The sequence below is a fragment of the Nocardia otitidiscaviarum NBRC 14405 genome, assembly GCF_000308635.1.
Classification (GTDB): Bacteria; Actinomycetota; Actinomycetes; order Mycobacteriales; family Mycobacteriaceae; genus Nocardia; species Nocardia otitidiscaviarum.
Genome location: NZ_BAGD01000118.1, coordinates 1 through 82,339, shown reverse-complemented (window position 1 = coordinate 82,339; position 82,339 = coordinate 1). Strand labels below are relative to the sequence as shown.

Annotated in this window: 88 protein-coding genes and 2 pseudogenes; 52 read left to right on the top strand and 38 right to left on the bottom strand. The window is 68.8% G+C overall.

Annotation, left to right across the window (positions count from 1 at the left end; genetic code table 11):
• Positions 1-852, top strand: an 852-nt coding sequence (locus ON31_RS27025) for a CocE/NonD family hydrolase (RefSeq protein WP_039817592.1), incomplete at its 5' end; no start/stop codon positions are given.
• Between the two features lie 17 nt (positions 853-869).
• On the opposite strand, the gene ON31_RS27020 is transcribed toward ON31_RS27025, so the two are convergent.
• Entirely contained in the window at positions 870-1,520 is a 651-nt protein-coding gene (locus ON31_RS27020) for an NADPH-dependent F420 reductase (protein WP_039817591.1), read from the bottom strand.
• Between the two features lie 90 nt (positions 1,521-1,610).
• Between ON31_RS27020 and ON31_RS27015 the strand changes: the two genes are divergently transcribed.
• The 3 genes from ON31_RS27015 (at position 1,611) to ON31_RS27005 (ending at position 4,174) form a co-directional block, all read left to right on the top strand.
• Entirely contained in the window at positions 1,611-2,036 is a 426-nt protein-coding gene (locus tag ON31_RS27015) for a winged helix-turn-helix transcriptional regulator (protein WP_255222270.1), read from the top strand.
• 207 nt (positions 2,037-2,243) lie between these two features.
• Positions 2,244-3,488, top strand: coding sequence for a sensor histidine kinase (locus ON31_RS27010; protein WP_029926111.1), 1,245 nt, complete (start codon positions 2,244-2,246; stop codon positions 3,486-3,488).
• Positions 3,485-4,174 carry a winged helix-turn-helix domain-containing protein gene (locus ON31_RS27005; RefSeq protein ID WP_029926109.1) on the top strand — a complete coding sequence of 230 codons (690 nt, stop codon included), beginning with the start codon at positions 3,485-3,487 and terminating at the stop codon, positions 4,172-4,174. Before ON31_RS27010 ends, ON31_RS27005 begins: the two co-directional genes overlap by 4 nt.
• A gap of 326 nt (positions 4,175-4,500) precedes the next feature.
• On the opposite strand, the gene ON31_RS27000 is transcribed toward ON31_RS27005, so the two are convergent.
• The 4 genes from ON31_RS27000 to ON31_RS26985 form a co-directional block, all read right to left on the bottom strand.
• Positions 4,501-4,815, bottom strand: coding sequence for a hypothetical protein (locus ON31_RS27000; protein ID WP_039817618.1), 315 nt, complete (start codon positions 4,813-4,815; stop codon positions 4,501-4,503).
• Between the two features lie 240 nt (positions 4,816-5,055).
• A complete protein-coding gene (locus ON31_RS26995; RefSeq protein ID WP_039817590.1) occupies positions 5,056-5,490 on the bottom strand; it encodes a hypothetical protein in 435 nt (144 codons plus the stop codon).
• A 13-nt stretch (positions 5,491-5,503) separates the two neighbouring features.
• The gene (locus ON31_RS26990; RefSeq protein WP_063821576.1) at positions 5,504-5,953 is read right to left on the bottom strand and encodes a hypothetical protein; all 450 of its coding nucleotides are present in this window, start codon (positions 5,951-5,953) and stop codon (positions 5,504-5,506) included.
• 172 nt (positions 5,954-6,125) lie between these two features.
• Positions 6,126-6,989, bottom strand: a complete 864-nt coding sequence (locus ON31_RS26985) for a DUF3109 family protein (RefSeq protein WP_051037790.1) — start codon at positions 6,987-6,989, stop codon at positions 6,126-6,128.
• A 65-nt stretch (positions 6,990-7,054) separates the two neighbouring features.
• On the opposite strand from ON31_RS26985, the gene ON31_RS26980 reads away from it, so the two are divergent.
• From ON31_RS26980 to ON31_RS26945, 9 genes are all read left to right on the top strand, one after another.
• Positions 7,055-8,062, top strand: coding sequence for a Ppx/GppA family phosphatase (locus ON31_RS26980; protein WP_051037789.1), 1,008 nt, complete (start codon positions 7,055-7,057; stop codon positions 8,060-8,062).
• Positions 8,059-10,203, top strand: a complete 2,145-nt coding sequence (locus tag ON31_RS36975) for an Rv0497 family membrane protein (protein ID WP_039817589.1) — start codon at positions 8,059-8,061, stop codon at positions 10,201-10,203. Before ON31_RS26980 ends, ON31_RS36975 begins: the two co-directional genes overlap by 4 nt.
• Positions 10,204-10,226: 23 nt before the next feature.
• The gene (locus ON31_RS26970) at positions 10,227-11,159 is read left to right on the top strand and encodes a sugar phosphate isomerase/epimerase family protein (RefSeq protein WP_306306430.1); all 933 of its coding nucleotides are present in this window, start codon (positions 10,227-10,229) and stop codon (positions 11,157-11,159) included.
• A 365-nt stretch (positions 11,160-11,524) separates the two neighbouring features.
• Positions 11,525-12,424: a thioesterase family protein gene (locus ON31_RS26965; RefSeq protein ID WP_081592753.1), complete on the top strand. Its 900-nt coding sequence runs from the start codon at positions 11,525-11,527 to the stop codon at positions 12,422-12,424.
• 212 nt (positions 12,425-12,636) lie between these two features.
• On the top strand, positions 12,637-13,455 hold the full coding sequence (proC, locus tag ON31_RS26960; protein ID WP_039817586.1) for a pyrroline-5-carboxylate reductase: 819 nt from the start codon (positions 12,637-12,639) through the stop codon (positions 13,453-13,455).
• A 534-nt stretch (positions 13,456-13,989) separates the two neighbouring features.
• Positions 13,990-14,229: a helix-turn-helix domain-containing protein gene (locus ON31_RS26955; protein ID WP_081592759.1), complete on the top strand. Its 240-nt coding sequence runs from the start codon at positions 13,990-13,992 to the stop codon at positions 14,227-14,229.
• Positions 14,230-14,415: 186 nt separating this feature from the next.
• Positions 14,416-14,517, top strand: coding sequence for a 30S ribosomal protein bS22 (locus tag ON31_RS35890; protein WP_003402602.1), 102 nt, complete (start codon positions 14,416-14,418; stop codon positions 14,515-14,517).
• Positions 14,518-14,728: 211 nt separating this feature from the next.
• Positions 14,729-15,760 carry an NAD-dependent epimerase/dehydratase family protein gene (locus ON31_RS26950; protein ID WP_085996493.1) on the top strand — a complete coding sequence of 344 codons (1,032 nt, stop codon included), beginning with the start codon at positions 14,729-14,731 and terminating at the stop codon, positions 15,758-15,760.
• Positions 15,757-16,770: a lysophospholipid acyltransferase family protein gene (locus tag ON31_RS26945; RefSeq protein WP_039817582.1), complete on the top strand. Its 1,014-nt coding sequence runs from the start codon at positions 15,757-15,759 to the stop codon at positions 16,768-16,770. The genes ON31_RS26950 and ON31_RS26945 overlap by 4 nt, the downstream gene beginning before the upstream one ends.
• A gap of 248 nt (positions 16,771-17,018) precedes the next feature.
• Here the strand turns inward: ON31_RS26945 and ON31_RS26940 are convergent, their stop codons facing one another.
• The gene (locus ON31_RS26940; RefSeq protein WP_051037795.1) at positions 17,019-17,942 is read right to left on the bottom strand and encodes an HAD family hydrolase; all 924 of its coding nucleotides are present in this window, start codon (positions 17,940-17,942) and stop codon (positions 17,019-17,021) included.
• Between the two features lie 171 nt (positions 17,943-18,113).
• On the opposite strand from ON31_RS26940, the gene ON31_RS26935 reads away from it, so the two are divergent.
• From ON31_RS26935 to ON31_RS26915, 5 genes are all read left to right on the top strand, one after another.
• The gene (locus tag ON31_RS26935; RefSeq protein ID WP_039817581.1) at positions 18,114-18,374 is read left to right on the top strand and encodes a glutaredoxin family protein; all 261 of its coding nucleotides are present in this window, start codon (positions 18,114-18,116) and stop codon (positions 18,372-18,374) included.
• A gap of 310 nt (positions 18,375-18,684) precedes the next feature.
• The gene (locus ON31_RS26930) at positions 18,685-19,542 is read left to right on the top strand and encodes a redox-sensing transcriptional repressor Rex (protein WP_029926077.1); all 858 of its coding nucleotides are present in this window, start codon (positions 18,685-18,687) and stop codon (positions 19,540-19,542) included.
• A complete protein-coding gene (locus ON31_RS26925; protein WP_039817580.1) occupies positions 19,539-20,987 on the top strand; it encodes a glutamyl-tRNA reductase in 1,449 nt (482 codons plus the stop codon). The genes ON31_RS26930 and ON31_RS26925 overlap by 4 nt, the downstream gene beginning before the upstream one ends.
• Positions 20,988-20,995: 8 nt before the next feature.
• Complete coding sequence (hemC, locus tag ON31_RS26920) at positions 20,996-22,018, top strand: hydroxymethylbilane synthase (protein WP_051037794.1); 1,023 nt, start codon at positions 20,996-20,998, stop codon at positions 22,016-22,018.
• Positions 22,019-22,091: 73 nt separating this feature from the next.
• A complete protein-coding gene (locus tag ON31_RS26915; RefSeq protein ID WP_039817578.1) occupies positions 22,092-23,657 on the top strand; it encodes a bifunctional uroporphyrinogen-III C-methyltransferase/uroporphyrinogen-III synthase in 1,566 nt (521 codons plus the stop codon).
• A gap of 645 nt (positions 23,658-24,302) precedes the next feature.
• On the opposite strand, the gene ON31_RS26910 is transcribed toward ON31_RS26915, so the two are convergent.
• Complete coding sequence (locus tag ON31_RS26910) at positions 24,303-24,608, bottom strand: hypothetical protein (protein ID WP_039817611.1); 306 nt, start codon at positions 24,606-24,608, stop codon at positions 24,303-24,305.
• 156 nt (positions 24,609-24,764) lie between these two features.
• Here ON31_RS26910 and ON31_RS26905 point away from each other — a divergent pair, with 156 nt between their 5' ends.
• Both ON31_RS26905 and ON31_RS26900 read left to right on the top strand, forming a co-directional pair.
• Positions 24,765-28,976: a serine protease gene (locus tag ON31_RS26905; RefSeq protein WP_169335041.1), complete on the top strand. Its 4,212-nt coding sequence runs from the start codon at positions 24,765-24,767 to the stop codon at positions 28,974-28,976.
• Between the two features lie 109 nt (positions 28,977-29,085).
• A complete protein-coding gene (locus ON31_RS26900) occupies positions 29,086-29,454 on the top strand; it encodes an ArsR/SmtB family transcription factor (protein ID WP_039817576.1) in 369 nt (122 codons plus the stop codon).
• A gap of 161 nt (positions 29,455-29,615) precedes the next feature.
• Here ON31_RS26900 and ON31_RS34915 read toward each other — a convergent pair whose 3' ends face one another.
• Complete coding sequence (locus tag ON31_RS34915; RefSeq protein ID WP_051037788.1) at positions 29,616-30,281, bottom strand: RNA polymerase sigma factor; 666 nt, start codon at positions 30,279-30,281, stop codon at positions 29,616-29,618.
• 170 nt (positions 30,282-30,451) lie between these two features.
• Here ON31_RS34915 and hemB point away from each other — a divergent pair, with 170 nt between their 5' ends.
• The 4 genes from hemB to ON31_RS26875 all read left to right on the top strand — a co-directional run bounded on the left by hemB (position 30,452) and on the right by ON31_RS26875 (position 33,003).
• The gene (gene hemB, locus ON31_RS26890) at positions 30,452-31,429 is read left to right on the top strand and encodes a porphobilinogen synthase (RefSeq protein WP_039817574.1); all 978 of its coding nucleotides are present in this window, start codon (positions 30,452-30,454) and stop codon (positions 31,427-31,429) included.
• On the top strand, positions 31,426-31,935 hold the full coding sequence (locus ON31_RS26885; protein WP_029926063.1) for a hypothetical protein: 510 nt from the start codon (positions 31,426-31,428) through the stop codon (positions 31,933-31,935). The genes hemB and ON31_RS26885 overlap by 4 nt, the downstream gene beginning before the upstream one ends.
• Before the next feature lie 274 nt (positions 31,936-32,209).
• On the top strand, positions 32,210-32,761 hold the full coding sequence (gene mce1N, locus ON31_RS26880; protein ID WP_228811442.1) for a transport-regulating membrane protein Mce1N: 552 nt from the start codon (positions 32,210-32,212) through the stop codon (positions 32,759-32,761).
• Positions 32,761-33,003, top strand: coding sequence for a hypothetical protein (locus tag ON31_RS26875; RefSeq protein ID WP_039817573.1), 243 nt, complete (start codon positions 32,761-32,763; stop codon positions 33,001-33,003). The genes mce1N and ON31_RS26875 overlap by 1 nt, the downstream gene beginning before the upstream one ends.
• Before the next feature lie 160 nt (positions 33,004-33,163).
• On the opposite strand, the gene ON31_RS26870 is transcribed toward ON31_RS26875, so the two are convergent.
• Positions 33,164-33,550, bottom strand: coding sequence for a hypothetical protein (locus ON31_RS26870; RefSeq protein ID WP_039817572.1), 387 nt, complete (start codon positions 33,548-33,550; stop codon positions 33,164-33,166).
• Positions 33,551-33,702: 152 nt separating this feature from the next.
• Between ON31_RS26870 and hemL the strand changes: the two genes are divergently transcribed.
• The 6 genes from hemL to ccsB all read left to right on the top strand — a co-directional run bounded on the left by hemL (position 33,703) and on the right by ccsB (position 40,150).
• Positions 33,703-35,037, top strand: a complete 1,335-nt coding sequence (gene hemL, locus ON31_RS26865; protein WP_039817571.1) for a glutamate-1-semialdehyde 2,1-aminomutase — start codon at positions 33,703-33,705, stop codon at positions 35,035-35,037.
• 254 nt (positions 35,038-35,291) lie between these two features.
• The gene (locus tag ON31_RS26860; protein ID WP_370450442.1) at positions 35,292-35,969 is read left to right on the top strand and encodes a histidine phosphatase family protein; all 678 of its coding nucleotides are present in this window, start codon (positions 35,292-35,294) and stop codon (positions 35,967-35,969) included.
• Between the two features lie 140 nt (positions 35,970-36,109).
• Positions 36,110-36,688, top strand: a complete 579-nt coding sequence (locus ON31_RS26855; RefSeq protein WP_370450351.1) for a TlpA disulfide reductase family protein — start codon at positions 36,110-36,112, stop codon at positions 36,686-36,688.
• A gap of 2 nt (positions 36,689-36,690) precedes the next feature.
• The gene (locus tag ON31_RS26850; RefSeq protein WP_081592757.1) at positions 36,691-37,539 is read left to right on the top strand and encodes a cytochrome c biogenesis CcdA family protein; all 849 of its coding nucleotides are present in this window, start codon (positions 36,691-36,693) and stop codon (positions 37,537-37,539) included.
• Positions 37,539-39,167 (top strand): cytochrome c biogenesis protein ResB, encoded by a 1,629-nt coding sequence (gene resB / locus ON31_RS26845; RefSeq protein ID WP_039817568.1) that lies wholly within the window; start codon positions 37,539-37,541, stop codon positions 39,165-39,167. Before ON31_RS26850 ends, resB begins: the two co-directional genes overlap by 1 nt.
• A 2-nt stretch (positions 39,168-39,169) precedes the next feature.
• A complete protein-coding gene (gene ccsB / locus ON31_RS26840; protein ID WP_039817567.1) occupies positions 39,170-40,150 on the top strand; it encodes a c-type cytochrome biogenesis protein CcsB in 981 nt (326 codons plus the stop codon).
• A 13-nt stretch (positions 40,151-40,163) separates the two neighbouring features.
• Here ccsB and ON31_RS26835 read toward each other — a convergent pair whose 3' ends face one another.
• From ON31_RS26835 to ON31_RS26815, 5 genes are all read right to left on the bottom strand, one after another.
• Positions 40,164-41,366, bottom strand: a complete 1,203-nt coding sequence (locus ON31_RS26835; protein ID WP_039817566.1) for a tyrosine-type recombinase/integrase — start codon at positions 41,364-41,366, stop codon at positions 40,164-40,166.
• Between the two features lie 3 nt (positions 41,367-41,369).
• Positions 41,370-41,570 carry a helix-turn-helix transcriptional regulator gene (locus tag ON31_RS26830; RefSeq protein ID WP_039817564.1) on the bottom strand — a complete coding sequence of 67 codons (201 nt, stop codon included), beginning with the start codon at positions 41,568-41,570 and terminating at the stop codon, positions 41,370-41,372.
• A gap of 88 nt (positions 41,571-41,658) precedes the next feature.
• On the bottom strand, positions 41,659-42,408 hold the full coding sequence (locus ON31_RS26825; RefSeq protein WP_039817563.1) for a hypothetical protein: 750 nt from the start codon (positions 42,406-42,408) through the stop codon (positions 41,659-41,661).
• Complete coding sequence (locus tag ON31_RS26820; RefSeq protein WP_039817562.1) at positions 42,405-42,971, bottom strand: hypothetical protein; 567 nt, start codon at positions 42,969-42,971, stop codon at positions 42,405-42,407. Before ON31_RS26820 ends, ON31_RS26825 begins: the two co-directional genes overlap by 4 nt.
• Positions 42,968-43,528: a hypothetical protein gene (locus tag ON31_RS26815; RefSeq protein WP_157533785.1), complete on the bottom strand. Its 561-nt coding sequence runs from the start codon at positions 43,526-43,528 to the stop codon at positions 42,968-42,970. Before ON31_RS26815 ends, ON31_RS26820 begins: the two co-directional genes overlap by 4 nt.
• Before the next feature lie 248 nt (positions 43,529-43,776).
• Between ON31_RS26815 and ON31_RS26810 the strand changes: the two genes are divergently transcribed.
• Positions 43,777-44,613 carry a sigma-70 family RNA polymerase sigma factor gene (locus ON31_RS26810; protein WP_039817559.1) on the top strand — a complete coding sequence of 279 codons (837 nt, stop codon included), beginning with the start codon at positions 43,777-43,779 and terminating at the stop codon, positions 44,611-44,613.
• Positions 44,614-44,669: 56 nt separating this feature from the next.
• Entirely contained in the window at positions 44,670-45,425 is a 756-nt protein-coding gene (locus ON31_RS26805) for a hypothetical protein (RefSeq protein ID WP_147287005.1), read from the top strand.
• Between the two features lie 1,063 nt (positions 45,426-46,488).
• On the opposite strand, the gene ON31_RS36970 is transcribed toward ON31_RS26805, so the two are convergent.
• Positions 46,489-46,653 carry a hypothetical protein gene (locus tag ON31_RS36970; protein WP_157533783.1) on the bottom strand — a complete coding sequence of 55 codons (165 nt, stop codon included), beginning with the start codon at positions 46,651-46,653 and terminating at the stop codon, positions 46,489-46,491.
• A 140-nt stretch (positions 46,654-46,793) separates the two neighbouring features.
• On the opposite strand from ON31_RS36970, the gene ON31_RS26800 reads away from it, so the two are divergent.
• Positions 46,794-47,432 carry a hypothetical protein gene (locus ON31_RS26800; protein ID WP_039817557.1) on the top strand — a complete coding sequence of 213 codons (639 nt, stop codon included), beginning with the start codon at positions 46,794-46,796 and terminating at the stop codon, positions 47,430-47,432.
• Between the two features lie 846 nt (positions 47,433-48,278).
• Here the strand turns inward: ON31_RS26800 and ON31_RS26795 are convergent.
• Together ON31_RS26795 and ON31_RS26790 are read right to left on the bottom strand one after the other, a co-directional pair.
• Positions 48,279-48,689 carry a hypothetical protein gene (locus tag ON31_RS26795; RefSeq protein WP_039817555.1) on the bottom strand — a complete coding sequence of 137 codons (411 nt, stop codon included), beginning with the start codon at positions 48,687-48,689 and terminating at the stop codon, positions 48,279-48,281.
• A 135-nt stretch (positions 48,690-48,824) separates the two neighbouring features.
• Positions 48,825-49,313 carry a MarR family winged helix-turn-helix transcriptional regulator gene (locus tag ON31_RS26790; RefSeq protein WP_039817554.1) on the bottom strand — a complete coding sequence of 163 codons (489 nt, stop codon included), beginning with the start codon at positions 49,311-49,313 and terminating at the stop codon, positions 48,825-48,827.
• A 51-nt stretch (positions 49,314-49,364) separates the two neighbouring features.
• On the opposite strand from ON31_RS26790, the gene ON31_RS26785 reads away from it, so the two are divergent.
• From ON31_RS26785 to ON31_RS34910, 5 genes are all read left to right on the top strand, one after another.
• Positions 49,365-49,760: a hypothetical protein gene (locus ON31_RS26785; protein WP_051037786.1), complete on the top strand. Its 396-nt coding sequence runs from the start codon at positions 49,365-49,367 to the stop codon at positions 49,758-49,760.
• A gap of 376 nt (positions 49,761-50,136) precedes the next feature.
• Positions 50,137-50,634 carry a pyridoxamine 5'-phosphate oxidase family protein gene (locus ON31_RS26780; RefSeq protein WP_039817604.1) on the top strand — a complete coding sequence of 166 codons (498 nt, stop codon included), beginning with the start codon at positions 50,137-50,139 and terminating at the stop codon, positions 50,632-50,634.
• A 50-nt stretch (positions 50,635-50,684) separates the two neighbouring features.
• Positions 50,685-51,092, top strand: a complete 408-nt coding sequence (locus tag ON31_RS26775; protein ID WP_039817603.1) for a YciI family protein — start codon at positions 50,685-50,687, stop codon at positions 51,090-51,092.
• Positions 51,089-52,234 carry an RNA polymerase sigma factor gene (locus ON31_RS26770; RefSeq protein WP_039817551.1) on the top strand — a complete coding sequence of 382 codons (1,146 nt, stop codon included), beginning with the start codon at positions 51,089-51,091 and terminating at the stop codon, positions 52,232-52,234. Before ON31_RS26775 ends, ON31_RS26770 begins: the two co-directional genes overlap by 4 nt.
• 150 nt (positions 52,235-52,384) lie before the next feature.
• A complete protein-coding gene (locus tag ON31_RS34910; protein ID WP_147287004.1) occupies positions 52,385-52,816 on the top strand; it encodes a DUF6924 domain-containing protein in 432 nt (143 codons plus the stop codon).
• A 105-nt stretch (positions 52,817-52,921) separates the two neighbouring features.
• On the opposite strand, the gene ON31_RS26760 is transcribed toward ON31_RS34910, so the two are convergent.
• From ON31_RS26760 to ON31_RS26750, 3 genes are all read right to left on the bottom strand, one after another.
• On the bottom strand, positions 52,922-53,485 hold the full coding sequence (locus tag ON31_RS26760; protein WP_255222268.1) for a TetR/AcrR family transcriptional regulator: 564 nt from the start codon (positions 53,483-53,485) through the stop codon (positions 52,922-52,924).
• 17 nt (positions 53,486-53,502) lie between these two features.
• On the bottom strand, positions 53,503-55,044 hold the full coding sequence (locus ON31_RS26755) for an MFS transporter (RefSeq protein ID WP_039817548.1): 1,542 nt from the start codon (positions 55,042-55,044) through the stop codon (positions 53,503-53,505).
• 93 nt (positions 55,045-55,137) lie between these two features.
• Positions 55,138-55,818 carry a TetR/AcrR family transcriptional regulator C-terminal domain-containing protein gene (locus ON31_RS26750; protein WP_039817547.1) on the bottom strand — a complete coding sequence of 227 codons (681 nt, stop codon included), beginning with the start codon at positions 55,816-55,818 and terminating at the stop codon, positions 55,138-55,140.
• A gap of 112 nt (positions 55,819-55,930) precedes the next feature.
• Between ON31_RS26750 and ON31_RS26745 the strand changes: the two genes are divergently transcribed.
• From ON31_RS26745 to ON31_RS26735, 3 genes are read left to right on the top strand one after another with little or no spacing between them, the layout of a single operon-like run.
• The gene (locus ON31_RS26745; RefSeq protein WP_063821573.1) at positions 55,931-56,419 is read left to right on the top strand and encodes a nitroreductase family deazaflavin-dependent oxidoreductase; all 489 of its coding nucleotides are present in this window, start codon (positions 55,931-55,933) and stop codon (positions 56,417-56,419) included.
• Positions 56,420-56,450: 31 nt separating this feature from the next.
• The gene (locus tag ON31_RS26740) at positions 56,451-57,419 is read left to right on the top strand and encodes a daunorubicin resistance protein DrrA family ABC transporter ATP-binding protein (protein WP_039817546.1); all 969 of its coding nucleotides are present in this window, start codon (positions 56,451-56,453) and stop codon (positions 57,417-57,419) included.
• Positions 57,416-58,252, top strand: a complete 837-nt coding sequence (locus ON31_RS26735; RefSeq protein ID WP_039817545.1) for an ABC transporter permease — start codon at positions 57,416-57,418, stop codon at positions 58,250-58,252. Before ON31_RS26740 ends, ON31_RS26735 begins: the two co-directional genes overlap by 4 nt.
• Before the next feature lie 125 nt (positions 58,253-58,377).
• Here the strand turns inward: ON31_RS26735 and ON31_RS26730 are convergent, their stop codons facing one another.
• Positions 58,378-58,578 (bottom strand): hypothetical protein, encoded by a 201-nt coding sequence (locus ON31_RS26730; protein WP_029926019.1) that lies wholly within the window; start codon positions 58,576-58,578, stop codon positions 58,378-58,380.
• A 68-nt stretch (positions 58,579-58,646) separates the two neighbouring features.
• Positions 58,647-58,880, bottom strand: coding sequence for a BldC family transcriptional regulator (locus ON31_RS26725; RefSeq protein ID WP_051037783.1), 234 nt, complete (start codon positions 58,878-58,880; stop codon positions 58,647-58,649).
• Positions 58,881-59,106: 226 nt separating this feature from the next.
• On the opposite strand from ON31_RS26725, the gene ON31_RS26720 reads away from it, so the two are divergent.
• The 5 genes from ON31_RS26720 (at position 59,107) to ON31_RS26700 (ending at position 62,012) form a co-directional block, all read left to right on the top strand.
• Positions 59,107-59,415, top strand: a complete 309-nt coding sequence (locus ON31_RS26720) for a DUF4229 domain-containing protein (RefSeq protein WP_039817599.1) — start codon at positions 59,107-59,109, stop codon at positions 59,413-59,415.
• A complete protein-coding gene (gene cds1 / locus ON31_RS26715; RefSeq protein ID WP_039817544.1) occupies positions 59,412-60,497 on the top strand; it encodes an L-cysteine desulfhydrase Cds1 in 1,086 nt (361 codons plus the stop codon). Before ON31_RS26720 ends, cds1 begins: the two co-directional genes overlap by 4 nt.
• A 292-nt stretch (positions 60,498-60,789) precedes the next feature.
• On the top strand, positions 60,790-61,011 hold the full coding sequence (locus ON31_RS26710) for a helix-turn-helix domain-containing protein (RefSeq protein WP_029926011.1): 222 nt from the start codon (positions 60,790-60,792) through the stop codon (positions 61,009-61,011).
• The gene (locus ON31_RS26705; protein ID WP_039817543.1) at positions 61,011-61,595 is read left to right on the top strand and encodes a Clp protease N-terminal domain-containing protein; all 585 of its coding nucleotides are present in this window, start codon (positions 61,011-61,013) and stop codon (positions 61,593-61,595) included. Before ON31_RS26710 ends, ON31_RS26705 begins: the two co-directional genes overlap by 1 nt.
• Positions 61,596-61,631: 36 nt before the next feature.
• Positions 61,632-62,012 carry a phage holin family protein gene (locus ON31_RS26700; protein WP_029926007.1) on the top strand — a complete coding sequence of 127 codons (381 nt, stop codon included), beginning with the start codon at positions 61,632-61,634 and terminating at the stop codon, positions 62,010-62,012.
• Between the two features lie 73 nt (positions 62,013-62,085).
• On the opposite strand, the gene ON31_RS26695 is transcribed toward ON31_RS26700, so the two are convergent.
• Together ON31_RS26695 and ON31_RS26690 are read right to left on the bottom strand one after the other, a co-directional pair.
• Positions 62,086-62,955, bottom strand: coding sequence for a 1,4-dihydroxy-2-naphthoate polyprenyltransferase (locus ON31_RS26695; RefSeq protein WP_039817542.1), 870 nt, complete (start codon positions 62,953-62,955; stop codon positions 62,086-62,088).
• Between the two features lie 140 nt (positions 62,956-63,095).
• The gene (locus tag ON31_RS26690) at positions 63,096-63,545 is read right to left on the bottom strand and encodes an SRPBCC family protein (RefSeq protein WP_039817540.1); all 450 of its coding nucleotides are present in this window, start codon (positions 63,543-63,545) and stop codon (positions 63,096-63,098) included.
• 128 nt (positions 63,546-63,673) lie between these two features.
• Between ON31_RS26690 and ON31_RS26685 the strand changes: the two genes are divergently transcribed.
• Complete coding sequence (locus ON31_RS26685) at positions 63,674-67,174, top strand: AfsR/SARP family transcriptional regulator (RefSeq protein WP_255222267.1); 3,501 nt, start codon at positions 63,674-63,676, stop codon at positions 67,172-67,174.
• A gap of 167 nt (positions 67,175-67,341) precedes the next feature.
• Here ON31_RS26685 and ON31_RS26680 read toward each other — a convergent pair whose 3' ends face one another.
• From ON31_RS26680 to ON31_RS26645, 8 genes are all read right to left on the bottom strand, one after another.
• On the bottom strand, positions 67,342-68,178 hold the full coding sequence (locus ON31_RS26680; protein WP_039817539.1) for an ABC transporter permease: 837 nt from the start codon (positions 68,176-68,178) through the stop codon (positions 67,342-67,344).
• On the bottom strand, positions 68,175-69,185 hold the full coding sequence (locus ON31_RS26675) for a daunorubicin resistance protein DrrA family ABC transporter ATP-binding protein (RefSeq protein ID WP_039817538.1): 1,011 nt from the start codon (positions 69,183-69,185) through the stop codon (positions 68,175-68,177). Before ON31_RS26675 ends, ON31_RS26680 begins: the two co-directional genes overlap by 4 nt.
• A 161-nt stretch (positions 69,186-69,346) precedes the next feature.
• Entirely contained in the window at positions 69,347-70,483 is a 1,137-nt protein-coding gene (menE, locus tag ON31_RS26670) for an o-succinylbenzoate--CoA ligase (RefSeq protein ID WP_039817536.1), read from the bottom strand.
• Positions 70,484-70,584: 101 nt separating this feature from the next.
• Positions 70,585-70,998, bottom strand: a complete 414-nt coding sequence (locus tag ON31_RS26665) for a DUF3349 domain-containing protein (protein ID WP_306306429.1) — start codon at positions 70,996-70,998, stop codon at positions 70,585-70,587.
• Positions 70,999-71,024: 26 nt separating this feature from the next.
• A complete protein-coding gene (locus ON31_RS26660) occupies positions 71,025-71,294 on the bottom strand; it encodes a hypothetical protein (protein ID WP_029925992.1) in 270 nt (89 codons plus the stop codon).
• 9 nt (positions 71,295-71,303) lie between these two features.
• Complete coding sequence (locus ON31_RS26655) at positions 71,304-72,650, bottom strand: inorganic phosphate transporter (protein WP_039817535.1); 1,347 nt, start codon at positions 72,648-72,650, stop codon at positions 71,304-71,306.
• A 162-nt stretch (positions 72,651-72,812) separates the two neighbouring features.
• Positions 72,813-73,211 carry a VOC family protein gene (locus tag ON31_RS26650; RefSeq protein WP_039817534.1) on the bottom strand — a complete coding sequence of 133 codons (399 nt, stop codon included), beginning with the start codon at positions 73,209-73,211 and terminating at the stop codon, positions 72,813-72,815.
• 21 nt (positions 73,212-73,232) lie between these two features.
• Complete coding sequence (locus tag ON31_RS26645; protein ID WP_039817595.1) at positions 73,233-74,126, bottom strand: 1,4-dihydroxy-2-naphthoyl-CoA synthase; 894 nt, start codon at positions 74,124-74,126, stop codon at positions 73,233-73,235.
• A 106-nt stretch (positions 74,127-74,232) separates the two neighbouring features.
• Between ON31_RS26645 and ON31_RS26640 the strand changes: the two genes are divergently transcribed.
• Positions 74,233-74,889 carry a PaaI family thioesterase gene (locus tag ON31_RS26640; protein ID WP_039817533.1) on the top strand — a complete coding sequence of 219 codons (657 nt, stop codon included), beginning with the start codon at positions 74,233-74,235 and terminating at the stop codon, positions 74,887-74,889.
• A gap of 85 nt (positions 74,890-74,974) precedes the next feature.
• On the top strand, positions 74,975-75,421 hold the full coding sequence (locus tag ON31_RS26635; protein ID WP_029925982.1) for a DUF6918 family protein: 447 nt from the start codon (positions 74,975-74,977) through the stop codon (positions 75,419-75,421).
• Between the two features lie 63 nt (positions 75,422-75,484).
• On the opposite strand, the gene ON31_RS26630 is transcribed toward ON31_RS26635, so the two are convergent.
• Positions 75,485-76,309, bottom strand: a complete 825-nt coding sequence (locus ON31_RS26630) for a siderophore-interacting protein (RefSeq protein ID WP_039817531.1) — start codon at positions 76,307-76,309, stop codon at positions 75,485-75,487.
• Between the two features lie 89 nt (positions 76,310-76,398).
• On the opposite strand from ON31_RS26630, the gene menD reads away from it, so the two are divergent.
• The gene (menD, locus tag ON31_RS26625; protein ID WP_029925978.1) at positions 76,399-78,030 is read left to right on the top strand and encodes a 2-succinyl-5-enolpyruvyl-6-hydroxy-3-cyclohexene-1-carboxylic-acid synthase; all 1,632 of its coding nucleotides are present in this window, start codon (positions 76,399-76,401) and stop codon (positions 78,028-78,030) included.
• A gap of 105 nt (positions 78,031-78,135) precedes the next feature.
• Here the strand turns inward: menD and ON31_RS26620 are convergent, their stop codons facing one another.
• A complete protein-coding gene (locus ON31_RS26620) occupies positions 78,136-78,372 on the bottom strand; it encodes an Rv3202a family protein (RefSeq protein ID WP_029925976.1) in 237 nt (78 codons plus the stop codon).
• Positions 78,373-78,544: 172 nt separating this feature from the next.
• Positions 78,545-78,778, bottom strand: a complete 234-nt coding sequence (locus ON31_RS26615; protein WP_029925973.1) for a DUF8836 family protein — start codon at positions 78,776-78,778, stop codon at positions 78,545-78,547.
• 182 nt (positions 78,779-78,960) lie between these two features.
• Here ON31_RS26615 and ON31_RS26610 point away from each other — a divergent pair, with 182 nt between their 5' ends.
• Positions 78,961-79,554 (top strand): TIGR03086 family metal-binding protein, encoded by a 594-nt coding sequence (locus tag ON31_RS26610; RefSeq protein WP_051037782.1) that lies wholly within the window; start codon positions 78,961-78,963, stop codon positions 79,552-79,554.
• Between the two features lie 278 nt (positions 79,555-79,832).
• Here the strand turns inward: ON31_RS26610 and ON31_RS26605 are convergent, their stop codons facing one another.
• Positions 79,833-80,450: a TetR/AcrR family transcriptional regulator gene (locus tag ON31_RS26605; protein WP_039817530.1), complete on the bottom strand. Its 618-nt coding sequence runs from the start codon at positions 80,448-80,450 to the stop codon at positions 79,833-79,835.
• A gap of 83 nt (positions 80,451-80,533) precedes the next feature.
• On the opposite strand from ON31_RS26605, the gene ON31_RS26600 reads away from it, so the two are divergent.
• The gene (locus ON31_RS26600) at positions 80,534-81,568 is read left to right on the top strand and encodes an aldo/keto reductase (RefSeq protein WP_029925967.1); all 1,035 of its coding nucleotides are present in this window, start codon (positions 80,534-80,536) and stop codon (positions 81,566-81,568) included.
• A gap of 32 nt (positions 81,569-81,600) precedes the next feature.
• Here ON31_RS26600 and ON31_RS36965 read toward each other — a convergent pair.
• Both ON31_RS36965 and ON31_RS26590 read right to left on the bottom strand, forming a co-directional pair.
• A pseudogene (locus ON31_RS36965) lies at positions 81,601-81,750 on the bottom strand (esterase family protein); the annotation flags it as partial.
• A gap of 44 nt (positions 81,751-81,794) precedes the next feature.
• Positions 81,795-82,339, bottom strand: a pseudogene (locus tag ON31_RS26590) (molybdopterin oxidoreductase); the annotation flags it as partial.

The following is an 82,339-nucleotide window of genomic DNA, read 5'->3' as shown; positions in this document are numbered from 1 at the left end:
ATGGACGTGCTCCAGCACGCGTGGTTCGACAAGTGGCTCAAGGGAATCGACAACGGCATCGACTCGTTCGGGCCGGTGACGGTCAAGCAGCAGGGCGGTGGCTGGGTCAGTCTGCCGTCGTTCCCGCGGCCCGGGGTGGAATACCGACGCATGTATCTCGCGGCCCCGCCCAGCGGCACCGGCGCACACAGCGTGCACGACGGTTCGCTGTTCACCGCGCCGCACCCGAGCGTCGACACCCTCACCGTCGCACCGGGTCTCACCGGCCTGTGCTCACGGGACGCGGCGCAGCAGCTGGTCGGCATCCCGTCCATCATCGACGCCTGCGGCAAGGACTCCCGCATCTGGGAGTCCAACGGCCTCACCTTCACCAGCGCTCCGGTGGCCGAGACAACCACCATCTCCGGTCCGATCGCGGTGCGGCTGCGGACCGTGCACGACGCCGCCGACGGCTACTGGACCGTCACCGTCAACGATGTCGCTCCGGACGGCCGCTCGACCACGCTGTCGACCGGCCAGCTCGTCGCCTCGCTGCGGCAGCTGGACGAATCCCGCAGCACCCGACTGCCGGGCGGTGACTACACCGACCCGGTGCCCGACCTCTCGCTCGACACCCGGCAGCCGACGCAACCGGGCGTCCCGGTGACACTCGACATCTCGGTGGCGGGCGTCGAGGCCGTACTCCAGCCGGGGCATCGGCTGCGGGTGGACGTCTACGCGGGCAACTTCCCGAAGGGCCTGCCGCCCACCGCCATCACCGCCGATACCGAACTACGCCCGCAGCACCTGCTGCTCGACCCGTCCGAGCCCAGCTTCGTCAACATTCCGGTGCAGGGGAATTCGGGCTGGTAGCGGACGGCCGATGCCGGCTACGCACCGTCGGGAACGGCGAAAGCGTGCTCCAGCGGGGGCAACATCGCGCGGGCGTCGTTGCCCGAGAACCACTGCCCGACAAGGAAAGCGGCGGCCGCCTCGAGATAGCGCGCCTGGGCCAGGCCGCCCGCGCGGACCGGACGCAGTCCGAGATCCTCCGCGAGGGCGGCCACCCGATCCAGCGATTCGGTGTCGTCACCGCAGAGGGGAACGGTCAGCGGCCGCCCCTCGAAGGTGCGCAGGTCCGCCGCCCACACCTCGGCCGCGCACACATTGAACGCCTTCACCACGTGCGCGCCCGGGGCTTCGGCCGCGATGCGTTCCGCCACCGCCGGCTCGGTGAGGGTGAAACCTCCGGTGTCCGGGCGGAAGGCATTCGTGCAGTCGATGATGGTGCGGCCCCGGAATCCGTCCGGGTCGCGCAGCACGTCACTCAGCGCGGCGACGGGGAGCGCGAGCAGTATCGTCTGCCCGAACTCGGTCGCCTGCTCGATGCCGCCCGCTGTCGCGGAGTGGCCGATGGCATCGGCCGCTTCCGCGGCACGTTCGACGCTGCGGGCACCGATGACGATCTCGTGTCCGGCCGCGGCCCAGCCGCCGCCCAATGCTCGTGCCATCTGTCCGGCTCCGATGATTCCGATTCGCATATCAACTCCTCCAGTCCTGTCGACGTCCGACGACGGTAGGAATTCCGAAAGGCACTCGCGGGTGCCCATGTCCGCTGGCACGCTGGAACGGTGAGCATCAGCACCGGGGCGACCGCGCCCCCGACGCGGGCGCCGGATTCGGCGGAACGGGTCGAGTTCGCGCCCTACGGCGACTGGGAATCGGACTGTCCGGCGCGGCTGATATTGGACCTGTTCGACAATTCCTGGCTGCTGGTGATCGTCTATGCGCTGCGGGACGGTCCGCTGCGGCCGGTGCAGTTGCGCGGCGCGATCGGCGGCATCAGCCAGAAGATGCTCACCCAGACCCTGCGGCGCATGGAGCGCATGGCGCTGGTGGAACGTCACCGCTACCCCGAGGCGCCCCCGCGCGTGGAGTATTCGCTGACGCCAGCGGGTCGGGATCTGCTGCCGCCCATCCTGGCTCTCGGCGCGTGGGTGGGCCGGCACGGCGACACGGTTCGCGCATCCATGTACGGAGGTGATTTCGACGACTGAGCATGTCGCTTAGCCGTGCCCGATATGCCGGACCTGCCCTGATCTGAAACGTACGGACCGGCTGGTAGGGGCGCGATTTCGGACCATCGCACCGTTCCCCAACACTGTGTGAACGGTGGGCTAACGTGTGCCAAAGTGCCCGTGACCTGCACGAAACTTAGTGCACCCGGGGTCTGGACACCTATTGGCGACCGTACGATTCACAGTGTGAGCGTTCCACAGGCCGTGCTGTTGGCAGTCCTCGCGGCCGTCGTCGGACTGGCCGTGGGCGGACTGCTCATTCCCTATGTGAACGCGCGGCAGGCCCGCCGCGCCGCCGACGAATCCGGCCTCACCATGTCGCAGGTGCTCGATCTCATCGTGCTCGCCTCCGAGAGCGGTATCGCCGTCGTCGACCAATACCGCGATGTCGTGCTGGTCAACCCCCGCGCCGAGGAACTCGGCGTGGTGCGCGACCGGCTGCTCGACGAACGCGCCTGGCTGGCCGTACAGGAGGTACTCGGCACCGGGCACGACGTCGACTTCGACATCACCGCCAAACACCCCATGCCCGGCCGCGGCCGGCTCGCGGTGCGCGGCGTCGCCCGGCCGCTGTCGCAGGAGAACCCCAACTTCGTGGTCCTCTTCGCCGACGACGACTCCGAGCAGGCGCGCATGGAGGCCACCCGCCGCGACTTCGTGGCAAATGTCTCGCACGAGCTCAAGACCCCCGTCGGGGCCATGAGCCTGCTGGCCGAGGCGTTGCTGGAATCGGCCGACGATCCCGACTCCGTGCGGCACTTCGGCGAACGACTACACGGCGAGGCCCGGCGCATGGGCAAGATGGTCACCGAACTCATCGCGCTGTCGCGCCTGCAGGGCGCGGAGAAGCTGCCCGAACTCGAGGCCGTCTCCGTGGACACCATCGTCGGCCAGGCCATCGAGCGCTCCCGCACCGCCGCCGAGGCCGCGGGCATCACCGTGAGCACCGACCGCGACAGCGAACTCGAGGTGCTCGGCGACCAGACCTTGCTCATCACGGCCCTGTCCAACCTGGTGGAGAACGCCATCGCCTACTCGCCGCGCGGCTCGCACGTGTCGGTGAGCCGGTCACTGCGCGGCGGCTACGTGAACATCGCCGTCACCGACCGCGGCATCGGCATCGCCAAGGAAGACCAGGAGCGGGTCTTCGAGCGGTTCTTCCGCGCCGACAAGGCACGCTCGCGCGCCACCGGGGGAACCGGGCTCGGGCTGGCTATCGTCAAGCACGTGGCCGCCAACCACAACGGTGAGATCACCCTGTGGAGCAAACAGGGCACCGGCTCGACGTTCACGCTGCGGATACCGGTCCACCCGGCCGATCCCGCGCCGAGCGAGAAGAAGACGTCCGCCGGGGCTCCGGCGGGGAAGAAGGAAACCGGCCCGCGCCCCGCCGGGCGGGCCAGAACAAACGGTGTGGAGGCAACCCGATGACGAGAGTGCTGATCGTCGAGGACGAGGAGTCGCTGGCCGATCCGCTCGCGTTCCTGCTGCGCAAGGAGGGGTTCGAAGTCGCCGTGGTCGGCGACGGGCCGGCCGCACTGGCCGAATACGACCGCTCCGGCGCCGACATCGTGCTGCTCGACCTCATGCTCCCCGGCATGAGCGGCACCGACGTGTGCAAGCAGCTGCGGATTCGCGGCAGCGTGCCCGTCATCATGGTGACGGCGCGCGACAGTGAGATCGACAAGGTGGTCGGCCTGGAACTCGGCGCCGACGACTACGTGACCAAGCCGTACTCCTCGCGCGAACTCATCGCCCGCATCCGCGCCGTGCTGCGCCGCGGCGTCGGCGACGAACCCGACAACGGCACCGAGACCAGCGTGCTGGAGGCCGGTCCCGTCCGCATGGATGTCGACCGCCACACCGTGCAGGTCAACGGCAAACCGGTCACCCTGCCGCTCAAGGAGTTCGACCTGCTCGAATACCTGCTGCGCAACTCCGGCCGCGTACTCACCCGCGGCCAGCTCATCGACCGCGTCTGGGGTGCCGACTACGTCGGCGACACCAAAACCCTCGACGTTCATGTCAAGCGGCTGCGCTCCAAGATCGAAGCCGACCCCGCCAAACCGGAACACCTGGTCACCGTGCGCGGCCTCGGCTACAAGCTGGAGGCGTAGTCCCGGAACCACCGCGCCTGTTCCGCAAGCCGGAGCAGGCGCGAGGTCGCGCTGTCACTGCCACGCCGCCACTGTCGTCGCCGCGCGCTGTGGTCGCCGTGCTGTCCGCCGCAGTGCCCGTGACCGCCGTGGGAGTGAGTCCGCCCCAGGTCGAGGTGTGTCGGGTCCGCGCGATAGCCGACACTCACAGCGCTTCCCGCTGGCGCATCCGGCCCGGTGTCGTGGCCGTAGCCGGCTATCCCGCGCAGTTGCCGTGGTGGACGACCCTCTACACATCGCGCCCGCTTCGAGTCATCGAAGCGGGCGCGATGCGCGGGAAGCGGGACTCAGAACGAGGTCCATGCCTTGCCGAGCGGGGTGTCGATCGGCTCGAGCCAGATGCCGCCGAAGTCGTCGTCCTGGGCGCAGTCGTAGACGTCCATGCCCTCGCCCTTGCAGGCGATCATGCGGGAGGTGCCGTAGGGGCTGATGATCAGCAACTTGCCGTTCTTGGCGGCGTCCAGGGCGGCGGGGGAGTCGAAGGGCACGAAATCGGCGGTGCGGTCGGAGTATTCGGGAGGCAGTTCCGCACCCGCGCCCGGGGCCAGAGCCAGTAGGGCTCCGGCGGCCAGCGCGGCGGCGGCGAACGTCTTCTTGATCATGCGCGGATTCATAACAGGGCCCGGTGAACCCGCGATAGCCGGAAGGTGTCACCCGAGCTAGGGATGACTCACCACACCGCGTCCCGGCCCGCGAGCAGCCCGCAACCGGGACCGCACGCGGGCCGTGATTCGCATTGGCTGCTGCCGAGGGGGCGGGCCGTGACCCCGGGCTGGCTGCTGCCGAGGAGTTGGGCCGTGACCCCGGGCTGGCTGCTGCCGAAGAGTCGGGCCGTGGCCGCGCTAGCTGCTGCCGAAGAGGCCGGGCAGGCCGTCGGCGCTGCCGGTGCCGCCGGGGGTGCCCGGCCCACCCGGATCCGGTTGGGAGGGATCGCGCACCCAGACCTCGATGGTCTTGGTGCTGCCGCCTTGCGAGCAGGTGATCAGATGGCGGCCCGGGGTCGTCGGCGTCCAGCTCAGGTGCGCCTCTCCGACCGGCCACGGCACCTTGGGGCCGCTGATGTCCTCGCCGTTGTCGGACCAGTAGACCAGCAGCCCGATCCCGGCCCCGCTGAGCTTCGCGCTCAGCTGGTACGCGGTGTCGATCACGTGGTCGCTGCCGGACACCGTGATCGAGTCGACGGTGGCGCTCGCCTGCGGTGCGGCGAAGACCGAGATGGTCGCCGCGGCCGCGAAACCCGCTATGCCCGTGCCGATCCGGCGCGAAAGAAGGCTCATGGGATATCCGTCCTCAGTCCGTGGTGCCGCTACTGCCGCTGCCGAGCGGTCCGCCGGGGCCGAAACCGCTTCCGGTGCTGGAACTTCCGGAGCCGATCGGAGCCTGCTTCACATCCACCGTCACGGACCGGTGGCTGCCGCCCTGTTCGACCGTGATGATGTGCTGCCCAGCGGTTTCCGGCTTCCAGGTGATGCTGGACTGCCCCGGCGGCCACGGCACCTTGGGCGCGCCGATGAATTCCCCGTTGTCGCTGAAGTAGACGAGCAGACCCGCGGACGCGCCGCCGAGAGTCGCGGAGATGGTGTATTCACCGCCGACGCGGAAGGTCGATCCTTCGACCGTGACCGTCTCGACCGCGGCGCAGGCGGCGGGTGCCGTCAGAACGGCCACGGCCGCCGCGGCGGCGAATCCGGTGAGGCCGACGCCCGCGCGGGCGGCTCTCCGGGGGGTGTTGATGCGCATGGTGCTCTCCTGTGTGCGGCCCACGCAGGTGGGCTTCCGCACCGTAAGCGAACACCTCTGTGAAATGTGGACGTTTCAGGAAAATTCGCAAGCAAGCGTCCGCTTGGTTGCTCGGATGCGGGGCGGGCACCCTGGGCAAACGCGCAGCGTCCGCCCGCATGACCGGTCTCGCTCAGTCCTCGTGCGCCGCCCGCTCCGCGGCGATGGCCGTCGCCGGATGCACCGCGACGATGCCGAGCCCCTCCCGGCGCTTGCAGTGCCGCGCCAGCTCCTCGTACGCGGGCTGCCCGAGCAGCTCGATCAGTTCGGGCGCGTACGCCTGCCAGACCGGCCGCGTCCCCACATGCGCGTCGGGCGACCCGGTGCAGTACCAGTTCAGGTCCAGCCCGCCCGGCCCCCAGCCGCGCCGGTCGTACTCGGTGATCCAGGTCTTGAGAATCTCCACCCCGTCGGGCCGGTCCACCCACTCCTGCACCCGCCGGATGGGCAGCTGCCAGCACACCTCGGGCTTCACCGTGAGCGGCTCCAGACCCTTGCGCAGGGCCATGCTGTGCAGGGCGCAGCCGATGCCGCCCGCGAAGCCGGGGCGGTTCAGGAAGATGCAGGCGCCGTCGATCCGGCGCGTGCGCAGGGCGGGCTCGTCGTCGAGTTCGTCCTCTTCGAGGTAGAGCTTCTTGCGGACCTTGCCGGTGTCGTCCACCGCCTCGTCCATCAGTTGCCAGTCCTCGCGTGTGAGCATTTTCACACCGCGGTGGAGTTTCTTGCCGTCGTCGGCATCGGAGAGGAAAGCGCCGTGTGAACAGCAACCGTCGTCGATGCGGCCCTCGATGATGCCCTGACATGCGGGGGTGCCGAATACGCACGTCCAACGCGAGAGCAGCCAGGTGAGGTCCGCCGCGATCAGGTGCTCGTCATTTGCTGGGTCGACGAACTCGATCCATTCTCGGGGGAAGTCCAGCTCGACCTCGGGACTTGGATCGATCTTCGCCGCTGATCGGAGCCCGGTGGGCCCGCTCGCGGATGCGCCTGCCGTCACACCGCGGAACGCTAACAGTTCAGTCGCCGCGCCTGAAGGGACGCCACACCCAGTACCGTGTTCTTGTGCGGCTCGGTGTCCTGGATGTGGGAAGCAATACCGTCCACCTGCTGGTGGTGGACGCGCATCGCGGTGGCCATCCGCTGCCGATGAGTTCTACGAAGGCGACCCTGCGGTTGTCGGAGAATATGGACGACCGGGGGCGGATCACCCCGGAGGGTTCGGCGCGGCTCACCCGCACCGTAGCCGAATTCGCAAGCATCGCAAAGACTTCCGGTTGTGTAGAGCTGATGCCCTTCGCCACCTCGGCGGTGCGTGAGGCCACCAACTCCGAAGAGGTGCTGGCCCTGGTGCGCGCCGAGACCGGCGTGAACCTGCGGGTGCTGAGCGGTGTCGACGAGGCCCGCAACACCTTCCTGGCGGTGCGCCGCTGGTACGGCTGGAGCGCGGGGCGGATCCTCAACCTGGATATCGGCGGCGGATCGCTGGAGATGAGCAACGGTGCCGACGAGGACCCTGATGTGGCGCTGTCGCTGCAACTGGGCGCCGGGCGGCTCACCCGGGACTGGCTGCGCCACGACCCGCCGGGCAAGCGCCGGGTGGCCGTGCTGCGCGACTGGCTCGACGCCGAACTGGTGATTCCGACCAAACAGCTGCTCGAACCCGGCCGTCCGGACCTGGCCGTCGGCACCTCGAAGACGTTCCGCTCGCTGGCCCGGCTGACCGGCGCCGCCCCCTCGGCGGCGGGTCCGCGGGTGCGGCGTACGCTCACCAGTTCCGGTCTGCGTCAGCTGATCGCCTTCATCTCTCGAATGACGGCCGCCGACCGGGCAGAATTGGAAGGCGTAAGTTCGGATCGGTCACAGCAACTGGTGGCTGGCGCATTGGTCGCGGAGGCGAGTATGCGGGCACTGTCGCTGGATACGTTGGAAATCTGCCCCTGGGCACTGCGGGAGGGATTGATCCTGCGAAAACTGGATACCGACTTGGATAGCGAACCGATAGCTGGTGGGGCACAATCTGATGCTCGTCCGCCCCTGGAGGGCACCCCGATCGAAACGGTAATTCGATGACCGACGATTCGAACCAGCTGTCCGTCGCCGAACTGCTGGCCCGCAACGGCCAGCAGGGCTCCTCCGCTTCCGGCGGGGGCGGGCGGCGTCGGCGCAGCGGCCGCGGCATCTCCGTGGCGGATCTGACCGGCGACATGCCGCAGGTGCGGGAGGGCTCCTCCTCGCATGCGGCACCCGATGACGAAATCGGGGCCGACGGGGCGGCCGCGTCCGCGTCGATGGAATCGGACTTTTCGAACTTCTCGAATTATCCGGACTACTCGAACTATTCATTGGATACACCCGCGCAGGAGTCGAATTTCGGCTACTCGTCGGGCTCCGAACAGGAGAATTCTCCGCTTTCCGGTCCCATCTCCTATTACGATCCGCTCGCCCCCACCGAAACTCCGGACGCGTCGGCGCAGTCGTCGGAATACGACTGGAACTCGCCCGGACAGCTGGACTGGCCGCCCACCGAAACCCCGGCCGCCAACGGTTACGGGGCATCCGGCCGCACACCCGGTGGCCGCCGCGCCCGCCGGGAAGCGGCCGAGGCCAATGGCTACGGCGACGCGGGCGAGTCGAACGGTTACGACGCCAACGGGAGCTCCTACGGCGCGAACGGGCACGGGGCGAACGGCAACGGCTACGGCGCGCAGCACCTCGGTGGCCTGGACGGAGCCGAGCGGCCGAAGAGCGGCCGCCGTCGCAAGCCCGACCCGCTCGACGATCTCGAATCCGAGGCGTCCGACACTGCCGGGCAGCCCGAATTCGGTGTGCCGGGGGCCGGCGCGCATGGCTTCGGGGAATCCGGTGCGAACGGATACGGCTTCGGCGACGCCGGCGCACGCGGGTTCGGTGAATCGGAGATCCGCGGCTTCGGTGAGCCCGGCGCGCGTGGATTCGGCGAGCCGGGTGCGCGTGGCTTCGGCGAGCCGGGCGCACGCGAGTTCGGTGAGCCCGGTGTCGGGTCTCGCGGTTTCGGTGAACCGGGCACCGGTGGTTACGGCGAATCGGGCGCGCGCGGTTTCGGTGAGCCGGGTGCCGGTGCCCGCGGTTTCGGTGAGCCCGGACCCGATGCCCGCGGTTTCGGTGACCCCGGCGCGGGCGGGCGTCGCTTCGGCGAGCCGGGCCCACGCGGGTTCGGCGAGCCGCCCGCCGAACCCGGTGCGCGTGGCTTCGGCGAGGACGCGGTGCCGTCGGGCGCGGCCGGAACCCCGGCGACCGAAGCGGGCGGCCGTCGCCGTCGCCGCTTCGATCCCGACGACGAGACCACCGAGGTGCGTCCCTTCCGCGGCGCCCCGGCGGCCGCGGCACTACCGAGCTGGGGCGCGCAGGAGCCCGAAGCGCTACCGCGCGAAGGCGCCGCGCCCATGTCCCGCTCCGCACGGCGACATGCCGAGGAGCGGCGAGCGGACGCGCGCCCCGAGGCGGAGGCGTGGGACGAGGACGAGCCCGACGAACCCGCGCCGCGCGGCGACCGCTCCGGCGCGGGCAAGCTGCCCGCCTGGTCGGCGCGAAGACGCCAGGCGACCGACCCCACCCCGCAGTCGGACGACCGGGCCGCCGCCTGGACGCTGGCCAGCCAGGACCAGCAGCTGGTCTCCGGCGAGACGGTTGCCGGTGATCTGCTACGCGACGCGCGAGATCGCGATGACGAACCGGCCCCGCGCCGTTCGCGACGGTCCGGCGAACGCTCCTTCGGCAAGGGGGCGTTCGGGCGCAAGTCCCGCGCCGCCGAACCGGACGATATGTACGACGGCGCCACCGAGGTCTATTCCCCGCTGCGGGATGACGATGAAATCGAGGACGACGCAAGAACTTCCGTGGTCGCACGGGTCACCGCCGTCGCCAATCGCGCCCGCCGCGCCCGCACCCCGCGGAAATCCGACGAGGAAGAGAATCGTCGGCAATGGCTGATTCTGGGCGGGCAGAGCACCGCCGCCGCGGTCGCGGGAATGTTGCTGTTCAAGGGATTCGAGCGCATGTGGGAAATGCTCCCGTGGGTTGCGCTGGCGCTGGCGATGATCGTGATTCTCGGACTCGTCGCACTCGTCCGAGTTCTGCGTCGCACCGACGACATATTCAGCACTGTGATTGCTGTCGTGGTAGGCGTCTTCGTGACGCTGGGACCGCTAGCCTTTCTACTCAGTACTAGCTGAGCAGGGAGCGGGCAGTGGGGAATATCGGGCAGACGCCGGGGGTCGTGCGCGAGAACGTCGGGGGGCACAGGGATATCCGGGTGGGCTTGTCCACCGCCTCGGTGTATCCCGAAAACACCGAGGCCGCATTTCGGTACGCGGCCGAACTCGGTTACGACGGCGTGGAACTCATGGTGTGGGCGGAACCGGCCAGCCAGAGCATTTCCACGGTGCAGACGCTGGTGCACCGCTATCAGGTGCCGGTGCTCGCCGTGCACGCGCCGTGTCTGCTGATCTCGCAACGGGTGTGGGGGTCGGACCCGATCGCGAAACTCACCCGCAGCGTGCACACCGCGGAAGCGTTGGGGGCGGCGACAGTGGTGGTGCATCCGCCGTTCCGCTGGCAGCGGCGGTACGCGGAGGGGTTCGCCAAGCAGATCCTCGAACTCGAGGACAGCAGCCCGATTGCGGTCGCGGTGGAGAACATGTTCCCGATGCGGGTGGCGGACACCTTGTTCGCGCGGGGTGAGGCGTCCATCCGGCGGTTGGAGCGGCGCGGCGGGCCGGGGCCGTCGCTGACCGCCTTCTCGCCGTCCTACGACCCCACCGACACCGGATTCCGGAACTACACGCTCGACACCTCGCATACGGCCACCGCGGGCATGGATCCGCTGGCGCTGGCCGAGCGGATGGGCTCCGGACTCACCCACATCCACCTGGCCGACGGGCGCGGCGCGGCGCACGACGAACACCTGATCCCGGGCGAAGGCTCGCAGCCGCTGGTGGAACTCGGCGCGGCGGTGACCGGCAGCGGGTTCCGGGGCCAGGTGGTGATCGAGATCAATACGCAGAACGCGCGCACCACCTTCGACCGGGCCGCGATGCTGCATCGCGCGCTCACGTTCGCGCGGCGGCATTTCAACGGGGCCGGGGCGGACGCGCAGCAGCCGGAGCCCAGCGGGGCTCGGCGCGGGTAGGGGCTGGGTTGCCGGGGCGGTGGGGTGCTTGCCCGGAGTGTCTGCGCTTGCCCACCCTGCGCCCCGGGCGCAGACTGCCCAAGCGCAGGCGCAGGACTTGGCAGAGCGTAGGGCTTGGACTGCCCGGAGTTCTGCGCGGACCGCCGAACACAGACGCGGATTGGCCGAATCCGGCGCGGATCGCGAGGTGTGGTCGCGGACTCGCCGAGCCCTGGCGTGGACCACTCGAGTTCGGGGCCGGGGCGGTGGGGGTCAGGCCGGTCCGAGTTGTGGGTCAGTTGGTGGGGAAGTGATTCGTAGCACGGGAGGACCGATCGGTTCACTAGTGTCGTACGCTGTACAAACCTAGTGAGGAGGAGTAGCGGATGACAGTGGAGTCGACCGTCGATCGAGGGCTGGTCGGCAGCGGTGTGGGTGACGCGCCGTTCAGCCGGGTGTGCGCGGTGACCGAGTTGGCGTCCGAATCCGCCGAGATCGGGCGTTACGCGGGCATTATCGAGTCGATCTGGACCATCGGGCCGAAGCTGCACGGCGGCACCATGGTGGCGGGTAGTGCCGCGGCGGCGGTGGCGTGGCTGCGGCGGACCGCACCCGAGCGCGCCGCCATGTTCCCGATCGCCGCCAGCTCCGACTTCCTCGGCGCCCCCGATCCGGGCGAGGTCGAATACGAGGTGCGCACCCGTAAGCTCGGCCGCCAGATCTGCCTGGTCGACGTGGGCCTCATCCAGGGCGGCCGCACCCTGGTGCACACCGCCTTCACGTTCAGTCACCTCGACGACATCGAGCCGGTGTACGCGCCCGACAAGTCCGAGGGCATGCCCGCCGCACCGTCGGCCGATGCGCTCGCCTACGACGACGACAACCCCATGGGCAAGATCGTCCATGTGGCGCAGGGCTCCGAGGTCGCCCTGGACGGCACCTCCGCGCCCTTCCTCACCGGCGGGCAGGGCGAACCCGAACTGCGCCTGTGGATCCGCCCCTTCGCCGCCGACGAGGCCGACGCCGACGTCTTCGCCTTCTTCGCCATGATGGCGGCCGACATGAGCCCGCCGGTCCCCATGAACCGCGGCCACTTCGGCTGGGCCCCCACCGTCCAGCTCACCACCTACCTTCGCCGCCGCCCCACCCCCGGCTGGCTCCGAATCATCGCCTCCGCCAAGGAGATCGGCGGCCGCATGTTCGACGAGGACCAACTCGTCCTGGACGCCACCGGCGCGATCGTCGCCCAGAGCCGCCAACTCGCCTTGATTCCCCAGAACCCCTGAGCCGAAGCTGGTCCGCCCGCTAGCAGGGACGAATCTCCGCGGACCCCCACGTATCGGAGAAGGCGACAACTGATCTCGCGAGGTCCGGGGTAACTCGTCGGGTACGTCCAACACCGGGTCGGCACCCGACGCAGGCACGCATGCGAGACCGTCAACGGCACTCGGCCGTGCGCTGAAGTCCCGGGGAGGCGGTACGGCTAGCCTTGGAACTCATGACGAGGATTGCGGTGATCGGTGGAGGCCGGATCGGGGAGGCGTTGGTCGCCGGCCTGCTCGAATCCGGGCGGGCGAGCAAGGATCTGGTGGTGGTCGAGCCGGTTCCGGCGCGCGCGGATGTGCTGGCCCAGCGGTTCGGGTCGCGGGTCACCGATTCGGTGAGCGATGCCGTCGTGGGCGCGGATCTGATCGTGGTCGCGGTGAAGCCGCACGATATGGACGGCGTGCTGACCGAACTCGGCAAGGCGGAGCTGGGCGACGATCGCGACCAGGTGCTGGTATCCCTGGCTGCCGGTATCCCCACCGGCCGCTTCGAGGCCAAGCTGCCCGCCGGGTTTCCGGTGGTGCGCGTCATGCCGAATACGCCGATGCTCGTCGGCCAGGGCATGAGCGCCATCGCCCCCGGCCGCTACGCCCGCCCCGAACACCTGCGGATGGTCACCGAGATGCTGGAGTCGGTGGGCAAGGTCGTCACCGTCGCCGAGGCGCAGATGGATGCCGTCACCGCCGTCTCGGGCTCCGGCCCGGCCTACTTCTTCCTCATCGTCGAGGCCATGATCGACGCCGGTATCGGCCTCGGTCTCACCCGCGACGTGGCCTCCCAACTGGTGGTGCAGACCATGCTCGGCGCGGCCGCCCTACTGGACGAGTCCGGCCAGTCTGCCGCCGAGTTGCGGGCGGCCGTCACCTCCCCCGCGGGCACCACCGCCGCCGCCGTCCGCGAACTCGAACGCGGCGCGGTGCGCGCGGTCTTCCACGATGCCCTGCACGCCGCCAAGGACCGCTCCGCCGAGATGGGCGTGACCTCCGACTAGACCGCTCCACCGAACCCCGCCCCGCCCCCGGAGCGGCACTCCCGCCACGGCCATACCCACGCACTGAGCGAACCGTTCCGGAGTGGCTTCGCAGCCCGGCACACCCTGCAAACCGACCGCTCCCACATGCTCAGCAGCCCGTCCGGTTCGCGTCGCGTCCCGGCTCTGATCGGAGCGGCACTCGCAGCCCGGCACACCTGCCCGACCACCCGCTCCCACGAGCTGAGCGGCCCCCGTGTGGTTCGCGGCGCGTCCCGGTTCTGGACTGACCGGAGCGGAGGAGCGAAGCGGGGGAGCGGAGGGAGGGAAGAACCGGGACTTCCAGCGCCGCGAACCCGCCCGGAGCGAAGCGGAGGGCAATTAGACACAGTTGCTGGTTTGCTGCCGGGCTCCGACTCGCCCCAGCAAAGGTGGATTTCTCACACCCGTCGCAGCAATCCCACTGGTCACGATAAGCTGCAAGGAGCACGTGCGTGTCTGTTCCGCCGGTGGGGAAGCCGGCGGCGCGGACGTGCCGGAGGTCAGTGGCGCATGATGGGAAACAGTCAAGCGAGGTCCGGAAACAGCCCAATAAACGCAGGGAACGTCATCGGCGGTGGAACCCAGTTCCTCACGGTCGCCGAAGTGGCGAGTCTGATGCGGGTTTCCAAGATGACGGTGTACCGGTTGGTGCATTCGGGAGAGCTGCCCGCGGTGCGGGTCGGCAGATCCTTCCGGGTGCACGCCAAAGCCGTGCACGACTACCTGGAGACGTCGTACTTCGACGCCGGGTAGGCACGGTCGACGACCGGTTTCGTTCGCCGAACGATGGCCCGGTAGCATTGACCGGCATCCTGTACGTGCCGGTGGTGCCGTCGGGTCTTCGTCGGCCCGTTACGGGTTTGGACTGTGCAGGGTCAGGAATGTTGAACCCCGCGGACGCGGGGCTGACGACCCGAGTAGAACGCGAGGAACAACCCTATGGGTTCTGTGATCAAGAAGCGCCGCAAGCGCATGTCGAAGAAGAAGCACCGCAAGCTGCTTCGTCGCACCCGTGTGCAGCGGCGCAAACTCGGCAAGTAAGAGCTGAGCTGTAGCTGAAGCCCGTCGCCCGCCGCGACGGGCTTCAGCTTTTTCGTCGGGTGACCGAACTCATCGTTAGATCCTGGTTAATACTCTTCGGCGACCCCCTGTCCTGCGGCTACCCTGGGAGCGCGGGAAAAACAGAAATGGGGGCTTGCAAGTGGGTTCCGGTGGGCCGAGCATCCGAGACGGGCATGTGCCCCGGGTTGTGATGGTTACCGGTGCGAGCCGGTTCTTCGGTGGCAATGTGGTGGCCCGGCTGGCCGCCGACGAAACCATCGAACGAATCATCGCCGTCGACGCGAAACAGCCGAGCCGGGAGTTGCTCCGCCGGATGGGCCGCGCCGAGTTCGTTCGGGCCGATATTCGAAATCCGTTGATACGCAAGGTGATCGATGGAAATCAGGTGGATACGGTGATCCACCCGGCGGCGCTGTCCCGGCCACCCTCGGGTGGCGGTCGCGCGGCCATGAAGGATATCAACGCCCTGGGCGCGATGCAGCTGTTCGCGGTCTGTCAGAAGTCCGAGCACGTGCGTCGCGTGGTCGTCCGGTCCTCGTCGGCCGTGTACGGCTGTAGCGCGAAGGATCCGGTGCGGTTCACCGAGGAGATGAGTGCGCGCACCCCACCGCGCGGCTGGTTCGCGCGCGACATGATCGAGGTGGAGGGATTCGTGCGCGGGCTCGCACGGCGGCGTCCCGATATCTCGGCGGCGATTCTGCGCTTCTCACCGATCGTGGGACCGCAGTTGGCCAGTCGCGGGGTGCAGTATTTCCGTTCGCCGGTCACGCCCACCATCCTGGGGCGCGATCCGCGGCTGCAACTGCTGCACGAGGAGGACGCCATCGCGGCGCTCACCCATGCGGCCATGGGCGCGCCGGGCGGCACCTTCAATGTCGCGGGTGACGGTGCGATGGCATTGTCACAGGCCATCCGCCGCGCGGGCCGGATCGAATTGCCGGTTCCCTTCCTGGCTTTCCGCACCTTCGGTCGCAGCATCATGGGACCGGTAATGCGGGAATTCACTGCCGAACAGATCGACTACTTCCATTTCGGCTGCGGGCTGGACACCACCCGGATGCGTACCGAACTGGGTTTCGAGCCGCGCTGGACCACGGTGCAGGCTTTCGACGACTACATAGGGGGCGCAGCGTTGCGGCCCGTAATCGATCCCCGCTGGATCGACGCCGCGGAGAACAAACTTCTCGGCCTGCTCGGGGCCGGGACGGGAGCACACCAATGAACGACGTAGCGAAGGTGATTCGACTTCACGATGTGGATTTCGAGGCGCGGCACCGTCCGTCGCGTCAGTGGCCGGGTGAGCGCACGCTGAGCCCGGTCACCTCGTTGACCGATCGGCTCGCCGAAGCCGAAGCGCGGCAGCCGAAATCGCTGGGGGAGCTGATTCGCGGAGCCGTCGCCGACGGGGTCCGCACCACCGCCGATTTCGCGCGGCGTCGGCTCACCGGCGACTATCAGGTCGACGAATTCGGTTTGGACGAGCACCTGCTCGAATCGGTGATCCTCCCGGCGCTGCGGCCGCTGTCGGAGCTGTGGTTCCGGGTGGAGGTCAGCGGCATCGAGAATCTCCCAGAGTCCGGTGGTGCGCTGGTGGTCGCCAACCACGCGGGCACGGTTCCGTTGGATGGGCTCATACTCCAGCTGGCCGTGCACGACCGGCACCCCAAGCAGCGGGCGCTGCGGCTGCTGGCGGCGGATCTCGTGTTCGAGCTGCCGCTCGTCGGCGGGCTGGCACGCAAGGCCGGACATACCCTGGCCTGCCCGGCGGATGCCGAAAGGCTGTTGCGCGCAGGGGAAATCGCGGGTGTGTTCCCCGAGGGGTACAAGGGGATCGGCAAGCCGTACTCGGAGCGGTACAAGTTGCAGCGGTTCGGGCGCGGCGGTTTCGTCTCGGCGGCGGTGAAGACCGGGGTGCCGATCATTCCGTGCTCGATCGTGGGTTCGGAGGAGATCTATCCGAAGCTCGCGGATATCAAGCCGTTGGCGCGTCTGCTCGGCGTCCCGTACTTCCCGGTGACGCCGCTGTTCCCGCATCTGGGGCCGCTGGGTGCGCTGCCGCTGCCGTCCAAGTGGCATATCGAGTTCGGTGCGCCCATCTCCACGAGCGGGTACGAACCGGCCGACGCGGACGATCCGATGACCATGTTCGAGATCACCGATCAGGTGCGCGAGAACATCCAGCAGACGCTGTACAAGCTGCTCACCAAGCGCCGCAACCCGTTCACCGGTTGAGGCGGATCCAGGTGTGACATGTGAATGGCCCCGGTCCTGGCGGAGGGGGGCCATTCGGCTACCTGGGGGTATGAGCTGCCGCTGCCAGTGTGTTTCCCGCCACTTTGTCTACGACGGCCCGTAGTGTGATCTACTACACGCTGTAGTCTGCGGACATGCCTATGTGGATCATCCCGATCATCTCGATCGTCAGCGCCGTGCTCATCGCCATCCTCTTCGTGGGTGGTTTCCCCAAGGATGACCACTGATCAACCCGCTTTGGCCTCGCGCTTGCGCGTGAGGACCGCGGCGGCCGCACCGCCCGCGGCACCCAGTGCCAGGGCGGTCGGCACGCCCACCTTCGCGGCCTTGCGCCCGGTGCGGAAGTCGCGAATCTCCCACCCGCGATTCTTCGCCACCTCGCGCAGATCCGAATCCGGATTGATCGCCACCGACGTGCCCACCAGCGAGAGCATCGGCACGTCGTTGTGACTGTCGGAGTAGGCTGTGCAGCGCTTCAGGTTCAGGCCCTCGCGGATCGCCAGGGTGCGCACCGCGTGCGCCTTGCCGAGTCCGTGCAGGATGTCGCCCACCAGGCGGCCGGTGAACACGCCGTCGCGGCTCTCCGCGACCGTACCCAGCGCACCCGTGAGACCTAGTCGCTTGGCGATGACCTGCGCCAGCTCCACCGGCGTCGCGGTGACCAGCCACACCTGCTGACCGGCATCGAGATGCATCTGCGCCAGCGCGCGGGTGCCCGGCCAGATCTTGTCGGCGATGATCTCGTCGTAGATCTCCTCACCCAGTTCGGCCAGTTCGGCGGTGGAGCGTCCGGCGATGAAGGCCAGCGCCTTCTCCTTGCCGCTGGCCATATCGGCGCTGCTCTCCTTGCCGCTGACCCGGAATTTCACCTGCTTCCAGGCGATATCCACCAGATCCGAGGTCTTGAAGTACTTGCGCGCCGCCAGCCCGCGCGCGAAATGCACGATGGACGCGCCCTGCACCATGGTGTTGTCGACATCGAAGAACGCCGCCGCGGTGAGATCGCGTGGCACCGATTCGGCGACCGGCTCCTCGGCCTCGTGCAGGGCTAACGCGGCCTCGGCACTGGCCTCACCCGCCAGGTTGGCGCGGACCTCCTCCTCCGTCGGGCCGAACGGGCTGCGGGCGATCCGGGTGAACTGGTCCTGCAGGCCACCCCAGCGGGTGGGAAATTCACCGAATCGTCCCGCGATGAAACTCGTCCTCGCCTCTTTCGATCGTTCCGGCACCAGTACCTCCGCGGGGTTCACGTGAACACGTCCACAGTATCCCGGCCCGATGGCCGGAACGTAGACGGCGATCGACAAGTGTTGAATGACGCTATGAGCGATCCCACCCCGCAGGTGACCCTGCTGACCCGCGCCGGGTGCCACCTGTGCACCATCGCGCTCGAACAATTGCGCGTCGTCTGCGCGGAATTCGGCATCGAACCCGCCACCGTGGATGTGGACGAGGCCGCGGCCACCGATCCGGGATTGCGCGCCGAATACGGCGACCGGCTGCCGGTGGTCCTGCTGGACGGGCGGGAACACAGCTATTTCGATGTGGACGAGCCGCGACTGCGGGCCGATCTCGCCCGGTGAAACGCGGCGTGGACGCCGGGGGAGATTTCCGGCGCGTCCCGTAGCGGTGTCCGCACGATAGGGGTTGAATGACCCACGGGGCCGGAGCCTGGCACAAAGTGACTGAATTCACCGACTTTGTGAAGGGCTGCACAAGCGGTTACGGTGGTGGCACGCAACCCGCCTCGAGGGTCTCTCGGGGGCAGTGGTAGCAGCCCCTAGAACCCGACACGACCTGCAACGCGACCGCCTCGCGACGGTCGCCCCGGCGTCGGGTCGACAGCACGAAACCCGGACACCCACCCCCGGCCGGACGAGGAGCGCAAGCGACGTGACAGAGCAGCATGAGACGCCCGGTGGCGTCTCCGGCAGGGCTCTGCAGAAGGACATACCGCAAGCCACGGTAGCGCGGCTCGCCACGTATCTCCGGGTGCTCGCCGTTCTCGCCGACGAAGGTACGGCCATCGTATCGAGTGAGGAACTGGCTGTCGCGGCGGGTGTCGGTTCCGCCAAACTGCGCAAGGATCTTTCGTTCCTCGGACCCAACGGCGTGCGCGGGGTCGGCTACGACGTGATCAAGCTGCGCGACCGCATCGAGGACGTGCTGGGCCTGTCCGAGGGCCACCGCGTGGTGCTGGTGGGCGCGGGCAACCTGGGCCGCGCGCTGATCGGCTACGGCGGTTTCCGGCGGCGTGGTTTCTCCATGGTCGGCATCTTCGATAACGATCCGGCGGTCATCGGCACCACCGTGAGCGGCCTGCCGATCCGCGATGTGGCCGAACTGCCCCGGGCCATCGGCCTGCTGGAACCGACCATCGCGGTCATCACGGTGCCCGACGCGGCCGCGCAGGGGGTCTGCGACCTTCTGGTCGAGGCCGGTATGCAGAGCATTCTCAGCTTTTCCCCGGTCGCGCTGGACGCACCCGACGCCGTGGAGGTGCGGCGGGTCGACCTGGCGGTCGAAATGCAGTTGCTGTCCTTCGAACGCGCCCGCAACGCCGAGCTCGAGGCCGCCGAATCCGAGGTGGCGGCCGGGGAGACGGTGGGCGCGGATACCGTGCGCGCGGCGGCCGACGCGGCGCTGGAGCGCACCGTGCACACCGCCGAACGCGGCACGCGGCGGGTGACGCCGATTCAGACTTCTCATGCGGCAATGGAGCCAACCAAGGGATCGGTGGTCACGCCATGAGTGTGCTGCTCGTCGGTATTTCACATCGGAGCGCGCCGGTCGCGGTGCTGGAGAAGGTCGCGATCACCGAGGACGACCGCCCCAAGCTGACCGACAGGATGCTCGCCTCCAGCCACGTCTCGGAGGCCATGATCGTGTCCACCTGCAACCGGGTGGAGATCTACGCGGTGGTCGACGCCTTCCACGGCGGGCTCGGCGAGATCAGCGACATGCTCACCAGGCACTCCGGACTACCGCTGCCCGAACTCACCAAGCACGCCTACGTGCGCTACGCCGAGGCCGCCGCCGAGCACCTGTTCGCGGTCGCCTCCGGCCTGGACTCCATGGTGGTCGGCGAACAGCAGGTGCTCAGCCAGATCCGCGCCGCCTACGCCGCCTCCGACGCGCAGCAGGCCGCCGGACGCACCCTGCACGAGCTGGCGCAGCACGCGCTGCGCGTGGGCAAGCGGGTGCATTCGGAGACCGGTATCGATCGCGCGGGCGCGTCGGTGGTGTCGGTGGCCCTGGATCGGGCCCGCGCGGTGCTCGGCGCGGCGGAGCTGAGCCGCGAGGCCGCCGCCAGCGTCAGCGAGAACGCGGTGGCGCCCTACGACTCGGCGCTCATCGGCCGCACCGCGCTGGTGCTCGGCGCGGGCGCCATGGGCGGACTCGCGGTGGCGCAGCTGGCGCGGGCCGGGGTCGGGCGCATCATCGTGGTGAACCGGACCCTGGAGCGGGCGCAGCGCCTGGCGCGCACCGCCACCGATATGCACGGCGTGACCGCCGACGCCATGGAGATGTCGCGCATGGTCGAGGCCATGGCGGCGGCCGATCTGGTGGTCACCTGTACCGGCGCGGTCGGCGCGGTGGTGACCCTCGCCGACGTGCACCGCGCCCTGGCCGGTCGTCCGCATCAGCATCTGGTGATCTGCGATCTGGGCCTGCCGCGCGATGTGGAGCACGCCGTGGCCGGGCTGCCGGGCGTCACCGTCATCGACATGGAGACGCTGCAGCGCGACCCGTCGGCCGGGGCCGCCGCCGACGACACCGTCGCCGCGCGTGGCATCGTCGCCGACGAACTCGCGAAATACCTTGCCGGACAGCGCATGGCCGAGGTCACCCCGACCGTGGCCGCGCTGCGCCAGCGCGCGGCCGAGGTGGTCGAAGCCGAACTGCTGCGCCTGGATTCGCGGCTGCCGAGCCTGGCCGCCGACGATCGCGAGGAGGTGGCGCGCACCGTGCGCCGCGTCGTCGACAAACTGCTGCACGCGCCGACGGTGCGGGTCAAGCAGCTGGCCTCCACACCGGGAGGCGACAGCTACGCCGAAGCACTGCGTGAGCTGTTCGAACTGAAACCCGGTGCGGCACAGGCGGTCGCCGCACCCATGGAGATCGCGGCGCTGGGGGAGCTCGCCGACGATTTCACCGCCGCACATCTCGGGGACGAACAGGGGCCGAACTCATGACCGGAGCGATGGTGCACGGAGATCAGGACACGAGGGCGCGCGGCACGATCGAATCACCGTGGCGCATCGGTACCCGCGGCAGCCAGCTGGCGCTGACCCAGGCGGGCACCGTGCGCGACACCCTGATCGCGGCGGGCCAGCACGCCGAACTGGTGATCGTGAAGACCGCGGGCGACAAGTCGTCGGATCCGGTCGAGAAGATCGGCGTCGGCGTGTTCACCGCCGCCCTGCGCGAGGAGTTGGCCGCGCAGACCGTCGATATCGCGGTGCACTCCTACAAGGACCTGCCGACCGCGCCGGACGAGCGCTTCACCATCGCGGCCGTACCGCCGCGCGAGGATCCGCGCGACGCCCTGGTGGCGCGCGACGGCCTCGTCCTCGGTGAGCTGCCCGCCGGTTCGGTCATCGGCACCTCCGCCCCGCGCCGCGCCGCCCAGCTGCGCGCGCTCGGACTGGGTATCGAGGTGGTGCCGCTGCGCGGCAACCTCGACACCCGCATGCGCAAGGTGGCCGAGGGTGAACTCGACGCCGTGGTGGTGGCCCGGGCCGGACTGGTCCGCATCGGCCGCACCGACGTCATCACCGAAAGCCTGGAACCGGTGCAGATGCTGCCCGCCCCCGCACAGGGTGCGCTGGCGGTCGAGTGTCGCGCCGAGGACACCGAACTCGCGACCATCCTGTCCGCGCTCGACGACCCCGGCACCCGTGCCGCGGTGGCCGCCGAGCGTGCGCTGCTGGCCGAACTCGAGGCCGGTTGCACCGCTCCGGTGGGTGCACTGGCCGAGGTCGTCGAATCGCTCGACGACGACGGCCGGGTGGTGGAGGAGTTGTCGCTGCGCGGTGGCGCGGCGGCGATCGACGGCTCGGACGTGATCCGGGCGTCTGTGGTCGGCTCGCTCGCGAATGCCGCTGAGCTGGGCCGTTCATTGGCGCGTGAGCTCTTGGAGCTGGGGGCGCGCGACCTGCTCAGCGCCCCCTCGGTAGGCGCTGCCGTTGACAGCAATCCCAGCCCGATGGAGAACAACCCATGACTGAGCGCAGCGAAGGAATCATGAGCACAGGGCCGTCGGCCGTGACCGTATCGAGCGCCGGCGAGGTGCGGGCATGAGCCGGGCCGCCAAGAAGCACCCCGGACGGATCCTATTCGTGGGGTCCGGCCCGGGTGATCCGGCGCTGCTCACCGTCCGGGCCCGCGAGGTGCTCGGGCGAGCGACGCTGGCGTTCACCGACCCCGATGTCGACAAGGGCGTGTTGGCGCTGATCGGCACCGCGGTCGAGGCGGGCCCCGACGGGGAGCGTCCCGTCGACGTGCGCCCGGCGCTCGGCGACCCGACCGAGGTGGCCAAGACCCTGATCTCCGAGGCGCGGGCCGGGCACGATGTGGTGCGCCTGGTCTCCGGTGACCCGCTGACCACCGATTCGGTGATCCAGGAGGTCAACTCGGTCACCCGCTCGCACATGGTGTTCGAGGTGCTGCCCGGACTGCCGTCGGGTGCGACCGTGCCCGCGTACGCGGGTATCGCGCTGGGCTCCAGCCACACCGAGGTGGATGTGCGCGGCGAGGTGGACTGGGCGGCCGTCGCGGCCGCGCCGGGTCCGCTGGTGCTGCACGCGACCTCTGGGCATCTGGCCGAGACCGCGAGCGCGCTGGTGGAGCACGGGCTCGCCCCGCAGACCCCGGTGGCGGTGACCGTGCGCGGCACCACCCGCCAGCAGCGCACCATCGAGGCCACGCTGGCGACGCTCAACAACGCCGCTTCCGAACTGGTCGGCCCGCTCGTGGTGACGGTCGGCAAGGAGGTCGAGAAGCGCTCCAAGATGTCGTGGTGGGAGTCGCGGGCGCTGTACGGCTGGACCGTGCTGGTGCCGCGCACCAAGGAGCAGGCCGGTGAGATGAGCGAGAAGCTCGTCATGCACGGTGCCATTCCGATGGAGGTACCCACCATCGCGGTGGAGCCGCCGCGCTCGCCCGCACAGATGGAGCGCGCGGTGAAGGGCCTGGTGGACGGGCGCTACCAGTGGGTGGTGTTCACCTCCACCAATGCCGTGCGCGCGGTGTGGGAGAAGTTCGGCGAGTTCGGGCTCGACGCCCGCGCGTTCTCCGGTGTGAAGATCGCCTGCGTGGGCGAGGCCACCGCGGAGAAGGTGCGCTCGTTCGGCATCAATCCCGAGCTGGTGCCGTCGGGGGAGCAGTCCTCCGAGGGGCTGCTGGCCGACTTCCCGCCCTACGACGACGTTTTCGATCCGGTCAATCGGGTGCTGCTGCCGCGTGCGGATATCGCCACCGAGACCCTCGCCGAGGGGCTGCGCGACCGCGGCTGGGAGATCGACGATGTGACCGCCTACCGCACCGTGCGCGCCTCGCCGCCGCCCGCGGAGACCCGCGAGATGATCAAGACCGGCGGTTTCGACGCGGTGCTGTTCACCTCGTCCTCCACCGTGCGGAATCTGGTCGGCATCGCCGGTAAGCCGCACGCGCGCACCATCGTCGCGTGCATCGGCCCCAAAACCGCCGAGACCGCTATCGAATTCGGCCTGCGCGTGGACGTGCAGCCGGATGTGGCGCAGGTCGGCCCGCTCGTCGAGGCGCTCGCCGAGCACGCCGCCCACCTGCGCGCGGAAGGTCTGCTCCCGCCGCCGCGGAAGAAGAGCCGCCGCAGCAGCCGGTAACCGGCCGCGATCTTCGACGCCAACGGGCCCCGCACTCGAAACGTGCGGGGCCCGTTGCTTTCCCGGTCCCGGGTGACCCCGGAGTCCTCATCTCTCTCCGAGGCCGAATCCGGGCCGGGCCGCGGCGGCCGACTCGGTTCGATCGAAACCGACTGCCGCAGTTCATCGAAGCCCTTTCCACTCCTAGGGCAGGTGCCGCCTCGTCGCAACCGCTGGGCGCGCCGCCTCGTCGTGATCGCAGGGACGTGGTCCCGTCGTGATCGCCGGGTCGTGCGGCCAGCCCTGTGGTTGCTGATCACCGCACCGCACAGAGGATCCTGCGGCTCGCACTGTTCAGATTCCCGCAACGCCGTATGCGTGGGTGCTGGGCCGTGGTAGCCGTCGGAACGGTCAATCGGCACCGGCAGCCACTGCTGTGGGACCGAGCTGTTGGGTGGCGAGGTCGTGCGCCGGGGCTGGTGCCATTCAGCGGAGTCGTCCTTGCCGCCCGCAACTTGGCCGCAGTCCTCGAAGTCGGTCTGGGTGTATGCGGTGTCGGGGGGTGCGCCGGTACCCCGCACCGGAATGGCGCGGTGCGGGATACCGGCTGGGGTCGGCGGCGGGTGGCGCACCCCCATTGCCAGCGCCGATCGCCGCCGGTGTGGTTCAGCGGCGGGCTTGCATGAGGCGGCGGACCATGCGGCAGGTGGTGGGAGACGGGGGATGGACGCCGATCACCTCGGCGGTGTGGTGGATCTTCTCGTCGGTCACCTGGTCGGGGGTGAAGGCGCCCGCGTCGAGCAGGGCGATGGCCAGGCGCATGGCCTTGAGGCGGCGGTTGTGGGCGATGTACCAGGAGCGGGGGCGCCCGGCGGGGAGCGGCTGTTTGACGAGCGGCCGCCAAGGCTGGGCGATGGGGTCCCCCTTCTTCGGGACGGTTGCGGTGGGCAGGGTGGCGATGGCAGCGAGCACGGTCGATCCTCTCGTCGCGATCGGGGCCGCCCGATGCGATCCCTCGAACACATATTCGATTGTACCGGCAACCTACGACAAAATCCGCTGCTCACCATGGGTGGTGCGGCCGCACCCCGGTCGCGATTTCTCGCACGGCCTGCCAAGCTGTCAGCTATGTCTGCCGTGTTTCCCGGCGCCGGGCGGGTGGGTGCCGCGGTGGTACGGGTGCTGGATGGGGACGGCGCCGCCGTCGGCACCGGCTTCGTGATCGGCCCCGGTCGCGTCGCCACCTGCGCCCACGTGGTGACGGCCGCCGTCGGTCCGGCCGCCGACATCGCGACAGCCGTTGTAGCCCTGGACTTCCCGTTGCTCGACGGCGCACCGCGGGCCACCGCACGCGTGCACAGCTGGGATCCGGTGCGTACGGACGGCCGCGGCGATATCGCCGTCCTCGAACTCGACGACGTGCCCCACGCCGATCTCGCCCCGCCGCCGCTGTGGCGCGCGGATCGCCCGTGGGGCCGCGAATTCCGAGCGATCGGCTTCCCCACGGAACTCATCGACGGCGTCTGGGCGTGGGGCGAGTTCCGCGCCCCCCAGGGCTCCGGCTGGCTGCAACTGCACGCCGCCGACGGTGCGCAGCCGCTCACCGGTGGTTTCAGCGGTGCACCGGTCTGGGATGCGGGCAGTGAGGCCGTGGTGGGGATGGCCGTGGCCGCCGACCGCCGTCGCCTGACCCGCACCGCGTTCATGATCCCGGTGAACGAGGTGCTCGGTCTCGACCCGGATTCGCTGCCGAACCCGTATCGCGGTCTGGAACCTTTCGGCGAGAACGACTCCCACCTGTTCTACGGGCGCGGTCCGGATATCGACCGCGTGCTGGCGGCATTGGCTGAGCTGTCCGTGGTGGCGGTCGTCGGCCGCTCCGGAATCGGCAAATCGTCCCTGGTGCGCGCGGGCGTGGTGCCGCGCCTGCGCGCCGAGGGTGTGCGGGTCGTGTACCTGAGTGCTGAAACATCCTGGACGGCAGCCGAGCCCGAAGTGTCGCTGACAGCAGTCGAGCATGAAGCGTCGCAGGTGGTAGCGGAGATCGAAGTGTCGCGGGAGGCGGTCGAGTCTGCGGCGTCGCGGGCGGCAGCCGAGTTCGCGATCGGCCCGGCACCGCGTGCTGCTCGCAGCCCGGCCGTCGGAACCGGCGACGGTGCCGAAGCGTCGACGGTGCTGGTGGCGGACCAGTTCGAGGAGTTGGTGGCGACCGACCCCGCCCGCGCCCGGGAACAGCTGGGCGACCTCCTGGGGCGCGCCGCGGATCCGTCCGTACGGTTGCTGCTCACCCTGAGCTGGGATGTGCTGGAAGCGCTGACCGCCGGCGACCTCGGCCACGCCCTGGACCGCGCCACCATCGCCCTCGCACCCATGGGCCGCGAGCAGCTGCGTCAGGCCATTCGGGGCCCCGCCGCCCATGCTCCCGGCGTGGATCTCGACGACGACCTGGTGGAACGCCTCGTCGACGACACCGTCGGCGAACCCGGTGGACTGCCACTGCTGGAATCGGTGCTGACCGAACTGTGGGAGCAGCGTCGCGGCGGCCGCCTCACCCTCACCGACTACGAGGCCGTCGGCCGCGCCGCCGCCTCCATCGCCCGCCGCGCCGAGCGGGTGTTCGGCCAGTTCACCGCTGCGGCCGACCGTCGTGCGGCCCGTCGACTGCTGACCATGCTGGCCGCGCCGCGCGGCGACGGCTTCGTCCGGGTGCCGGTCTCCATGCGCGACGTGCCCGAATTGCGCTCGGTGGCAGGACGATTGGCGCGGGAACGGCTGGTGGTCACCGGTCGCGGCACGGACGACGCCGACGTGGTGGAACTCGCCCACCAGTCGCTCATCGGCAACTGGCCCCGGCTGCGCGCATGGCTGGAGTCCGACCGCGACTTCCTGGAATGGCAGCAGCGCACCGAGCGCGCCCGCCGCACCTGGGTGGCGCACGGCCGCGACGACGGCGAACTGCCGCGCGGCGGCGCCCTCCAGGACGCGGAGGAATGGCTGAGCCGCCGACCCGACGACATCGCGGATCCACTGCGCGAGTACGTATCCGCCGGTATCCGGGTGCGGCGGCGCGAGGTGGCGCGCTGGCGGGTGCTCACCGCCGTGCTGGCGGTGCTGGCCCTGGTGGCGGCGGGCGCCGCGGCGGTGGCGTACCGCACCGGTGAACAGCGCGAGCAGGCCCTGCGTTCACTGGCGGGCGTCGCCCTGGCCGAACGGTCGCTGCAACTGGCGCAGTCGCGGCCGAATCTCGCCTTGCAGTTCGCCCAGGCCGCGGCCCGGCTCGCGCCCGGTGACCATACGGTGGAGGCGGCGCTGCTCACCCAGCAGTTGCGGCTGGCCTCGGCGGTTTCGGTGCGCACCGGCCTCGGTGAGGACGTGCGGCTGGTGGCCGCCGACCGCACCGCCGCCGTGGTCGCGATCGGTGACGGCGACGGTACCGTCGCGGTCTGGCGCGACCTGTTGGACGGTGGCAGTGAGCCATGGCGGCTGCCCGTGCGCGATGTCGTCTCGCTGGTGCTCAGTGCCGACGGCAGTCGGCTGGCGACCGTGAATACCGTTGGCGGCGTTCGGCTGTGGGATGTGGACCGGCGGGCGGGGCCGTTCGAGGTGCTGGCCGACGGCCCGGTCGCTCCGGCCGTCACCGCTATCAGCGCGATGTTCTCCGCCGACGGAACGCGATTGGTGGTCTCCCGCGACCCGCGCCGATCCCCGGTCCCCGTCGACCACGGCAAGCGGCTGGCCGCGGACGTGGGCGACCCCGACACCGTGACGACCTTCGACACCACCGGGCCGGACCCGATACCGCTGGCCTCCTACACCGCCGAGGTGCCTTCGGAATCGATTCCGGTGCATGTGGATTCGTCCGGACGAAGCTGGTTCCTGGCCGTCGACGAACGCGGCGACCAGCGGTACCGGCTGCGCGCCGCGGACGGCACCGCGCTGCGGCCCACCGATCCGGCCCAGGGCACGGTCACCGACTGCGGTGACGGCCGCCTGGGCGAGATCACGGTGCCCGAGCCCACCGGCCCGCGCGTGTACGGGGTGGGTTCCGGCTGTGCCGCAGTCCCGCCCGGCGCGGTGATCGAACGCGATGAGACCGGGCGCTACCTGGTCGCTGCCTTCGCCCCCGAAAGCGCGGCCTTCCAACTGGTGCACCTGGTGGATCTGGTCACGCGGCAGACGTACAAGGTGCAGGCGCGCTATCAGAGCACCGGCAGGCCGTCGTTCCTGGTGCGGCCCGGCGCGGCCGGGCCGGAGCTGTTCGTGGTCGGCGCCGATGACCTGACCAGGCACGCGCCCGCCGCCGCGGTCGGCTCCAGCGCCGAATTCGGTGCGGATCCGACCCTCATGCACTGGAGTGCCGACGGCCGCTTCGTCGCCGAATTCCACGCCGACGCCGCCCGGGTGGACCTGCGGGAGGTGCTGCCGATAGTGCGGCCGCCGACCACGCTGACGCTCGACGGCCGCGACGCCGCGCGGATGCGCGACATGACCGTCACCGCGGACGGGGCCTACCTGGTGCTGGGCTTGGATTCGCATGAGCTGCTGGTGTATTCGATTCCGGAGCTGCGCCCGGTCGCCCGCCTGGAACTGCCGGTGCCGCTGGAATACGCCGGTCCGCACGCCCGCCGGGTGCCGGTCGCCCTGGTGGCGTCGCACGCGGACGAGGTGGCGGTGCTGCACGCCGGCTATGTGAGCCGCTGGCGGGTGGGCACCGGAGCCGCGCTCGGGGGACCCCAGCAGGTGTGGCGTGGCAGTGCGGACTTCGCCGATATCGCGGAGCGGGCCACGGCCCTGCGCAACGGGACGGCGGTGGGCGATCTGATGATCTTCACCCGGCGTGGGCTGGTGATCTGGGACAGCGTGGCGGGCCGCCGGATACGTGAGCTGACGGGATCGGACACGGGGTGGATCGACACCCTCGCCAAGACTGTCGATCTCCCGATCGCCTATGTGTGGACGGAGGTGCGGCGGGTGGAGCGCTGGGATCTGGCGACCGGGCGGATCATGGCCGCCCCCGTCGCGATTCCGTGGGCTCCGCTGGTCGAACTCACCCCCGATGATCTCATCGTCACCGGATGGGTGTCGGCCAAGTTCCACGTCCTCGACGCCGAGCGCGGAACCCTGGTGAACACCCAGCTACCCGCCACCGCGCTGCGGTTGTGGATGGCGCGCACCGGCACCGACATCCACTTCATCACCGACCACGGCCTGCTGAGCCTGAATCTGGACCGGGAAAACATCCTGGACCGCTTGTGCGCGGTCAACGACCGCGCCTTCACCGAGGCGGAGCGAGAACTGCTGCCACCGGGCGCGGATGCCACGCCCCCGTGCGGTGGATGATCCGGAATTCGTACCCAACCTTTTCGCCCGCCGCGCGGTCGTACTCCATACGGCCGGTGCGTGCCCTGCGAGGGGTATGGCGCGCCCGGCCGCACGACCAGGAGGCACGATGCGCAAGCTGCTCAGCAGAGATCTGTCCGCACTGCTCGGTGCGACCCGGGCGGCGGTGCTGGAGGCCGTCGCCGACGGCGGCAGCACCACCGAACTCGCCCTGCGGCTCGGAATCTCCCCGTCCTCGGCCAGCGAGCACGCCGCCGTCCTGCGCGGCGCGGGCCTGATCACCAGCACCCGCACCCGAAACCAGGTGCGGCACCGGCTCACCCCGCTCGGCGCGGCCCTGCTCGGCCTCGAATCCCCACCCCGCCCCGCAACCGATCCGACCCCACGCACGCTCGACCCGAAGGCGGCGATCACGCACAACCGCCACCGCTCCGAGTTGGCCCACGCCACCGCTCACCTCGGCGACCGACCGCGGTGAGACTCCAACCACCACCGCATCACACCGCACATCCGATGCGCCTCACCGCGCCAGGCTCGCCCGCACCGCCGGGACGGAGCCGGGCTCACGCTGCCGAGCGGGAGCCCCCCAGGTTGTCGTGCCGCACGCGCTCCGGCTTCGGCCGGGATGTGAGCGCTCGCTCAGGCCGCCTGCAATTGCGCGCGGACCTTCGCGAGCGCGCCCGCCACGTACGCCTTGACCGTGCCCGCCGCCAGGCCCATCATGGCCGCGGTCTGCACGTAGGTGTTGCCCGCGTAGGTGTGCAGCACCACGGCCTCGCGTTCGCGCGGCGGCAGTTGTTCGAGGGCGGTGATGAGGGCGTGCCGCAGCGAGATCTGTTCGTCGAAGGCGATTCCGGCCCGGTCGGCGAGGGTGACGATGCGGTCCTGGCCATCGGGGTCGAGGTGGGCGCGGTCGACGGCGGTGCGCTTCCAGCCGTCCTTGATCAGGTTGCCGGTGACCCGCCACAGGTAGCCGCGCATGGCCGCGGTGTCGCGCACATCCGGCCGTGCGGCGTAGGTGCGCACCAGCGCGGTCTGCACGATGTCCTCGGCGTCGCTGCGATTGGGCACCTGGGTGACGGTCCAGCCGATGAGCCGGTGCCGTTCGGTCTCGTAGACCTCCACCAGTAGTTCGTCGAACCGGCTCGGTGCCGGTGCGCCGTCCCGGGCGATGCGCACCAGCGCACTTCCGGCATACGGGCTGGAGATCAGCAGCAGGGGTTCGTACGCGCATTCCCGCAGCAGTTCGCCCAGCAGTTCGGCGAGCTCCGCGTCGAATGCCGCAGATTCCCGATTCGCGTCCATTCCCACCTCGCGCCAGCCACCGACACCGCGCTGTGCACCTTACGGCACCAACCCTCCCGTTGACCGGCGCAGTACCGATAGGCCCGGGTGTATTCGCAGGTCAAGCGGATTCCCAGGGCGGGAGCGGACCGTCCCGCAACCCGTTCGCTCCGGGGGCATATCATCGCCCTATGACCGGATTGGACCGCCCACGGCGGTTGCGCCGTACTCCTGCACTGCGTCGGCTCGTCGCCGAAACCACCGTCGAGCCACGGCATTTGGTTCTGCCCATGTTCGTCGCCGACGGGATCGACGAACCGCGCGAGATCTCCTCCATGCCGGGCGTGTACCAGCACTCCATGGATTCGCTGCGCAAGGCCGCCGTCGAGGCGGTCACCGCGGGCGTGGGCGGGCTGATGCTGTTCGGCGTGCCGAAGCCGGAGGACAAGGACGCGGCCGGCAGCGGCGCCAGCGACCCCGACGGCATTCTCAACCGCGGGCTGCGGGCGCTGGTGCAGGAGGTCGGCGGCTCCACGGTGGTCATGGCCGACACCTGCCTGGACGAGTTCACCGATCACGGCCACTGCGGTGTGCTGAGCCACGACGGCGCGGTCGACAACGACGCCACCCTCGACCGCTATATCGATATGGCCCTGGCGCAGGCCGAGACCGGGGCCGACCTGCTCGGCACCAGCGGCATGATGGACGGCCAGGTGGCCGCCATCCGCGCCGGGCTGGACGCGGCCGGACATATCGACACCGGCATCCTGGCCTACGCCGCCAAGTACGCCTCGGCCTTCTACGGCCCGTTCCGCGAGGCGGTCGGTTCGTCGCTGCAGGGCGACCGCCGCACCTATCAGCAGGATCCGGCCAACCGCCGCGAGGCCATTCGCGAACTGGATCTGGATCTGGCCGAGGGCGCGGATATCGTCATGGTGAAACCCGCCATGTCGTATCTGGACATCCTGCGCGAGGTCGCCGACCGGTCCACAGTGCCGGTGGCCGCCTATCAGATCTCCGGTGAGTACGCCATGATCACCGCCGCCGCGCAGAACGGCTGGATCGACCGGCGCGGCGCGATTCTGGAGTCGCTCACCGGAATTCGGCGGGCGGGCGCGGATATCGTGCTCACCTACTGGGCGACCGAGGCAGCGCACTGGTTGTCGTGAATCGAATCGCTCCACCGACGGGCCCACGGCCCGTTCCCGAGGATGTCCGCACCGCCACCCAGCTCTGGTGGGCCGCGTTGGCCGTGGGCGTGGTGCAGGTGATCGCCACCGTGCTCACGCAATTCGGGCAGCGCAAGGACTTGGCCGAGGAGTTCTTCGATCAGGTGCGGGCCGATCAGCCGACGGCCACCCTGGCGCAGGTCGAACTCATGGTGATGGTGGTACTTGTCATCATGGCCGTGCTGTGGTTGGCGCTGCTGGGCGCCGGCGCGGCGGTGGTGTATCAGTTGGGGCGCGGAAAGTCTTGGGCGCGAACGGTTCTCATGGTGCTCGGGGTCTTCCTGGTGGTGGGCGGACTGGGTGCTCTGTTCGGTCCGGGCACGGGTGGGATCGCGGGTCTGGTGGCCGGTGGCGCGTCCGTCGTGCAGGCGGTGCTGGCCGCCGGGGCCGTATTCCTCTGCTACCGCGCGGAATCCGACGCGTACTTCCGTCCCGGACCGCGGTGAGCGCACCGGAGTTTGTACCGGCGGGTAGGCACGGTATGGTGAGGACAGTCACAGGGAAATTGGGAACCGGAAGTCGGGCATCATCCGTTGGGCAATGGTGCGCTCGGCTCCGGTGGTTCGGAGGCAATGATGCGAGTGGTGATTCAGCAGCCGCACAGCCTTCGGCGAGATCTGCTGGTGCTGAGTCTGTTGATTCTGTTCGGACTGCTCACCCTCGCCGTGCTGTTGATTCCGGGGCTCGTCGGCTGACCCCCATGACCGAGACGCCGGGCCCATGACCGACGCGCCAGCGGCCCCCGCGCCTCCGGTGCTGTTCGCCGAGCCGGGTGCGCGCTGGCGGACCATCGCCTACGGTCCCGCCCTCTGCGGTCTCATTCTGGTGCTGGAAGTGGTGCGCGGCGGCGCGATCCACTGGTTCGGGCTGGCGTTCTGCGCGGCGCTGCTGGGCGGATTCGTCTGGCTGCAGGTGGTCGCCGGGCGACGGCACATCAGTGTCGAACTCACCGACACCCACCTGCGTCAGGGCACCGAACTGCTGCCGCTGCGGAATATCGCGGCCGTGCTGCCGGAGGTCGACGAGGAGTCCTGGGATGATGAGGACTGGCAGTCGGCCAGGGCGCTCGGGGAACTCACCGGGGTGCCGCGGCGGCGCGGCGGCATCGGACTGAAGTTGCGCGACGGCGGGCTGGTGCAGGCGTGGGCGCGCGATCACCGCACGCTGCGCGCCGAACTCACCGCCGCGCTGGAACGGCTGCCGGAGCTGGAGGACCGGGATGCCGTGGGCAGGGATATCGAGGAACGGGACGAGGAGAAGGGGGCGCGCTGATGCGGTGGCTCGCCGTGCTCGCCGAATTTCTTCTGGTGCCGCTGTGCGGGGTGACGGCGGTGTGGAGTTGGCGGCGAGGTGTTCAGACCAGCTGGTATGCGCCCAATGGCGATATGCCGGGCTTCGAGGCGGTGCGCTACGCGGGCCCGTGGCTGCTGCTGGCGGCGGTGGCCGTGGCGGTCGGCGGGCTGCTGCTCATCGATGCCGTGGCGCGCACGCGGCGGACAACCGCCGGACACTGACGCGCCATCGCACCGATTGAACGCCCGCGGGGCGGACAATCTCCGAATATGACGCTCATACCCGTGTTCTCCTGGCTGGATTTGCTACCGGTGCAACTGAACTGCCTGCTCAGCACCGGGTGGGCGGCGTTCTGCCTGGGGCTGCCGCTGTCCTGACGACCTATCGGGTCCAGTTCTGGTACACGTCCAGCACCCGTCCGCCGCGGGTGCCGGGTGCGTTCAGGAACACCACGACCGAGCCGTCGGGATGCTGCGCGGCCTCCATCAGCACCTGCCGCAGCGAGGCGTGCACGCCGCCGTTGTCGTCCCGGTAGATCCGGGTCTCCGGATGCAGTCCCGCACCCATCCGGTTCAGTGGCACGAACATGCTGACCACGGCGGGCAGCGGTCCGGACGCCACCATCGCGGTCTCCTCGTGCGACAGGTGCATTCCGATCCGGCCCTGATCCGGTTGGACGATCGGCACTCCCGCGCTGGCCTGTCCCGCCCCGAGCGCCAGTCCCGCCACGGCGGCGAACAGTCCCGCGCCGAAGAGTGCGATCCGCATGAAATTTTCCTCCCGATAGTCCGAATATGCCCTGGTGCTCGAGATTACGCACCAGCAACTACACAGCGAATGAATGACGCGCCGTGTGCGTTGGACCACCCCACTACACCCTGTCGTCGACGCTGGATCGGGCGGCTGCGACACTGGAAGCCGTGAGTTCTTCTCCGCGTCTGAGCCAGGCATCGGTGCCGGTCTCCGCCCAACTCTTCGCACGCGCCGCCGAGGTGATCCCGGGCGGCGTGAACTCGCCGGTGCGAGCCTTCAATTCCGTCGGGGGAACACCCCGGTTCATCGCCTCGGCGCGCGGCTGCACGCTGACCGACGCCGACGGTAACGACTACGTGGATCTGGTGTGCTCATGGGGGCCCATGATTCTCGGGCACGCGCACCCGGACGTGGTCGAGGCGGTGCGCCGCGCCGCCACCGGTGGCCTGTCGTTCGGCGCGCCCACCGAGGCCGAGATCGAACTGGCCGAGGCCATCGCGGCGCGGGTCGCCCCGGTGGAGCGGGTGCGGCTGGTGAACTCCGGCACCGAGGCGACCATGAGCGCGGTGCGGCTGGCGCGCGGATTCACCGGGCGCTCCAAGATCATCAAATTCTCCGGCTGCTACCACGGACATGTGGACGCGCTGCTCGCCGACGCCGGTTCGGGCGTCGCCACGCTGGGCCTGCCCACCTCACCGGGCGTCACCGGGGCGCAGGCGGCCGACACCATCGTGCTGCCGTACAACGACCTGGAGGCCGTCGCCGCCGCCTTCGCCGCCCATCCGGGTGAGATCGCCTGCGTCATCACCGAGGCCGCCGCGGGCAATATGGGCGCGGTCGCGCCGCTGCCCGGCTTCAACGCCGGACTGCGGCGGCTCACCACCGAGCACGGCGCGCTGCTCATCATGGACGAGGTGATGACCGGCTTCCGGGTGAGCCACTCCGGCTGGTACGGCATCGACGGCGTCGCGGGTGACCTCTACACCTTCGGCAAGGTGATGAGCGGCGGGCTGCCCGCCGCGGCGTTCGGCGGTCGCGCCGAGATCATGAACCACCTCGCGCCGCTGGGCCCGGTGTATCAGGCGGGCACGCTGTCCGGGAATCCGGTCGCGGTCGCCGCCGGTCTGGCCACGCTGCGCGCCGCCGACGAATCGGTGTACGCCACGCTGGACAAGAACGCGCAACGCCTCGGCGGACTGCTCACCGCGGCGCTCACCGCCGCCGGTGTCGGCCATCAGGTGCAATTCGCGGGCAATATGGTGAGCGTGTTCTTCGCCGACACCCCGATCACCGACTACGCCACCGCCAAGGCCAGCGAAACCTGGCGCTTCCCGGCGTTCTTCCATGCGCTGCTCGACCACGGTGTGTACGCGCCGCCGAGCGCGTTCGAGGCATGGTTCGTCTCCGCGGCGCTCGACGAGGACGCATTCGACCGTATCGCTGCCGCCCTGCCCGCCGCCGCCTCCGCCGCGGCCGCCGCCACCCCCGAAGGATCCGCGTGAGCTCCGACCATTCCGACACCGGTCTGCCGGCCCCCACCCCACAGCCCGTCTCCACCACCGACGCCGCCCGCCTGCTGAACTCCCTGCGCCAAGCGGAGAGTGACTCCGCAGCGGCCCGCTCGGCCGAGGCGAGCACCGCCTCGGATACCTCGGAGGTTTCGAGTACTCCGGACGCCTCTGACGCCGCGGATGCTGCGGTGCCCGGCGCGGATGCCGACAGCGCCGCGGCGGCGAGCGCGCCGGACGGCGATGAGATCTCCGTCGCCACCGGCGATATCGTCCTCCCGGGCGAGGTGGCCAGCGATGTCGAGACCATCGTGCACGTGCTGCGGCACGGTGAGGTGCACAACCCCAAGGGCATCCTGTACGGCCGCCTGTCCGGCTTCGGGCTGTCGGTGACGGGTCAGGCGCAGGCGCAGGCCGTGGCGCGTTCGCTGCGCGACCACGACATCGCGCTGGTGGTGGCCTCGCCGCTGCAGCGCGCGCAGGAGACCGCGGACCCCATCGCCACCCAGCACGGGCTGCTCATCCGCACCGACGACAATCTGATCGAGGCCGGGAACACCTTCGAGGGTCTGCGCGTCGCCGCCCGCGACGGCGCGCTGCGCAAGCCCCGGCACTGGTTGAAACTGCGCGACCCGTTCACCCCCTCCTGGGGCGAGCCGTACCTCCAGATCGCGCACCGCATGCTGGCCGCGGTCAACAAGGCCCGGGTCGAGGCGGCGGGCCGCGAGGCGGTGCTGGTGTCACATCAGCTCCCGGTGTGGACGCTGCGCCGCTTCCTGCAGGGCCAGCGCCTGTGGCACGATCCGCGCCGCCGCCAGTGCTCGCTGGCGTCGCTCACCTCGCTGGTCTATCAGGGCGACACCCTCATCGACATCGTCTACTCCGAGCCCGCCGGGGCCACCGATCCGACGGTGACCGGGGCATGACCGAGCAGCGCCGAGAGCAGCAGGCCCCGCGTGCGAACGCGGGGCGACCATCCGTGCCGGGGGGCCACCGCGGGATCCGCGCCCTCCGCTCGGGCGGGCCGCTCCGGCGCACCCCGCCCCGGCGCGTTCTCTCGATCCTGTTGGCGAGCGTATGCCTGGTCGCCGCGCTCGCGGGCTGTTCGACGGCGGGTAAGGACGCGGTGGCCCAGGGCGGCACCTTCGATTTCGTGTCACCGGGCGGCGAGACCGATATCTTCTACGATCCGCCGTCGAGCCGCGGCACCATCGGCACACTGTCCGGGCCGGATCTCATGACCGACGGCAAGACCACCGCGGTGAGCGATTTCCCCGATCAGGTCGTGGTGCTCAATATCTGGGGCCAGTGGTGCGGTCCGTGCCGCGCCGAGGCTCCCGCGCTGGAACAGGTCTACGAGGCCACCAGGGATTCCGGGGTCGCCTTCCTCGGCATCAATGTGCGCGACAACCAGAAGGACAAGGCGCGGGATTTCGTCACCGACTACAACGTCGGCTACCCGTCGATCTACGACCCGTCCATGCGCACCCTGCTCGCGCTCGGCGGCAAATTCCCCACCAGCGTCATTCCCACCACGCTCATTCTGGATCGCCAGCATCGCGTCGCCGCGGTCTTCCTGCGGTCGCTGCTCGCCGAGGATCTCCAGCCGGTCGTCGAGCGCATCGCCGCCGAGGGCCGGTCGTGAACGTGACGGTACTGGCCGGGGTCGGCGAATCCTTCCAGCAGACAGCGTCTTCCGGGCCGCTGCTGCTGGCGCTGGGGGCGTGTGTGCTCGCGGGTCTGGTGTCGTTCGCCTCGCCGTGCGTGGTGCCGCTGGTGCCCGGCTACCTGTCGTATCTCGCGGGTCTGGTCGGTGCGGAAGCGCCGCCGGTGTCCGTCGAGTCGGCGAAACGGGAAGCGGCGCGGGGCGGTTCGACGGCGCTGGCCGAGAAGACCGCGAAAAGCCGTGCGCGCCTGCGGGTCGCGGGCGCGGCCGGGCTGTTCGTCGCCGGTTTCACGGTGGTATTCGTGCTGGCCACGGCCACCGTGTTCGGTGCCATCCAGGTGCTGAACGTCAATCGTGAACTGCTGCAACGGGTCGGCGGCGTGGTCACCATCGTCATGGGCCTGGCCTTCATCGGTCTCATCCCGGCCCTGCAGAAGGACACCCGCATGGAGCCGCGCCGCCTCAGCGGCATCGTCGGCGCACCCCTGCTCGGCGCGGTGTTCGCCCTGGGGTGGACGCCGTGCCTGGGGCCGACCCTCTCCGGTGTCATGGCCGTCTCCGCGGGCACCGACGGCACCACCGCGGCGCGCGGGGTCGCCCTCATCGTGGCCTACTGCCTGGGGCTGGGCCTGCCCTTCGTGATTCTGGCGTTCGGCTCGGCGACCGCGCTGCGCGGTGTCGGCTGGCTGCGCCGCAATTCCCGCACCATTCAGGTGATCGGCGGGCTGCTGCTGGTGGCCGTCGGCATCGCCCTGGTGACCGGGGCCTGGGATCAGTTCGTCTCCTGGGTCCGCGACGCCTTCGTCTCGAATGTGACCCTCCCGATCTGATGACAGCGACCGAAACCCCCACCGCCCCCGCTCCTTCCGGCCCGCCGCGACAGTCGCTGCCGGGTCGCGTGCTGGCCGCCCTGCGCAATACCTGGCGCGGGCTCACCAGTATGCGCACCGCGCTCATGCTGCTGTTCCTGCTGGCGCTGGCCGCGATTCCGGGTGCGCTGCTGCCGCAGCGCAGCCTGAACGCGCAGAAGGTGGACCAGTACATCGCGGACCGCCCGACCCTGGGGCCGTGGATGGATCGGCTGGAACTGTTCGACGTCTTCGGCAGCTTCTGGTTCACGGCCGTCTACGTGCTCCTGTTCATCTCGCTGGTGGGCTGCATCCTGCCGCGCTGCTGGGATCACTATCGGGCGCTGCGCACCGAGCCGGTCAAGGCGCCGCGCAATCTGTCCCGGCTGCCGTACCACCACGAGGGCGGCGAGACCGCCACACCGGAGGAGGTCGTCGAGCGCGCCCGCCGGGAACTGCGCGGCTGGCGCACGGTGATCCGCCCCGGCACCCGCGAGGGCGAGATCACGGTCTCGGCGGAGAAGGGCTACACCCGCGAGTTCGGCAATCTCGTCTTCCATCTCGCGCTGGTGGCGCTGCTGGCGGCCATCGCCATCGGCAAGCTGTTCGGCTACGAGGGCAATGTCATCGTCATCGCCAACAACGGTCCCGGGTTCTGCACCACCTCTCCGGCGGTGTTCGACTCCTTCCGGGCGGGCAATGTCAACGACGGTACCGGCCTGACGCCGCTGTGCGTGCGGGTGCAGAACTTCAAGGCCGACTATCTGCCCAACGGGCAGGCGGAGATGTTCACCTCCGATATCTCGTATCAGGCGGGCGCGGATCTGAGTTCGAACACCTGGCGTGACACCACGCTGAAGGTGAACCATCCGCTGCGGGTGGACGGTGACCGGATCTATCTGCAGGGCCACGGGTTCGCGCCGAAGTTCACGGTCACCTTCCCGGACGGCCAGACCCGCACCGAGGCCATCCAGTGGCGGCCGGACGACGCGACGACCTTCCTGTCCAGCGGTGTGCTGCGTATCGACCCGCCCGGCGGCATGTATCCCGACGAGGCGGAGCGACGCAAGAACCAGATCGCCATCCAGGGTCTGTTCGCGCCCACCGGCCTGCTGCACGGCACGCTGCTCACCTCGAGCTATCCGGCCATGACCAATCCGATGGTGGCGGTGGACATCTATCGCGGCGAGACCGGTCTGGACACCGGTCGCGCCCAGTCACTGTTCACCCTGGATCCGGAGATGATCAAGCAGGGGCGACTGAACAAGGAGCAGCGGGTCAATCTGTCGCCGGGCGAGTCGGCGACGCTCGCCGACGGCACCACGGTGACCTTCGACGGTGCGGAAGAGTTCGTGAACCTGCAGGTCTCGCACGATCCGGCGCAGGGGTGGGTGCTGGGCAGCTCCATCGTCATGATGGCGGGTCTGCTGGTGTCGCTGCTGGTGAAGCGCCGCCGGATCTGGCTGCGGGTGTACCCCGACGCGACCGCCGATGACAAACGACGTACCGTAGTAGAAATGGGCGGACTGGCCCGCACCGACCAGGCGGGTTGGGGCGGCGAATTCGACCGCCTACGCACACGGCTGCTGGACCACAGCACGGGAGAATGACTATGCCGATCGACGAAACCCTCGCCGGATACAGCAATCTCGCCTTCAAATCGGCGTTCGTGGTCTACCTGCTGGTGCTGGCGATGCTGATCGTGCAGTACGCCTCGGCCCGCAAGAAGCTGACCGCCGAACGGGAACTGGTCACGGTCGGTGGTTCCGGTGCCGGTGACGTGCCCGCGGCGAACGTGCCCGGCAAGCTCGCCGAGAAGCCCGCTCCCACGCTGGCCGAACGGTTCGGCAATATGGCCTTCGCGGTGCTGTTCGTGGCGATCGGCCTGCACCTGGCCTCGATCGTGCTGCGCGGTTTCGCGGTGCATCGCTTCCCGCTCGGCAATATGTACGAGTTCATCACCATGGCCTGCGCCGCCGCCATGGTGACGGGCCTGGTCTTCATGTCCGACCGGCGTTTCCGCGCCATGTGGGTGTTCCTGATCGTCCCCGTCCTGATCCTCATGTACCTGGCGGGCAACGTCCTCTACGCCGAGGCGGCTCCCGTGGTCCCGGCGCTGAAGTCGTTCTGGCTGCCCATCCACGTCACCATCGTGAGCATCGGCTCCGGCATCTTCCTGCTCTCCGGCGTCGCCAGCCTGCTGTTCCTCTTCCGCATGCGCCAGCCCGACGGCCAGGAATCCGACAACCTCCTCGGCACCCTGGCCCGCCGCCTCCCCGACGCCCGCACCCTCGACCGCCTCGCCTACAAAACCACCATCGTCGCCTTCCCCCTCTTCGGCACCGGCGTCATCCTCGGCGCCATCTGGGCCGAAGCCGCCTGGGGCCGCTTCTGGGGCTGGGACCCCAAGGAAACCGTCTCCTTCATCACCTGGGTCGTCTACGCCGCCTACCTCCACGCCCGCGCCACCTCCGGCTGGCGTGACACCAAGGCCGCCTGGATCAACATCGCCGGCTTCACCGCCATGCTGTTCAACTTGTTCATCATCAACATCGTGGTGAGCGGCCTGCACTCCTACGCGGGCTTGAACTAACCCCATCTACCTGCTAGTTCTCCGGAGGGTTCGGTACATCCGTACCTGAATTCTCGGATTCGGTACGCAGTAGGTACGCAGATGGGCGGGGACGCTCCCGCAGAACGGTGGCCACGGCTGTCCGCGTGGTCGCGTCCGCGTCCGGCCACAGATGGGCGTAATACCGCAGGGTGGTCACCGCGCTGCCATGGCGGACACGGGCCTGGACAGTCTTGATGTCCGCCCCCTGTCGGATCAGCAGCGAGGCGTAGAAGTGGCGTAGATCCTGGAAGCTGAATCCCTCGGGCAGTCCGGGGATGTCCGCCCTGACTGTCCGCAGGTGCCAGCCGATGACCCAGGGGGACACGGGCTTGGCCAACTCGTCGGACACTACGTGCATGCCTGTCCGCCCGTTGACCGACGCCTTCAGCATGTCCGCGAGTTCCTGGGGGATAGGCACGGGCGTATCGCTGGCCCTCGTCTTCAGCGGACGATCGGGCCATTGCCGCTGCGGATACACCATGCCGTGTTCGAGATCGACATCTTCCACCCGCAGCGCGGCGGCCTCCGAAATGCGGAGCCCGACGAACGCGCCGAGCAGAATCGCAACCCGCAGATGTTCGGGCATGGCATCGTGCAATGCCCAGATCTGTTCGACGGTCGCGACATAGATCTTCTGCTGGCCCGCACTCGGTGAGGTCCGCCGCGAGCATGGATTACGTGCCAACAGATTGTCGTGCACGGCGTCACCGAGAATTTGGGACAGCCGAGAATGCAGCGAGTAGACATAGCTGTCGGCGAGCCCGCTGGTCTTCAACTTCGCGGTCCACGCCTTCACTGCGGACGGCCGAAGGGCGGACAGCTTCAGATCCCCGAATTCCTCTTTGATCTTCTTCACGTGCCATTTGGCGAGCTGCACGGTGTTGTCCCGGTGCTGGGCATAGCCTTCCAGCCACTCGTCACACCACTGTCCAACGGTCTTCTGGGCATCGCGCGGCGGAATATGAGTTCCAGCGACCAGGGCGGCGGTCTGCGTGTTGAGCCAGGATTGCGCATCGGTCTTCCGCGCGAACCGCTTCGTGTGTTCGTGCCCGCCGTCGTCGACATAGCGTGCACGCCAGCGTTTTCCGGTGCCGTGCAGCTTCGACGGAACGCGCCGCACGGTGCCGTCGTCCGCCCGGACGGTTTTCGTCCAGAGGTCTTCGACACCGGCACGGCGGTTCCGTCGAGCTGGCATCGGTCAGGCCGCCCCGTCGCTGCTGGTGGCGGCTTCCTGTTCGGCGATCCAGGCCAGAATGGTGCTCTGACGCCATACGCGGCGGCGGCCGAGCTTGAAACTGGCGGGGCCGGAACCGATGTGTGCCCAGTAGCGCCACGTGGATGCGGGAATGCCGGTCAACTCCTCGCAGTCCTTGGCCTGGAGGTAGCGGTCATGGTCCATCAGGCCACCCCCGTCCGGCGCCGTACTAGCCGGCGGGGTGGGCGGTGTTCAGGATTGAACACCTCGCTTCGGATTCGGCGGTGGTGCATCAGGCCACCCCCTTGCCGACCAGAACCGAGTCCAGGTCATGGATTTTGAGGTTCGGCAGCTGATCGAGCCCCTGTTCGCGGGCCAGGGTGTGCGCGGCCCGCTGCACCGCACGCTGTAGGGCGTCGCCGCGCACGAAGTACAGCACGCCCGCCAGGTCGTTGCGGTCGGCCGAGACCAGCGCCGTGCGCATGGACCGGACCAGCCGTGCCCCGCCCCGCTTGAGCGAGAGTTCGACCTCGATTCCCCACACCTTGTCGAAGTCCTCGAAGTCGAGCATCCAGGCATCGTGCGGGTGGGTATCCGGTGCGATCCGACGCCGGAGCAGCCGTTCGCTGGTCCAGTAGTCGGGATCGGTCTCCAGCCCGCCCAGCGCGTAGCGCAGGTGGGCGACCGCCGTCAGGTGCGCGGCGGTGTACGCTTTCGGCTCCCATTCACCGGGATCGAATTCGAGCATGCCCCAGGCGGTTTCGCGGGTCGGGTAGACCCACAGCGGCCCTTGGGGCGCGGTGTCGGGAGCGTCGAAGAACGACGTGCGCCATGGCCCAGGGGCTCCGTAGTCGACGCGGCTGACATGCATGCGGCCCTTGAGCTGCCACCGTTTGACCATGCGATACAGCCGGTCGGTGCGCATGCCGGTGACGCGGCCGATCAATGAGAGCGGCACCCCGTACTGCTGGGTGATCCATTCCATCCACAGGTTGTCATAGCCCTGGAGCCGGATCTCCGGCATCGTGGTCTGCTCGGTCATCGCGACACCACCTTCAGCCGCGGGGCGGTGGTCGCCGCGGGCGTGGCCATCACCATGCCGAAGGTGCAGTCGCAGCCGATGCCCGCGCCGTCGCAGGTCGGGCAGACCAGCCAGCGCGATGCCAGGTGCCGCTGGTTGCAGCGCTCGCTGGTGCAGCCTCGGTGCTGGCACCAGATGCACACCCCGGCGAAGGTCAGGCGCGACGGGAAGAAGACGCCCGACAGATCGTGACGGTCGTAGGCGAAGGTGGCCAGCGATAGTTCTTGCTCCGAGTATCCGATATCGGCGGGGCTGACGGGATGACCGGTGAGCTGTTCGAGCACCTTCACCATCACCTGACACGACCGCACCGAGGGTTGGTGCTGCCCGGACTTGTAGCGGGCGATGGTGCTGCCGTCCGGCGACACCGGCTCCCCGCCGTCCTCGCGACTGACCTTCCACATGAGGCGCGCGAGACCCTTGTTCGACAGCCGCAAGTTATCCAGGACCGTCGTGAGCTGCGTATTCGGCGTGTAGGTGCCGCCGGTACGAGATTCGGCCGATGAGCGTTCGAGGGTGGTCATCGGGAGACCTCCTTGACTGTGGTCACCAAGGTGGGTGTGATCGCGACCATGCCGAAGGTGCAGGTGCATTCCAGCGCCGCGCCGTCGCACAGCGAGCACACCGCCCACTCCACCGCACGGTGCCGATCGCGGCAGCGCCGGTCATTGCAGCCGCGCCGATGGCACCAAATGCAGACCCCGGCGAAGGTGAACCGGGGCGGGAAGAAGACCCCGGACAGATCCTTGGCCTCGGGATCGAACTCCAGCACCACATCTGGGTAGCCGATATCGGCCGGAGCGAATGAGTTGTTCGCCAGCTGCGAGAGCACGTTCAACATCACCTGACACGTGCGCGGTGTCGGACGGTGGATGCCCGCAACGTATTTCGCGATATGAGTGTTCGTGGTCGACAGCGGCTTGCCGCCGTCCAGACGACTCGCATCGCGCATCCGCCGTGCCAGACCGTGATTACTGAGCCGCAGCCCACCCATCACGGCCGCCAGCCGAACGTTCGGGGTACCGGCACCGTCGCTGCTCAGCGCTGCCGAACCTTGGGGTTGGTCTACTACGATAGACATTGCTTCAGTGGTTCCTAACGTCTCTGAAGTGGATAAATGATCGAAGCGGCGGCTACCGCTTCGGTTACGGGCTCCCCGTCGACGCGAATCGCCGGGGAGCCTTCACCTTTCGACGCAGGCTCGTTCGAACGAGCGTCGATTTATACCCCTAAACCAACGTTGCCAAGTTGTCCGATGTCGATTTAGTGGTATAAACCACAGGGTAGGCGCACCTGCTGGCGTGAGTCAATACCCCCTAAACTGAGCCTGTGAACCCTAGCGACGATGAGTTCGAAGCGGTCCGCCGCGACCCCGACCCACTGCGGCGTGGTCGGCGCGCAACCGAACTCATCACGCTCTACCAGCAACGCGCGGCGGAGCTTGCACGCCTACGCAGAGCTTCCATCGATGAGGCACATCGGTACCTGGGGTTGAACTACACCGAGATCGCGAGCGAACTGGGCATCACCAAGGGGCGAATCACCCAGATCCGAAGTTCAGCCCCGGACCCGGAACGGGCATTCTTCGGTGTCGGACCGGTGGCAGTCGGCATCCCGCGCCGGTACGGCTTCGAAGACGGTCGTGAGCGGACCTTCTTCGACGCTTCGGACACCGCAGCGCAGTCATCCATTGAGGCGACGCTGAGTCGATTGGCACTGGCCACGATGAAACTTGCGATCGAGCCCGACTGCCAGGAAGTGCCAGCAGGTGATGCGGTCATAATCTGCGGGCCGAAGTCAGCGCCTGTCGCTCGCACGCTCCTGGCTCACGATCCCTACTTGGACTTCGCCCGGATGGACGACCGATGGTGGATCACCGTCGATCGAACAGGGGAGAGGTTCGACTCACCGTTCCGTCGCGATTCGACCATCCGGTCCGATGTCGGCTACTTCGGCCGCCATCTATTGGGTAACCGCGTCGTCGTGCACATCGCGGGCATCATGAGCATTGGTTCGCTGGGTGTCGCGCACTGGCTTGAAACGAACCTGGCGAAGGTTTTCGGCGGCCACGAGAACAAGTCGGTTAGCGGGGTGGTCCACTGCGACTTCGATGAGAACCTCGCGATAAAGAACAGCCGATTAGTCGCGGGGCCGTATGCATGGTGATGTTCTCTCGGATCGCATCAGCGCAACTTCCCGCCAAGTCCGACGACGATAGGTTCATGGTCACGGACAACTCCGTGATCGTTCTGGACGGCGCAACGAACCATGGTGTTGCGCACAAGATCTCCGGTGGCGTATACGCCGAACACCTCGGGCATTCCATCGCGAACAGGAGTAATGAATCCCCCTCCCTGCCAGACATTTTCGAATGCGCGTTGCGTGAGACCGTCACCGCGCTCGATCTCACATCCGGATCGCGGAACATGCCGTCATCCACTGTCGCGATGGTCAGGCAGCGTGCCGAGGGACTGGTCGATCTGTTCGTTCTGGGCGACAGCACGGTTGTTCTCGGCTACCACAATGGGTCTCAAGAGTTCTACTCCGACGACCGGTTGGAACACCTTGGCCTACCACAGTCCGCGGAGTACCGATCAAGGCTCCAACATGGCTGCGGCTTCACTGACCAGCACCGAAAACTGCTGGCAGAACTCCAGCAGGGGCAGCGCCGTCTACGGAATCGACCGGGCGGGTACTGGATAGCTTCCACCGATCCGGAAGCAGCACGACATGCGGTGACCACGACATTGCCCGCAGCTGACTTGGCATGGTTCGCGATAGCCACGGACGGCGTGACGGACTTGCTCGAACCCCTCGAAATCCGATGGCAGGACATCGCCAGAATGGACAGCGCCGAACTAGCAGGACTTCTCGAACGTCTCCATCGGTGGGAAACCGAGGTCGATCCCGAGGGAAGAACGGTGCCGCGCGCAAAGCAGCATGACGACAAAACCGTCGTCGTCGCCCACATGCACTGATCGATTGCAAAACTGGACAGGAGTAGCGGGGCGGGGGTGCGTCCCGAGGCGGGCAGGCTCGCCCTGCCCGCTCATCGGCCCGCCGTGGGTGCCGCAGAATCTACCGATTCCGGGGGACGCGCCGGCCGAATTTCCGTCACCGGGCCGGACGGAGAGCACCGGCCTGCGCGGGAAATTCGGTCGAGGGGGCGCGCGGACCCTGGAATCGGTAGGGGTGGCACCCGTACCATCCAGCGCCCACGCCCCGCTACTGCGCCGCCGAGACCCCCGGTCGACTGCCGACGAGCGCCGGACGAGTCAGCCCGCCGTGCCGTGTCTCCTGCGCATCGGGAAGCAGGACAGAACGAATCTCGCAACCTTCGGGTCACGCCGCGCCCCGATCTTGCGGGACGACCGGCGCTAAACGGACCGCCAAGATCAACTGTAAAGCCCCCGGAAAACAGGCGTCCAAACCCTGTCCAGCGGTCGCACAAACCTGGTCTAGCGAGCGGAGAAACCCCGGAGAACCACTGTGCAGCCTCCACAAAACCTGTGTCTACCTCTGCAAAACCCAACCAAAACCCGACAAGGTCAGTAGACGAGTTTTACGGTCCGTTTCCCGCTCCCCCCGCCCTGACCAGCATGTTCGACCTAGGTGGTCTGTTTCTCGTCAGGGACACCAAAAACCCCCTTCGGTGGCATTTGGTGTCCCTGACGAGAAACAGAAATAGGAGAGATCAGAGGCGGTGGGAGCGAGAAACGTTGTAAGAGCAATAGTTTGGTTATCAGTGCGAGAGATTGGTATGGATGCGTCGGCTGCGGTCGGGTAGTGGGTTACGTAGAAGTGGGTGCGGTCGCGGCGGTGGCGTACATGGTGACGTCCGGAGCGTCGGCGAGATGGTGACGTCCGGCATGAACGGCGACGGCGCGGAGTGGCCCGGTCGGTCGTGACTGCTGCGGTGGGGAGTACGCCACTGCCCGGAGATGGCCTCGGTCCGGAGCAGATTCCCTGGGCGCGCGCCGCAGTGTAATCGCGCCGCCCCCAAGGATGTGCGGCCCCGCGCCCGGCGCGAACGAATTCTGCCTACGGCCCGGCGACTCCGGCCACGGTGAGGTGCAGCGGAATTCGCCCGCGCACGCCCGGCGCGTTGCCGCACATCCTCGGTTCCTGCGGCACGAAGGGCAGGCGGAGCGGGCAGGCCACCGGGCCTGCCCCGGCGGGAACGCGGCGCGCGCCCAGGGAATCCACGGTCCCGCCGGTACCCCATTCATTGACACGTACGTGTCAACACCCGGCAGGCACCATCAGGTGCCCAACTTTGGGCACGTGCGTCGAGCCCGGTCCCGTTGACACGTACGTGTCAAGTCCCGGAAGGGCTTTCGGACACCATGACCGACTCCGACACCATCACGGGCCTGCTCGTCTCCGCCCTCGAAACCACGTGGGTGAAAATCCGCCACCTGCACTCCGACGTGCCTGACGCAGTGCTGACCGTTGGCTCCGGATCGATGAGCGGTAACGGGCTCACTCTCGGACACTTTGCGCCACACCGCTGGATACGCGGCGAATATGAACTCCATGAGCTGTTCATCGGTGGCGAAGGACTCCAACGCGGCGCGACCGATGTTCTCGGAACCCTTCTCCATGAGGCCGCGCACGGCATCGCGGTCACGCGCGGGATCAAAGACACCAGCCGCCAAGGTCGTTGGCACAACCAGCGATACCGTGCCCTCGGCGAAGAGCTTGGACTGTACCTTGCGCAACACCCGAAACTCGGCTGGTCACTCACCACCGTGCCGGACGCCACCACCAGACGCTACGACAGCGAGTTGGAAGAGCTTAACCTCGCGCTTGTGGCCTACCGCCGTCGTGAACCCGAGCGTCGCGGTGGCAGGACATCGAACAACAACGGCCTGTCCGCCGAATGCGATTGCGGGCGCAAGATCCGCGTCTCCCGTAGCACCTATGAGGTGGGACCGATCTGTTGCGGCAGCTGTGGTGGCGTGTTTCAAATCAGTGCGGGGTGACTGTCAGTGAAAGCCTCTGATGCCCTTGGTGCGTCGCCCATGATCGGCTGTTGACCTGCTGGTTCGGCTGCTTGTACAGACGAAGCGTTGCGATCGAGTACTATTGTCTGCGAACCGATCTCCCGGCAACGGGATGATCGGAGAACCACCTTCCTTGTCCAGGCAGCGACACCAGCAGAGGTGCCGCTGTCCGGATAAGAAAGGTGGAAGCAACGATGTCGAGGAAGCGTAAGCATCGCGACAAGGCAAAGACCCTGGCCCGGATGTCCGGAACCAAGGTCCTTGTCGTCCTTCGCGTTCGGCTGTCAGCACTGCTTGCAGCCGCACTCTTGGTGCAGATGCTGATGTACTAGTCAGTGCGACTACTCACATCGCGAGGGTCAGATCTGTGCCAGCAGACCTGGCCCTCTTGCTTTGCTGTCAGGTCAAACTTCTAGGTCATATGTTACCCGAAGCGGCTTCTATGCAACAGTTCGCCACTTGAGTGAGCCACCGGACGCGCAACATCAGGTGGCCCGCTCGGGTCCGCTCCGGTGGCCACCCGTGCTCTTGGCTGTCCGCCGTGTGGCCGGGGTGTCCGCCCGGCTGGGTAGCGGAGGACAGCGGAGCGGACATCGGCGTACGCAGGAAGTACGCAGTAGAGATTCCAACCACTGCTCGCGGCTTGAACTGGCCAACACGAAAGGGCCAGGTGAATAGCCGAGATGGCTGCGGCTAACGACCACAAATCTCCACGTAGATCTTCATCATCAACATCGTGGTGAGCGGGCTGCACAGCTACGCGGGGCTCAATTAGCCCGGCTGCCTGCGAATTCTGACCAACGCAGGTGCTGGTGGTGCACCGTTTCAGTCCCAGTAGTTGAACAGCGCCTCGCCGACGGTCTGCGGTTTCCAGTGCCGGATGTCGTGTCGGTCGAGTTCGGGCCAAGCTGCTGCGTCGAAGGGCTGGGCGAGTTCGGCTGATGTGAGGATTTCGAACCCTGATTGCTCGGCCAGGGCAGCGACCAGGTCTGGGGACCCGATGAAGGTCAGTGGTCCAGACTCGGTCGCCGCATCGTCGATCACTCGGGGTTCGGCGACCGCGAGCACCGCCGAATCGCGCAACGCAACGACCGCGACCTGATGGTCGTGGTAGGCGATAACTGCCTGGTGGAAGTTCGGGGTCACGCTCTCAGTCAGACGGAACTCGCTCACCGTGCCACCGGTGCGGCGCGCAGCTTCGTAGCATGCGCGACGGAAGGTCCGGAGCTCGGTCACGACGTCGAACTTATCCCGGTTCCCTCGTGATCATGCGCGAACGCATCGCCACTGTTGGGGCGGCCACGCGCCAGCCGACACCGACGGTCAAGACCATGGCACCGTGATGCTGGGCCTCGCAGTCGGCGCACTGCTTCACTGTTCGTGTGGCGGCAGCTGCACCTGCCGGTGGCGCACCGCGTCCTCGATCCCGAGTTGTTCGGCGAAAGCGGCCAAGCCGGTGGTCAGGGCGGCTGTACCGGATGCCCCCAGTTGTCGCACCAGGACCGATTGCCATTTCGCGCGCGCCTCGCGTGCAGCCGTGATGCAGGCGGTGCCGCGGCCGGTGAGAGCTATTCGTCGAACCCGGTGGTCCGCGGGGTCGCTGGTGCGGCTGACATAGCCGAGTTTCTCGAGTTCGACCACGAGCTTCGATGCTCCCTGCTGGGTCATGCCCAGCAGGGAGGCGAGCTCACCGACGGTGGGGTTGCGGTCGATCAGGTGCTGGAAAATGTATCCGTGTGCCGGGCGGATATCGGTGAAACCCATGTCGTGGACCTGCTGGGTCACCCGCGCACGGACCGCCTCGCCAGTCAGCATGGCGAGGGTCGGGATATCCAGTTCTGCGAGTTCCAGGTCGCTCATATAAACAATCTTAGTTGAGCAACTAGAGGTGAACAACTATGGTTGTTGAATATGATCGACTTCGAACTCAAGGCTCGTGAACTGCTGAAAGCGTTGGAGAGTGGGGTCGCGGGTGAACATCTGCGCCCGTTCTTTCACCACGACGCGGTCCAAGTCGAACACCCCAGCCGGGTAGCGCCGACCGGCCGGACCCGAGCCTTGGACGCCATGCTCGAGGCTTCTGTCGTCGGCGCCCGCATGCTCGAATCGCAGCGCTACGACATTCGCAGCGTGACTGCCGCGGACCGCCGTGTCGCTCTGCAACTTCGATGGTCCGGGGTACTGGCGCAACAGCTGGGTGACCTTCGGGCAGGCGACGCCCTGCATGCGGACGTGGCAATGTTCCTCACCTACGACGATACGGGCCGGGTGCTGCGGCAGGAGAGCTACGACTGCTATCCCGCTTGATCGAGCCGGAATCCAGGTTCGCCTCACGCCGTGTCCGGGCCCGCGAATCGCTGGTAGAGGGCATTGAAGAAGTGGTCTACCGGGTTGCCGTAGGGCGGTAGGCCCAGGAACCGTCCTCGAACCGGGTGGCGATCTCGGATGGCGGCCAAGCGCCTGGACGGACTTCCTCGAGCAGGACGCGCAGGAGCGTCGTGTAGTCGGGGGCGCACAGGAAGTGGCGCTCCTCGCCGCGGCCGAAGTTGATGATCTGGCCTGGGTTCCGGCGGTGTCGGGAAATCGCGGAAAATTCCGCGTCATGGATGTCGAGAACGGTCGAATGGCTTCGTCCCAGGGGTAGGAGCGCCCGAAGGGGGCCTCGATGACCGAGGAGTCCACGATGCGAACGAACGAGATCACCGCGATTCTCGAGCGACCGATCAGCCAGGAGTTGCTGGCTCGTGACCTGCTGCGGATGGCCTATGTCGCCAAGGACGGCACACCGCGCAATATCCCTATCGCGTTCACCTGGAACGGTTCGGAGATCGTCGTCTGCACGACGAAGAACGCGCCGAAGCTGCCGTCACTGCGGCACAACCCGGAGGTGGCGTTGACGATCGATACCGAGGTGCATCCGCCGAAGATTCTGTTGATTCGCGGGCGAGCGGAGCTGGAGGTGGTGGATGGCATTCCGGAGGAGTATCTGCGGATGAACGGCAGCTATGAGATGACCGCGGAGCAGCGCGTCGAGTGGGAGGCGGAGGTGCGGTCGCTCTACGACGGCATGGTGCGGATCGTCATCACCCCGACATGGGTCAAACTCATCGACTTCGACACCACCCTGCCCAGCGCGGTCGAGGAACTGATTCGGCAGCGCGCCGAACGTCAGGGCGCCTGAGACCGAACATCGCGGCCAGAATGGGCCGCAGCGAACAAGGGGAGAAGATCATGGCCAAATACCTGCTGCTCAAGCACTACCGAGGTGCGCCCGCGCCGGTCAACGACGTGCCGATGGATCGGTGGACGCCCGAGGAGGTGACCGCCCATGTCCGGTACATGGAGGATTTCGCCGCGCGGCTCGAGTCCACCGGCGAGTACGTCGACAGTCAGGCGCTGTCGCCGGAGGGCACCTTCGTCCGCTCCGACGGGGAGGGGCGGCCACCGGTCACCGATGGTCCGTTCGTGGAGACCAAGGACCTGATCGCCGGGTGGATGATCATCGACGTGGACAGCTACGAGCGGGCGCTCGAGCTGGCCGCGGAACTGTCCGCCGCTCCGGGCGCGGGCGGCGAACCGATCCAGGAGTGGCTGGAGGTGCGCCCCTTCTTCACCGAAATGCCCACGGTGACCGAGTGAACGAAGCACTGCTGCGCGACCTCGTCCCAGCGGTGATCGGTGTCCTCGTCCGCCGCGGAGCCGACTTCACCGCGGCCGAGGACGCGGTGCAGGAGGCGCTGATCCGGGCACTGGAGACGTGGCGGGACGACCCACCGCGTGACGCCAAGGCATGGCTCATCACCGCCGCATGGAACAGGTTCGTCGATGCCACCCGTGCCGAAACAGCCCGTCGGGGAAGAGAACTCGCCGTGGAGGTCGCACCCCCGTCGGGCCCGGTGCCCGCCACGGACGACACACTGTGGCTGTATTTCCTGTGTGCGCACCCCAGCCTGTCACCCGGATCGGCCGTCGCCCTGACCCTGCGCGCCGTCGGCGGCCTGACCACGCGGCAGATCGCGGCGGCCTACCTCGTCCCCGAATCCACCATGGCGCAACGGATCAGCCGCGCCAAGCGACGCATAGCGGGCCTGCCGCTGGATCGACCCGGCGACCTCCCGACGGTGCTGCGGGTGCTCTACCTCGTCTTCAACGAGGGCTACAGCGGCGATATCGACCTGGCGGCCGAGGCCATCCGCCTCACCCGCCAACTCGCCGCCACCACCGATGAACCCGAGGTCGCGGGTCTGCTCGCACTGATGCTGCTGCACCACGCCCGCCGCGCCTCCCGCCGCGACCCGGACGGCCGCCTGGTGCCCCTCGCCCGCCAGGACCGATCCCGTTGGGACACCGGCCGCATCGCGGAAGGCGTGACGATCCTGCAAGCCGCACTGGCCCGCGACCGACTGGGCGAATACCAGGCCCAAGCCGCGATCGCCGCCCTGCACGCGGACGCCCCCAGCGCCTCCGAAACGGACTGGGTGCAAATCGTGGAGTGGTACGACGAACTGCTGCTGCTCACCGACAACCCGGTAATCCGGTTGAACCGCGCGGTAGCTGTCGGCGAAGCCGACGGCCCCCGAGCCGGACTCGCCGCCCTGGCCGACCTCGACCCGAACCTCCCCCGCCACACCGCCGCCCGTGCCTACCTCCACGAACGCGCGGGCGACCTCGACCAAGCCGCCACCCTCTACGCCGAAGCCGCCCGCCTCGCCACCACCCTGCCCGAGCGCGACCACCTCACCCGCGAGGCAGCACGGGTACGACAATCACTGCGGTCGTGAGATCCGCTGCTGTAGAACAATGCCAGGAGAGCAATGACCGGAATATCCCGCAGAATGCTGGCACTACTGGCGATCGCCGCCATCACAGCGGGCTGCGCGAGTTCGACCGAGAGTAGTGACGAACGACCGCTCGGCGGACACGATAGCCCCGTGAAAAGAGAACTGCCCGAAGGGGAAACGCTACTGCTGCGGACCGATTTCAGCGACGACGACGCCTGGCGCGCGACTCTCGACGCGGTCAACCGCTCCTATGACCTCGACGAACTCGACCTCATGTACGGGCTGACGGTCGTCGACGATCCGGCGTTTCGAGCGGTGACGACGGCGGACCTCGAAGAGCTGCTCGGCTCGCAGTACTACCTCTTCATCGTCGACGAACGAACGATTCGCGACCCGGAACGTCCGCTGCTCGCGGTCGACAACAGCGACCACGGCGACTCCGGCGCGGATTTGCCGACCTTCCGCATCCTGCCGCGCGAAATCGCCTCGGTGGAGGTCAACCTGTCGCTCGGAAACATGGACTTCGAAGAATTCGCCGCCGCCACCGACCCGGACGGCGTGTTCCGCGGCCACCCCCGCTGACGCCCGGACCGTGCCCGAAGCGAGCGGAGACGAGTTCATCGCTCAGGGGAACTGGTGGCGGACCTTACTCGGGCGATGCCGCCACGAATCCCCCTGATCGCACGTTCACCTCAGGTGCGGTAGCGCTCGGGTGAGGAGCGTGTGGATGTGGTCGGGGTCGGCGCTGTGGTCGTCCAGGAGGATGGAGGTGCACAGGCCGTCGGTCAGGGCTACGAAGGATTCGATGACGGTGGGGTCGTCGGTTCGGGTTCGGGCCAGTTCGGCGACGCCTTCGCGCCAGCGGCGTGCCACGGAGCGGAGGGCGGGGCGGCGGGCCGCCAGGGTGGAGAGTTCGCGTTCGGCGAGGGCGCGTTCGCGGCCAGGGCCCGCGGATTCGGCGATGAGGTGGGCCAGGCCGTCGAGGGGGTCGTCCGCGGTGGTGACGAGTTCGCGGATGCGGTGGGTGTAGGCGTCGGTCACGCTGGTCAGCGCCGCGACGAGCAGGTCGTCCAGGGTGGCGAAGTAGTAGAGGGTGAGGCTGGTGGTGATGCCCGCCTCCTTGGCGACGGTGCGGTGGGTCACCCCGGCCGCACCGTCGCGATTGACGACGGTCAGCGTCGCCTCGATGATCTGGGCACGGCGGCGCTCACCGCGTATCTTGCGGCCGTCGACCGTATCCGGCTGGGGCACCGCTCTCCTCTCACCGCTCATCGTCGCTGTTGCGAGGCTATCGGTTCCGGCGCGGGCTCGGCCGCGCCGATCGGCCGGATGTGGCGCAGGGTCCGGTAGCAGATGAGCGATACGAACGCGATCGCCGTTCCGGCGGCGACCGCGGTGACCCCGAGTCCACTGGTGAACGCCTCGCGCGCCTGCTGGAGAGCTCCCGCGGGCAACTGATCCGCCACGGTGTCGGCACCCGCGAGACCGTCGGCATACAACTCGGCGGTATGCGGGGACAACCCCGCGGGGGTCTCGATCGCGGTCCGATAGACGGCCGTGGTGAGACTGCCCAGCAGCGCCACTCCGGCCGCGATGCCGAGTTCCTGGACGGTCTCCGAGAGTGCCGCGGCCGAGCCGGATTCGCTCGGCGGCGCCGCCCCCACGACGATGTCGGTACCCAGTGCCGCGATGACGCCGAGTCCGAGATAGACGAACGCGAATCCGAGGACCACGGCCGCTTTTCCGTCGGTTCCGGTCCGAGCCAGGAGTCCGTAGCCGATCAGCGACAGCGCCAGCGTGGCGGCCATGACCGCCCCCGGTGAAACCCGTCGGGCCAGTAGCGGCGCACCGATTCCGCCGATCAGCATGGCCAGCGCGGGCGGCCCCATCCACAGCCCGGCCATCGCCGGGGAGAGCCCCGCGACGAATTGCAGGTACTGCGTGACCAGGTACATCACCCCACCGAAGCCGATGAGACCGACGAACAGGACGGCCAGGGCGGCGGCGAAGGATCGACTGCCGAAAAGCCTGATGTCGAGCAGTGGTTCGGGCAGGCGCAGCTGCCGCCGCACGAAGGCGACCGTCGCGGCGGCCCCGAGCACGGCGGTGGCCCCTGCCTGGAGGTCGATGCCATGTGCCGCAGCGTGTTTGATCGCGTAGATGATCGGCAGCAGGGCGGCCAGCGACAGTGCGACGCTCCACAGATCGAGTCGCCCGGTCGCGGAACGGAATTCGGGCAGCAGCGCCGGTGCGGCGGTCAGTACCACCGCACTGACCGGCACTGCGAGCAGAAACACCGCACCCCACCAGAAGTGCGCGACGAGGACGCCGCCCACCACCGGCCCCGCGGCCATGCCGAGCGCGAACATGGTGGCCCACACGCCGATCGCCATCGCCCGCTGCCCGGCATCGGTGAACATGGTGCTGATCAGGGACAGGGTGGACGGCATGAGGGTCGCACCGGCCACGCCGAGCAGCGCTCGCGCCGCGATCAGCCACAGGGCGTTGGGTGCGAAGGCCGCGAGCACCGACGCCGCGGCGAACGCGGTCATGCCGATCATCAGCAGCCGGCGGCGGCCGATGCGGTCACCCAGCGTGCCCATGGTGATCAGGAAGCCCGCGATGAGGAAACCGTAGGCGTCCATGATCCACAGTGTCTCGGTCGCGGTCGGTCGCAGATCCGCGGTCAGGCTGGGAACGACGAGGTAGAGCGCCGTCACGTCGAGTCCGAGCAGTGCGGTCGGCAGCGCCAGCACCGCCAGTCCGCTCCACTGCCGCCATCCGGCGGGTGCCGGTGATTCCGTACTCATGCGCACTCCCGACTTAGTTGAACCAACGTACTATTTGTACCATCGTTCAAATTTAATGGCGAGCAATGCCGCCGCCGATGAGTGCGATCGAGGTCAGGGCGCCGCGCGCAGCCGTTCCAGTCCGTCGAGGATGAGGTCCAGGCCGAATTCGAATTCGGTCTGGTCGTCGCACCAGCCCAGGCCGGGTTCGGTGTGGTCGTGGCTGGTGGCGGTGACCATGCCGGCGATATTGGGGAAGCGGTCGGCCATGGCCTGCAGGGTGGCGGTGGCTTCGTCGTCGGTTTGGTCGGTGGGGGGTTCGAAGAGTTCCTGGGTGAAGCCGAGGGCGCGGCTGCCGAGGGCGTGCATGGCGTGGTGGGTGAGGTCGTAGGAGAAGCCGCCGGTGCGCAGGATGCCGACCAGGGCGTCGAAGTAGTCGATCACCGAGAGCGTCATCATCGAGCGGGTGCCGATCACGCCGGGGGCCCAGGGGTGGCGGAGCAGGATCTGGCGGGCGGTCAGGATGCGTTCGCGCAGAACGGGTTTCCAGTCGTCGGGGGATTCGGCGATCAGATGGGCGACCGCCTTGTTGATGGTGGTCAGTACCACCTCGACCATGCCGTCGAGGAGTTCGGCCTTGTTCGCCACGTGGTAGTAGAGCGACATCGCCTCGACGCCGAGGTCGGTGGCGACATTGCGCATGGTGACCGCCTCCACGCCGTCACGGTCGGCGCGGGCGACGGCGGCGTGCAGTATCTGGTCCCGGCTCAGCCGGGGTCGTTGATCGGTGGCCATAACGATTCTCAATTTACCGTACGCGGTAAGGCTGCCCACTCTTGACAGCCTTACGTTGTAATGCCAGCCTTACGTCATAAGACTTACAACGTAAGAGAGAGTGGATGTGACCATGTGGATCTGGATCGCCATAGCGGCGGGCACCCCGGTGGGGCTGGGCCTGCTCTGGATGCTGTTCGTGCTGGTGGCGCTGCGCTCGGGCTATCGGCCCGCGGTCGCGGCCGTCCGCCGCTTCAACCGCCGCGTGACGAACCCGCGCGTGCTGCGGACCGCGGGGGAGCCGGGCGCGTCCGCCGCGCTGATCCGGCATACCGGTCGCAAGAGCGGCAAGCCCTATCGGACGCCGATCGGCATCATCGAGGCCGGTGACGACTTCCTCGTCTCACTGCCCTACGGCACCAGCCCGGACTGGCTGGCGAACCTGCGCGCGGCCGGAACCGCCGAGGTGGTGCACGAGGGCGACACCTACCGGGTCACCGAGCCCGAATTGGTCCCGGCCGCCTCGGTCGCGCGGTTCCAGTCGAAGTCCGAACGGGTGCTGCTGCGGGTCTTCGGCGTGGACGAAGTGCTTCGCCTGCGCCGCTCCCTCATCGCGTCCTGACTCCGCCGAACCGAGATAGAAGGGAAAACCCATGGCCCAGTACGCCATTCACGCCGTAGGACTGCGCAAGCAGTTCGGCGATACGGTCGCCGTCGACGGCGTGGACCTGACCGTCCCCGAGGGCGGGATCTACGGATTCCTCGGCCCCAACGGTGCGGGCAAGACGACCACCATCCGCATGCTCGCGACGCTGGTCCGTCCCACCGCGGGACAGGCCACCGTCTTCGGCTACGACCTGGTGGCCAATACCGACGAGGTGCGCGCCCGAATCAGCCTCACCGGCCAATACGCCTCGGTGGACGAGGATCTCACCGGGATGGAGAACCTGGCCATGATGGGCAGGCTGCTCGGCCACGGCCGCCGCGCCGCCGCCGATCGGGCCCGAGAACTGTTGTCCGCCTTCGGACTCGAGGCCGCGGCCGACCGACAGGCCAAGCGGTATTCCGGCGGTATGCGCCGCCGCCTGGATATCGCCGCGAGCATCGTGGTCACCCCGGCCCTGCTGTTCCTCGACGAACCCACCACCGGACTCGACCCGCGCAGCCGCAGCCGGGTGTGGGACGTGGTGCGAGCCCTGACCGACAACGGCACAACGGTTTTGCTGACCACCCAGTACCTCGAGGAGGCGGATCGGCTGGCCGACCGGCTCGCGGTCATCGACCACGGCCGCATCATCGCCGAGGGCACGACCGCGCAGCTGAAGGAATCGGTCGGTGCGGGTGCGGTGCGGGTGCGGCTGCGGGATCCGGACCGCCGCGCGGATGCCGAACGGCTGCTGGAGCGGGTGCTCGCGGTGCCGGTGCACCGCGAGGAGGATCCGGCGGCCCTGTCGGCCCGGCTCACCGACACCGGACGGGCCGGTGCGGCCCTGAGCGAACTCGCCCGTGTCGGCATCGAGGTCGGTGATTTCGGTATCGGACAGAGCAGCCTCGACGAAGTGTTCTTCGCCCTGACCGGTCAGCACACCAAAACCGAAGCCCCCGAGGAGATTCCGGCATGACCACCACCACAGCCGCCCCGGCTCCCGCCACCGATCCGCTGCGCGCGGCGCTGTCGTCCGGGCAGCGTCCAGCTCGCCCCGGCCCCCTGTCCACCGCCCTGGCCTTCGCGTGGCGAGCGGTGCTGCGCATCAAGCATGTGCCGGATCAGCTCGCCGATGTGACGGTCTTCCCGCTGATGATGCTGTTCATGTTCACCTACCTGTTCGGTGGGGCACTGGCCGGATCGGTGCGGGAGTACCTGCAGTCGGTGCTGCCCGGCCTGCTGGTCATGACGGTCATCATGAGCACCCAGTCGACGGCGGTCGCCCTCAACGGCGATATCGGTAAAGGCGTGTTCGACCGGTTCCGATCGCTGCCGATCTGGCAGCCCGCCCCGCTGGTGGGCGCGCTGCTGGCGGATCTGACCCGGTACGCCATGGCGGCCACCGTGATCGTGAGCGTCGGCGTGCTGCTGGGCTTCCGGCCGGACGCGGGGCTGCCCGGCCTGCTGGCCGGGATGGGACTGGTGCTGCTGTTCGCCTGGTGCCTGTCCTGGGTGTGGACGAGTCTGGCGCTGCTGGCCCGCACCCCGGAGTCGGTGATGTTTCTGGCCATCCTGGTGACGTTCCCGATGAGCTTCGTCAGCAATATCTTCGTCGACCCCGCCACCCTGCCCGGTTGGCTGGAGTCGTTCGTCGCGGTCAACCCGGTATCGCAGCTGGTCACCGCCGTGCGCGGGCTGATGCACGGCCAGTCGGCCAGTACCGAGATCGGCTGGGTATTTCTTACCTGCGCCGTGCTGGTCGCCGTATTCGGTCCGGTGACCATGCGACTTTACCGGCGCGAGCGCTGACCGTCGGTCGGGGCGTCGCGCAGATCACGAAAAAATCCCCGCGGATGAAGATCATCCGCGGGGATTTCCCATTCATGGTGTCGGCGTCGGAGGGAGGCGGGCCGACTCTTGCTGTTCCGGGAGTGTCAGTGCTCCGCGGAACCGGGTTCGCCGTCCCGATGCTGACGGGACAGGCGCCAGAGAAATTCCGGATCGTCGTCGGGACCGATCACACGGTTGCGTGGCCTGGATGTCGGGCCGGTGCCGGTTGATCGCTGAGGGCCGAAAGCCTTCCAGCACAGCACCGCGACGGCCACCACCGCAATGAGTGCCAACAGGTACGTCACGTCGCTCACCTCCTGCCAACGAGGGTAATCCGTGTGCGTACCCGCGGCACCGTGGAACGGGAAACGATCTAGCCGCGAGTCGCCTCGGTGGTGAGCGACCTCAGGAGTTGCATGACTTCTGCTTCGCGGAACCGGCGATGTCCGCCCGGAGTCCGCAGCGAGCCGAGCCGACCGGCGTGGGCCCAGCGGGTAACGGTCTTCGGATCTACGTGGAACAGGGCAGCCACCTGACCAGGGGTGAGCAGTGTGTCCTGGCCGTTGACGGAACCCAATACGCGGCTCGCCGCGGTGAACGCAGTCATTCGCAAACCTTTCCGTATCGACAGATCCCTCATCAGTAGCGACATCGTTGCACTGTCACCCCCGGGTGTTCGAACGGTCTCAGTTTGGTAAAGGGGAAGTAATAGACAAAACGGATATCCGTACTGTGTTCGCTGTCACGAATTACGGCTTGGTAGCGAATATCCAGCGACCGATTCTCCGAGGGTGCGACGAATGCCGGAATGCCCGTCGCATACTCTGGTGCCCGTGAGTGACGCTTCCCGACCCGACGGTGCGGGCCGCCGCCTGGCACGCAATCTTGCCCTCTACACGCTGGCGCGGCTGGCCCTGGTCGTCGCGCTCACCGCGGCCATCATCGGAGCGGCGCAGCTGGTGGGCGTGGACGTCCCGCTCATCGTGGCCGCGCTGTTCGCGCTGCTCATCGCCATGCCCCTGTCCATGACGCTGCTCAAGGGGCTGCGCACCAAGGTGAACCAGGACATCGCCGTCGTCGACGCCAAGCGCCGTAGGGACCGTGAGCAGCTGCGCTCGCGCCTGCGGGGTGAGGACGCGTGAAGCGCTGCGAGCGCAGTACCCCGCGCGACTGGGTCGACAATGCGGTGCGGCTGATCGACGCCGACACCCAGCGCAGTGCCGACACCCATCTGCTGCGCTACCCGCTGCCCGCCGACTGGGGTGTGCAGCTGTATCTCAAGGACGAATCCACCCACATCACCGGCAGTCTCAAACATCGGCTGGCGAGATCGCTGTTCCTGTACGCGATCTGCAACGGCTGGGTCACCGAGGGCACCACGGTGGTGGAGGCGTCCAGCGGTTCGACCGCGATCAGTGAGGCGTACTTCGCCCAGTTGCTGGGCCTGGACTTCGTGGCCGTGGTGCCCGCCAAGACCTCCCGGGAGAAGGTCGCGCTCATCGAGGCGCAGGGCGGCCGCTGCCATTTCGTCGAGCGTGCGCCGGACATCTATACGGAGGCGGCGCGGCTGGCGGCCGAATGCGGCGGCCACTACATGGACCAGTTCACCCACGCCGAACGGGCCACGGACTGGCGCGGTAACAACAACATCGCCGAATCCATCTTCCAGCAGCTGGAATTGGAGACGCATCCGGTGCCGGAGTGGATCGTGGTGGGGGCGGGCACCGGCGGCACCAGCGCCACCATCGGCCGCTATATCCGGTATCGGCGGCACGCCACCCGGTTGGCGGTGGTCGATCCGGAGAATTCGGCCTTCTACGGTGGCTACGAGATGGCCGACGCGGGCTATCAGACCGGAATGCCCTCGCGGATCGAGGGGATCGGGCGGCCGCGGGTGGAGCCGTCGTTCATCGGTCAGGTGGTGGACACCATGATCGAGGTGCCCGATGCCGCGTCCATCGCGGCGGCGCGTTTCGCCAGCCGAGCCCTGGGGCGCCGGGTGGGCGGGTCCACCGGCACCAATCTGTGGGGTGCGTTCGCTCTGATCGCGGAGATGATGGCGCAGGGGCGCGCGGGCAGCGTGGTGACCCTGCTGTGTGATGGCGGAGACCGTTATGCCGGAACCTATTTCAATGACGAATGGGTTGCCGGGCAGGGTCTGAGCCTGGCCGAACCGGAGGCCGTGCTCACCAAATTCCTGGCCACCGGCCAGTGGTCTGCCTAGTTTCCGCACGGCACAGCGGTTTCCGTGCTATGTGATGCGCCGTTCGGCCGTTCTGACCAAGCGCATTTCTGATAGCTGTAAGTTTGCGGAATTGCCTGCGCTATCGGTGATATCGGGTCATCCGATCGGCGGGGCCGTGTCCCGGTGTCCCATTTTTCGTTAACACCCGTTGACGTTTCGGGCCTTTCGAGCGCTATCGGATGCATGTCCGCATGGACTCTCGAAGGGGTCCCCACCCCGTCCGTGTCAATTTTTATTGACGCCTGGCGAGTGTCAACGTAAATTGACATACATGAGTGAGGCAACGACCCTGGCGGCCGCCGCCGGGAGCCCCGACCCACAGGTCGGACTCCGCGCGGTGCTGGCACTGCGTCGGCTGCTCGAGCGACTCGAAGCCATCCAGGTGGCCAATGCCCGGCGACAGGGCTGGTCCTGGCAGGCGATCGCGGACGCGCTCGAAGTGAGCCGACAGGCGGTCCACCAGAAGTACAACCGGAGAGGCGGGATCCGCTGATGTTCGAACGATTCGACAAGGCAGCCAGATTCGCGGTGGTGGGGGCGCAGGAGGAGGCTCGGGAACTGCGCGCGCCGAGCATCGGGCCCGAGCACCTGTTGCTGGGGCTGCTCGACTGCCCCGACCGAGCGCTGACGGACATGCTCGGCGAGACCGGGCTCACTGCGGCCGGAGTGCGAGAAGCACTGGCGCGCAAGCGTGGTGGGGAACCTCTCGGTGCGGAGGACGCGGCCGCGCTGAAGTCCATCGGCATCGATCTGGACGCGGTGCGGGAAAGTCTGGAAGCCACCTTCGGCGCGGACGCCCTCGAGCGCGCCGAGCCGCCGGAACAACAGCGTCGAGGTCTGTTCGGCCGCGGAAAGGGCAACTTCGGCCACATCCCCTTCACTCGGGAAGCCAAGAAGGCGCTCGAGCTCTCGCTGCGGGAGGCACTCGCGCGCAAGGACAACCGCATCGAGGCTGGGCACGTCCTGCTCGGCATCCTGCGGGATCCGACTCCGACGGTGGGCGACCTCATCGGCGGAGACGAGGGAGTGACGCGGCTGCGCGGGGCGACCCACGCGCTGCTCGATCGCGCGGCGTGACCGGACGGCCGGGCATTTCGGGCCTACGATCGCTGCATGACGCTCCTGCTCCGCCTGATCATCACCGGTGTGGCCATCTGGCTGGCCGCCGAATGGGTGTCCGGCATCGACATCATCGCACCCGAGGACACCACCTCCAGCAAGCTGCTGGTGCTCGCGGTGGTCACCGTGGTCTTCACGATCGTGAACGCCTTCGTGAAGCCGATCGTGAAGCTGCTGTCGCTACCGCTGGTGATCCTGACGCTGGGTCTGTTCCTGCTGGTGATCAATGCCCTGATGCTGTGGCTGACCTCGTGGCTCACGGGGTACACCGACTACCAGCTGCATGTCGAGGGATTCTGGGCGGCGGTGCTCGGCGGCATCATCATCACGCTGGTGAACTGGGTGCTCGGCATCCTGGTGCCGGACCGGGACTGAGCCGTCCGGGTACGAGACGAACGCCCCGGCCGTGGCCGGGGCGTTGTCGTTGCGAAGGGACTGACGCGCCGCCTCAGGCGACGGTGAGCGCGATCGCCGTGAGCAGGGACCAGACCAGCAGGGCGAGGCCGGTGTCGCGCAGCGCGGGAATCAGACCGGGCCCGCCCTGCCCGGAGCGCACCGGAGCATTGGCGCGGACGGCCAGTGGGAGGGCGAGCAGCCCCGCCAGCGCGAAGGGGGTGCGGGCCGCCAGGGCCAGACTGGCCAGGAACGGCACCGCCATCAGCACGATATGCAGTGTGCGGGTGCGGGTGTCGCCGAGCCGGACGGCCAGGGTGAGCTTGCCGGAGACCGTGTCGGTGGGGATATCGCGCAGATTGTTGGTGACCAGCACCGCACTGGAGAACGCGCCCACCGCGACGGCGCCGACCAGGCCCGCCCAGTCGACCCGCTCGGCCTGCACGAACTGGGTGCCCAGCACCGCCACCAAACCGAAGAACACGAAGACCGCGATCTCACCGAAACCGCTGTAGCCGTAGGGATTCCGGCCCCCGGTGTAGAACCAGGCGCCCGCCAGGCAGGCCGCGCCCACCAGGATCAGCCACCACGCGGTGGTGGCCACCAGCACCAGACCGATCACCGCGCCCAGCGCCAGACAGGCGATGGCGGCATTGCGCACCGCCGCCGCACTCGCCAGCTTCGAACCGACCAGCCGCAGCGGGCCCACCCGCTCGTCGTCGGTGCCCCGAATACCGTCGGAGTAGTCGTTGGCGTAGTTCACCCCGATGATGAGCGACAGCGAAAGCAGCAGGCACAGTACCGCTTTCCACCACACCGCCCCGCCGATCGAGGCCGCGGCCCCCGTGCCCACCAGGACCGGCGCGATCGCATTCGGAAGCGTGCGCGGCCGAGCGCCCTCGATCCACTGTCCAGCTGTTGCCATGATCGGCAGCCTAATGCGCGGTGCGGGGGCGGCGCATCGGGAGGATCCGCACCAGGCGGTCGGTTCGCTGTGTTGACGGGACGAATGTCGCCGCCGGGTGCGGGCGCGGCGTCCCGCCCCGATCCCGCCGGGGCGCCGGTTCAGGATTCGGCGGCAGCCTTGAGCCGAGCGAGCCCCTTCTCGAAGTCCTTGCCGATCAGCTTGTCCATGAGCTTGCCGAGCATGGTCATCATGCGGGTGCGCTGACCGGTCATCCGCCAGGTGACCTCGGTGCCGCCGTCGACCGGCCGCAACTCGAAGATGGCCTGGTTGGTGGCCTTCCACGGCTTCTCGAACTCCAAGCGGAGCTCGACCCGGTCGGCGGTGCTCGCGGTGATCTCCATCGCGCCCTGCCCGGCCTTCCGGTTGCCCTTCCAGTCGTACCTCGCGCCCGGGCCGCGATCGGCGCCGGAGTAGACACGCTCCAGATCGGGGTCCAGATCCTCCCAGGGCGACCACTGCTGCCACTGGTGCAGATCATCGATGAGCGCGAGTATCCGTGACGGTTCGGCCGCGATCACGGTCTGCCGCGCGAGTTCGAAATCGGCCATGAAGATCAGCGTAAGCGGTGCGGGTCGCGCAACCGCGCGAATCCGACTCGTTCGCGCAGCTCACCTACGATCGACGAGGAATGAACGCAGAAACGAGCAGTTCGAGCAGCGCTGGGGTCACCCGGATCGTGTCTATCGGGGACACCGTGCGGGTGGCACTGCTGGGTGAGATCGCACTGCGGCGTGCCGGGGTGCTCACCCCGGTACCGGGCGCACGCTCGCGCCTGCTCGTGGCCGCGCTGGCGACGCATCCGGGACGCAGCCGCGCCGCTCCGGCGCTGATCGACGACATCTGGGGTGACGCCCCGCCGCGTGCGCCAATGAACGCCCTGCACACCCAGATCTCGCGGCTGCGCTCCGCACTCCCCGACGGCGCGCTCGATATCGGACCCGCCGGATACCGCCTGGTCCTGCCGGTCGACCAGGTGGACCTCACCCGCGTGGCCCGGATCGAACAGCGCGCCCGGGCCGCGTTCGACGCCGGGGATGTCGACGGCTGCCTGGACCTGCTGACCCGCGCCCGCGGGCTCTGGCGCGGCGAGCCCGGAGCCGACCTGCCACCCGGTCCGGTGGCCGACGAGCTCGCCGCCCTCGCCGCCGCCCGCGCGCACGATCTCGACACGCTGGAACTCGCCGCCCGCGAGGCCGCGGGCGACCTCACCGCCGCCATCGTGCTGGCCCGGCGCGCCGCGACCGCGCATCCACTCGACGAGCCCGCGCACACCACCCTCATGCGCCTGCTCGCCATCGCGGGCCGGGGCAGCGAGGCCCTCGATGTCTTCGCCGCCTTCCGTGCCCGCCTCGCCGCCGAACTGGGCACCGATCCGGGCCCCACCATCACGGCCGTGAACACCGCAGTCCTCCGTGGCGACCCGCTTCCCGGCGAACTCCGTCGGTGGCGGCCCGCGACGAGCTCGGTGCCCGCGCTCGGGACGGACCAGCCGCACGGCGGCCGGGGAACCGGGGCCGGGGGCGGCGACGGTCACGCGTCCGATGTCGGAGCGTCTGTGGCCGAGGATGCGGATGGGCGCTCGTTCAGTCCGGCCGTGGCGTACCACGCTGCGGCGCACCGGAGTTCGGCACGTCAGGACCCGCCGCGCCGGGAATCCGCTGCGGCCGAGGCGATCTCCTCCATCGGGTTGCGGGCCGCACCGAATCCGCTGCTCGGCAGGGACGGCGATCTCGCGGCATTGACCGCGCTGCTGCGCGAGTCCCGTGTGGTCACGGTGTTGGGGCCGGGCGGTACCGGGAAGACGCGGATCGCCAACGAACTGGGTGCGCGCTGTGCCGCCGAACGGTCGGTGGTGCTGGTCGAATTGGCTTCGGTGCGGCCGGATCCGGACAGCGCCGCCACCCGCGTCGAGGTGGAGGCCGCCATCGCGGCGACGCTCGGTGTGAGTGAGGTGGGGCGCGACGCCACTGTGCTGCGCCCGGCCCTGGTGCGGGACATCCGGCAGGTGCTCCGGGAGACACTGGGTTCGCGGCCGATGCTGCTGATTCTGGACAACTGCGAACATCTCATCGAGGCGGTCGCCGCCATCACCGCCGACCTGGTCGGCGCGAGCGACCGGCTCACCGTGCTCACCACCAGCCGGGCTCCGCTGGAGATCACCGCCGAGACCGTCTACCCGCTGTCGCCGTTGACCATCGACGCGGCCGGATCACCCGCCACCGACCTGTTCACCGCCCGTGCCCGCGCGGTGCGCCCGTCCGCGCACCTGGATCCGGCGACGGTGGCCCGCCTGTGCGAGACCCTGGACGGTCTCCCGCTCGCCATCGAACTGGCCGCCGCCCGAGTGCGCACCATGAGCGTCGCGGAGATCGAATCCCGGCTGGATCAGCGCTTCGCCCTGCTGCGCGGCGGCGACCGCAGTTCGCCGCGACGGCACCGCACCCTGCACGCGGTGATCGACTGGAGTTGGAATCTGCTCGACGACCCGCAGCGTGTCGCCCTGCGGCGACTGTGTCGCTTCCCCGCCGGGTTCACGCTGTCGGCGGCCGCAGCGCTGCTGCACGGCCCCGACATCCCGGATGCCGCCGCGGCGGTGGACGGATTGGTCGGCCAGTCACTGCTCACCGTGCTGGAGGCCGACGACGATCCGGAATGGCGGGGCGCGCAGCGCGTGCGCTATCGAATGCTGGAAACCGTCCGGGAATTCGGCGAGGAGCAGCTGACGCTCGCGGGCGAGGCCGAACCCGTCATGTCCCGCATGGTCGGCTGGGCGCGGGATTTCGTTGTCGCGGCGCTGCGGGCCTACCTGGGTGGAGATCAGGTGCGGACGGTGCTGTCGGTCGCCGCGGAGGCGGAGAACCTGGTCACGGTGCTCCGGTACGCCGTTGAACGCCGCGATGCCGATACCGTGCACATGGTCTTCCCGACCCTGGCGATGCTGTGGGTGATCCGCGGGGCGCATATGGAGCTGGTGGCCTGGGGCGAACGGGTGCTCCGGCTCCCGCCGCGCACGCCCGCCGCCGATCCGTCCGCCGCCGATCTCCAGATCTTCGGTCAGGTCACGATCGGCCTGCATCTGATGTACATCAGCGGCGAACCCAGGGGTACGGCGCTGGTGCGCAACACCATTCGCCGGGTGCTGCGCTCCGGCGCGCAGCCCACGCCGATGTTCGGCTTCCTCGGTGAACTCGCGACCCTGCCGCCGAATGCCACGGCGCTCGGCCGCGCCCTCGCCCGCGGCGTCCGCAGCGACGACGCGCTGACCCGCTCGACCGCCCTGCTGGTGCGCGCCAACGTAGCGGAGAACGCGGGCGATATCTTCGGTTCCACCCGCGACGCCGTGGCGGCGCTGCGCATGATGGAGCCCGGTGACGTCTGGGGACACGCCATGCTGTGCCAGCACCTGGGCGGAATGTACGGGCAGGCGGCGCGCTACGACGAATCCGTCGGCTTCTACCGCAGCGCGGCCGCGGATCTGCTGCGGTTGCGCTCCTTCGAGGAGAGCATCGAGATACGCAGCTTCCTGGCGGTATCGCTGACCGGACTGGGGGATACCGCGGCTGCCCGGCGCGAACTGGAGCCGACCCTGGGCGCGATCGGCGTCGAACCGTCGCCCGACACCCCCGTGACACAGCCGAGCCAACGTCGCGCGCATGTGGTCTCGGCGCTCTCGGAAGTCGAACTGGCCGAGGGGGATATCGACACCGGGCTGCGCCGCTTCCGGACGGTGCTGCCGCTGCTGGACTGGCCGAATAACATGGTCACGCCCGGGCCAGGTCTGCTCATGCTCGTCTCCGCGGTGGTCGACGCCCACGTGCTGTACGGGCGCACCGATGAGATCCGCACGGTGGTCTACGAATTGGCGGACTTGGTGGTGAACCGGCTCGCGCAGCTGTGGGATGTACCGCAGCTCGGCGCGGCCGCGAACGCGGTGGGCTCCTTCCTGCTCGCGACCGGCGAGCACGTCGGCGCCGGTCTGGCCCTGCTGGCCTTGGTACCGAGAGTGACGCCGCGTCAGGACTATCCGTCCATGCGCTGGGATCGGCACGTGGCGCTGCACCGGGACGAGGTGGGCCCGGAGCGGTTCGACGCGGCCGTGCGCGCGGTGGCGCGACTGGGCCGACGTCAGGCCGCCGAGCGGATTCTGGGCCTGCTGCGCGAGATCGCGCCGAGTTAGGTGACAGCGTGCTCGGGTCGATCTCGGTCTCCCCTGGAAAGGGCCGAAAAGCGCTCCCGCACACCGGATACGGTGTGCGGGAGCGCTCGAAGGCGTCGGCACCGCTCGGCCGCGCCGCGGTCCGGTGCCCCGTCCGTCGGCGCACGTCAGGGTGGGTCCGCGAGGGTTCAGGCGCGGCGCATGTACGCCCGGACCGTGAGCGGTGCGAAGATCGCCACCACCACGACCGCACCGATGAGCGACCAGCCCAGATCGGCGGTGACACCCGCCCCGTTCATGAGCGCCCGGCAGGCATTCACCATGTAGTACACCGGATTCGCGTGGTTGAGCCCCTGCATCCAGCCCGGCATGGTGGACACTTCGGCGAATGCGCCGGACATGAAGGTCAGCGGGAACATGACCATCATGGAGATGCCCTGCACCGCCGCCGCGCTCTTGCCGGTGACGCCGACCAGAGCCCAGATCCAACTGATGGCGAAGGAGCAGACCACGACCACGAGTCCGGCCGCCAGCACCCCGAGTACGCCGCCCGCGGGCCGGTAGCCGATGGCGATGCCGACCACCACGGTGAGCACGGTGGCGATGGCGTAGCGCACCATATCGGCGAGCAGCGCCCCCGACAGCGCCGAAATGCGAGCGATGGGAAGGGATTTGAAGCGATCGAAAACGCCCTTGTCCATGTCCTCACGCAACTGGGTGCCGGTGACGACCGAGGTGAGCACCACGGTCTGCACCAGAATGCCGGGAATCAGGACCGGCAGGTAGTTCTGCACGCTGCCGCCGATCGCGCCGCCGAAGATGTAGGCGAACAGCGCCGTGAACAGGATCGGCTGCACGGTGACATCGAAGAGCTGCTCCGGGTTGTGCTTGATCTTCAGGATGCCCCGGTAGGCCATCGTGAACGAATTGGCGATGGTCTGCCGTAGCGGAATGTGGTTGGAGACCTGGGGAATCGGTGCGACGGCGGTGTGGCCGGTCGCGGGGGCGGTCAGTGTCGTCGTCACGCCGCGCTCCTCTCGGTGTCGTCGGTGTCGTCGTCCGCGCCGTGGCCGGTGAGGGCGAAGAACACCTCGTCCAGGCTGGGCTTGGCGACCGTGATCTCGTCGATCCCGATGCCCTGCTCACGCAGGCGAATCAGGATGTCGGTGGTGGCGCTGGGATCGGGCAGCGGTGCGGTGACGCGGCCCGCCTCCGGGGAGACGGTGGCCTCCACGACCTTGCCCGCCGCACGAGACAGGAACTCGCCCACCAGGGTTCGCGTCCGCTCCAGCTGCTCGCGGTCGGCCAGGGTCAGCTGGAGCGCCGATATGCCCACCGATGCCTTGAGTTGATCGGAGGTGCCGTCGGCGATCACCCGCCCGCGGTCGATGACCGCGATCCGGTCGGCCAGTTGATCGGCCTCGTCCAGGTACTGCGTGGTGAGCAGGACCGTGGAACCCTCCCGCACCAGTCGCCGGATGGTGTCCCACATCTGGGCGCGGGTGCGCGGGTCGAGACCGGTGGTGGGCTCGTCGAGAAAGATCAACGGTGGCCGCGCGATCAGACTGGCGGCCAGATCGAGCCGCCGCCGCATACCGCCGGAGAAGTGCTCCAGCGCCTTGTCGGCCGCCTCGGTGAGACCGAATTCCGCCAGCAGTTCGGCGGCCTTGCGGTGTGCCGCGGCGCGCGAATACCCGAGCAGCCGCGAGAAGATGACGAGGTTCTCGGTGGCACTGAGCTTTTCGTCGACGGAGGCGTACTGTCCGGTCACGCCGATGAGCGACCGCACCGCGGTGGGTTCGGCCACCACATCGCGGCCGAAGATCCGGGCGCTGCCGCCGTCCGGGCGCAGCAGGGTCGCGAGCATGCGAATGGTCGTGGTCTTGCCGGCTCCATTGGGGCCGAGCACGCCGTACACGGCCCCGCGCGGCACCGCGAGACTCACGCCGTCGACGGCCCGCTGCTCCCCGAAGACCTTGACCAAGTCGTCCGCCTCGATGGCGAGCGCCTCGGCGGGTGTGTAAGAAGTCATGGCCCTACTGTGCGAAGCGCGCCTTGCACACCCCTTGCACCGCTGTTGCACCGGCGTGCAAGACCCCTTGCGTGGGAAGGTTCGGCCAGCTCAGGCGGGTGATGTGACGGCTGTCGCACCCGGACATCCCGCACCACCGGGACGCTACGGGTGCGATGTGGTCAATGTGTGGAGTCGGCGAGGAGATGTTCGCGCAGTTTCACCCGGTCCGGCTTGCCCGGACCGCGCAGCGGCAGATCGTCGAGCACCGCCAGTTCCCGCGGCGCGGCGATGGCGTCCAACTCCTTCATCACGTGCTCGCGCAGTTCGTCCAGGGTGGGCGGGGGCGCGCCGACCGCAGGGACGACGGCCACCGCCACCCGCTGACCCAGCCGCTCGTCGGGCAGGCCGAGCACCACGCATTCGCCGACCGCCGGATGCGTGGCCAGCACCGCCTCCACGACCTGCGGGATCACCAGCAGGCCACCGGTCATGATGGCCTCGTCCAGGCGGCCGGAAATGGTCAGTACGCCGTTCTCGTAGGTGCCCGCGTCCTCGGTGCGGAACCAGCCGGGTTCGGCGAAGGCCGGGTGGTCCGGCAGCCCGCGATAGCCGTTGGCCAAGGTGGTGCCGCCCAACATGACGCGCCCGTCCTCGATGCGGATCTCGGTTCCGTCGAGCGGTACACCCTCGTAGACGCAGCCGCCGCAGGTCTCGCTCATCCCGTAGGTGCGAACCACGTTGATGCCCGCCGCCCGCGCCCGCTCCAGCACCGGTGCGGGCGTGGCCGCACCGCCCACCAGGACGGCGTCGAACCGCGCCAGCGCCTCGGTGCCCACGGGTTCGTCGAGGGCCTTGATGAGCTGCGTGGGCACCAGCGAGGTGTAGCGGCGCGGCCCCCGCATGCCCGCCACCGCACTCGCCAACCCCTCGGGGAGAAAGCCGTCGGAGACGTCCAGCACGACCGGTTCGGTTCCGGCGAGAATGCTGCGCAGCAGCACCTGGATACCGGCGATGTGATGGGTGGGCAGCGCCAGCAGCCACTGTCCGGGCCCGCCCAGCCGCTCGTGGGTGGCCTCCCCGCTGGCGCGCAGCGCGGCCGCGGACAGCATGGCCCCCTTGGGGATTCCGGTGGTGCCGGAGGTGGTGACGACCAGCGCCACATCGTCCTCGATGGGCTCGCCGGGGCGCAGGGCGCTGCTGAGCCGGTGCGCCTCACGGCGGTCGGCGGTGGGTATGGGAAGCCACGCCGGGCCACTGCCCTCCAGGGCCTCCCGCAGATGCGGCAGTACTTCTCCCACCGCGGCGCCGGTGGGCATGGGGAGGGTCCGCAGGGTGCTGCTCACGTTCGCGATCGTGTCATGTCTCGGGGTGGACGCGCGACTGCGGGTCCGCGTCCGTGGTCGATGGTGGTCGTCGGTCAATCGGACGTCGGTGTCGCCAGCGGCCATCCGCCCGCTGCCAGCCGGGAGGCCACCCGAGCGATATCGTCCTCGCCCGGTTGCTCCTTGGCAACTCGGGCGATGGCGTCGGCGATCTCGTCCTGGTCGATCTCGTCGGTAGCTCGGCGTTCGCGCACCAGTTCCTCGACCACGATGCGCACCTCGTAGTCGGTGAGCCGCCGGTGCAGCACGGCGAGCAGGGCCACGTAGTCGTCCTGCGGGACCCCTTGCGGGTACCCGGCTTTGAGCCAGTCGAGCACCTTGCGCAGGATCGAACCGGACTGGCGCAGCGATGTGCGCGCGGCCTCCAGCAGATCGGTGTGTTCCGGTCGCGCGGTGTGGTCCGCGGGCCGGGATTCCCGCGGCCGGTCGGGCTGTTCGGGGGAGTTCACGGGCTGTACCTCTCTTCGCGGCGGCGTCACGCGCCGAACAGGTGGATGCCGAGCCGCGAGGCCAGAAAGCCCTTGGCGATGAACAGCACACCGACCACCACCGCGATGAGCACGATGGCGAAGCAGAGGCTGGAGACGGCCTGCGCGACCGCCCGGGAACCACCGTCGGCGCCATCGTCGACCCGGGCCTGGAAGCGGATGCCGAAGGCGAAGACGGCGGGCAGTCCGGCGCCGAAGATGACGGCGGCCAGCGTGACCTGGCCGAGGTCGGTGAGGTTCGACAGCAAGGTGTGCATTCGCGACTCCTACCCGGTTCGGTTGGCGGTGGTCTCGGACTGCGCCGGACCGGATTCGGCGGTCGGGCCGGGGGTGGCGGCGTTCGGCCGACCGGCCGCACCGGCCCGTTCGCCGATCCCCGGCCGGGGGGCCTGCGGTGTGGTGGTGTGCCGCGGTGTGGCGGTGCTCTGTGGCGCGCTGGTGCCATGCGGTGCCGTGGTGTCTGGTGGCGCGGCGGTGCCCTGCCACTCGTCGTTGACATTGTGCGAGCCGACGGCCGTGCGCCGCGAACGCAGCCAGATGTAGGCGGCCGTGGCGATGAGCAGTCCGAAGACCACCAGCGTGCCCGCGGTGTCGCCGATGCCGTGCAGGATCGCCCAGCACACCGCGCCGACGATGCCCGCCATGGGCAGCGTCAGCACCCAGGCGACCACCATGCGGCCCAGCACCGTCCAGCGCACCTCGGCTCCGGGCCGTCCCAGCCCGGAACCCAGGATGGAGCCGGTCACCGTCTGCGTGGTGGACAGCGGCAGGCCGAAGTGGGCGGAGGTGAGGATGATCGCGCCGCTGGTGGCCTCGGCCGCGAAGCCCTGCGGCGGCGCGATGTCCACCAGGCCCTTGCCGAGGGTGCGGATGATCCGCCAGCCGCCCAGGCAGGTGCCCGCGGCGATGGCGATCGCGCAGGAGGTGATCACCCACAGCGGCAGCGGGTCGCCGGCGGTGGCGGAGCCGTGCGCGATGAGGGCCAGGAAGATGATGCCCATGGTCTTCTGCGCGTCGTTGGTGCCGTGCGCCAGCGAGACCAGGGAGGCCGAACCGATCTGGCCCCAGCGGAATCCGCGTTCCACGGTGTTCGCATTGCTGCCGCGCGTGATCCGGTAGACCAGCCAGGAGGCGAGGCAGGCGACCAGCGCGGCCACCACGGGGGCCAGCAGGGCCGGGATGATGATCTTGAACAGCACGCCCTTGTCACCGGCCGCCCACACCACACCGTTCCAGCCCAGGGCGGCGACGGTCGCGCCGATGAGCCCGCCGAACAGCGCGTGCGAGGAACTCGACGGCAGTCCGAGCAGCCAGGTGAACAGATTCCACAGAATGCCGCCGACCAGCCCGGCGAACACGATGTCGAGCAATGCTCGCCCGCTCACCTCGTCCAGGCGCACGATGCCGTCGGTAACGGTGGCCGCGACCGCAACGGACAGGAACGCGCCGATGAGGTTGAGGGCTCCGGAGAGGAGTACGGCCCGACGCGGGGGCAGCGCACCGGTGGCGATCGAGGTGGCCATCGCGTTCGCGGTGTCGTGGAATCCGTTGGTGAAATCGAATGCCAGCGCGGTGCACACCACGATCAGCAGAACGAGCAGTTCGGCAGACACGCCCCCAGTTTGCGGCACGCCGTTAACGTGCCGTTAACCGCCACCCCGCACGGAGTCACAGCGGGCGGCATGTTATGCGGCATCGGCTGCGCTACCCGAACGGCCGGAACCGGGTGTTCGGCGGGCGATTCGTGCTCGGCGGGCGATTCGGTGTTCGGCGGGTCAGTGCTCGGCGGGCGGCCGGGAATCCCGGCGCAGCGGGTGCTCGGCGGGCACCTCCACCAGCACGATCGGCACCCCGTCCGGATCGCGCACCCACATCTCGATCAGCCCCCACGGCTCCCGCCGCGGCGCGCGGTCGATCGGCACCCCGCGCGCGGCGAGCTCGGCCGCGGCGTCCTCGGCGTCGCGCACCTGCAACCAGATCGCGCCCGAGAACCCCTTCGGCGCATCCTCGGCCCGCCCGTGCCCGGCCACCTCGATGAGCGACTGCCCCGCGAACAGCACCGTCCCACCCGGATACTCGCGCGCGACCGCCAACCCGAGACCGTCGCGATAGAACGCCAGGGTGGTCGCATAATCGGCCGGGCGAAGAATCACCCGGCTACCGAGGACATCCATACCCGAACCCTACCGAGCATCTCAGAAGTACCAGGGATACGGTTTCCAGTCCGGCTGTCGCTTCTCCAGGAACGCGTCGCGGCCTTCCACGGCCTCGTCGGTCATGTAGGCCAGGCGGGTCGCCTCCCCGGCGAACAGCTGCTGGCCGACCAGTCCGTCGTCGGTCAGGTTGAACGCGTACTTGAGCATGCGGATGGCCTGTGGTGACTTGCCGAGGATGTCGGCGGTCCACTCCAGGGCGACGTTCTCCAGCTCGTCGTGGTCGACCACGGCGTTCACCGCGCCCATGTGGTGCATCTCCTCGGCGGTGTAGGGGCGGCCGAGGAAGAAGATCTCGCGGGCGAACTTCTGCCCGACCATCTTGGCGAGGTAGGCGCTGCCGTAGCCGCCGTCGAAGCTGCCCACATCGGCGTCGGTCTGCTTGAACCGGGCGTGTTCGCGGGAGGCCAGGGTGAGATCGCAGGTGACGTGCAGGGAGTGTCCGCCGCCCGCGGCCCAGCCGTTGACCAGGGCGATGACGACCTTGGGCATCATCCGGATGAGCCGCTGCACCTCGAGGATGTGCAGGCGTCCGGCCCGGGCGGCGTCGACGGTGTCGGCGGTCTCGCCGCTGGCGTACTGGTAGCCGCTGCGGCCGCGGATGCGCTGGTCGCCGCCGGAGCAGAAGGCCCAGCCGCCGTCCTTGGCGCTGGGTCCGTTACCGGTGAGCAGCACCGCACCGACATCGGAGGTCATCCGGGCGTGGTCGAGCGTGCGGTAGAGCTCGTCGACGGTATGCGGCCGGAAGGCATTGCGCACCTCGGGCCGATCGAACGCGATGCGCACGGTGCCCTGGTCGATATGCCGGTGATACGTGATGTCGGTGAGGTTCTCGAACCCGGGGACGGGCCGCCACAGCGTCGGATTGAAGGTCACGCGCTCGAACATAGTCGGCGATCGGACCCCCTTCGGCCGCTCCCGGGTGTGAGCTGCGGCGCGGCTCTCCACTTGACGGTGTAAAAACACCCGCTACCGTGCTGGTATGAGCGAACGTCCGAAACCTGTTATCGACGCCAGCGCGGTGGACCATGATCGGTACGAGCGGCACGGCGGATTTCCCAAGATCGTCGAGGCGCATCCCGGACCGGAATTCGGATCGTTCGTGGCGGCCATGCGCACCCTGCAGGACCTCGCCGTCTCGGTCGACGCTCCGGACGAGGTGTACGGGCGGGCGCTGCGGCAGGCGAACGAGCTCATCGAACTGCTCGAGCCCTACCGCGCGCCGGAGTTGGCGAGTCCCGCCGGGCGCGCCACCGCGCTGCCGGGGCGCGGGAGTTTGCTGATGCCGCCCTGGCGGGTGGTCGAGGCGGGGCCGGACGGGGTGCGCAGTCAAGGGGAGTTTCGGCGATATCACGTGGGCGGCAACAGCGCGGTGCACGGCGGCGTGCTGCCGTTGCTGTTCGATGACTTGTTCGGCACGCTCGTGCACTATGCGGGTCGACCGATCAGTAGGACAGCTTTCCTGCATGTGAACTACCGGAAGATCACCCCCGTCGAAACGCCATTGACCGTGGTAGGGACCGTGGATCGGGTCGAGGGACGCAAAACCTTCGTCAGCGCACGGCTATTGGATGAATCTGAAACGCTGCTGGCCGATTGTGAAGGGCTTATGGTGCAGTTGCTGCCTTGGCAGCCGTAGCGCGTCGGCATCGTGTGTGCGCGGGCACCGGTGCGTATAGTTGCGTGCGCTCGTTCATCGCAAACCTATCCGGAGGAACCTGAAAGTGGTTGCAGCACTGTCTGAATCCCTGCTCGACGACACCAAGCGCGCGGCCTTCCTGGCCGATGCCCAGTCGGTTCTCGACGCGGAGGTGTCGGATAAGGGCGGCGCGTCGGGTCTGGCTGTCAAGGGCGGCTACGCCGCGGTGAAGAAGGTCAGCCCCACCATCGTCGGTGACGCGCTGTCGTCTTTCGCGCCCAAGTTCGTCGAGAAGCTCGAGCCGTACTGGACCGAGTACAAGGCCGGCGGGGCAGGCTCTTTCGCCGATCTGCTGGTCGCCAAGCAGGACGAGGTTGCCGAAGCGCTGCTGGCCGTCACCGATGAGCGCGCCGCGGCGTCGTCGCGTCCGGCCCTGACCAAGGTCTACAACTCGATGCGGTCGTCGGCGAAGAAGCATGTCGCCGAGGCCCTTCCGCGGGTCGGCGATCTGGTGCAGCGGCACGCTGGCTAATTGAAACTGGTCGGTTCGCGGCCCCGGGCGGGCCGCGAAACCGCCGTGTGACACCGGCTGAAATCAGCCCTGGGACTTGCCGACTCGCCAGTATCCGGTGAAGGTGATGTCCGTTTTCGGGATGCCGTGCTCGACCAGATGGCGGCGCACTCCCGAGACCAATGTTTGTTCACCCGCCGTCCAGGCGTACACGCCGCGGGTCGGGATATCCGCCGCGCGCACCGCCGCCGCGGCCGCCGCGCCCACCTCGTCGTGCGCGTCGGCGCGCACCAGCCAGTGCACGTCCACCCCCGCCGGTTCGTCGAGCCGCTGCACGTCGTCGGCGTGCGGGACCTCGATGAACGCGACGCCCCGCAGATCGCGCGAGGCCGACCGCAGCACCCCGGCGATGGCGGGCAGCGCGCTCTCGTCGCCGAGCAGCAGAACGGATTCGGTGTGCTCGGGCGGCTGGAAGGTGATGCCCTCGTCGAGCAGCCCCACCTTGCCGCCGGGGGTGGCATTGTTCGCCCAGGCCGAGGCCGGGCTGTCGTCGCCGTGCGAGACGAAGTCCACATCCATTTCGGCGGTGGAGCCGAATTCGCCCGACCCGGCCGGCCGGAAGTCGCGCACGGTGTAGTTGCGGATCAGCGGACGGGTGTCCCTGCCCATCATGAGGTACTGGGCGTACCAGCCCAGGGTGCTGGTGGAGGTGGGTAGGCGCAGCGCTCCGTCCCTACCCGGCAGGAACAACCGGAACCACTGATCGAAGCCCATGGGTTCGAAATCGCCCAGGCCCGCGCCACCCAGGGTGACGCGGACGAAATTCGGGCTGATCCGCTTGCTCGCGAGCACTTCCGCGCTGATGAAGTCCCGGTGCTCGGGCTTGAGAAACTTGGTGCGCTTCGCCATGGCATCAAGTTAGCAAAGCCTAACTAAACCGGGGGGGTGTGAGCGGGGCGACGCAGCGGGCGGAGCCACTGTCTGGGAGGCTGAGGGGCGTGAACCCTTCGACAGCACAGGCACAGGTCGTCGTCGACGAGCTGGCGCGCGGAGGCGTGCGGGACGTGGTGCTGTGCCCCGGCTCGCGAAACGCGCCGCTGGCCTTCGCCCTCCAGGCCGCCGACGCCGCGGGGCGGCTGCGGCTGCACATGCGCATCGACGAGCGCACCGCCGGCTTCCTGGCCATCGGGCTCGCGGTGGCCAGCGGCCGGCCGGTGCCGGTGGTCATGACCTCGGGCACCGCTGTCGCCAACCTCGGCCCCGCCGTGCTCGAGGCCAACTACGCGCGGGTGCCGCTCATCGTGCTCAGCGCCAACCGGCCCTACGAGATGCTCGGCACCGGGGCCAATCAGACCGTCGAGCAGTTCGGGCTGTTCGGCAGCCAGGTGCGCGCCGCCATCAGCCTCGGGCTCGCCGAAGTGGAAGCCGATCCCGAATACAGCCGCCAGAACAGCGTGTGGCGTTCGGCCGTGTGCCGGGTGCTGGCTGCCGCCCGCGGCACCCGCTCCGGCAATGCCGGGCCGGTGCACTTCGACATTCCCCTGCGCGAACCGCTGGTGCCCGACGCCCGCGAGGGCGATCCGCTGCCGGCTGGCCGGGACAGTGGACGGCCCTGGACCGCAACGCAATACGCCACCCTGGACGTACCCCTCGACATCGACCTGTCGCCCGATACGGTCGTCATCTCCGGGCACGGCGCGGGGCACCGGCCGGAACTGGCCGCGCTGCCGACCGTCGCCGAACCCACCGCGCCCATGCACGGGCCGCCGCTGCATCCGCTGGCGCTGTCGCTGCTGCGGCCCAAGCAGGCCATCATCACCGGCCGCCCCACCCTGCACCGCCAGGTGTCGCGGGTGCTCGCCGACCCCGAGGTGACCGTGTACGCGCTCACCACCGGCCCGCGCTGGCCCGATGTGTCCGGCAATGTGGTGGGCACCGGCACCCGCGCGGTCACCTACGGCGCGCCCACCGCCGCCTGGCTGGACGGTTGCCGGGAGCTGGACGAGCGGGCGCGCGCGGTGATCCGCGCGGAACTGGCCGCGCATCCCAAGCCGACCGGGTTGCATGTGGCGGCCGCGGTCATGGACGCCCTGCACGACGGGGATCAGCTGCTGCTCGGCGCGTCCAATCCGGTGCGCGACGCGGCGCTGGTATCGCATCCCCGCCCCGGCATCCGGGTGCTGTCCAATCGCGGCGTGGCCGGTATCGACGGCACCGTATCGGCGGCCGTCGGCGCGGCACTCTCGCACGAGGGGCGCACCCTGGCCCTCATCGGCGACCTGACCTTCCTGCACGATGCCTCCGGACTGCTCATCGGTCCGGGCGAGCCGCGGCCCAAGGACCTCACCATCGTGGTCGCCAATGACGACGGCGGCGGCATCTTCGAACTGCTGGAACAGGGCGACCCGCAGTACGCGGGCGTCTTCGAACGGGTCTTCGGCACCCCGCACGGCATGGACCTGGCCGCGCTGTGCGCCGCCTACCGGGTCCCGCATCGGCAGGTGGACCTGTCCGAACTGGCCGTGGAGCTGACCCGGCACGCCCACGGCATCCGGGTGCTGGAGGTCGCCACCGAACGCTCCAGCCTGCGGGAACTGCACGCGACCGTGCGCGCGGGCATCGCGGACTGAACCGCGTCGGTCCCCGCCGCGCGCGGCTGACGCGGGCCGGGCCGCTCTCCTGAACGCGAAGCGGCGGCGAACCCATCGGGGAGGTTCGCCGCCGCGTCCTTCGGGTCAGTACTCGCTGTCGGAGTCCGTGTCCTCGTAATCGTCGTCCAGGGGCACCGGAATGGACTGCTCGATCACGTCCGCCTCGTTCGCCTCCCAGGTGCGCTCGGGCTCCGGCGGCGTCTCGGTATCGGCGTCGAAATCGTCCGCGGGGTAGCCGCCGTCGTCGTACGCCGGAACGGTCTGCTCGACGAAGTCGGCCTCCGGTACATCCTTCATGGCGTCGGTGATTCGATCTGTCATCAGGTGCTCCTCTCCAGCTGAGTCGACGGCCTGACCGTGGGCCGGGCATCCGGCGCGCACCGCCACCCGGCACTGTCGAGGATGCGCCCGATAGGCCGAGCTGGCAACCACCACGCGCGCACCGCCCGGTACCCGGGATGCCCGCCCTGCCTCGGATTATGCGCTCGTGCGCCTATTCGCCCGGCAGCGATCCGTTCTCGGCCGGATGCTCCACCAGCGCCACCACCCGGTTGGACAGGAAACGCGCGGTGCGCACCGGGGTGCCGGTGCGCGTGATCTCGCTGACCTCCACCACCCCGCGCGCGATCCGTGTTTCGACGCGCCGCCCGGCCCGGGTCGCGCGCACCTCGTAATTGCGGTAGCCGTCGCCGGTATCGACGACGATCTCCACTCGATCACCCTTCATCTACCAATTCTCCGCGCCGCCACGCGTTTTCGCTGCTAACGAGTCGGTTTCGGAGTGGCCGTGCACGCACATCCGCACGATCGGGCACGGGGCACCGATGAGTCTCGACGCGCCGAACAGTCCCTATGGGTGAGCGGACCGCCCGCCGTGGGCGTCCGATGCGTTCGGGAGGACCGATGGCTATGTCTGATACCGACAACAAGGCCGCATTCGATATGAAATCCGCCGCCGCGACCATGGCGGCGGTCGTCACCGCGATCACCGATGACCAGCTCGAGACCGCCACCCCCAGCGGCGGTATGTCGGTGCGGCAGCTGCTCGCCCATGTCGCCGGGCTCACGGAGGCCTTCCGCGCGGCCGCCACCAAGGAGTCGATCGGCCACTCGGTGTCCCCCACGGAGGTGGAGCCCGAACTGCCCGACGATTGGCGCACCCGGATCCCCGTCCGGCTCGAGGCCCTGGTCTCAGCCTGGCGGGAGCCGTCGGCGTGGGAGGGGGACACCGAGGCGGGCGGGGTGCTGCTGCCCGCTCCCGAAATGGCGACGGTGGCCCTCAACGAACTGGTCATCCACGCCTGGGATCTGGCCCGCGCCACCGGCCAGCCCTACCACCCCGACAACGACGACGTCACCCTCCTGGCGGACTGGTTGCGCGCCACCCCCGAGGAGGGCACCCCCGGCCTCTTCGGCCCGGTCGTCCCGGTCCCCGACACCGCCCCCACTCTCGACCGCCTCATCGGCCTCACCGGCCGCGACCCGGCCTGGTCCCACTCTTGAAGCACGTCCACGCACGTTGTGACGCGACCCTCCGGAGTCTTGGTCGCTCCGGAGGTGACATGGCGTGGCTCCATCCTCGACGGAGCCGTGGCACCCCCCGACGACTGTCGCGGCCGAGCGGGGCGGCGTGACCGGTGCGTTGGTTCCGGCCCGGCCCTCGCGGTTGCGGCGTTCGTCGATGCGGTGGCCGGGTCGAGATGAGTGGGTGTCGCGATCGGGCGCTACCTGCCCGCGGGCCTGGTGCCGACGCGGTGGAGCCCGGGCAGGGCTACGTATCGCTAAGCGGGCGTGACGAATACGCCCGCGCGGGCGGCGGCGGTCGCGGCGTCGGCGGCGGCGACGGCGGCGCTGTCGTCGATGGGGTCGCCGCTGGCGAGCAGGCGGTAGTAGAGGGGGGCGGAGACGGCGGAGAGGAGGGCGCGGGGGTCGGTGCCGACGGGGATCTCGCCGCGGGCGATGGCCGCGGTCACGCAGGGAGCCCATTCGGTCAGGCGGGTGCCGTAGAAGCGGCGCAATGCCGCGGCGGCGGTGGGGTCGCAGGTGGCGGCGGCGATGACGGCGGTGAAGAGGCGGCTCTGGCGGGGGTCGGTCAGGGTGGTGGCGACCAGACGGGCATTGGCCAGCAGGTCGCCCGCGAGGGTGCCGGTATCCGCACGGGGGAGTGAGGTTTCGGCCATGTCGACCAGGAGGTCGGCGATGAGGCCGGTGGGGGTGCGCCAGCGGCGGTAGACGGTGGTCTTGCCGACATCGGCGCGGGCGGCCACCTCGGTGAGGTCCAGGGCGGCGAATCCTTGTTCGGCGAGCAGGTCTCCGGCGGCGCGCAGGACCGCTTCGCGGACGCGGGCGGTGCGTCCACCTGGGCGGATAGAGCCGGGGACGGTGGTGTCCGGATTCATAACGGTCCTCCAGTTCCATTTGTGTCCACGGCAGTGTATCGTCGAGATTGTTAATGAAACTGTGGTTCCGTTAGGAGTGGGCAATGGAGTACCGTCGACTGGGCGCATCGGGCTTGCTGGTTCCGGCACTGAGCTTCGGCGCGGGCACCTTCGGTGGGCGCGGCGAACTGTTCTCCGCCTGGGGCGACACCGACGCGGCGCAGGCGCGCAGACTGGTGGACATCAGCCTGGAAGCGGGCGTCACCATGTTCGACACCGCCGACGTGTATTCGGACGGTGCCTCGGAAGAAGTACTGGGCGAGGCGATTCGAGGGCGGCGCGACCGAGTGCTGCTGTCCACCAAGGCTGCACTGCCAACCGGTCCGGGACCCTACGACGCGGGCGCGGGCCGCTCCCGGCTCATCGGCGCGGTCGAGGGTTCGCTGCGACGGCTCGGTGTCGACCACATCGACCTGTTCCAGCTGCACGCCTTCGACGCCGGGACACCGGTGACCGAAACCCTCGCCGCACTGGACGATCTGGTGCGCGCGGGCAAGATCCGCTACGTGGGTGCATCCAACTTCGCGGGCTGGCAGCTCATGAAATCGCTGGCGGCGGCGGACCGGCACGGCTTCCCGCGCTATGTGGCGCACCAGGTGTACTACTCGCTGGTCGGCCGCGACTACGAATGGGAACTCATGCCGCTGGCGCAGGACGAGGGCGTCGGCGCGGTGGTCTGGAGCCCACTGGGCTGGGGTCGCCTCACCGGGAAGATCCGTCGCGGACAACCGCTTCCGGAGGGTAGCCGCCTGCACCGCACCGCGGAGGCCGGGCCGCCGGTGCGCGACGAACTGCTCTACGACGTGGTCGACGTACTCGACGAGATCGCCGCCGACACCGGGCGCACCGTCCCGCAGATCGCCCTCAACTGGCTGCTCTCACGGCCCACCGTGTCCACGGTGATCGTGGGCGCGCGCAACGAGGAGCAGTTGCGCCAGAACCTCGGCGCGGTCGGCTGGCAGCTCGACGCCGACCAGCTCGCTCGCCTGGACAAGGCCAGCGCCACCACACCGCCCTACCCGTACTACCCCTACTACCGACTCCCGGACTTCACCCGCCTCAACCCGCCGCGGGTCTGAGCGGGCTCGGTGGCCGGGCTGGCCATGATCTGCACGACATTGATGTTCTTGTCGGACAGGAACTCCGGCGCGTCCGTACGCAATTTCCAGGTGGCGGTGTCGATTCCGCCGCCCGCGCCGCTGAGCAGATACAGGGTGGGGCGGGGCTCGGAGGTGTCGGCCGGACGCAGCACGTTCCTAGGCCAGCCCTATCGCAAGATCAACAGGTGGGGTTACGCCGCGTGATTCAGTACACGTCGCGCACGTAGCGCTTCTCGGCGATGAGCTGCTTCTTGAAGGCCAGGGCGCCGTCTTCGTCCAGCTTGCCGTGAATGCGGGCGATCTTCAGCAGGGTCTCGTCCACGTCCTTGGCCATGCGTGCCGCATCGCCGCAGACGTAGAAGTGGCCGCCCTCGCGCAGCCACGCCCACAGCTCGGCGCCGTGCTCGATCATGCGGTGCTGCACGTAGATCCGCTCCCGCTGATCCCGGGAGAAGGCCAGATCCAGCCGGGTCAGGAAACCGGAGCGGAACATGTCCTCGAGTTCGGTGCGGTAGTAGAAGTTGTCCCGGGCGTACTGGTCGCCGAAGAACAGCCAGTTGCGGCCGCGGCAGCCGAGGGCGCGACGCTCCTGCAGGAAGCCGCGGAAGGGGGCGATGCCGGTGCCGGGGCCGACCATGATCATGGGGGCGTTCGGGTCCAGCGGCGGGCGGAAGTGCGGGGCGCGCTGCAGGAAGATCGGCACCGGGGCGTCGGCGCGATCGGACAGGAAGGTGGACGACACCCCGCCGC

Coding starts and splice junctions, on each gene's coding strand:
- ON31_RS26675 (WP_039817538.1), bottom strand. CDS start 69,185: ATGACTTCTTACACACCCGCCGAGGCGCTCGCCATCGAGGCGGACGAC.
- ccsB (WP_039817567.1), top strand. CDS start 39,170: ATGCCGATCGACGAAACCCTCGCCGGATACAGCAATCTCGCCTTCAAA.
- ON31_RS27005 (WP_029926109.1), top strand. CDS start 3,485: ATGACGAGAGTGCTGATCGTCGAGGACGAGGAGTCGCTGGCCGATCCG.
- ON31_RS26660 (WP_029925992.1), bottom strand. CDS start 71,294: ATGCACACCTTGCTGTCGAACCTCACCGACCTCGGCCAGGTCACGCTG.
- ON31_RS26935 (WP_039817581.1), top strand. CDS start 18,114: ATGAGCGATCCCACCCCGCAGGTGACCCTGCTGACCCGCGCCGGGTGC.
- ON31_RS26710 (WP_029926011.1), top strand. CDS start 60,790: ATGAGTGAGGCAACGACCCTGGCGGCCGCCGCCGGGAGCCCCGACCCA.
- ON31_RS26650 (WP_039817534.1), bottom strand. CDS start 73,211: ATGGATGTCCTCGGTAGCCGGGTGATTCTTCGCCCGGCCGATTATGCG.
- ON31_RS26835 (WP_039817566.1), bottom strand. CDS start 41,366: ATGCCAGCTCGACGGAACCGCCGTGCCGGTGTCGAAGACCTCTGGACG.
- ON31_RS26825 (WP_039817563.1), bottom strand. CDS start 42,408: ATGACCGAGCAGACCACGATGCCGGAGATCCGGCTCCAGGGCTATGAC.
- resB (WP_039817568.1), top strand. CDS start 37,539: ATGACAGCGACCGAAACCCCCACCGCCCCCGCTCCTTCCGGCCCGCCG.
- ON31_RS26780 (WP_039817604.1), top strand. CDS start 50,137: ATGCGAACGAACGAGATCACCGCGATTCTCGAGCGACCGATCAGCCAG.
- ON31_RS26820 (WP_039817562.1), bottom strand. CDS start 42,971: ATGACCACCCTCGAACGCTCATCGGCCGAATCTCGTACCGGCGGCACC.
- ON31_RS26690 (WP_039817540.1), bottom strand. CDS start 63,545: ATGGCCGATTTCGAACTCGCGCGGCAGACCGTGATCGCGGCCGAACCG.
- ON31_RS26640 (WP_039817533.1), top strand. CDS start 74,233: ATGAGCGAACGTCCGAAACCTGTTATCGACGCCAGCGCGGTGGACCAT.
- ON31_RS36975 (WP_039817589.1), top strand. CDS start 8,059: ATGACCGACGATTCGAACCAGCTGTCCGTCGCCGAACTGCTGGCCCGC.
- mce1N (WP_228811442.1), top strand. CDS start 32,210: ATGACCGACGCGCCAGCGGCCCCCGCGCCTCCGGTGCTGTTCGCCGAG.
- ON31_RS26925 (WP_039817580.1), top strand. CDS start 19,539: ATGAGTGTGCTGCTCGTCGGTATTTCACATCGGAGCGCGCCGGTCGCG.
- ON31_RS26610 (WP_051037782.1), top strand. CDS start 78,961: ATGTCTGATACCGACAACAAGGCCGCATTCGATATGAAATCCGCCGCC.
- ON31_RS26615 (WP_029925973.1), bottom strand. CDS start 78,778: ATGAAGGGTGATCGAGTGGAGATCGTCGTCGATACCGGCGACGGCTAC.
- ON31_RS26945 (WP_039817582.1), top strand. CDS start 15,757: ATGAACGACGTAGCGAAGGTGATTCGACTTCACGATGTGGATTTCGAG.
- ON31_RS26905 (WP_169335041.1), top strand. CDS start 24,765: ATGTCTGCCGTGTTTCCCGGCGCCGGGCGGGTGGGTGCCGCGGTGGTA.
- ON31_RS26830 (WP_039817564.1), bottom strand. CDS start 41,570: ATGGACCATGACCGCTACCTCCAGGCCAAGGACTGCGAGGAGTTGACC.
- menE (WP_039817536.1), bottom strand. CDS start 70,483: ATGCCCACCGGCGCCGCGGTGGGAGAAGTACTGCCGCATCTGCGGGAG.
- ON31_RS26875 (WP_039817573.1), top strand. CDS start 32,761: ATGCGGTGGCTCGCCGTGCTCGCCGAATTTCTTCTGGTGCCGCTGTGC.
- ON31_RS26785 (WP_051037786.1), top strand. CDS start 49,365: ATGATCGACTTCGAACTCAAGGCTCGTGAACTGCTGAAAGCGTTGGAG.
- ON31_RS26950 (WP_085996493.1), top strand. CDS start 14,729: ATGGTTACCGGTGCGAGCCGGTTCTTCGGTGGCAATGTGGTGGCCCGG.
- ON31_RS26620 (WP_029925976.1), bottom strand. CDS start 78,372: ATGACAGATCGAATCACCGACGCCATGAAGGATGTACCGGAGGCCGAC.
- ON31_RS34915 (WP_051037788.1), bottom strand. CDS start 30,281: ATGGACGCGAATCGGGAATCTGCGGCATTCGACGCGGAGCTCGCCGAA.
- ON31_RS35890 (WP_003402602.1), top strand. CDS start 14,416: ATGGGTTCTGTGATCAAGAAGCGCCGCAAGCGCATGTCGAAGAAGAAG.
- ON31_RS26870 (WP_039817572.1), bottom strand. CDS start 33,550: ATGCGGATCGCACTCTTCGGCGCGGGACTGTTCGCCGCCGTGGCGGGA.
- ON31_RS26745 (WP_063821573.1), top strand. CDS start 55,931: ATGTGGATCTGGATCGCCATAGCGGCGGGCACCCCGGTGGGGCTGGGC.
- ON31_RS26800 (WP_039817557.1), top strand. CDS start 46,794: ATGACCGACTCCGACACCATCACGGGCCTGCTCGTCTCCGCCCTCGAA.
- ON31_RS26790 (WP_039817554.1), bottom strand. CDS start 49,313: ATGAGCGACCTGGAACTCGCAGAACTGGATATCCCGACCCTCGCCATG.
- ON31_RS26965 (WP_081592753.1), top strand. CDS start 11,525: ATGACAGTGGAGTCGACCGTCGATCGAGGGCTGGTCGGCAGCGGTGTG.
- ON31_RS26605 (WP_039817530.1), bottom strand. CDS start 80,450: ATGAATCCGGACACCACCGTCCCCGGCTCTATCCGCCCAGGTGGACGC.
- ON31_RS26915 (WP_039817578.1), top strand. CDS start 22,092: ATGAGCCGGGCCGCCAAGAAGCACCCCGGACGGATCCTATTCGTGGGG.
- ON31_RS26750 (WP_039817547.1), bottom strand. CDS start 55,818: ATGGCCACCGATCAACGACCCCGGCTGAGCCGGGACCAGATACTGCAC.
- ON31_RS26740 (WP_039817546.1), top strand. CDS start 56,451: ATGGCCCAGTACGCCATTCACGCCGTAGGACTGCGCAAGCAGTTCGGC.
- ON31_RS27020 (WP_039817591.1), bottom strand. CDS start 1,520: ATGCGAATCGGAATCATCGGAGCCGGACAGATGGCACGAGCATTGGGC.
- ON31_RS26700 (WP_029926007.1), top strand. CDS start 61,632: ATGACGCTCCTGCTCCGCCTGATCATCACCGGTGTGGCCATCTGGCTG.
- ON31_RS26755 (WP_039817548.1), bottom strand. CDS start 55,044: ATGAGTACGGAATCACCGGCACCCGCCGGATGGCGGCAGTGGAGCGGA.
- ON31_RS26725 (WP_051037783.1), bottom strand. CDS start 58,880: ATGACTGCGTTCACCGCGGCGAGCCGCGTATTGGGTTCCGTCAACGGC.
- ON31_RS26705 (WP_039817543.1), top strand. CDS start 61,011: ATGTTCGAACGATTCGACAAGGCAGCCAGATTCGCGGTGGTGGGGGCG.
- ON31_RS26600 (WP_029925967.1), top strand. CDS start 80,534: ATGGAGTACCGTCGACTGGGCGCATCGGGCTTGCTGGTTCCGGCACTG.
- ON31_RS26955 (WP_081592759.1), top strand. CDS start 13,990: ATGGGAAACAGTCAAGCGAGGTCCGGAAACAGCCCAATAAACGCAGGG.
- proC (WP_039817586.1), top strand. CDS start 12,637: ATGACGAGGATTGCGGTGATCGGTGGAGGCCGGATCGGGGAGGCGTTG.
- hemB (WP_039817574.1), top strand. CDS start 30,452: ATGACCGGATTGGACCGCCCACGGCGGTTGCGCCGTACTCCTGCACTG.
- ON31_RS26630 (WP_039817531.1), bottom strand. CDS start 76,309: ATGGCGAAGCGCACCAAGTTTCTCAAGCCCGAGCACCGGGACTTCATC.
- ON31_RS26900 (WP_039817576.1), top strand. CDS start 29,086: ATGCGCAAGCTGCTCAGCAGAGATCTGTCCGCACTGCTCGGTGCGACC.
- ON31_RS26990 (WP_063821576.1), bottom strand. CDS start 5,953: ATGCGCATCAACACCCCCCGGAGAGCCGCCCGCGCGGGCGTCGGCCTC.
- ON31_RS26695 (WP_039817542.1), bottom strand. CDS start 62,955: ATGGCAACAGCTGGACAGTGGATCGAGGGCGCTCGGCCGCGCACGCTT.
- ON31_RS26805 (WP_147287005.1), top strand. CDS start 44,670: ATGGTCACGGACAACTCCGTGATCGTTCTGGACGGCGCAACGAACCAT.
- ON31_RS26995 (WP_039817590.1), bottom strand. CDS start 5,490: ATGAGCCTTCTTTCGCGCCGGATCGGCACGGGCATAGCGGGTTTCGCG.
- ON31_RS26775 (WP_039817603.1), top strand. CDS start 50,685: ATGGCCAAATACCTGCTGCTCAAGCACTACCGAGGTGCGCCCGCGCCG.
- ON31_RS26815 (WP_157533785.1), bottom strand. CDS start 43,528: ATGTCTATCGTAGTAGACCAACCCCAAGGTTCGGCAGCGCTGAGCAGC.
- ON31_RS27000 (WP_039817618.1), bottom strand. CDS start 4,815: ATGATCAAGAAGACGTTCGCCGCCGCCGCGCTGGCCGCCGGAGCCCTA.
- hemC (WP_051037794.1), top strand. CDS start 20,996: ATGGTGCACGGAGATCAGGACACGAGGGCGCGCGGCACGATCGAATCA.
- ON31_RS26735 (WP_039817545.1), top strand. CDS start 57,416: ATGACCACCACCACAGCCGCCCCGGCTCCCGCCACCGATCCGCTGCGC.